This window comes from Actinomycetota bacterium (assembly GCA_030684515.1).
Lineage (GTDB): Bacteria > Actinomycetota > Actinomycetes > S36-B12 > S36-B12 > UBA11398.
Genome location: JAUXVJ010000016.1, coordinates 230,687 through 324,039, shown reverse-complemented (window position 1 = coordinate 324,039; position 93,353 = coordinate 230,687). Strand labels below are relative to the sequence as shown.

The window sequence follows — 93,353 nt, the reverse complement described above, 5'->3', positions numbered from 1 at the left end:
CTACGCCACAACGCCATACCAAAGCGTTCCGGTTGGTGGGCGATACTGGGTTCGAACCAGTGACCCCTCGCGTGTGAAGCGAGTGCTCTACCACTGAGCCAATCGCCCGGAATGCGCAGAACTGTATCAAGGATCGACTTTGCTCTTTCTCAGCTCCACGAATCGTGCTCGCAAGTCAGTCCCCACCGGACGCACATCAAGCCGACGATCATCGAGCAGCTCGACAGGATGCACTTCGCGCGTTGATGACGTCAGGAATATCTCATCAGCGGATTGCAGGACCTCGTACGGCAATTCCGCTTCGATCCCACCGAACCACTCCAGCACAAGGCTGCGGGTAACGCCAGGCAGACAGCCACTGCTGAGCGAGGGAGTCTGAATCTGGCCATTGACGACAACAAATACGTTGGATGCCGTCCCTTCACAGAGCAGTCCCTGGGTATTGGCCATGAGCGCCTCTGAGACTCCTCTTGCATGAACTGCCGCAAGAGCCGCGACATTCTCTGCATAGGACGTGGTCTTGGCTCCGACGATTGCTGAGCGTTCGTTTCGCACCCAAGGCACAGTGATGACACTCGTGGTCTCGGGCCAAGCGGCTTGTGCCGTCAGCGTCACCAGCAGGCTGGGTTGGCCATCTCCTGATGTCAGTGTGATGCGCAACCGAGCGAGCTCTCCAACCGAAGTGCGGTTCGCGTCGATGACATCTGCGATGGCAGCCTTGATCACGTCAAGATTCAGGGTGGGCAGTCCGAGAATCTGAGACGAACGTTCCAGCCGGTACAGATGCCGCGTCAAGGCAAATGGCACTCCGCTGTGTACGACGAGAGTTTCAAATACGCCTTCGCCCACAAGAAATCCTCGGTCCAGGTACGAGATGGGCCGCGCCGAATCCTCCAGCAATTCACCCCCGTTCAGAGTCCCCCACCAAATCACGACACTCTCCCATCTGTTGCGTCCCACGATTGTCCGGCCACAGTGATCAGATGAGCCGCCTTCAACTCCGTCTCCTGCCACTCGCGCTCTGCGTCGGAGAGCCAGGTGATGCCTGCACCGGTACCAAAGCACAGCTCATTGCCTTCAATCCAGAAGCTTCGGATGCCAACGCTGAGTCCAGCGCCTGCCTCGTCGGCATCCACCCAACCCATTGCTCCGCAGTACCAGGATCGACTGGCCGGTTCCAGGGCTGCAATCAACTTCACCGCAGTCGACTTCGGTGCACCCGTGATCGAACCGGGTGGAAACGTAGCGTCGAATATCTGTTCCCAGGTCGTCCGGGGAATCAGGCGACCCGACACGTGCGACACGAGATGCACGAGGCCAGGATGCGTTTCCTCCAGCAAGAGATCTGGCACCTCCACCGTGCCGACAGCAGAGACCCGCGCCAGATCATTGCGGACAAGATCAACGATCATGATGTTCTCTGCTCGGTCCTTGTCTGTGAGGTCCACACGAGTTCGTCCGGTGCCCTTGATCGGCCCGGAGACCAGGAGGGATTGCTCTCGAGACAGGAACAACTCCGGACTGGCGGAGGCAATATGCAAACCTAGAGTCGGCACGCGCAGCATGAAGGCAAACGGCGCCGGGTTGTCGCGCATCAGCAGTTGGTGCAATGCGGCAATGTCCCGATCTTGCGTGCCAAGTTGAGCGCGAAGCACGCGACAGATATTGGCCTGATAGACCTCACCAGCTGCGACGGCTTCCCTCGTGGTTTCAACAGCGTCCATGTACTCCGTTTGGCTCATGGAACTCATCCACGAATCCACGCCCGGGCCAATCCAAGTGCTGTCGGTCAGTGTCGGAGTGCTGGCTGTCCACGAAGCGAAGCGCAAGAACTGCGGAACACCTTCATACGGCACCACACAGATCCATCGCCCCGTGGAATCAAGGACTGACCAGTCAGTGCTCACTTCCATGAGTTCAGTGGCCCACAAGCCGCCGGCGTATGCCACCGCTTCGTCAGCCTGAATGATCACTTCACCATTCTGCCGCGCGCCTCTCCCCACGTTCGCGTCAGTGCGGCACGTCAGATAGTCTTCTTCATCGACCGTTCAGGTCATGCGGACGTAGCGCAGCTGGTAGCGCATCACCTTGCCAAGGTGAGGGTCGCGGGTTCGAATCCCGTCGTCCGCTCGTTAGCGCCAATTTGGCGCGGACAGCGCCTTCAAGCGCACCGGTGGAGTGGCCGAGAGGCGAGGCAACGGCCTGCAAAGCCGTCTACACGGGTTCAAATCCCGTCTCCACCTCGAGGTGTGAAGCCTGCCTTGACCAACTGACCCCACTGCATCCTGCACGTGTAGTCTTCTCCGGTCTTGGGCGATTGGCGCAGGGGCTAGCGCGCTTCCTTGACACGGAAGAGGTCACTGGTTCGATTCCAGTATCGCCCACGTCAGAAGGCCCGTCGCATCGCGATGGGCCTTCTTCTTTTCGCAGCTATCCGACTGTCAGTACGCCATTCTTGAATGTGCTCTTGACGGAGTTGAGATTTCGCATCGCCGGCCCACCCGTCACGGCTCCATTTGCGGCGAACCTCGAGCCATGCGCAGGGCATGCCCAGGCTCCATTGGCACTCTGGACGGTGACGCCCTGATGGGTGCAGCGCAGATCAAGGGCCGCATACGTGGACGCTCCGGTTCGGACGACAACGGTGGGAACCCCCTTGACAGTCCCGAGATTGACTGAGCCACCGACCTTCGCGAGTCCGGCAATCTGCTTGACGGTCAAGGCCGCCTGGCCGTTTGCCAGCACCTTGATTCCGGTGGCTGCCTGCGCTCCATCTGCAAGCAGAGCAGTGCCCAAGCCGGCAGCGGTAATTCCGCAGAGCCCGAGCAGCAACGTGCGGCGATCCAGCGATCCAGATGTCATGGTGAGCTCTTCCTGAAGAGTGAAGCGACGATGGCCACGAGGATGGTGGCGATCACAATTTGAGTGATGAAGGTCAGCCAGAAACTGTCTTCCCAGCCTCCAGCAGCCGCCAGAGCCAATCCGCCGGCCGCACCAAGGATTCCTATGAAGATCGTCAGCAGGCATCCGATGGGTTGCATGCTCGGCACCAGGATTCGGGCAATCAGGCCGATCACGATTCCGGCAAACAGCCCGCTGAGAATTCCGGAGAGTTCCATCCCAGTAGCCAACCACTTGCCTAGTGACAATTCCAAACCATAGGCGCCGTGGGAGGATCGGCAGATGCAAAGGATTGATGCGGCCGAAGGTCAACTGACCGACGTCGAGTTCAGTCCCGCCCTGTATGAATGGCCCACCTCCTCCATTACTAAAGAGCGAGTGTGGGTGCGCTGCAACATGGTGATGACCCAAGACGGCGCTGCAGTGGGAGCAGACGGTCGATCAGCAACTATCGCCACTCCCGTTGACAAGAAGGTCTTCGGAGCTCTGCGGCGAGACAGCGATGTCATCCTGGTAGGCGCAGGGACGGCGCGCGCCGAGGGATACCGCCCGACAGCAGTGCCTGTCGCGCTTGTCTCGCGCACACTTGCAGTGCCACACGATCTCCCGTTGTTCGCCCGAACCACACCTGACTCACCCACGACGCTCCTGCTGACGACCCAGAAGGCGATTGACTCTGCCCCTGCCTGGCTCAAGGCGAGTGCTGACTTGATTGCCTGTGGCGTCGAGCAGGTCGACCTTGCGGTCGCGCTCAAGGTCTTGCACTCGCGCGGGCTCACGCGTGTGCATTCAGAAGGCGGACCAGCTCTGCTGACCAGCCTGATTCGTGCTCAAATGCTGGACGAACTACTCCTGACGATCACACCGATGATCCAGGGAGCCACCATGAGCCTGATCGGCCATCTTGATGCACCAGTGCAGGGCTCCTTCTCGCAGGTGCTCGTCGAGGATGGCACCGTCCTGCTGCGCTTCCTGCCCGACTACTCCAAGGACTAGCTCGGAATCCCGCGCCGTTGGAAGGTGACGAACGCGGCCACCACCATGGCCGTGGCGAGCACCACCATGATCAGTGCGGGCCCGGCGGTGGAATCCAGTGGCCAGTGTGCGTTGTACCAGTAGGGCGTCAGGCGTTGAGTCCACTCCGGCAGATTCATCAAGGGTCCGAGCTCACCTATTACGACGCACCACGCCAGTGCCAGCCAGCTCAGCCAGGACAGTCGAGGAGCTGCAGCCACAATCAGTGCCGTCAAGGCTGCGATGAACCAGATGGCGGGCAGGGCAACAACGGAGTACCCAATGGAATCAATGAATGTCTGCCGGCGATCATCGGCGAAGAACCCCGTCACAGTTCCGACCCCAATGCCGACGAGCACCTGCAGAACGATCGATCCAAGGAAGGCCTCCAACAACCGAGCCCCGAGGATCTGACCGCGTCGGCTTGGCGTACTCAGGAGCAGCTCCAGTCTGCCCTCGGCCTCATCATTGGCCTGGCGAAGGAGAAGCGAGATTGGATATGCGGCTGCACCGAGCGCCGTGAACGCCAAGACAAGCGGCGTGAGGCTGCTTGCCGATGAATCCGCAGCCAGACGATTCATCAGCTCCTGGATCTGCGGACTGTCCTGGATGAGTTGGGTCATTGAACCGGTCAGAAAGCCCATGAACAGCGAGAGCGCGAACAAGCCGCCTATCCAGCCGAGAATCAAGCCCATGTCCACCCGCCAGAGCAGGGCAGCTGAATTGGACAACCAGCGCGCCGCATGGACTGGGCCAAGGGTCTGGCGAACCCAGGCCGAGCCGATGTCCCTTCTGGAAGCCAGGGCGACCGACACCAGGAATACCAGTGCAGCCACGAGCCACGGCAGCAGAGCCCACCCAATCCGATTTTGGGCAAATGGGCTGGCCTTCGACAGCCATCCGAAAGGCGTGAGATCGGTGAGGATGCTTGAATCGCGGGTGAACCCGATTGCCGTGACTATGAACGCCAGGACTACGAGAAGGATGCCAAGCCCATTTGCCCCTCGCGTGGAATTGACCGCTTGGGCCGCAAGGGATGCCACAGCAGCAAACAGCAGCAGCGAACCCGCGATACTCGCGCCGTAGATCAAGGCTCCGGTCCATCCGCGCCCCGCGAGTCCGAGTGCTCCCGTGCAGGCAAGTCCAACCCCAAGCGCAAGCACGACTGCAGGTGCCACTCCAGCGCTGATGACGCTGCTTCTGCGCAGCCGCCCGCTCAGCAGCAATTCCGCTCGACCAGTCGCCATGTCTGCCCGCGTATTGCGCACGACAAGGAAGACGATCACGATGCCCATCAGCAGGGTCGCTATCCCACCGACTCGCCAAGTGGTCAGCCCTCCCGTTGACTCCGGAGCCTGCAGTGGGCCCAATAAGGCCGTGAGCGCCGGTGCAGCCTGCAGGGTTGCCGCGAAGCTGACACGTTCGGCCGCCGTGGGATACAGGGAGTCCCAGGTCGCTGCCACCATCGCGGTGAGGAACAGGCCCACAAGGATCCACGTGAGGATCCGCAGGCGATCCAAGCGAATGCGAAATCTGGCCAGATGCGCCCAGGCAACTGCGGATGGGGACTGCCCACTCACTGCACGGGATCCTCGCGGTAGTGCTGCATGAACATCTCCTCAAGAGTGGGCGGGCGTACCTCGAGGGCTTCTATTCCGTAGTTGACCAAGACGTTCATCAGTTCAGGGATGGCATCGGTGTCGACGGTCGCCTGAATGCTTCTCTCGTTTCGCGTGATGTCGTGCAGTTCGGGCAGGTCAGGTGCCATGCGCTCCAACTTCACGACAAGAGTCGTGCGGGACAGGTGACGCATGCTTGCAAGCGACCCTGACTCAATCAGGCGTCCGGCGCGAACGATGCTCACGTAGTCACAGACCGCCTCCACCTCTGCAAGCACATGACTTGAGAGCAGCACGGTTCGACCCGCACGCGAAAGGCGGGTGATCTGATCGCGAAAGACCTGAGCCATCAATGGGTCCAGTCCATCAGTTGGCTCATCGAACAGATACAGATCCACATCACAGGCGAGCGCAGCGATGAGTGCCAACTTCTGCCGGTTTCCCTTGGAGTACGCGCGCACCTTCTTACGGGGATCCAATTCGAAGGCCTCGATCAACTCATCGCGTCGGACCAGATTGAATCCGGATCTCAATCGTCCGATCGCATCGATGAACTCACCACCGGAAAGCCCTGGCCAGATGACAATGTCGCCGGGGACGTAGGCCAACCGTCCATGAATCTGCGCAGCGTCTCGCCAGGGATCCATTTCCAGCACAGACACCTCTCCAGCGTCCGCCTGTGCCAATCCCAGCAGGATTCGCAAGGTTGTGGTCTTGCCAGCACCATTTGGACCCAGGAGGCCATGCGCCTGACCCTCAGCGACTTGCAGCGTCAATCCATCGAGGGCGTGCGTTTGGCCGTATGTCTTGTGCACGTCAGTCAAGGAAATCATCGTCGTCACTCTTGAAGTCTCCCACCGACATCTGCCGATTCCCTGACTTTGGTCACGAAGGAACGAGATACGTTCCAGCAATGAATCTCGCTGCTGTCACCTTGTTCATCTTTGCTTTCGTTCTGGCCAGTTTCGGCGTCGGCTTTGCCGGTGCTGGCATGTCCAATGAACGCGCCTATTGGTCTCAGCGCGACCCGCACGGCAACGCAGCCGCAGATGCCACGCGCTTTGCCGTCATCCTGCAGAATGCTTTCAAGTACTCGGCGGGCGAATACCGCGCGCCCCTGCGCGTTGCCGCAATCGGCGTGCTGATGCTGTACTTGGCAGGAGTCTTCGCTGCCTTGGGGATCCTGGTACTTGTTCTCAGCCAGTGACAGCGGTGCCATCCAGTCCAGATAGCGCACGAGCCCACTGAGTGCCGGCTTGCTCGCCGAACAATTCGTGTCCCTCAGCAAAAAGCAGCGTCAGAGCGGACGAGTCCCCCTCGACTGCAGCGGCTTGGACTTGCTCTGTCCATGTGCTCTCACGACTGACCACACTCACAGTATTGACCAGCAGTCCCGGCGCTCGGCCTTGTGAGCCAAGCGCCGGGACCTGGATCTGATGAATCGACGGTACCGAGGGGTTGCCTTCAGTCCGACAACCCCAACAACACCTGCTCCTGCTAGGAAATTCCCGCGGACACGGCTACTCGCGTCCTGGCTCTTCGGCTGGTCCCACATGGTCGGCCAGAAATTCGACCAGCGGCCGCAGTGCTCGCCAATCGCTGCGCACCGTCGCCAGCGTCTTGGACGTCTTCAGCCAATCGTCTGCTGAGTACTCACGCATTGCCGTGACTTTGCGATAGCGCATCAATTCCAGCTTCGGGTGATCCGGCGAAACTCCTCGCGGACGCGTCTTGACCGGATCGCCGTCCACTACGAATTTGCGGCCGAGAGTTCCCAGTATGCGCTCCAGCTCAACGACTACAGGGCTTTCGACAGCATTGCGATAGCGCTGCATCTGCTGCCCAGCGGCGGCGTACCATCCGCCACCCACCATGAGCCCGTTCGCCGAGACCTGCAGGTAGTAGCCCATGGCATCTTCAATTTCAATGACCGCGCCTTGATGCTCTTTGATTGGGGTCTTGTCCTTGGCGAAACGCGTGTCACGATGCGGGCGAAACATATGACCCTTGCCGAACTCCGGTTCCAGTTCAGCGAGCAGGGCCAGCATTGGCTCACGGACGTTGCTGTCGTAGTCCGACTTGTGTGCGCCCCACCATTCGCGGGTGTTATTGGTCGCCAAGGTTCGGTAGAAAGAGAAGGCCTCGGGTGGAATGCCAAGGAAACTTGAGCTCACAAGTTCGGAGTATGCCAGTGGCGTGCGTACGCCAGCGGCTGCTATCTAGGACTCGAGAATGAAGACTGGGATCTGTCGATCAGTACGCGTTTGGTACTCCGCATACGGCGGGAAGGCAGCAACTGAACGCTCCCACCAGATCTCGCGCTCTTCGCCCTCGGCCAGATGGGCCGTGTAGTCCTTCTTCACCGGGCCGTCCTGCAACTCGACCGTGGGATTGGTCAGCAGGTTGTTGTACCAAGTGGGGTTTGTGGGAGCGCCACCCATGGACGCGACCACCGCGTACTTGCCTTCATGCTCAACCCGCATCAGTGCTGACTTGCGAATCTTGCCTGACTTGGCTCCCAGAGTTGTCAACACAATGACCGGGTAGCCCTCTGGATGCTTGGTGCCTTCGGTGCCGCCTGAGGACTCGATCAACTCGACCTGCTCACGCACGAAACGGACGGGGCTTGGCTCGTACTCACCTTGAAGGGGCATGTCCCCAGACTAACCCCTGTCGCGTGAGGAGGTCATCGAACGTTCTCAACTGAAGTCGATACGCGCGCCATCTGGCTGTGCTCAAATGCGCAAATGAAATACACACACTTGGGACACACTGGCCTTTCGGTAAGCAAGCTCTGCCTGGGCACCATGAACTTCGGCCCGCAGACTTCCGAGGTCGATTCGTTCGCGATCATGGATCACGCCATTTCAGTCGGCATCAACTTCTTCGACAGCGCGAACTTCTATGGAGGCCCCGGCAACGCTGGGCTCACTGAGAGCATCATTGGCAACTGGTTTGCACAAGGCGGCGGACGTCGAGACAAGACCGTGCTAGCAACCAAGCTCTACCAGCCCATGACTGACTGGCCTAACGATGGCAAGTTGTCCGCGCTCAATATCCGGCGAGCGTGCGACGCCTCGCTGAAGCGCCTGCAGACCGACTACATCGACATCTACCAGATGCATCACATCGATCGCCGTACCCCTTGGGATGAGATCTGGGAAGCCATGGAGGTGCTGCGCAACCAGGGCAAGATCATCTATGTCGGCTCATCCAACTTCGCTGGCTGGCACATCGCCCAGGCGCAGGAGGCTGCCCGTCGCCGCAACTTCCTAGGCCTTTCCAGCGAGCAGTCCCTCTACAACCTGCTAGCTCGCACGATCGAGCTCGAAGTACTGCCTGCCGCCCAGCACTACGGGGTCGGCGTCATCCCGTGGTCGCCACTTCAGGCCGGACTTCTGGGCGGCATCATCAAGAAGCAGGAGTCAGGCGACCTTGGGCGCAGCGGCGACGGTCGCACCAATCGTCGGCTAGAGAAACTGCGGCCACAGATTCAAGCGTGGGAGGACTTCTGCCAAGCCAGAGATGAGGATCCGGCAGACACCGCATTGGCCTGGCTACTGCACCAGGCAGGTGTGACTGCGCCGATCATCGGTCCGCGCACCTTGGCGCAGCTGGACGGATCCCTGCGATCCTTGGACATCACCTTGGATGCTGAAGCACTGGCAGCCCTGGACGTTATGTTCCCCGGTCCCGGTGGAACCGCACCTGAGGCCTACGCCTGGTAATTGCCCAAATGGGCATACTTCACTGCAGCTCTACGAGATACTTTAATCTTCAATTATTCTTGAAGGGACTTCGCGTTGAGTCGCATTGCAGTGATCATTGGCAGCACCCGAGAGGGACGCTTTGCCGATGTTCCCGCCCGGTGGGTCGTTGCAGAATTGGCGAATATCGATGGGATCGATGTCGATCTGGTGGACCTCCGTGACCACCCCCTGCCTGAATATGACGTCCCCCCACCCGCACGAACACCGCGCAAATACTCAACAGAGGTGATCGCACGCTTTGCGGAGCGCATCGACCTGGCAGATGGCTTCATCATCCTGACGCCTGAGTACAACCATGGCTACACCGCGGCATTGAAGAATGCCATGGACCACCTCTTTGTTGAGTGGACTCGCAAGCCCGTGGCGTTCATCGCCTGGGGTGGGGTGGGCGGTGCTCGCGCGGTCGAGCAACTGCGTCAGGTCGCCGCTGAATTTGAAATGGCTCCCCTGCGCCACGCTGTCCATATTCTTCCAGATGTGATGCGGCCAGTACTCACAGCAGAGGACCGCTACGACCTAGCACTGATGCAACCACTCAAGCCTCGTTTGGACATGATGCTGGCTGACTTGCAGTGGTGGGCTGATGCGCTTGCGACCGCACGGGCGAAGGAACCGAGGAATCCATGAGTATCTTTCTTGATGAGTCAGAGCAACTGCCGGCTCAGACTCCTCTGCACCAACTGGGAGCCGCACTGCGTGCCGTCCAGGACCGGGTGTCGAGCACGAACGCGCCGCCGGAGATTGCATTGCAGGCCGCAAAGACTCTCCAAGATGTCGCGTCATTACTGGAGGAATACCGATATCTCGTCTCTCGCGACAAGTCCTGGGACGATATTCGTCGCTCTGGGGGCAGTAGGACTTTGGCTCCTGAACTGTTTGATGTCGCACAGACCGAGGAGCGACTCGACGCACATGTGCGCTACTCAGCCTTCTACTTGGGCGGCAATGGTGCCGTCCACGGCGGAGCAATCCCACTGTTGATGGATCAAGTACTGGGACGCGTGGCCAATCATGGTCGCCCGATCTGTCGCACGGCATATCTGAACATTGATTTTCGACAGGTGACGCCGATTGACAAGGACTTGCGAATCGAGGGCTTCATTGAGCGCATCGAGGGGCGCAAGAGATATGTCTACGGAGCGATGTACGACGAGGACCTATTGATGATCGAAGCCCACGGGCTATTCATCGAGCTCAAGCCAGGCGGTCAGTAGTTCCTTGCATTAGCCCAGAGAATCCGTTGACTGTCGGATTACCACATTGCTGATGACAGCCGGACTGGCAAGGTGCTGCGCACTGATCAGGACCTTGCGAGATTCCGCAAGTGAGTAATCCCCACGGTGAGGCAGGTTGATCATCTTCAGGATCAGACCCAGCACACCTATACCGATCAACAACCAACCAAACACAAAGGTATCGATCCCAGCGAAAGCAGCCTGTACAGCAAAAGCCAGAAAAGTACCTACGGCGATAAAGATTGCGCTCAATGCCACATACATGACGATCCCTTCACATTCGAGAGTAGATCTCGTTCGAATCTGAATGCCGACAACCTGAGATCCGAGTGTCAGTGACCGGAAAGCACAAACCCCGGATCAGTCAGTTGCATGACATTCATGCCACCGAGGTCCGGGGTAACAAGTGCAATCTAACGCTTCGCTGGCAACTGCGCAACTGGCGCAGCTACGAGCGCGAGCCTCGCGACTTGAAAATCGAATAACCACCAGGGCCAACGAGGCAGGCCACGATGATGAGCACGATGCCAAAGATGAATTGTCCTTGCAGCAATTGAACTATTCCGACAATGGCGATGATGACTGCGATGATCCACAGAATGAACGACATGAGTACTCCTTGGTGACGTTGAAGCAATCTTCCTAGGACAAGACTCTTCAGGGAGCAGTCAGGGCAGGAAACAACTTGGGTTCGTGCACCACTGCCGCAGCTACGGTGCTCAACAAGAGATTGTGAGTGCGACAGTAAGCCCGCAACAAATTGAAACCCTCATCGACGGTGCATCCGTGGATCTGCGCAAGAACGCCTTTTGCCTGCTCGATGATGATGCGGCTGTTGAGGGCACCCTGGAGTTGCTCACTGAGCACCTCCCCGCGCCGAATCGCCCGCTCCTGGAGGAGTCCGATCGTTGCCACATCAGCTAGGGCCTGTACCAAGCGCACGTCGGACGGCTCCAACACTCCGACATCTGTACTGAAGAGATTGAGCGCTCCGATGACCTCTTGCCGCAGGCGAAGTGGAAATGCATGCACCGAGCGAAATCCTGCAGCAACCGCGCGCGGTGCAAATCGAGGCCAACGCTCAGTTGCAGTGCGTAGATCCGTGTTGATCACTGGAGCACCCAATACGTAGCAGTCCTGACAGGGGCCTTCATGAGCCTGTACCTGAAAGAGCTCCAAAAGCTCTGTGCGCTCATCTGAAGCGGCCATGAATTGCAGGAGATTGTTCTTGTCACCGAGAAGAATGCCCGCATCAGACTGCGCAACCAGTTCAGAAGCTCGAGTCGCCACCATTTGCATGAATTCAATGACATCAAATTCTTCGACGAGTGTGTCGGCGAATTCAACGAATATCGCAGCCACTCGCTCTGAAGTCAGGACTCTCATCATTCACTTCCATCCTTGGCGACGGCTGTCACCGCTGGTCACCACTGAAATCCAACGTTCGAGCAACAACATTGCGGGCGACCTGCCCTAAACCTAGGTCATTGGAGTAGGCATAGGCACGCATCCGGGACATCGACTCTTGCAAACTGACGCCCAGTTGGATCATCACCATGCCTTGGGCTTGATAAATCGCGAACTGGGAGTCAAGCGCATCCTCAAATCCAAAGGGGGTTGAGCCCGACCCCGCCTGCTCCTGACCATCGAGGAGCTCGGCGGTTGCCGCTCTGCAGAAGGCATGGGCAAACGCCATGGCCTCCTCGTCCAAATCCGTCGCCTGATCTCGATAGATATCAAGTACTCCAAGCCCCGCTGTGCCAAAAGTCAGCGGAAATGCGAACACCGCCCTCACCCCTTGCTCGGTCGCGGCGGATGCGTAAGCCGGCCAGAGATTGGACTGGCTTCCCGCGATGTCGGGTGCAAAGACCGGCGTTCGTGCCTCGTAGGCGTCCCACCCTGGGCTCTCCCCGAGAGTGAATTGCAATTCTTCAATGGATTCAGCCCGAGCATCAGAGGATGCAACGATGCCAGCCGGGCCGGCTTTTGTGATCAGACTGACTGCTGCACCGCTAGCTGGAAGAACGCGCACTACTGCCTTGCAAATCTGCATCAGAGTGCTTGCTGTACCCGATGTCGACGCACTCGGAGTCTCACTGTCGATATGCGATTGCACAAGAATCGCTCGACTTTCTTCACTCATCATGCGCAAGTCCCTTCGAAGCAGAGCGCCTCCGACAAGCGAGGCTCTGCCCGGGACTGGAGCAGCATGAGATGGTGTTCTCGTCCAGCCTAAGGTCAGCGAGTCGGGTTGTCCAAGATGTACGTGCCACTGTCGAGTGACGCTGGTCCACCTTGCGGGAAACCAAGTGTCATCTTGGAGAAGACCAGACTCTTGGGCGCATGTGCGAGGCCACTGAGTTTCACAGTGACGGGATATGACTCGATGATCCCTGCCGCACAGTTGCTGGGCAGGCAGGTGTTCCATGACAGCACGCCCTTGCCCGTTGCTGAATCTGGGCGCCAACTGGACCAGGTGATCTTGATTACCGAGACGCTGGCATCCGCACAAGTGATGGTGATAGAACTCGGCTTTACCTCGCCCTTGCCGGCGCAATTGATCACTGTGGTCGTGCCTGCCGGAGCTGCGTTCGCGGCGGAAGAAGCGCCAAGTGCTCCAACAGCAAGCAGGCTCAAGCCAACAAATGCGGTGTAGGCGATGCGAGGCTTCATCGTGGCTCCCGAAGATCTGTAGAAGGCGTGCGGATTCCTTCCGACCTTATTCGGGGCGAGCCTGCTGCCGAGTCAATGACGTGCCAGAGACTTCACAAGCAATCCGAGCAAGGATTCGGCGTGTCCCTGTATTGACGTCACGTGGATCAATGTTCTGCACAACGCCCATCGGTTGCTCGGCGATGCTGCGTCAGCCGGCGATCGGCTGAGTACTGATGCAGCCCAGCGGCGCCATCGCGACGGTTCCACTGATCGGAGCCAGCACCGATGTTCGGTGTGGGGCATAGAACACAGCTTGGGGGTTCTGCGTCACGGTACCGATCGCATTCTCGCCGCGTGGACCTGAGTCGAAGCCAACAAAATGAGACCAACGAGAAGGACGGAGCCGGTCAGTGCTACATGGCGCCGGTCTTGCATCACGTGGTCCTGCCTCAATGAGGACAGATGGAGGGTCTAAGCAGTGGCATAACTGGCGCGGAGTCTGGCCTTTTCAACCTTGCCCATGGCATTTCGAGGCAAGGCGTCGACAATGAAGACTCGCCTGGGAACTTTGAAGCCGGCCAACTGCTCGCGTGCTGCCTGGCGGATCGACTCTGGCGAGGTAGCCACTGTTCCGTCGAGCACCACAACCGCAACAACTGCTTCGCCGAAATCCGAATCGTCTACTCCGATCACTGCTGATTCCTCAATTCCCGGCAGTGAGTCCAGGAGCAGTTCGATCTCCTTGGGATAAATATTGAGCCCACCCGAAATAATGAGGTCCTTGGAGCGGCCGACAATCTCGATGTATCCATCGTCGTCGACAAAGCCAAGATCGCCAGTCTTGAACCAACCATCTTCCGTGAACTCGGTTGCCTTGAGCTCAGGACGCCGCCAGTAGCCGTCAAAGACGTTCGGGCCGCGCACCTCAATATTTCCCGGTGCCTCTGCAGTCAGACGCACCTCAACTCCTGGCAGGGCAGGGCCGACTGTCCCCGGCTTTCGCACGCCAAGCAAAGGGTTGGATGTGAGCATGCATGTTTCGGTCATGCCATAGCGCTCGAGAATGACTTGACCCGTTCGCGCAGTGAATTCCCGATGCGTGCTGACCAGCATCGGTGCCGAGCCTGACGTGAACAGCCGCACATTCGAAGTGACAGCCTTGTCGAAACTGGGATCGGCAAGCAGGCGGACGTAATGCGTGGGCACGCCCATCATCGTCGTCGCTTGCGGCAGATCCGCCAGGACGCGAGTCACATCAAATGCCTCGTGAAGGATCAAGGAGGCGCCACTTGCAAGGGCTGTGTGCACAGCGACATACAAGCCGTGCGTATGAAAAAGCGGGAGTATGTGAAGTAATACATCCTTGGACGTGAAGCCCCACTCGGTTACCAAGATCCGCGCGCTGAACGCGAGATTCCCATGACTCAGCACTGCTCCCTTGGGCCGACCCGTGGTGCCACTGGTGTACAAAATGCTGGCCGGGTCGCTGGGAGCTCTTGGAACATCGGCGAACGCGGATGACGAATGTGATGCCAAGGCGATGAGTTCGCCAATGCTCAACAGCTTGACTGAATGATTCAGGGGTTCCTCGCGGACGAACAGCGCTGGCTCTGCATCATCGAGCAAGGCAACGATTTCAGTTGCGGTGTACGCGTTGTTGAGTGGCACATACACAGCGCCCACGCGGATGCATGCCAGATGCAAAGCAATCGTCTCCGTGGATTTCGGGATCTGCACGGCAACGCGATCTCCCGGCTTGATTCCCATATTGACCAGCGCATGCGCGATCTGCGAAGAGGCGCCATCAAGATCGCCGTGAGTCCATTGACGTCCACCGGGCACTCGAACTGCCACGGCAGCGGGATTTGATCGAGCCGTGCTCAACAGCAGATCAGCAAGATGATTCACCGAAACAGCCGGCGACACCACGTATCTAGAGTTCGCTCAATTTGGGGACGACTGTGTCGGCGAACTGAGCAATCCAATCTGCGGGTCTAGGTCCCGCAGGCGTGACCCATACCTGGTCAACGCCCATATCTGCATACGGCTTCATGCGTTCGATGAAGGAGTCAGCCTCCTGCGGCGGTCCCAGTGAACCTGAAGTAATCGTCTTGTGAACGCTGCTGAAGTCTCGGCCTTCGGCAGCGCAGTGTTCCGCCAACACATTGATTTTGTGCTGCACAACGCTCTGATCTGTCGCAAACAGATTGCAGGCATCGGCGTATCTCGCCACTAGGCGCAGAGTTTTCTTCTCCCCGCCGCCGCCGATCAGAATCGACGGACGAGGTGACTGCAGAGGCATGGGCTGGCAAATGGTTTCTGCTAGTTGGTAGTACTTGCCTACGTAGGGACCCTCGCTCTCACTCCACATCTGCAGGCAGATCTGAAGTGCTTCCTCCAGCCGCTCGAAACGCTCTGAAATCGGCGGGAACGGCACCCCAAGACCAAAGTGCTCGCGCTCATACCAAGCCGCTCCTATGCCGAGTTCAGCGCGACCCTCGGACAGGACATCCAAAGTGGCAAGAGTCTTGGCCAGCAGGCCCGGAGGTCGATACGTCACACCGGTGACGAGCAGTCCGAGTCGCATCTTCTGAGTGTGAGCAGCCAAGAAGCCCAAAGTCGTGTAACCCTCCAGCATTGGATCCTGGACCGCGCCCAGGGCTTCCATCTGGAACCAGTGGTCCATGACGGTGAACTGCGCGCATCCACCTTCCTCGGCTGCACGGGCGGTAGCCGCGATCGTTGGTCCAATCGCCTCTGGACCGCCGGGAAAACTGAAATTCGGGTAGTGCACAGCGAGTTTCATGCCTTCAGGCTATCCGTCGACTCCCTTGGCAGGTCGTGAATTTGGATCCGTGCGTGCCCGTGGAATAGGAAATGTCCACTCCTGCATTCCAGCTGCCGCTCGAGCTCCGCGAGCCATGAACTCGAGCTCCGCGAGCCATGAACATGTGCCCTGCTCATCTGTGCAGACTGATCGCGATCACCGTTCCATCGGATTCGCCCTGACTGCCTGTGTCTCCTCGACACAGGCGCTATCAACTGCCGGCACAACTCGGTCACACAGCTCGGCTGTCGTTCATATCTCACTCCGCAACTTCGCGCTGGGAGACCTATGGGTCAGCACAAGCCTCTGCGCTGGTGGCTCTATTCCCTTCGAATGAGGCGCCCAAATGCTTCCGGATTGCTATAGTGAACAACTGTTCACCCGTTCGCTCGTTCAGGTGGGGGAGGTGGAAGTGGCCAGCCAGTTCAGGAACCGGGGCAGGACTCCGATGCCACCCTCAGTGATCGTTGCAGTCCTGTGCATCGGTGGCGCGACAGTGTCGGTGATGCAGTCAATCCTGATTCCCCTGCTCACTGATCTGCCCGGGATTCTTGGAGTCAGCGTCAGTGACGCATCGTGGCTGGTCACCGCGACTTTGCTGGCCGGCGCTATCGCGACTCCATCGTTGACTCGACTGGCTGACATGTACGGCAAGAAGCGCATGATGCTCGCCAGCTTGAGCATGTTGCTCTTCGGATCTCTTCTGGCGGTGGTGAGCACAAACCTGTGGACCCTCGTCGTTGCTCGAGCATTCCAAGGCACTGCGAGCGCCGTGATCGCCATCGGGATCAGCGTGATGCGCGATGCACTACCCGCTGATCGCCTGAATTCCTCCGTCGCATTGCTCAGCGCAACTCTTGGCATCGGTAGTGCCTTTGGCCTTCCTATGGCCGGAGTCATGTTCGCTGCCTTTGGCTGGCAATCGGTGTTCTGGCTTTCTGCAGTGCTTGCTGCCGCTCTACTGGTGGCAGTCTCGATCGTGATCCAGGAATCCGATGTCCGCACCGGTGGCTCATTCGACGTGGTCGGCGCGCTCCTGCTTTCAGCGGCCCTGTTCTGCCTTTTGCTTGCCATTACCAAGGGCACAACCTGGGGATGGTCAAGTTCTTCGACCCTGACAGCCTTCGGTGGCTCGGCACTGCTATTCATCGTGTGGGTGCCGTGGGAGCAGCGAGTGAGGGATCCTCTGGTCGACATCAAGACCACACTCAACAGACCCGTCCTGATGACCCACCTCACGGCAATTCTCATTGGCGCGTCTATCTACATCAACAGTCTGGCTACCTTGCAACTCCTGCAGTTGCCTATCAGTACCGGCTATGCCTTTGGCCTGACTGCGGCACACGCCGGCCTGCTCATGGTGCCTGCAGCGCTGATGTCATTAATTGTCGCTCCATGGTCGGCACGAATAACCAAGAATTTCGGTGCGCGCATCACTTTGTGCTGCGGTGCACTGGTGATGGCCATCGGATACTTTCTCCGCATTCCACTAGGTGGAGCACTCTTCATCATCATCCTGGCCTCGATTGTGGTGTCAATCGGGATGGCGATCGCTTTCGGCGCGATGCCAACACTGCTGATGGCGGCAGTACCCATCACCCAGACAGCAGCTGCCAACGGCATCAACACCCTTGCTCGAGCGTCAGGCGCGGCGCTCTCAAGTGCGGCAGTGGCAGCGCTGCTTGCTGGATCCACCATTGAAGTCGGAGAGCAGATCTATCCCTCAGACAGTGCATTCATTGACGCATTTCTCCTGGGTGGCTTTATCGCTCTGATCGCTGCCGGCATGGCGCTGACCATCAGGGTGAAGACGTCACTCTTCGATGCACACGTGATCTCCGACGAGCAGCAACTGCATATACCTGTAGTGCTGATGGACGACCGCGCAGCCAAGACTTCGGGTCGTACGCACGACATCACACGGCACGGTCGAGTCGTTGATGGGAATGGACAGCCCATCGTCTCCGCGCTTGTTGAAGTGCTCAATGACTCAGACGCACTCGTGGACTGGTCACACACGGATGGCGAAGGCCATTTCGCCATCGCCATACCCGAGCCCGGCAGCTACCGAACAGTGGTGTCCGCGCAAGGTTGGGACCCTGCTTCAACCATCGTGGACTTTACGATCGCTGATGCAGGGCCAGAAATCTCTCTGGCCCCCTCCGCTGATCGGACCCTTGGCTAGCACTTGGACGGTAACGCTTGGCAACCATGAGGTGGCCTACGTCAGCAGACTGGTGACTGGGCATTTGGCCGGCACGGCTCGGCAACTCTTATCCAATCTCCATGTCAGCCAGTAGGCCGATACTGCACACATGCCAAATCAAAGTGTCCAAGACGATGCCTCATTTCAAATCATCCCTGGCGATGCAACATCGCGGGTCATAGTTCACGTGCCGCACGCGTCAACTGTCATACCTGAGTGGGTGAGACAGCGCATTGTCTTGTCGGACCGTGAATTGTCCGAGGAACTGAGCCTCATGACCGATGCCCGTACCGACGAGATTGCGCTACTTGCGGCCTCTGATAGTCACATCCGACCATGGATATTCGTGAATCAGCATTCGCGGCTGGTCGTGGATCCTGAGCGCTTCAAGGATCCAGGAAAGGAGCGCATGGCTGCTCCGGAAATCGGTATGGGTGCGGTCTACACACGCACAGCTCATGGCCAGGAACTCCGGGCGACAGACGGGGATCACCACAAGCAACTCATCAATACGTACTTCGACCCCTACTCGAATGCCTTGCAGGAGCTTGTTGCCCAGCGTCTTGCCGCAGTCCCAGAAGTCACCATTGTTGACCTCCATTCATTTCCGCAAATCGCACTTCCCTATGAACTGCTGGTCAAGCCAAGCGCGCATCGCCCTGAGCTGTGCATAGGAACGGATGATTGTCATACTCCCCCGTGGCTGCGCAATGCGGTCGCAGACAGCTTTGCCGAGTTGGGCGAGAGCCGACTCAACGAGCCTTTCGGCGAGACCTATGTGCCGATGTCCTACTGGCACAAGGAGCCGAGCGTGCATTCAGTCATGGTGGAACTGCGACGCGATACCTACCTTGCGACAGTGGGCGGAATTTCGAGGGTCGCAAAGATGCTGACAACGCTTCTCAACTCGATCGAGGCACACACGTAGGAACCAGTCGAGCGCTCGTGCACGACACAGTTGAGGGAGTCAATCAGACAATCGATTGACGCCCTCAACTCTCATTTCGAACTAGCCAGCGTCTTTGATTTCTTCGGGCATCTCAAAGGGTGCACCGAGAATTGGGTTGGTTCGGTAGTTGGTCACGGCATCGTTCAAGTGCGAATACTTCAACGACTCGCCCCGACGCGTGTTGACTGAACGAGTTGTCCGCATTCCCATGTCCGCTCCTTGCCATGCAGCCTCACCGGTGCCAAGAAACTGGAATTGCCAGTTGAACTTCGTCTGCTGCTTCCTGACGAGCTTGCGCACCTGCTCCAAGGAGAATTTCTGACTGGAGTTCTCCTCGCCGTCCGTGACAATCACGAACAACACGCGCTGGCCGCTCTGCATCGTCCAGCGCAGCCAGATCCTTGCCTGTGCGGCCAATCTCGCCACCCACGGCGTCCAGCAACTTGGTCATGCCTCGAGGCTCGAGCTCGTAGCCGAAAGCATCAGTGGACATCCGTGTGACAGTGTCGATGCGATCATCGAATTGCACCAGGGTCACAGTGAGCTTGCCTGGGAGCGCGAACTGGTCGCGGAGCAGGGTATTAATGCCTGCTTGCGCTTCAGCGCAGAGGTCTTGCATTGATCCGGAGCGATCAATAACGAGCGTGACGTGGGAATAGTTGGCTTCAGTCATGGCATTTCCGTTCTCTCGACCCACCACCAGGCGAATATGAACTAGTGGTCTGCAACGTGCATACCAAGAACTATTCCTCGAGGGTCTGACAATTGCTCCCACGCAGTTTGGAGATCCCTACCGTCCGCGGCGCACTTCTCGGAAGGGAATATCGCGATCAGCTGCCATCTCGCGAGGCATCCCCATCACGCGTTCAGCAATCATGTTGCGGCTCATCTCAGCTGAACCACCACCGAGGCTGATGCCTTGGCGCATCAGATAGTTGACCCCGATGGTCTGCAGATAGCCATCTCCCTGCACATCACCAAGCACAGCAAGACTGCCCGCAATATCCAGCATCATGTCCTGCTTCTGTTGCGGAATCTCAGCGTGATTGAGGCGCATCATCGCGCTCGCAAGGGCTGGGTACTCGCCAGATGCCATCCCTGTGCTCACTCGGTGCACGAGTTGCTCCATCACCACATCCTGTGCATGAGCCCATCCAACAGTCTCGCGTGTTGCTGGATCTTTGGCTTTGCCCACTGCGCGCGCGAGCTCTTCTATTGGCACTGACGCCATAAAGCCTTGGTTTCGAGAACGGCCGCTCGCGTAAGGCGAGGCTCCCCCAACTGCCTGGCGCTCATAGAACAACTGACGCTGCGCAACTGTCCAGCCGTCGTTCTCGGTGCCAATCAAGTTCTCGGCCGGCACGACCAGGTCGGTGAAGAACTCCTCGCAGAACTCCTCATCACCATTGACCATGCGCACACGATTCAGATGCAACTGCGGATCGTTGATCGGCACGATGATCATCGACAGGCCGCGATGCTTGGGTGCGTCCCAGTCGGTGCGGACAAGGCAGGTGCCGTAGTCGGCTGCATAGGCGAAGGTGCTCCACGTCTTCTGGCCGTTGATGACGTAGGTATCGCCGTCGCGCTCGGCCTTTGTGAGCAAGCCCGCAAGGTCGGATCCCCCGCTGGGCTCTGAAAGCAGTTGGCACAGCACCAACTCACCCGAGATGGCACCGCGCACGAATTTCTGCTTCTGTTCTTCGGTACCCATCTCCAAAATCATGGGCGCGCAGATCAGCAGCGAGGCCCCGGTGATCTGCACCGGCATCTCGTATTCGGCGCATTCTTCGTTGAATGCGTTCTGATGAGCACGCGAAAGCCCTTGTCCGCCATATTCACTGGGGTAGCAGATGCCAGCAAATCCACCAGAGAAGAGCAGCTTCTGCAGTTCGCGGTGACGCGCCCACATGGCCAGATGCTCGTCAGTGGTCAAGCGGGTGCCTACTGGACGATCATCAGCACCATCACTTAGTCGGGGCATGTGATCGCTCAGCCACATGCGAGCCTGCATGCGGAATTCATCGACCGATCGAGTTGCCATGGTGTCCTCCTGCGGCCAGGCGATGGCTGAATTGCACAGTAGGCGAGGATCACGCCGCACGCATGCGAAATGCACAAGGGATTCATGTCATCGAACGACACACGTTCAGTAGTAGATCGGACCCGGTGTTCCGCCACCTACAGCAATGGCATCGCCGTTGATCGCAATACTTCGAGGCGAGGCCAGAAATGTCACAACGACAGCAACTTCGGCGGCGTCAACCATTCGGCCAATTGAGTTGCTGCCCATGAGTCGCTCGACTTCGGCAGCAGAGATCCCACGCGCCTCAGCGATCGCCTCAAACTTTCCAGCGCTCGCCTCCGTACGTGTTCCGCCTGGATGGACGACTGTCACATTGATTCCTCGCGGCCCGAGTTCATCGGCGAGGTTCTTGGTCATTGCCGCAACCGCAACATTGCGCATTGAGCCCACTGTCGAACCCGAGGATCGAGCCGCCAGGCCAGAAATACTGATGATGCGACCCCAGCCGCTGTTGAGCATGTGCGGCACTACTGCTTGAGCGCATTGCAGGTAGCCGAGCACTTTGACGTTCATGTCCTCCCAGAACTCCTCGGCGGTGATGTCGGCCATCCTGGGTGGAACTGAGGATCCACCTGGTCGCGCAGCGTTGTTCACCAGAATGTCGACACCACCAAGGGCTGCCACTGCGGCATCCACCATGGTGTTGATGTCCTTCGAGGAGCTCGTGTCGGCAACAATCGGCACGATCCTTCGCCCGGTGGCAGAACTGATCTCTGTGGCGGTAGCGCGCAATGCCGCGTCTCCGCGTGCTGTCACGACGACATCGCAACCCTCGTTTGCCAATGCTCTGGCAATGGCCTTGCCGATGCCTCGGCTACCACCGGTCACCAACGCGCGCTTGCCCACTAACTCCAAGTCCATGGAATCAATCCCGTCATCTGTGAGATATCAAGCAGGCGATGAATACCGGCTATATGTTCAGCGCTGAGTTCCCACCCCACTGGTATCCACTGCGCAAGCCTCCATGAGAGGTGCCGAAGACCACGGTGTTCATGGCCTGATCAAGTTCTTCAGGATCCCATTGCTTGTCCGAAACACCGACCACACCATTTGGTGTCCAAGGCGCGAAATGCGTCACACGCGAACCCTGGGAGAAGAATGCTTGACCGTTCACATGGCGAGAGAGATCCGAAGCCAGCCAGACTGCCAATGGAGCGACGTTGCCTGGGTCGCGCGGGTCGTATTCGGTGTACTGGTCCGGCTCGGCAATCTCAGCGATATCGGTGCCGCGTGTGATGCCAATGAGTCGGGTCGTGCCCGACGGAGCAATCGAATTGGAGCGGACGCCGTACTTCATCATGTCCTGCGCAAGCGCGACAGAGAACATCGCAATGCCACCTTTGGCAGCGGCGTAATTGGTCTGGCCGGTGTTGCCGAGCAGTCCAACCGATGACGTCGTGCAAATCACTGAGGCATTCACCTTGCCGCCGATTTCGCGGCTCTTCTCACGCCAGTAAGCAGTCGCATGGCGCGCGGGAGCGAAGTGACCCTTGAGGTGGACCTTGATGACCGAATCCCAGTCGCTCTCGTCCATGTTGAAGATCATCTTGTCGCGCAGGATTCCAGCGTTGAGGACGAGGCAGTCCAGCCCACCGAAGCTGTCGATCGCCTGATCGACCATCTCCTTGGCTGCCGCAAAGTCCGACACGTCGGCGTAGTTGGCTACGGCCTGGCCACCCCGGCTCTTGATGATGTCCACCACCTCGTCAGCTGCGCGCTGGTCTGAGCCGCCGCCAGAAGGGGCGCCACCAAGGTCGTTCACTACCACCTTGGCCCCGTGCTCGGCCATGAGAAGTGCGTAGCCACGGCCGACGCCATGTCCTGCGCCAGTGATGATGACGGACTTGCCTTCGAGAAGTTTCATGCTCGGATCCTAAGGAGCAGAGCACGACAGCATGGGGCAAAAGCCAGATCTCGGAAGCCATGCGTCACTGGATGACAGGCGGCGTAATCGGCTGCGAACCCGCAACTGGAACGGCTACCGTCCTTCGACACGTGCATCCGTCCTCAGATGCTGACGAAACCATAGGAGCGCAAATGGCCGCATTCGACGACAAGGTTGTTGTGGTGACCGGTTCAAGCCGAGGCATCGGCCAAGCGACGGCGATCGAGTTTGCTCGCTTGGGGGCCAAGGTGGTCAGTGTTGCGCGCGGTGTCCCTCACCACATTTTTCCTGGAACTCTTTGCGAAACTGAAGAAGTGATCCGTGATTTCGGCGGTGAAGTGATCAGTGTGGAAGCCGACCTGATGGATGAAGTCGCCATCCAGAAGATCTACGACGAGACCATGAATGCCTTTGGCCGCTGCGACATCTTGGTCAACAATGCTGCGGCATCCTTCCTTGGTTCCTTCCTGGACCTGTCTCTCAAGCGACTGGACATCATCTGGAAGGTCAACGTCCGGGCATCCTGGCAACTCTCCCGGCTATTCCTGCCGCAGATGCTTGAGCGCGCAGATGGCCGCATCGTCAATGTGAGTTCCGGTGGCGGCCATGTGAACTACGGGGGTTCCAGCTTGGAGGTCCTGCAGGCCCCTGCCACTGGTGCTCCACGTCGCATGGGCGTTGGGCAGGCCAGCCTCGGCGCTACAGCCTACGGAACTTCCAAGGCCGCGCTGGATCGATTCACGCAAGGTCTCGCCAGCGAGGTTGCAGGTCAGGGGGTTGGCGTCAACGCCATCGGCGTGGAGGCGCGAACTCCACCAAACGTCCATTTCCTTACTGACGAGGAGACGCCTGAAGGCGAGTTGCCCGAGGCACCTGCTCAGTTGATCACCTGGCTGGCGGCACAACCACCAGAGCTCACAGGCAAGATTCTCAGCCAGCATGAGCTGCTTTGGCCGCTAAGGGCGCAGGGACTCATCAGACCAGCGGCCAAGCCTGGCGATAACCCAGACCTGCCTTCTGGTTCATCAGGCATGCTGCCAAAGAGCTGATCTGCCAAGCTCACAAGATCCTGCGCGGGTTCGGCTGCGAGCGGGGCTAGTCGGCGCGACCAACAACACAGACATTCGCATCGCGCTCAGCGAGTTGCTTTGGCGACCAGGCGCACGGCCTCGCCTTCGCCGAGTTGCACTCCCGGTCCCGGTTCGCTTCGTATCACGACCGAATTGCCAGCGAAGGTCGTTGATTCAGGTCTCAGACCAGCATCGGCAATAGCTGCGGCAGCATTGGCAATTGTCAGGCCCGTGACGTCAGGCACGACCCGGCTGACAGAGAGTTGCTCTGCGAGCAAGTACTCACTGTCCAATGAGTCGGCCATGCGCTTCACAGGCATGCCTTTATGGATTGCTGTCATCGTGTCGACAAAGACCGCAGCGGGAATCGTGCCTCCATAGACGCGTGAGTAGCCCAAGGTATTGACCAGTGGATAGCGGGGTCCGCGCGGATCGGCCACCATCACGACTGTGGCCCAATCTGGGGTGTATCCAGCAAACCAGGCCGAAGCCACATCTTGAGAGGTGCCGGTCTTGCCGGCAACTGGTCGATCGGGGAGTCTGGCGGACTTGCCTGTCCCCTCCCCTGTGACCTGTTCAAGAGTCCACGTGACTGCGCGCGCGGCAGCAGGAGTGAGCACTTGCTCGCAGACTGAAGGCAGATCGCGGCGTCCGGCAGGGGTCGTTACAGCGGTGATGAACGTTGCCGGACAAGCAAGCCCATTGGCAGCCACCGTGGCATATGCGGCGGCCATCTGCACTACGGGGATCTCGCGTGCACCGAGAGTGAAAGATCCCTCGTCGTCAAGCACGGAACGCGCACCGTTGAGAGGAATCGCAGTTGCCCCCATGCGAGTAGCCAGATCCGCGATGCGGCGTACACCCACTCGCTCTTCCAATTGAACGAAAGCTGTGTTGAGGGATCGGGTGGTTGCCTGCACGATCGAGACGTTTGATGCCGGCGAAGTGTTGTAGTTGTGAAATGCGCCAGACGCGGGGTTGGCCATCGTCGGGGACGTGTAGCTGATGCCACCCGGCAGGACAGTGGTCAGCGGGATACCGTCAGACACAGCCCGCGACAGCGTGAAGAGTTTCATCGTGGATCCGGGACCTGTCACCGCCGCCGTGCCCAAGGGCAATTCAGTTCTCCCCGGTCCGCTGCCAAAGTCCTTGCTCAGCGCCAGTGCCGCCACCTGCCCGGTGCCAGGCTTCACTACAGCCACGACCGCAGATGCCCTGTGCTGCGCCGGCACGTGGGAGCGCGCTGCTGCTCGAGCCGCTGTCTGCGCGGCCGGAAGCAATGCGGTCTGTATTTCCAGACCTCCGCGCGTCCAAGCGGCGGCCTGTTCCGCCTCGTTGCTTCCCAGGAGTTTTTCATCCTTGAGCTGGCGCAGCACGGCATCGCAGTAGGTCCCCCAACCACCGGTCGCGGCCTCACATCCCCGCTCGGGGTAGGTGATCTTCAGGCCAAGAGGCTCTGCCTGGGCTTGCTGCGCGGCAGCGGGGCTGATGGCGCCATTGGAAGTAAGTCGATTGAGGACGAGGTTGCGTCGTGCAAGTGCGCCCTCGGGGTTTCGAATTGGATTGAGCAGGGAAGGTGCCTTGAGAAGGCCAACCAGAGTCGCAGCTTGGCTCAAGCTCAGACTCTTAGCGTTGGTTGAGAAGTAGCGGCGTGCCGCTGCGTCGATGCCATACGCATCGGACCCGAAGCTCACCACATTCAGGTAGCCCTCAAGGATCTCCTCCTTGCTGAACCTACGTTCAAGCGCTAAAGCCTTGAGCACCTCCGTCACCTTGCGTGAGATCGTGCGTTCGGTCGCTTGCTTCATCCGGTCGGCATCACCAGACAACTCAGCCTTCAGCAGGCTGACGTTCTTGATGTACTGCATGGTGATGGTGGAACCGCCCTCCTGCGAGGACGTTTCTGCGTTGTTGCGTATTGCGCGCAGCAGACCGAAGACGTCAACACCGTGGTGGTCGTAGAACCGAACATCCTCTGTTGCGATCAGTGCCTCTGGCACCCAGGGGGCGATCTGGTCAAGTGAGACGGAGTTTCTGTCATAGGAGGCGAAGCGGGCGATGACCGTGCCATCCGTTGCGAGCATGACGGATTCGCCAGGGAGTTCCAAGTCAAGGAAGTCGCCCAGCAACTCATCAACCTGATTGGCCACGGCACGGGAACCAGCGAGCACCGGCAGGAACAGACTCGCGACGAGTGCCAGCATCACCGCCAGGCCGACGGCATAGTCATGCCATTGGGGTCGATGTGCTCGGCGTAGCGAGAAAAAGCTCATGATCTTCTTCAGGATCTTCACTGCTCAGCCGCCTCGTCTTCCAGATGCACGTAGGCAAGGACAGTGGCCCAAGGAAGTTTGCCCGTGAACGACTGAACACTTGTGGTGGTCAACGTGATCCAGTCACTCTTCTTCTGTGCCGAAATCATGGTTGGCTCGTCGACTGTGAACTTCCATCCGGAGCTGAGCAACTGCGCTCGGTAATTGCTGATTGGGTTGCTCGCCGAACGAGTTGCCGCTTGCCAACCTTGCGCTCCGCGAGACTCGTACTCGGTGACGGAGTCATCGACGACCCTCTCACCGGCCGCCGTCTTCAGCAAGCCGTCGAGAATGAGCCGCGGTCGGACGCCTGCTGTGGCTGATGGCGAACCCGAAGGAAGGGCAAGGTTGGACTCAGCGACTGCAGGCACCGGTGAACCGTCGGCGGAACTCGATGATGGATTCGATGAAGAAGTGCAGGCACTCATTGCGAAAGTTGCGAGCGCAGCAATGGCGACCAGACTCAGATTGCGGGCGTGCTTCATCGGGCATCCATCGCAAGCGCACTCGGCCCCGGTGAGGCCGTTGGCGCGACACTCGGCGCATCCGTCGGTGATTGTGTTGGCAGCACCGAAGGGATTGGCAACGGCTCCAGCGGAACATAGGCGTACCAGGCGTCCAAAGAGAGACCTCGTTGTATGAGAGCGGCCTGCCACGCGGCCGATGCCCTCTCCAACGCTTTGTCATACAAGGCCCAGGCTGCAAGTGCCGCCCGAGTCTGCGCATCTTCGCGTGCGTAAGCGCGCGCGTCCACCATCGACATCAGCCAAGAGGACAACTTGCTCGCGGCGGTGGAGAAGGCACCATCGATTTGGCCTTCCAACTCTATGCCGGGCAGCTTCGGGTCGAACTCAGGCGGAACGGTGCCGGCGAATGCCCATCCACAGCCCGGACCCACAGAGTCCTCACGCGCGAAATACGCCGTGGCGGTCGTGGGAATTGGTTCAACTTCTGGCGGCGGGGCGGCGGGTCGTGGGACTGCTGGCGGCAGAAGTTCAGATGGAGAGATGAGCACAGGAACGCGCACAACGGGCGCTACCTCCACCCCCATTGTGTACGGGTTGTTTGTGAGATCAGGTGGGGCGATAACTGCCAGCTCCGGCCGCTCTACTGCCTCTGTGGGTGCCCACTCCACAACCACTGAAACTTTTGGCACCTTTGGACCAGCCGGCTCCGGCGTATCGATTGCAACTGCCGGGTGCCACGGACGGTAGCCCGGACGCCACGGATTGCGGGTCATGTCGTCATCTGCATCCTGGTTCGAGCCGACTATGCACTGCGCCGCGGTACGTTCAACAACACTGCTGGCGATCGAGTCGAGACTCTGCGTCGACGCGCTGTCCGACACCTGCAGCACACTGACCAGGACATCGCCACGTCGAGCAACGACCCACGTCACCGGAACATCCGTCCGCCGTAGTGTCAATGAGCTATCTGAAGAAGCAACAACTCTGAACTGAGTGCAACCAGTCAACGCGTCAGACTGCTGCTTCCAAAGCCTGGCGCCGTCTCCAGCGCTTGCAATCACAATCCCCACGTGAGTGCCGTTTTCAGTAACGCCGAAGGACTTCCATGGCGTTTCTGGAGGAGTGCCGCACCATGAAGGCCAGCTGCCGACCTCTGGAGTTGCTCCTACGCTGGCCAGCGCTGCAGCCATGTCCTGCACTCCGGGCGGACGGTCACCTGTTGGGGTGACCGACACTGATACCTGGCTCACCAACGCCGGCTCCCCCAGAACTTCCACCCCGTCAGTTGAGCCCGGAGCCAAGGGGCCGATGAGCAGCATCAGCGCCGCTGCATTGATAGCGAGCAGCCCACAGGCACTGGCGATGACGACGATCTTCCGCATGGTGTCGCTAGCGTAAGTCGCCCCTACCGGAAGTGACGCCACTTGGCCTCCAAAATCGCATAGCAACATCATCCGAATTCGATGTCACTTGGATGGCCGATCAGGCACATTCGTCAAAGAACTGAGTCGCAATTCACTCGTGATGGATAGCTTCACTTTGGCTCTCGTCGTGCCTTCGTCGCCTGCAACGTACGGACCAAGTAGCGTCCGACGCGGCCAGTGTCCAAGGATTTTGATGGACGAACAGTCCAGTGGCTGCGCTCACAGGCGGCCTATTGACAGGGATAGTCGCGTCGCCCGCATTCGCCGGACCCACAGTAAAGATGGCCAAGGCATCGTCCTGTGACATCGTGCGAGAGGCCCTTCTCACGGGTTCACAATCGGGAATCACAAAGGCAATGAAGGCGCTCAAGGCAGACAGGTCAGCACCGCGAACTGCACGCGAGTACGCCAACTAGTACCTCGTGCCAGACGCACGTAACTCGTCTCTGCGCCAAATGGACATCAGCTTGATCCAGATGTCGTGCGACATGGGGACTTAGGCAATTCCGCGAACCAGGAGCGGAATCGGGTCGGGACTGCGAGATTCGGGGTCGCTGTCGACCGGATTGGCGGTGGGTGAGTCATTGGTAAGCAGACACGAAAGTCTGACCTGCTATCCCGGTCGCCAAATGCCTCCCTGGGTAGGGCGGGGTCACCCGAGATTGCAATGTTCGCCGACAGCGGGGCTACCTCGGCTCTACATTTGACCTGACGGGGAGGAACCGTGTCAGCAATCGTTCGTTTCGCCGCGGCTGGCGCTCTGGCTTTCGGTGCCGCGGTTTCAGCCGCGGCCAGCCCTGCGGCTAGCGAGCCCGCTCAGGACCTTCAAGTGAAGACAGTCCAGGCCGCGCACCCCACAGCCTCGAACCGAGACGGCTCGGGGATGCGCACTCCGCTGCGTAGCGTGCAGTCCGCTATCGCGAACAGCCTCCGCACGCGAACTCGGCCCAACTGCCACACGGTGGTCTTGGCCCGGTCCAACGCAAACTGGGGCCTCATCTCTAGCAGTCGATATGCCACGTCGAACCAAGATGTGTGCGAGCCCTACGAAGGGGTAACACTTATCCGCAAGACCTCGACTGGGTGGGTTCGCACGGGCTTCACGGGCAGTTCCTTCGGCTGCTCGGACCTTTCCTCCTCGAGCAATGGTTGGCTCAGCCGTGAAGGCGCGCCTCGACCGGTGATTCAGGACTTGCAGCGGTTCCTTTCTTGCGATTCGTTGGCCTAGCCGCGTCCGAGTCCTGGAAGACGAACTGGCCATTCCCGCCAACGACACTCAGGCGACGGTCTGCGCCGAGGGAGCCTGGCGTACTGACCGGCCTTGGATCTGCGGATTGGCTCTCAGATGGGCTGTCAACTCCCCTCGCCAAAGACGAAATCCCCCACAAAACGGCGAGGGTCCGTGAGAGAAGCAGAGTCGGGCTGGCGGGATTCGAACCCACGACCCCTTGACCCCCAGTCAAGTGCGCTACCAAACTGCGCTACAGCCCGAGCACTCCTCAACCAATGTGTGTTGATCAAGTTGCGCGGTCGCTGAGTCTAGTGCGAGCGACAACCTTGGACCGAGGTACCCAATAGGCCCGGCCCTGCTGCGAGACAATCGCCTGATGGAGGGGCGGCGATGAGCGCAGGAGCTGTTGAGTCGATCCCTGCTGGCAACTTTCGTGTCTGGCTGGGTGAGATCAAACTGGCCATGTCCGAGGGCTCGAATTCTGATGTTCCTTGCGGCTCGTGCAGCGCCTGCTGCCGTTCATCGCAATTCATTCTGGTGACCGATGCTGACATTACCGCTCGATCGGTGATCCCCTCTGAACTGCTGTTCTCCGCTCCCGGTTTGCCAGCAGGCAATCACGTCATGGGCTACGACTCACGGGGACACTGCCCGATGTTTGGTGAAACCGGATGCTCGATCTATGAGGATCGACCTCAGGCTTGTCGAGCGTATGACTGCCGCATCTTCACCGCGACCGACATCGACGTGGGGGCAGACGGGCACGATGAGATTGCTTCGCGCGCCCAACAATGGCAGTTCGAAATGGATGCCGAAGGCGAGATTGCATTGGCGGCCGTCCGTGCAGCAGCGGAGTATGTCACTGCGAATGCGTCAACACTCGGACTTGGATACAGCGCAACTGCGCGAGCTCTTGCCGCGATCGAACTCGCTACCAAGCCGTAACGCTACTTGCGCACTCGCTTCTCGCGCACGCGCATCAGGATGCGAATTGGCGTGCCGTCGAATCCATATTCCTCGCGCAGGCGCCGCTCGATGAAGCGGCGATAGCCGGCCTCAAGAAAGCCGGTCGTGAACAAGGCAAAAGTTGGCGGACTGACCGATACCTGCGCACCGAACAGAATCCGCGGCTGCTTGCCTCCGCGGATCGGGTGCGGATTGGATTGGACGATCGCACCGAGAAATTGATTGAGTCGACCCGTTGGCACTCGAGTTTCCCAACCCTTGATGGCCGCTTCCAGCGCGAACTCAAGGCGCTCGATGTGCCGCCCAGTTTTCGCCGAGACGTTGACGTGCGGAGCCCATGGCACCTGCACCAGATCGCGATCGATCTCACGCTCGAGGTAATAACGTCGCTCCTCGTCGGTGAGATCCCATTTGTTGTAAGCGATGACGATTGCCCGGCCGGCTTCCTCAGCCATCGCGATGATACGGACATCCTGTTCGCTGATGGGTTCTGATGAATCAATCAGTACCAGGGCGACCTCGGCGCGATCAAGTGCGGCTTGGGTGCGCAGCGTGGCGTAGTACTCGTGGCCGCTTGCTTCCTTCGCTCTGCGGCGGATACCTGCGGTGTCAACGAACCACCACCACTTCTCCTTGAGCTTCACCAGCTCGTCGACTGGGTCAACTGTGGTGCCGGCGACGTCGTCAACCACCACGCGATCTGAACCAGCCATCGCATTGAGCAGAGATGACTTGCCCACATTGGGCTTACCCAGCAATGCCACCCGACGCGGTCCTGCGCTGCGCATCCGACCCTGGCCTTCAGCAGGCAGGATGTTGACGATGGCATCGAGCAGATCACCAGCGCCACGACCATGCTGGGCCGAGACCGGGATCGGCTCACCAAGTCCGAGCGACCAGAGTGCGGCAGCTTCGTTCTCCAGGATTGCATCGTCGGCCTTGTTGGCAACGAGCAGCACCGGCTTGCCTGAACGACGGAGCACGTCGACTACGGCTTCGTCGGTGTCAGTGGCGCCGACTGTCGCATCGACAACGAAGGCAACAGCGTCTGCATCGTTGATGGCGCGTTCGGCTTGAGCTGCGATTTGAGCAGCCATGCCCTTGACCTTGCGATCCCAGCCACCGGTGTCAATGAGAATGAAGCGCTTGCCATTCCACTCAGCTTCGTAGGTGACGCGGTCGCGAGTCACACCAGGGATGTCTTCAACAACGGCTTCACGACGACCGATGATGCGATTGACCAGCGTTGACTTGCCGACATTGGGTCGACCCACAACTGCCAGGACAGGCCAGCCATCCTGGCTGGTCTTGTCGGTCAGGTCCGCGAGATCGTCGTCAAATTCGCCGAACTCTGCACGCGCAGCCTGCAGCGCTCTTTCGAGGGCTGCAAGATCCTCGCCTTCTTCGACTTCACCATCAATCTGCTCTTCGAGAACGAGGTTTTCGTCGTCTCCATCGATTGCAACCCAGGAGTCGCTCATCTCACTGCCTCTCGTGTTAGGCCTGCGCATCCGCACGAGCCTGGCGCACCTGCTCAGCAACCTCTTGGACGGTTGCGAGCGCACATGGATCCCCGTGGACCGCAATCTGGATAGGTGCTTCGAACACGATACTGATAGGCGATCCCGGCCTTGGCGGGTCGGTCCGTACTTTGCCTCCGGCACCAGTGATGCGCACCGGCACAATCACGGCGCCGCTAGCGGCCACGAGGTAGCCCAAGGGAGGCAGATCCCCCACAAAAGCGACGGCTCCGCCGGCTTTGAGCACTGCGATCCCCTGCTCAGCAGCAGCAAATCCAAAGCCATCCAAGGAGATGTCTCCGGCAACAATCTGCGTTCGGCCCAGGAACACCTCATTGAGCGCACCGGACACAATCAGCTGCACCGGACGGGGAGCCACCGCCCTCAGCGCTGGGCCTGAGAGCAGCTCGTCTCCCTCAATATGGAAGATGACAGGTCCGGCGCTGGGAACAAGTGCTTGCCCCGAAACTCGGAGCCGATAGAGGAACTTCACTGCCGAGCTCGTAACAGATCCCAGCATGCTGCTGGAAGTCCCGCTCATTTGGCTACGGCCTTGGCGTAGCCGACGACCTTGGCGATGACCTGATCCAAGGTCAAGTTGCTCGTGTCGAGTTCGATAGCGTCCTCGGCTTTGGTGAGCGGCGAGGTCGTCCTGGATGAATCCAATTGATCGCGCTTTGCCAGCGCGGCCTCGGTTGCCTGCACAGCTTCTGCCGCGACGACTCCCCCATCGGCTTGCTCCAGAGCTCGACGTTGAGCTCGCACCTCAGGGTCTGCCGTCAAGAAGATCTTCAGATGGGCATGCGGAAGGACAACCGTGGTGATGTCACGGCCTTCAACGACGATGCCGGTACCTGAGCGCATTGCCATCATCGCCGCATCGCGCTGCTTCTGCACGAGCAGTTGTCGAACCTTGGGCACTGCGCTCACAGCACTGACAGCCGAGGTGATGCGGTCTTCGCGGATGGCTTCTGCGACATCGGTGCCGTCGACTTCAATCGTCGGCTGATACGGATTCGCGCCACTTGCGATATCGGGCTTCTTGGCAAATTTAGCCACGGCCTCGGCATCATTGGGATCAATACCGGCTTCGAGTACGGCCCAGGTCATCGCCCGATACATCGCTCCCGTGTCCAGATAATGCCAACTCAGCCTTGCTGCGGTGCCACGGCAGACACTGGATTTTCCCGAGCCGGCCGGCCCATCCACAGCGACAACAAGTGGCGGAATTTCATTGCTCATGCTCAGCTTCCCCGAACATCGAAGCCACGCGCCTGCAGCGCTTCAACCAATGGTTCCGCAGCATCAGGCCTGACTGCCAATTCGACTCGACCACTGGGACGACCCAGCACATGCTCAATTCGCACATCTTCAAGATTGATCCCAGCTTCACCTGCGGCGATGAACAGTCGCGCAAGCTCACCGGGTTCATCGGCAACCATGACGGCAACCTCATGGAACGGCGAATCCGGGCTGCCGTGCTTGCCCGGGATGCGCATGCGCCCAAGGACTCCCGCGCGCAAGGTGGCATCGATGGCCTCTTGGTGATCACGATCTCCAGCCGCGAGTTCCTGTAGCGCGTGGAGCACCTCCTGCAGTTCAAACACCACGCCGCTCAGCACTTCAGCCACCGGACCTGCGTTCTCGCTGAGAATGTCCAGCCATAAATCGCTGTCCGACGAGGCTATGCGCGTCATATCTCGAAGACCTTGACCGGCCACCGAAATATGCAGTTCCTTGGCTGGCAGCAACTGGGCTGCCAGCGCGCTGGACACCACCTGGGGAGCATGCGAGACGAGTGCCACGGCAACGTCGTGCTCACTTGCAGCCATTTCGACAGGCAGCGCACCGCATGTGGTCACCAGTAGTTGCGCCCGCAACACATGCTCGGTGTCGGTCTCAAGAGTAGGAGTCAGGATCCACAGCCGATCATCAAAGAGATCTGCCCGGGCTCCGGCGGCACCGGACACTTCACGGCCAGCCATCGGGTGTCCGCCGACTAGTCGTGAGGAGTCCGCGCCCGAGAATACGGCCTGCCTCAGGATGCCGGATTTTACCGAGGTGACGTCCGTGATGGTGGCGTGCGGGAACTCTTTGCTCGCCGAAGCCATCACGTATGACGCCGAACGCGGCGGTACCGAGACGACGACTATTGCCGGAACTTGGTTTGTGTGCTCGGCACCAGCTGCCATCCCTACGGCGGTAGCCAATTGGGAGGCATCCTCATCGCGAAGGAACACCTGGACGCCGGCTCTCTTGAGCGCAAGGGCAATGGATGTGCCGATCAAGCCAGTGCCGACGACCAGGACCGGACTGAGCGATGCAGTCGGCGTGGTCTGCGTCACGACTGGGTGTCCGGGCGAAGGACTTCGGCACCGCGCAGGTAGACATGGAAGATTTCGCTGCGTGGACGATCCGTGTCGACATGAAGCAGCACACGAACGACGCGCTCAAGAGCTCCATGCACGTCGATCTCCTGAGCACACATCAGCGGCACGTCCGTGAAGCCGACCTCGCGGGCAGCCTTGGCGGGGAAAGCGCAATGGAGGTCAGGTGTGTTGGTGAACAGCACACTGATGACGTCATCCGGGGTCACGCCATTTCGTTCGAGAATGACTTCCAGCAGTTCGCCGACTGCTTCCCGCATCTCGTCAGCATTATCTTCCTGCAAGCACACGGCTCCCCTGATTGCACGCATCGGCAAAGACTACAGACCAACAGCCGTGTAGAGAGCGCGTAAGTCAGGTCCGGTCAACTCCCGTATTTGCCCGGCCTTGAGGTTGCCCAAATGCAGCGGCCCAATGCGCGTGCGTACCAGTTCGATGACAGGGTGACCAACCTCATCCAAGAGCCGACGCACAATGCGATTGCGCCCTTCGTGGATGACCAGTTCGAGCATGCTTCGATCCTTGGCCTGCTGCACGATGCGAACCGAATCGACCTTCATCGGGCCGTCATCCAGTTCGACCCCTTCGCGCAATCGGCGCAGGGTCTGCGTGGTGACCTGCCCAGTGACAGTAGCGAGGTAGGTCTTGTCGACACCATGGGCTGGATGCACGACCCTGTTGGCGAGCTCACCGTCATTGGTCAGCAGTAGTAAGCCCTCGGTTTCAGCATCCAGACGCCCAACATGGAACAAGCGCTCGGACCGATCCGCAACAAGATCTCCGACGCAAGGCCGCCCATGCTCATCGCTCATCGTTGAGATCACACCACTTGGCTTGTTCAGCAGCAGCACAACGTTGCCGGGGGCTGTAGGCACTCGCTGACCGTTGACGTGCACAACAGCAGTCATCGGATCGATGCGCATACCTTGCTCGACAACGAGCTCACCATTGACTTTAACGCGACCTTTGGCGATCAATTCCTCGCACTTGCGACGACTGCCGATGCCCGCCTGCGCAAGAACCTTTTGCAGGCGGATCTCTGTCTCACTCATTAGTCACCCGTTGCTACTGAATCAAGAACTTCTTCAAGATCTGCCAGATCAGGGAGATGCTCTGCAAGGGGCGGAAGATCATCAAGTGAGGCAATGCCCAAGCGCTCCAGGAAAGTTGAAGTCGTTCGGTACAGAATCGCTGACGACTCGTCTTCGTGCCCGGCTTCCTCGATGAGGCCACGAGTGACCAGGGTGCGAATCACACCATCGACATTGACCCCTCGCACTGCGCTCACCCGGCCGCGAGTGACTGGCTGGCGATAGGCAATCACGGCCAAGGTTTCAAGTGACGCCTGAGTCAGGCGAGCTTGCTGACCGTCGAGCACATAGCGCTCAACCAGCGGCGAGCATTCACTCCGGGTGTAGTAGCGCCAGCCTCCAGCAACCTCCCGTAGGTCGAAGCCGCGCACCGCTTCGTCGTACTCGGCTGCCAAAGCCCGCACGGTTGCTTCGACATCTGTGGTCGGCTGCCGGGTGGCCTGCGCGAGTGCAATCACTGACATTGGTTCATCTGCGAGCAGGAGCAGGGCTTCGATCGCTGATGACAAGCTGGGCGCTCCCAGACTGTCTGCATCCTCGAGTTCTTCAAAGGGCTCGATTTCTTCTTGCACGCCCTGCTCACTCATCGACGAACTCCTTCAATTCAACTTCGTTCTCATCTGCTACTGGCACTTGGTCAATCTCACGCTCGACATCGAATTCATCAGCAACGCTGATCTCGCCCTCATCGGACCCTGTCCACCGCACCGTCAGGTCACCGAGAGGAGTGATCTGCTCAAAGGCCACCGCACCTTCACGGTAGAGCTCGAGCAATGCAAGGAAACGACCGACCACAAGCAAGGTGGTGTCGCAGTCAGCGATGAGTGCGCGGAAAGTGCTGGTTCGATGTCGGCGCAGGCGGTCAACCAGGATGCCAGCCTGTTCACGCACATTGACGCGTTGCACATGCGCGTGCGCCATCGAGACTTCTTCGATGGGCTTGGGAGCAAGGGCTCGCGCGGCAAGTGATGCGAATTGATCGGGTCCAAGCCCAAGCAGCACCTCTGGCAGGAGTGCGGCGAACTGCGGTTCGAGCCCAACCGTGCGCGGGTAGCGGCGATTGGCTGTTGCCATGCTCTCAGCAAAGAGAGCGGACACCTCTTTGTAGGCGCGGTACTGAAGCAGACGTGCGAAGAGCAGGTCACGTGCTTCAAAGAGCGCCAGATCCTCTTCGTCTTCAACTTCACCCGAGGGCAGGAGCCGGGCGGCTTTCAGATCAAGGAGGGTGGCCGCCACGACGAGGAAGCTGCTGGCCTCGTCCAGATCCCAGGACTTGCCCTGTGCACGGAGATAGCCGATGAACTCGTCGGTAACCAGATGCAGTGCGAGTTCTGTGACTTCAAGCTTGTGCTTGGAGATAAGCGAGAGCAGCAGGTCGAAGGGGCCGTCAAAATCACCCACCCGTACAGAGAAACTCTCGGGTGGGTGTGTCGCCAACTCAGCTGACTCGGTGACGTCGTCGGCCAGCCCAGCTTCGGTCACCGGGCCAAAACCTCCCGCGCCAATTGGCGGTAGGAATCCGCGCCTGCACTGGTCGGAGCAAAGGTGGTGATCGGCTCGCCTGCAACAGCAGCATCCGGGAACTTCACGGTGCGGTGGATAGCAGTTTGGAAGACCTGATCACCGAATGCCTGGCGAACTGTCTGCAGCACTTCGCGACTGTGCAATGTTCGGGGGTCATACATCGTTGGCAGTACACCGATGATGGTGAGTTCGGGATTCAAGCGAGCCTTGACCTTGTTGATGGTGTCCTGCAACAAGGCGACACCACGAAGGGCGAAGTACTCAGTCTCCATCGGCACGATGACTCCGGTACTTGCTGTCAACGCGTTCAAGGTCAAAAGACCAAGTGAGGGCTGGCAGTCAATCAAGACGATGTCGTAACTGGGAAGCAGAGGCGCCAAGGCGCGACCCAACGCGTACTCGCGACCGACCTCGCTTACCAATTGAAGTTCCGCTGCCGACAAGTCGATGTTGCTCGGCAGCAGATCCAGATTCTCGACATCGGTCGTCAGGACAACCTCGCGGATGTCGCACTCGTAATCTGTCAGAACGTTGTAGACCGTGCGGTCCATCTCATTGGGATTGACACCCAAAGCGACAGAGAGCGCGCCCTGTGGATCAAAGTCGACTAGGAGCACCTTGCGGCCATATCCAGCCAGCGCCGCACCAAGGCTGACCGTCGAGGTGGTCTTGCCCACCCCGCCCTTTTGATTGACCATGGCAATGACCCGCGCTGGGCCGTGCGAGGTCAGCGGGGTCGGTTCTGGGATGGACGTCGTTTCTGGAACGGACGTCGCGTCTGGTGCAGGGTCTCCCGCTGCCTCCAGCACTTCCGAATCCATGGCCATCCTCTCGATTAAGCACGCGCTAAGAAGCCCTCAGCCTAATGGCCCTCAGCCCTGTGCTCGTGGATGACTCGTGGCATAGACCTCACGAAGGGTGTCGGGGGTGACTGCGGTGTAGATCTGAGTGGTGGTCACCGAGGAATGACCCAGCAGCTCCTGCACCACCCGGACGTCGGCACCGCCTTGGAGCAAGTGCGTGGCAAAGCTGTGACGAAGGGTGTGGGGGCTGACTTCGACCTCCAGTTTCGCCGAATCGGCAGCCTTGCGCACCACGGCATACGCGCTCTGCCGCGACAGCCGGCCTCCCTTGGTGTTGAGGAATACCGCAGGTGTGCCGCGCCCCTGGAGCAGCAACGCAGGACGGCCCCGCACCAGGTATTCATCCAAGGCCGCGATCGAATAGCCCCCGAGCGGGAGCATCCGCTGCTTGTCGCCCTTACCGGTCACGATGAGGGTGCGCTCCTCCAGCTTGAGGTCATCGACGTCAATATTGATCGCCTCACTGATCCGCACTCCGGTGCCGTAGAGCAGTTCGGCCAGAGCTCTATCACGTAAGCCTGCTGGCGTGCTGTCGTCGCCACACGCGCGCAGCAGGCGCTTGACCTGGTCATAGCTCAAGGCTTTGGGCAGCCGCTTCACGGCACTGGCCGGCGAAATCCGCTGACTTGGGTCGTCGGCAGTCAGGCCTTCGTCGAGAGCAAAGCGGTGAAAGCCGCGAATGGCGACAAGCACCCGGCCGGCGCTGGATGCAGCAAGCGGCGTGCCCACGCTCGAGTCACGCAGGCTTGCGGAGAAGTCTGCGATATCGCTTTCAACGATGACGTCAGCAGAACTCAGGCCCCGGGCAAGACACCACAGGAGGTACCGCTCCAAATCTCGGCTATAGGCAGCCAGGGTGTTCTGAGACAACCCGCGCTCGATTGCCAGGTGATTCAGGTAGGTGCGGATCGACAGATCCAACTGCTGACTCAGGAGAGTCCTGGTTTCTTGAAATGCTCGGCCACTCGCCCGATCGATAGCAGGTGGTCGCGCATCCCCCAAGGCTCGCGAGCCGAACGCAGGGACTTCCAGCCGCCAGCACGCGCCACCCAAGCCGCGAGGATGCCCGCCACTGCTGTTGGTCCGCTGATGGCACCGGACAGCACGAGATCCTTCGCCTCATCCAGACTCACCCACACACGCGGCAAGTAGCCCTCTTCGGCCTCGCCTGTGTGTGGGCGTCCGCCGGCTATGGGTGAAACATCACGTGCGAGGTAGATCCGAATGGCCTCACTTGAGCCGCCTGGAGAATTCACGAAGTCCACAAGTGTGTGCCAACTGTCGGCTTGGTAGCCAGACTCTTCGGCAAGTTCACGAGCCGCTGTCGTCAGCGGTGGCTCGCCAAGATGATCCAACAGGCCCGCAGGAGGCTCGAAGATGTACTGCCCGATGGCATGACGGTACTGGCGGATGAGCAGTACCTGATCTTGTTCATCGAGGGCGATGATTGCAACGGCACCCGGATGAACAAGCACATCGCGGTTGATGACCTGGCCATCGAAATCCACAGTGTCCGTGCGCACCACCCACACCTTGCCCGCGAAGTGCTCGACAGAATGCATCGTGCGATAGGGCTCGCCACCATCGGCGATCGGGCCGTCCCAGACCTCCTCAGCGAAATCCGCGACCATTACGCGTGAACGGCTGAACGCTGTCGCGCTCGATCCAAGGCCGCAGCCGCAAGACCGGCGAACAGGGGGTGCGCACGGGTCGGTCGGGAGCGGAACTCAGGGTGCGCTTGGGTGGAGACGTAGTACGGGTGCACCGAAGCAGGCAGCTCGACGAATTCGACAAGGCGACCATCAGGTGATGTGCCTGAGAACACCAAGCCGGCTTCTTCAAGCTGACCGCGGTAGTTGTTGTTGACTTCGTAACGATGACGGTGACGTTCATCGACATAGGGAACGCCATAGGCATTGGCCACAACTGAGCCGTCTTGAAGTTTTGCCGGATACAGACCTAGGCGCATTGTGCCGCCCATATCGCGCTCACCTGAAACAACTTCGCGCTGATCGGCCATCGTCGCGACCACCGGATACGGAGTGGATTCGTCAAACTCCAAGGAATTCGCGCCTTCAAGACCTGCAACATTGCGCGAGTACTCAATGACCATGCACTGCAATCCAAGACACAGGCCAAGGGTCGGAATACCGTGTTCACGCGCATACTTCAGTGCGCCGAGTTTGCCTTCAATGCCGCGAACGCCGAAGCCGCCTGGAACGCAGATGCCGTCGAGCTCGTCGAGCACTTCACGCGCGCCTTCATCTGTTCCGCAATCGTCGCTGCTGACCCAGCGGATATGCACTTTGGTGTCGTGATGAAAACCACCCGCACGCAGTGCTTCAGTGACGGACAAGTAGGCGTCTGGCAGATCGATGTACTTGCCGACCAATCCGATCGTTACTTCATTTGTGGGACGATGCACGCGAGCGAGCAAGGCATCCCAAGCAGTCCAGTCAACGTCGCGGAACGGCAGATCTAGGCGGCGCACGACATACGCATCAAGGCCTTCGCTGTGCAGCACCTTGGGGATGTCATAGATGCTCGGCGCGTCAACTGCAGCGACGACAGCCTCCAGATCAACGTCACACATCATCGAAATCTTGCGCTTGATGGCGGAGGGAACTGGGCGATCAGCACGAAGCACGATGGCATCAGGCTGAATACCGATATTGCGCAATGCGGCAACAGAGTGCTGCGTCGGCTTGGTCTTCAATTCTCCAGAAGGCCCGATGTAAGGAAGCAGCGACACATGCAGGAAGAACACGTTCTCGCGGCCGATTTCATGACGAATCTGGCGCACTGCCTCCAAGAAGGGCAGCGATTCGATATCTCCAACCGTGCCACCGACCTCGGTGATCACGATGTCGACCTCAGGACCAGCCATTCGTCGGATACGCGACTTGATCTCATTGGTGATGTGCGGAATCACCTGAACGGTGTCACCGAGGTACTCACCGCGACGTTCCTTTGCAATGACTGACGAATAGATCTGACCAGTCGTCACGTTCGCTGAGCCATGCAGGTCGGTGTCCAGAAAGCGCTCGTAGTGACCAACATCAAGGTCGGTCTCGGCGCCATCGTCGGTCACGAAGACTTCACCGTGCTGGAAGGGATTCATCGTGCCGGGGTCGACATTCAGATATGGGTCAAGCTTTTGCATCGTGACGCGAAGGCCACGATTGGAAAGCAGATTTCCCAGACTGGAGGCTGTGAGGCCCTTGCCGAGAGAGGAGGCGACGCCCCCAGTAACGAACAGATGCTTGGTTTGCCGGGGGGCACTCATGGAAGGCCAGACTATCAGCGAGCTCGCTCAGTTGCCGCCACCGCCAGTAGTTCTTCGGCGTGTGCGAGTCCGGCATCGGACTCCTCCAGCCCTGAGAGCATGCGCACGAGTTCGACCACTCGCTCATTTCCACTGACATCGTGAACGCTCGATTCGGTGACCAGCCCGTCGCTGCTCTTGGTGACCACAAGATGTCGATCAGCGAAGGCCGCCACCTGCGGCAGATGCGTGACGACAATCACCTGGGCCTGGCGCGCCAGTCGCGCGAGTCGTCGGCCTACTTCCACTGCCGTACGGCCGCCGATGCCAGCGTCGACCTCGTCAAAGATGAAGGTCGGGACTGAATTTCGTCCCGCCATCGTGACTTCCAGAGCAAGCATCACGCGAGACAGTTCGCCGCCCGAGGCCGCTTTGGTGACCGCTTGGGCATCAGCCCCTGAATGTGGTCGCAGGAGGAAGGCGATGGAATCAGCACCTGAGGAAGTGAACTGATCGATGGCCGACGAGCTGCTGACCTGGATCATCAGTTCAGCGTCCGGCATGGCAAGAGAACGCAGCTCCTTGGAAACCTGGCTGCCGAGTTCATGCGCTGCCGAAGTGCGGATATAGCTCAGTCGCTCTGCGATCGACAGCAACTCGTCAGCATGGCCCGCAATTGCCTGTCGGATCTCTGCTGCTCGGTCCTCGCCACCCCCCAGCGCCTCGATCCGGCGATCAGCCGCCGTACGCCAGTCCATGACTTCAGCAAGGGTGGGACCGTAGTTGCGCATGAGTGTGCGCAGGGCGGCGCGACGTTCTTCAACCCATGCCTGTCGAGCAGGATCGGCCTCAAGATCCTGCACTGCGCTGGCAAGTTCAGTCCCTGCATCGGCCAGCAGGGCAGTGACCTGTGCGAGTTGGGCTCGCAACTGGCCCAAGGCCGGGTCGATCAACGCTGCGCGATCCAAGGACTTCTGGGCCAGCCCCACCTGATGCAGCGCTCCAGAGTCGACGTCAGTGCCAACGAGCAAGTCATGGGCAGCGGTCATGTCCTCGTGCAGCCCGCCCGCATTGGCCAGTCGCGCCGATTGAATGTCCAGTGCCTGGTCCTCATCGGCCTCAGGAGCAACAGCGTCGATCTCTGCTATCCCTGCCTCCAGCATCCCGAGTTCGCGTTCGCGTTCGGCCCGATTGATGGTGAGGGAATCCAGATCTGCGCGGGCTTGTCGCCACAGCGCAAAGACCGATCGAAACTCCTGCAGGGTGTCTGCGCACGGGGCACCGGCATAGCTGTCGAGCATCTCTCGCTGCTGATCAGGCGATCGCAGCAACCACTGATCAGCCTGGCCGTGGATGGCGAGAAGCTCGCCAGCTACTTCCTGCAGAACACTGCGCGGAACACTGCGCCCACAGGCGACAGTTCGCCCGCGTCCTTCGGCAGGCAACGAACGCACGATGATGACCTCAGCCCCGTCGTCTTCAAGATCCGGCGGTGCCCCAGCCTCAGTCAGTCGTGAGATCACGGCCTCGCTGTTCGCGGGAATGAGCCAATTGCCTTCAACGACTGCCTCGGCCTGTCCGCGCCGAACCAACGAGGCGTCCGCCTTTGCGCCAGCGAGCAAGCTGAATCCGGTGAGCACCATGGTCTTGCCGGCCCCGGTCTCACCAGTGATCACGGTGAGGCCTGGAGAGAAACTCATCTGCGCATCGTCAATGACGCCCATGCCGCTGATGTGGAGCCTGGTGATCAACTCGTGCGCCAGCCATCAACGGGCAAGGCAAACTTCGCCACCAGGCGATCAGTGAATGGGGCATCGACCAATCGCGCCAACAGCACAGGAGCGTGGTCACGCCGGACTTCGACTCGATGACCGCCACTGAGTTCGAAGGTCCGCCGACTATCTGCGGCCAACCAGGCACTTGAGCCATCGGACAGATCCAGGCAGATCACGCTGGACGGACCAACGACCAGTGGACGAGCAAAAAGCGCGTGTGCGCTCAGGGGCACCAACAACATGGCTTCAACATCGGGCCAGACCACAGGGCCCCCGCCAGAGAATGCATAAGCCGTGGAACCTGTCGGGGTGGCGGCAACGATGCCATCGCACCCCCAACGGGAAAGTGGTCGGCCATCGATCACGACCAACACTTCGATCATCCGAGCGCCTGCGGCCTTTTCGATGCTGATCTCGTTGAGAGCCCAGGTTCGCAACAGCAGGTTTTCGCCATCAAGGACACGGACATCCAGCGCCATGCGCTCCTCAACGTGCCAGCGTCGATGAACGATTGCTTCGACCACTGCGTCGATGTCCTCCGACTCGGCTTCGGCCAGGAAGCCAACGTGGCCTAGGTTGACCGTCAGCAGCGGGACGCAGGCCTGTCGCGCGCGCTCGGCGGCGCGCAGAATCGTGCCATCGCCCCCGAGCACAACCACGATCTCGGTCTCATCGGCTGCATGCTCGTCTGCTGGCACGACTTCAATGCCATCGGGCACACTCGCACCCCAGGCTTCGGCATCATCGCTGGCAACCCGCACCCTGAATCCGTGTGTCTGGAGAGCACTCACAACCAGCAAGGCCGCAGCTCGAGCCTGAACTCGCCCTGGGTTCAGCACAAGGAGGGCTTGGCGCTCTGTCATTGCGGTCCCTCCTGGATAGCCTGGGCGATGGCGGATGAAAGAGCATCATCCCGCAGACCACTGGCCACAGCGGCACCATCCACAGTGTTTCCACCCAGGCCTCGCCGCAGCCACAGAAAGAACTCCACATTGCCCTGGGGGCCAGGCAGTGGACTGGCCACCACCGCCAAGACGTCAAGGCCTTCCCGCAGTGCTTGGTCGGCCACCGATTGCACAGCACCAGCGCGAATCGACGGGTCTCGGATGACACCATCGCCGACAGCTTCTCTGCCAACCTCGAACTGCGGCTTGACCATCAACACAAGATCAGCATCCGTAGCTGCACAGGCAATGAGGCTTGGCAGCACGAGACGAAGGGAGATGAAGGAGAGATCCGCAACGATGAGGTCGGGTTGGTACGGCAGGTCTGCTGCGGCCAGGCTGCGGATGTTCGTCCGCTCCATGACGGTGACTCGCTCGTCATTGCGCAGTGGCCAGGCCAGTTGGCCATATCCGACGTCAACGGCAAGTACGCGAGCACCCCCGCGCTCAAGCAGCACCTGAGTGAATCCACCAGTAGATGCTCCCGCATCTAGGCAATCACGATCGGCAAGATCAATGCGAGCAAAAGCATCAAGAGCGCCGGAGAGCTTTACCGCCCCTCGAGACACATAGCCATGGTCCGCATTGACAATGACCTCAATGGCCTCTGAGGTTTCGACCTGAGTCGCTGGCTTGGTGGCCACAGATCCGCGCACTGTCACGGCACCGGCGGCGATGAGCTCCTGCGCCTGCTCACGTGAGCGAGCAAGTCCGCGACGGGTGAGTTCCGCGTCCAGACGCCGACGCGCCATTGTTCGAGCTACGCGCTGATGTCGGTCAGCCGTTGATGCAGGCTGCTGTGCACTGAGGTCAGGACCTCGGCATGATCATGAACGGACAGTTCGTCGAGTGTGGCCAATTGCTCAAGTGCTGAATCCACTTGAACATCACCCGTCGGCTCCCACACAGCAAGCACCAGTGCGACGTCGACTTCTTCGAGCACCATAACCGAATACTCGGGCTCGCCTTCAACTTCAGAGGACTCCAGCTCACGCTCAGCAGCACGAATATCCTCGGACTCTGAGGAGTCAAAATCCTGGTTCTCTGCTTCAAAGTCCACAGCAGCGAACTCCTCGGCCTCGGTCTGATCCAGGTCTGGTGCTGAGGACTCGTCGATCACTATGCGCTTGCTCCGGAGTCACCAGAGTCAGCGCCGACCGGATCGGTGACCACCTGCTCTGTGGGTGCGTGTGCCGCAGGCGCTGGCTTTTTGGCAGCTGGTTTCTTGGCAGCCTTCTTGGCGGCTGGTTTCTTGGCGGCTGGTTTCTTGGCGGCACCGTTTTGACTGTGCAGCTCCTGCTCCAGTCGCTGCACGTGCCTGCGCACGGCGGCGAGTTCGTCTTCACGGACGAAACCCATCCGGCTGACCGTGCGATCGACCTCAGTGCGCACTAGGCCCTTGAGCATCTCGCGATTGTTGCGACTGGTCGAAAGTAGGTCGTCGGCCAATTCTTGGACCTGTCCAACGAGATCTGGGGCCTTGGTAGACAAGATCAGGCCTTGAGCGATGAGGCTCGCAGCCATGTCCTTGGCTTTGGCCGCCGTGACATCAGTGAGTCCGTTGGCCAACTGCAGGTATCCGCGCAGGTCATTCAGCATGGTTCACGGTACCGCGACAAGGTGACGATCAGGTAACAGACAACTGAGATCTTTGGCGACATAGGTAGGGCGAAGCTCACCTCTGGCCGCCTGGGCCTGCGCCAAGGTGGAAATCCCAGTCTCGACCAACAAGGTGGGCATGCCAAGGCGCGATCCGGCGGCAATGTCGGTGTCGAGGCGATCGCCGATCATCAGGGGACGAAGGGCGCCGGAGCGCCGGATCGCCTCCTTGAGCAGAGCCGGCTCCGGTTTGCCGGCCACCGCATCTGGACGACGTCCCACAGTTTGCGCCACCACACTCACCAAAGCACCGTTGCCGGGCGCGATGCCGCGAACTGTCGGCAAGGTGGAGTCGAGGTTCGTCGCGATCCATGGCAGACCAGCACGCACCGCATAGGTCGCCTCCGCCAAGTCGCGCCAGCCAACATTGGGTCCGTAACCCTGCAGGACTGCTCGGACGGATTCAGTAAAGGTGCTCACAGGAGTCAGGCCGCGCTCGAGAAGCGCCGCGGCAACTCCATCGCCACCGATGGCCAGTACTTCGCCGGAATCAACGAATTCGCTGACAAGGGTGGCGCCTGCCATTGATGCCGTGATGACGTCCTCGATCTGAGCGGGCACCCCAAGGGCACGAAGGTGCGCTGCCACTTCACCAGGCGTTCGCGATGCATTGTTCGTGACAAAAATGCAGCGCGCACCTTGCTGTCGAGCCGATTCGATGGCGGCACTGGCGCCTTGCACCATTTCAGTGCCGATGTAGACCACGCCATCCAGATCGAAGAACAGCACATCAAAATCGCCAATGCTCATGAGTCATCCCTAGGGGGAGCATCCAGCTGAGACTGGTGCTCCAAGGGGCCATTGAGCGGGAGGCCATCTGCTTCCCGTGCTGCCAAAGTGGCCTTGACCTGACCCAGTGCTCGCGAATACTCAGCGCGATCCGGCCTCATCACGTTGGCCATGGCCAACTCGTCTCGAGCAGGAATGAACATCTGTGTTCGCCACAGCGCAAGCCCCTTGCCAAAATGGGCGTAGTCGTTGTCCGGAGCAAGCTGAATTAGCAGATCAAAGGCCATTGCCGCGGCGCCGAACTGCTTGGTATCAAACAACGCACGGGCGTACGCCTCGATCACCGATTGGGAGTTGGGCTCGATTGCCAACAGTCGGTCGATGAGCAGAAGGGCCGCATGGGCGTTGCCCGAATCCAGCAGTTCCATGGCTCGTTGGTACCAGTCATAGGCCTCCCCTGCTGGGTCACTGCTGTCCAGCTCAGGGTTTGACACCCGCAGATTCTCGCATGCGTGTCAGCGCGCGAACTTCGACCTCGGTGGCGCTGCCCAGCCCTCCTCCGCCTTGCCAGAACCGTCGGCGAAGGCAGCCGTGCACTTCAACCCACGTGCCAGCGCTCCAGGTCTGCACCTTGCGGCGAATCTGCGCACGTGTGGTCTGACAGGCAAGCGAATCCACGCGTGGTGAACCCTCGCGAAGTCGTCCCGCACGGGCAACAATCACCGTGAAGTTCGTGATCTCGTCCCCACTGGGCATATTGCGAGTGGTGACCTGCTGGCCTAGTCGGCCAACCAGATGCACTTCGTTGATATCGATGGAGTCATCAGGAGTCATGCCCGCAATCTGTGGCAATAGCCAACCAGCTGCCAAGTCAGAACTTCAAGCGTGGATCCCGTCCACGTGGATGCCCATCTGTGGAGGCAGTTACTCGCCGTCCTCAGAGAACTCGATGCCATCCATGATGTCGCACTGCTCTTCGGCGTCAGTGACGCCATCAAGGTCCGAACCAGCAGCGCGTTCCATCCATTCACGCGCTTCATTGGTGCGCCCAGCGTCACGGAGCAAGCTTGCATAGGCGTACTGCAGACGAGCGCGTGAATCACCGGGCCGCAGACGTGTGAGTTCAGGTACTTGCAAGGTCACGATGGCCTCTTCCCACTGGCCCATGTCCGACCTGGCGCCCGCAGCCACGATCAGGAGTTCAGCCCTGGTCTCGGCCTCAAGTCGTTGCGTGTCCAGTGTTCTGATGTAGTCAAGTGCCTTCTGTGGTCGACCAAGGCCACGTTCGCAGTCAGCGATCATCGGAAGGTAGACGTCGCCGCCGCTCATCCGTCGAACTGCCCGCAGTTCGGTCAAGGCCTCACCGAATCGACCAGAGCGATACGCCACAATGCCGGCTGCTTCACGAACGGTCGAAATACGCGAGGCACGACGACGTGCTGCCTTCACGTGCTCGGTTGCAAGATCAAGGTTGTCATCATCCATGGCGCGTTCGGCCGCAACAAGGTGGCGAGCGACCAGAATCTGCAGACCCTCGGGAAGGCTGCGCAGTTCCATCAACAAGCCGCGATCAAGGTCCTCGGGCGTGATGTCATCTGGGATACGAGGATCACGAATCTGATCGCCATCATCGCGACGGCGCACGGGAGTGCGCGAACCACGATCGTCACGTTCCTCGCGGGGGTTACGCGAACGTCCAGCAGACCCGCGATCTGTCGGACGTGAAGAACGCTCATCACGACGTTCATCACGACGATCCGAATATCCCGAACGAGGCGCAGAGGCGCGTGAACGCTCATCACGATCGCGACTCTCACGAGGGCCGCCTGCGCGCGGAGCCGAGGAACGTGGACGATCATCCCTGCCCCGATCATCGCGGCGATCGGTTGCCCGGGGAGCCGAACTACGCGGACGCTCATCACGACGTTCCGACGACGCGCCACGAGGTGCTGAACTACGCGGTCGGTCGCTGCCTGGACGCGATTCACGACCACGATCATCTCGATCATTGGGTCGCGGCGCTGATGTACGTGGACGGTCATCACGGCCGCGATCGTCACGACCGCGCGAATCTGGACGATCCGAATAGCTAGAGCGGGGGCGGTCCTGGCGACCACGATCATCGCGGCCACGGCTCTCACCACGATCGGAATAGCTCGAACGAGGGGCCGAGGAACGTGGGCGGTCATCGCGACCGCGCTCCTCACGACCTGCACCCGACCGAGGGGCAGAACTGCGGGGACGATCGTCACGACCACGATCGTCACGACCGCGGCTCTCGCCGCGATCGGAATAACTGGAACGAGGAGAAGCACCACGAGGACGATCATCACGACGATCCGACGACCCTGAACGCGGTGCAGAACTGCGTGAACGATCACTGTCAGGACGAGGATCCATCCCTCGGCGATCGCGACCGCCGGCTGGGCGTTGTGTGCTGGAACGAGGGCGATCCTCGCGTCGATCGTCCCGCCGATCTGAGGATCCTGATCTCGGTGCTGACGAACCAGGACGATCCGAAGAGCGGCCGGGCTTGCCGCGGCCCGAAGCACTTGAGCCGCGCGAACTACCCGTTGACTTGCCCCCGCCGGATCGACTCCCACCAGACGCTGGACGTCCAGATCCCGATCGTCCACTTCCACTGCCTGAAGGCCGCGGTGACCGGGCTCCACCTCGGTCGCTGCGCTCTGCCATGGGTTCATCCTCTCGCACGCTCTTCGCGTGCTTGTTATGTGTGCAAGAAAGAGAAATGGCCACCCCGAGGGGTGGCCATTTCACAAAAATTGTCCGGCGGCGTCCTACTCTCCCACGCAGCTTCCCGCGCAGTACCATCGGCGCTGAGGGTCTTAGCTTCCGGGTTCGGAATGGAGCCGGGCGTTTCCCCCTCGCTATGGCCGCCGAAACTCTATTGAGATTTCAATTGGGCTTTAGTCCCCGACCGAATCTCGGGAACCACACAGTGGACGCGAACAAAAAAGTTAAAGTTAAAGGCAAGTCCTCGGCCTATTAGTACCGGTCAGCTCCGTGCATTGCTGCACTTCCACGTCCGGCCTATCAACCCAGTCATCTAGCTGGGGGCCTTACCCGGTTAACCCGGTGGGAATCCTTATCTTGGAACGGGTTTCCCGCTTAGATGCTTTCAGCGGTTATCCCTTCCGAACGTAGCTAATGAGCAGTGCTCTTGGCAGAACAACTCACACACCAGAGGTTCGTCCAACCCGGTCCTCTCGTACTAGGGTCAGATTTCCTCAAGATTCCTGCGCGCGCGGCGGATAGGGACCGAACTGTCTCACGACGTTCTAAACCCAGCTCGCGTGCCGCTTTAATGGGCGAACAGCCCAACCCTTGGGACCTACTCCAGCCCCAGGATGCGACGAGCCGACATCGAGGTGCCAAACCATGCCGTCGATATGGACTCTTGGGCAAGATCAGCCTGTTATCCCCGGGGTACCTTTTATCCGTTGAGCGACGCCGCTTCCATATGCATGCGCCGGATCACTAGTTCCGACTTTCGTCCCTGCTCGACCTGTCAGTCTCACAGTCAAGCTCCCTTGTGCACTTGCACTCGACACCTGATTGCCAACCAGGCTGAGGGAACCTTTGAGCGCCTCCGTTACTTTTTGGGAGGCAACCGCCCCAGTTAAACTACCCACCAGGCACTGTCCCTAATCCGGATCACGGATCGAGGTTAGACAGCCAATACGATCAGAGTGGTATTTCAACAATGACTCCACGTGAACTGGCGTCCACGCTTCAAAGTCTCCCACCTATCCTACACAAATCGAATCAACCACCAATACCAAGCTATAGTAAAGGTCCCGGGGTCTTTCCGTCCTGCCGCGCGTAACGAGCATCTTTACTCGTAGTGCAATTTCGCCGAGCCTATGGTTGAGACAGCGCTGAAGTCGTTACGCCATTCGTGCAGGTCGGAACTTACCCGACAAGGAATTTCGCTACCTTAGGATGGTTATAGTTACCACCGCCGTTTACTGGCGCTTAAGTTCTCAGCTTCGCTCCGAAGAGCTAACCGGTCCCCTTAACGTTCCAGCACCGGGCAGGCGTCAGTCCATATACGTCGTCTTGCGACTTTGCATGGACCTGTGTTTTTAGTAAACAGTCGCTTCAGCCTGGTCTCTGCGGCCGACGCCAGCTCAGGGAGCAAGTCCCATCACCAGAATCGGCCCCCCTTCTCCCGAAGTTACGGGGGCATTTTGCCGAGTTCCTTAACCATAGTTCGCTCGATCGCCTTAGTATTCTCTACCTGATCACCTGTGTTGGTTTGGGGTACGGGCGGCTTAAACACTCACTAGAGGCTTTTCTCGGCAGCATAGGATCACTTACTTCACCACAATCGGCTCCCCATCAGTTCTCAGGCACATGAAACGCGGATTTGCCTACGTTTCGCCCTACAACCTTGGCCGCGGACTACCATCGCCGCGGTTAAGCTACCTTCCTGCGTCACCCCATCGTTTGCCTACTACTAGCTCAGGTCGCGCACTCCTCTGCTTCCGCCCGAAGGCATTCACATTCTTGTGAGCTTAGTATCACTAGGTTCAGCATGGGCGCGTTTAAACCGGTACGGGAATATCAACCCGTTGTCCATCGACTACGCCTGTCGGCCTCGCCTTAGGTCCCGACTTACCCAGGGCGGATTAGCCTGGCCCTGGAACCCTTGATCATTCGGCGGACGGGTTTCTCACCCGTCATTCGCTACTCATGCCTGCATTCTCACTCGTGTGGCCTCCACGGCTGGGTTCCCCCGCCGCTTCGCTGGCCACACGACGCTCCCCTACCCATCCACGCACCTGGATCCGAAGACCTGGTACACGCGTGAATGCCACAACTTCGGCGATGTGCTTGAGCCCCGTTAAATTATCGGCGCGGAATCACTTGACCAGTGAGCTATTACGCACTCTTTTAAGGATGGCTGCTTCTAAGCCAACCTCCTGGTTGTCTATGCGACTCCACATCCTTTCCCACTTAGCACACGCTTGGGGGCCTTAGTTGGTGGTCTGGGCTGTTTCCCTCTCGACCATGAACCTTATCGCCCACAGTCTCACTGCCGCGCTCTCACTTACTGGCATTCGGAGTTTGGTTGAGTTCAGTAAGCTTGTAGGCCCCCTAGCTCATCCAGTGCTCTACCTCCAGCAAGAAACACGCGACGCTGCACCTAAATGCATTTCGGGGAGAACCAGCTATCACGGAGTTTGATTGGCCTTTCACCCCTACCCACAGCTCATCCCCCCAGTTTTCAACCTAGGTGGGTTCGGTCCTCCACGACGTCTTACCGTCGCTTCAACCTGGCCATGGGTAGATCACTCCGCTTCGGGTCTTGGACATGCGACTGAATAGCCCTATTCAGACTCGCTTTCGCTACGGCTGCCCCTCACGGGTTAACCTCGCCACATATCGCAAACTCGCAGGCTCATTCTTCAAAAGGCACGCTGTCACCCTGGTCCGAAGACCTTGGGGGCTCCAACGGCTTGTATGCACACGGTTTCAGGCACTATTTCACTCCCCTCCCGGGGTACTTTTCACCTTTCCCTCACGGTACTTGTCCGCTATCGGTCATCAGGGAGTATTTAGGCTTAGCGGATGGTCCCGCCAGATTCACACGGGATTTCACGGGCCCCGTGCTACTTGGGAATTCACTCAAGAGTGAATGACATTTCGTCTACAGGGGTATTACCTTCTGTGCCGGCCCTTTCGCATGGCCTTCGACTATGACATTCATTTTTGACTCTTCGCCGAACCGTCAGATTCAGCAGAATGCTCCCACAACCCCAAAACGGCAACGACTGACGTCTATCACGCCGCTCTGGTTTGGCCTCTTCCGCGTTCGCTCGCCACTACTAACGGAATCACTTATGTTTTCTCTTCCTGAGGGTACTGAGATGTTTCACTTCCCCTCGTTCCCGCCTCTTGCCCTATGTGTTCAGGCAAGGGTGACTGGACATGACTCCAGCCGGGTTTCCCCATTCGGACATCCCCGGATCACAGCTTGGTTGACAGCTCCCCGAGGCTTTTCGCAGCCTCCTACGTCCTTCATCGGCTCCTGATGCCAAGGCATCCACCGTGTGCACTTAGTAACTTGCCACAAAAACTTTCTTCATTAATTGCAAAATTAATAAGATGCTCGCGTCCACTGTGCAGTTCTCAACATTCGGGCGGACGACCTTCATGATCACTGCCTGGTCAATTCAATGACTGGTTCAGTGTGAAGGGGCCCGGCCGGGATCTATTCGATCCTGGCCCAAAGGAACTTCCGTTCCCTCAGGACCCAACAGCGTGTCTGGGATTGTTCACAATCAAAAGCACGGTTCCACGCCTTGCGGCAGTACTAAGTGTTTTTGGTGCTTTCGCACCCTATGTCAATGTTCCACCCATGAGCTTACCCCTCCAGAACGTTTGTCTGGAATGGGGCTCTGGACCGGCCTAAGCCGGTCAGATGCTCCTTAGAAAGGAGGTGATCCAGCCGCACCTTCCGGTACGGCTACCTTGTTACGACTTCGTCCCAATCACCAGCCCCACCTTCGACAGCTCCTCCCCTTGCGGGTTAGGCCACTGGCTTCGGGTGTTGCCGACTTTCGTGACGTGACGGGCGGTGTGTACAAGGCCCGGGAACGTATTCACCGCAGCGTTGCTGATCTGCGATTACTAGCGACTCCGACTTCATGGGGTCGAGTTGCAGACCCCAATCCGAACTGAGACTGGCTTTATGGGATTCGCTCCACCTTGCGGTATCGCAGCCCTTTGTACCAGCCATTGTAGCATGCGTGCAGCCCTAGACATAAGGGGCATGATGACTTGACGTCATCCCCACCTTCCTCCGAGTTGACCCCGGCAGTCTCGTATGAGTCCCCAACTTTACTTGCTGGCAACATACGACGAGGGTTGCGCTCGTTGCGGGACTTAACCCAACATCTCACGACACGAGCTGACGACAGCCATGCACCACCTGTTTTGGGGCCCTTGCGGACCTGACATCTCTGCCAGATTTCCCCAACTGTCAAGCCTAGGTAAGGTTCTTCGCGTTGCATCGAATTAAGCCGCATGCTCCGCCGCTTGTGCGGGCCCCCGTCAATTCCTTTGAGTTTTAGTCTTGCGACCGTACTCCCCAGGCGGGGCGCTTAATGCGTTAGCTGCGGCGCGGAGAACGTGGAATGCTCCCCACACCTAGCGCCCACCGTTTACGGCGTGGACTACCAGGGTATCTAATCCTGTTTGCTCCCCACGCTTTCGCTCCTCAGCGTCAGTAGTTGCCCAGAGACCTGCCTTCGCCATCGGTGTTCTTCCTGATATCTGCGCATTTCACCGCTACACCAGGAGTTCCAGTCTCCCCTACAACACTCGAGTCTGCCCGTATCGAATGCAGGCCCGGAGTTAAGCTCCAGGATTTCACATCCGACGTAACAAACCGCCTACGAGCTCTTTACGCCCAATAAATCCGGACAACGCTTGCACCCTACGTATTACCGCGGCTGCTGGCACGTAGTTAGCCGGTGCTTCTTCTGCAGGTACCGTCACTTTCGCTTCTTCCCTGCTGAAAGAGGTTTACAACCCGAAGGCCTTCATCCCTCACGCGGCGTTGCTGCGTCAGGCTTTCGCCCATTGCGCAATATTCCCCACTGCTGCCTCCCGTAGGAGTCTGGGCCGTGTCTCAGTCCCAGTGTGGCCGATCGCCCTCTCAGGCCGGCTACCCGTCGTCGCCTTGGTGAGCCATTACCTCACCAACTAGCTGATAGGCCGCGGACCCATCCCTGACCGAAAAACTTTCCAACCCTGCAGATGCCTGCAAGGTTCATATCCGGTATTAGCACCTCTTTCGAGGGGTTATCCCGAAGTCAGGGGCAGATTGTCCACGTGTTACTCACCCGTTCGCCACTGATCCGGAGAGCAAGCTCTCCTTCACCGTTCGACTTGCATGTGTTAAGCACGCCGCCAGCGTTCGTCCTGAGCCAGGATCAAACTCTCCATAAATGAATTGTTGTGATGCTGGCAGACAGAGCTGACTTGCTCATTAGTTCTGTACTACCAAAGGAATCCGTCTGGTTTTCAGCATTGCTGCTAAACCCCAGAACGGGGTATTGGCATTGACATATGACACGCTGTTGAGTTCTCAAGGTACGGACGCGCACCAATAACTCGGCTTTCGCCAGGTTTTTGGGGCAACATTCCTAACTTACTTGGTTTGTCTGACTCGGTCAAATCGCCACGTTCAGCGTGTTGCTCGGGCCCTACAGTGCTTCGCGATGAACCGGCCTAGCTTGGCGCAATCGACTCAAGAAGAGTCGTGCGGCTTGGTGTCCGTTTCTCCCTCGCGGGCGTAGAGAACACTATGCCAAGGCCTAACGCGAGGTCAAGCCGGGGTCCCTTTTCGGGGCTAGGGCGCCGCGATCAGCTGGATCCCGCCGACCGAACGCTTGCCTCGGCGCAGGACCAGCCACTGACCATGCAACAGATTCTCCGTTGTAGGGCGCCAGTTTTCATCTGTTATCCGCTCATTGTTCGCATATGCCCCACCCTCGGCGATGGTGCGGCGGGCAGCGGACTTGCTCGTGACCAGTCCACAGCGAGTGAGCAGTTCATCGATTGCCGGCAGGGCCCCATCTACGACTTCTTGGGCCTGGACAGACGCCAAGGCAGCCTCACGCAGCGCCGCGGCCAAGTTTGCCTGCGGCAGTGCAGCGAGATCGCCGTGCCCAAAGAGCGCTCTGCCGGCGGCTTCGGCGCTGATGCGCTCCTGGTAGCCATGCACCAGATCGGTGAGTTCTTCGGCCAGTGCACGCTGTGCGGCCCGCTCATGGGGCCTGTCGGCCGTGGCGAGCATGAGCTCGCCAATTTCCTCACGGGACTTGAAACTGAAGGTGTGCAACAGGTTCTTGACATCCCGGTCATCAGCATTGAGCCAGAATTGAAAGAAGTCGTATGGGCTTGTGAGACCAGGATCCAGCCAGATCGTGCCTGTCTCGGTCTTGCCGAACTTGGTGCCATCGGCTTTGGTGAGCAAGGGCGTGGTCAAGGCGTGCACCGACGTCTGCTCGGTCCGGCGGATGAGATCAACGCCGGCCGTGATGTTGCCCCACTGATCTGATCCACCAGTCTGCAGCACACAGCCGTAGCGGCGAAACAGCTCGAGGTAGTCAAAGGACTGCAGCAACTGGTAGCTGAACTCGGTGTATGAGATGCCGTCCTTGGCCAAGCGCGCTGCTACGGCCTCACGATCAAGCATGCGATTGACGCTGAAGTGCTTGCCAATATCGCGCAGGAACTCAAGAACGGACATCCCCTGAGTCCAGTCATAGTTGTTCACGACAACCGCAGCATTTTGCCCATCGAAGTCGTAGAAGCGTTCCAACTGCGCGCGGATCCGTCCGACCCAGTCCGCCACCAGCTCCTGGGAATTCAGCGTTCGCTCGCCAGTTGACTTAGGGTCGCCAATCAGTCCAGTGGCTCCGCCCACAAGGGCTAAAGGCCGATGCCCCGCCTGCTGAAAGCGGCGCACCGTGAGGATCTGAGCCAGGTTGCCCAGATGAAGGCTCGGTGCGGTCGGATCAAAGCCGCAATACAGAGTCATCGGTCCAGCAGACAAGGCCTCATGCAAGGCACCCAGATCTGTGCTCTGTGCGATCTGTTCGCGCCAGAGCAACTCGTCGATGATGTCGATCACGGCAGCACCTTACGCATTGATGGAAATCGTCAATGCAGGTTGCGGCTTCTGGGCTGCAAACGCCTCGCGGGCACGTACCTGCTGACTGTTGGTTCATCTGACAAGAAGAAGCGCCAGGGAGTGAGCGCGCCTGGGCCGCCCACACCGGTACGAGCACTCACAGCGAACTCGTCGGCGCTCCTCATTGGTGGTCTAAGTTGCAGGATGCCAGTGTTCGTAAAGAGGTTGACGCCATTCAGCGATCCATCAATCCCCAGAGCCTTGGTCAGTCGCGCTGGACCCCGCGCGAGTTCACGATCGGTCTTTGCTGTGCTCCGTCGTGCACGCGCGAATTGGAGTCCTTCAGTGATCTCACCAGCGCGGATCAACACTGCGCCAGCCTCCCCCACTTTGCCGGTGACGATGTTGCAACACCAGTGCATGCCATAGGTGAAGTACACGTACGCGTGTCCCGACTGCCCGAACATCACCGCAGTTCGCGGTGTCGCACCGCGGAAGGCATGCGAACCCGGATCGACACCTTCACCGGCATATGCCTCAACTTCAGTGATGCGTACTGCGACTCGTTGACCATCGACCCGGGAGACCAAAAGCGCACCAAGCAGTTGCGGCGCAACGACATGCGCTGCCTGTTTCAGATCAACCAACGTTGGCGCTCACTGGCCACCAGCACATCGAGCTGATCGAGTTGCTCGTACACGCGGACAGGCGCCGTACCGCCGAACGCAGACCGTGAATTGAGCGAACCAGACACGGTGAGCACTTCACGTACCGCGGGCGTCAGGTGCGTGCTGATAACTAGGAGGTCCGCGTCGCTGAGATCCCACAACTCAACATCCTTGGCCTCGGCCTGTTGCACGCAGGCACCGGCAATCTCATGCGCTTCACGGAACGGCACGCCTTCACGCACCAGCCATTCAGCAATGTCCGTTGCCAGCGCGAAGCCCTGCGGCGCAGAGTCGGCCATCACTTCGGTGTTGAACTTCAAGGTTGCAATCATGCCTGTCATAGCTGGCAGCACAAGGTGCAGTTGATCAAGGGTGTCGAACACCGGCTCCTTGTCTTCCTGTAAATCGCGGTTGTACGCAAAGGGCAAAGCCTTCAGGGTTGCCAAAAGCCCAGTGAGATTGCCAATGAGTCGCCCGGACTTTCCGCGAGCGAGTTCGGCAACATCAGGATTCTTCTTCTGCGGCATGATCGAGGATCCCGTTGACCATGCATCATCGAGCTTTGCCCATGAGAACTCCCGTGAAGTCATCAAGATGACTTCTTCACCGATGCGCGAAAGATGCACGCCGATCATTGCCGCTACAAAGAGGAACTCCGCCACCCAATCGCGATCACTCACCGCGTCAATGGAATTGCCAAGCGCCCGTTCAAACCCCAGATCAAGTGCAACGCCTTGTGGATCAAGGCCAAGCGATGAACCGGCAAGTGCTCCCGCGCCCAGCGGTGAGCGCGAAGTCCGCGCATCCCAATCTGAAAGCCTTTCCAGATCACGGCCAAGAGCGTGCACATGCTTGGCCAGTTCGTGGGCGAAAGACACCGGCTGCGCATGCTGCAAGTGCGTGAATCCTGGCGAGGTTGTTTCGACATGGGCACGCGCTTGCGCGAGAAATGCTGATTGCAAATCGATGACTTCGTGCGCCAGGTATCGCACCTGATCTCGTAAATAGAGCCGAAAGTCGGTCGCTACTTGGTCATTGCGACTACGTCCGGCACGCAATCGGCCTCCGAGTTCACCGAGTCGCTCGATCAACTGACGCTCAACTGCAGTGTGCACATCCTCATCATCTGCAGCCGGTTGAGCTGCACCACTGAGCACATCATCGAGCAGGGCAGACAGGGCGGCGGAGACCTGGCTGAGTTCTTGATCGGTGAGGAGCCCGGCGGAATTCAGCACCTTGGCATGCGCCTGAGTCTGCTGAATGTCATATGGCGCAAGACGCCAATCGAAGTGCACAGACCTGCTTAGCGCGGCCATGGCATCAGAGGGACCGTCGGCAAATCGCCCGCCCCACAAGCGGGTTGGCTGCGCCTTGGTCACGATGTTCTCCTCTGGTTGTTGTCGCGAGCTGGTGCTTCGGCCCGCCTGTCAGCGAGTGAGAGCAGGTTCGCACAGAAATCCGAAGCAGCCTGGTTCGTCGTCATCACCACCATGATCGTGTCGTCGCCGGCCACCGTGCCAACGATCTGATCAAAGTGGGCACGATCGAGGTAGCCAGCGAGGTAGTGAGCAGCGCCGGGTGGGGTGTGCAGAACAGCGATGTTCTGCGCGGGCTGAGCGCCCACCAGTACATCGGTGACGACCCGCCCGATGGTGTTCGGGATCGCGAGGTGCGTCACCACCTGACTGCGCGCGATGACGTAGCGAGATCCGAGTTGAGGATCGTGAGTCTTCACTGCGCCGAGCGCATCCAGATCTCGTGAAAGCGTTGTCTGGGTGACGTCGAGTCCTTCGGCTGCCAAGGTTTCGCGCAATTGCTCCTGCGAATGGACCGCACCCTCCTCAATGAGCGCTTCTATTCGAGTGCGACGTGCAGCCATCGTCTTTGGGACATTCACAGATTCACCCCAAGTGTCTCGAATGCCTCGCCCCACCGAGTAACTGTGTCGTCAAGATCACGATCAGAGATGTTGAGTGCTGGAGCAAGCCGGATGGCATCCGCGGTGACCGGATTGGCAAGGATTCCGCTTGTCCGCAAGGCGAGGTCAACCTCAGCACTGGTGACTCCATGCAACTCGGCAGCCAGCAGCAGCCCACGTCCACGCACTGCCCCGACTTTGCCACCTGATACCTCCGGCAACTGGGCCTTGAGCTTTGCCCCTGAATCAATAACCCGAGCGAGCAGCTCTTCGCGTTCAATGACGTCCAGCACCGTCAGGGCTGCCCTCGTCGAAATCGGGTTACCACCGAAAGTGGAGCCGTGGGAGCCGGGAGTCAGCAGCGTGGCTGCGTCACCGAAGGCCACCATCGCGCCAATCGGAAGACCCCCGCCAAGGCCTTTGGCCAGAGTCAGGACGTCAGGCTGAATGCCGAAGGCTTGGAAGGCAAACCATGCACCGGTCCGACCAATGCCAGTCTGCACTTCATCCAGGACTAACAGCGCCCCTGTGCGATCACAGATGCTTCGCGCGGCGATCAAGTAGTCATCCGGCGGAACGATCACACCGTTCTCACCTTGAATGGGCTCCAAGAAGACCGCAGCCGTCTCAGTCGTCACCGCAGCTTCAAGCGCTTGAGCATCGCCAAAAGGCACGACGGTCACTTCACCTGGCAAGGGCCGGAAGGGATCCTGCTTGGCTGGCTGAGCAGTCAGGGCCAAAGAGCCCATCGTGCGACCGTGAAAGCCACCCGAAGCGACCACAATGTGCGTGCGTCCTGTCATCCGCGTGAGTTTGAATGCAGCCTCGTTTGCCTCGGCACCTGAGTTGCAGAAGAAGACGCGCGAGCCCAACGGCGCACCGCTGAGATCAACCAGCCGTTCGGCAAGTTCCAGCCCAGGCTCGGTTGCATACAGATTGCTGGTGTGACCAATGGTCTGCAATTGGTCGGTGACAGCGGCAACGAGATCCGGATGCCCGTGGCCCAGCACATTGACGGCGATGCCACCGATGAGATCGATGTACTCCTTGTCGGAGTCATCCCACACACGCGAGCCTCGCCCTTTGACCAGCAGGAGCGGCGGCACGCCGTAGTTGCGCATCATCGTTGTCTCCCAACGGTCCTGCCAGTTCATGACAGCCCCGGGTAGACCATGGTGCCGATGCCGTCATTGGTGAAGACTTCCAGCAGCACAGAATGCGCAACCCGTCCGTCGATCACATGAGCTTGAGGCACTCCCCCGTCGATGGCCCGCACACATGCCTCCATCTTCGGCAACATTCCCGACTCCAACTTGGGGAGCAAGGCTCTGAGATCATTGACTTCGATTTGCCGAATGATCGACTCACGATCTGGCCAATCGGCATACAAACCCTCAACATCAGTCAGCACAACGAACTTCGTGGCATGCAATGACTCAGCAAGTGCGGCTGCCGCTGAGTCGGCGTTGACGTTGTAGATCACGCCATCCACGTCGCGAGCAACTGTGGACACCACCGGGATGAAGCCATCATCAAGGAGCTTGACAACGAAATCCGGCCTGACTTCAACAACATCCCCAACGAGACCGATATCGGTTGGCACACCGTCAACGACTGCCGTGTGGCGTTCGGCGATGAAGGTGTGCGCGTCTTCTCCTGACATGCCAACGGCAAATGGGCCATGGTCATTGATGAGCCCAACGAGCTCTCGCTGCACCTGACCGACAAGCACCATGCCCACGACATCCATGACTTCTGGAGTAGTGACTCGCAAGCCAGCCTTGAACTCTGACTGCACGCCGAGCTTGTCGAGCATCGCATTGATCTGAGGTCCGCCTCCGTGCACAACAACTGGTCGCAAACCGGCGAGCCGCATGAAGACAATGTCTTCAGCGAAACTCGCCTTCAGCAGGTCATCAGTCATTGCATGGCCGCCGTATTTCACGACCACCGTGGCCCCGTGAAAGCGCTCCAACCAGGGCAGGGCCTCTGCCAGCACCGCTGCCTTTGCTGAGGCGAGATTCAGATCAGTCATTGCGTCCTCTTAGTTGTCGGGGATCAGGTGGAGTACGCGGAGTTTTCGTGGACGTAGTCAGCCGTGAGGTCATTGGTCCAGATGGTGGCACCAGCAGTACCCGCATTCAGCACGACGGTGATCTCAATCTCACGGGCAGCAAGACTCACAAGTGAACGATCCTCGCCGAGACCACCACTCCTGCAGATCCAGATGCCATTCATCGCAACATCGACCTGATCAGGATCAAAGACGGCCTTGGTCGTCCCAGCCGCGGCCAGGACTCGGCCCCAGTTGGGATCCTCGCCGTGGAGGGCGCACTTCAGCAGATTGCTCCGAGCGATGGCCCGTCCCACTTCAAGCGCGTCGTCAACCGTCAGTGCTCCTTCAACCACGATCTTGATGTCCTTGGATGCACCTTCAGCATCGTGGATGAGCTGCAGCGCCAGACTTGCGCACACAGTCGTCAAGGTGGCGGTGAACTCCTCGGCCGAAGGACGTACCTCGCTTGCACCACTGGCAAGCAGCAGCACGGTGTCATTTGTCGACATGCAGCCGTCAGAATCGATGCGATCAAAGCTCATGCCCGTGGCCTGTCTCAAGGCCGAATCCGCAAGATCCGCATCGACGATCGCATCCGTCGTGATGACCACCAACATCGTCGCCAGACCTGGTGCCAGCATTCCGGCGCCCTTGGCCATTCCGCCGACAAGATATCCCTGACCGGCGGCGACGCTCTTCTTCGGCACGCTGTCAGTGGTCATGATGGCCAACGCGGCATCGTCGCCACCATTGGCCGACAACTCTGCCACCGAAGCGTCAATACCTGCACAGATCTTGTCCATCGGGAGGCGTTCGCCAATCAGACCAGTTGAGCACACGGCGATTTCGCCAGCACCGAATTGCGTTCCACGCGAAGCGAGGACTGTTGCAAGGTACTCGGCCGTGTGGTGGGTATCGGCGAAACCATCTGGACCAGTGCAGGCATTGGCGCCACCGGAGTTCAGGACAACCGCCTTCAACTCTCGATCGGCAAGCACCTGCAGGGACCACAGCACAGGAGCAGCCTTGAATCGATTGCTGGTGAATACGCCAGCAGCTGTGAACTCTGGGCCTTCGTTCAGCACCACCGCGACATCGTGATTGCCAGAAGCCTTCAGCCCTGCCTTCACTCCAGCCGCACTGAAGCCCTTGGCAGCGGTAACGCTCATGGTGCAACTCCATTGCATGTCAGTCCGAGGGTCTCTGGGAATCCGAGCATGAGATTCGCGTTCTGGAGGGCTTGACCTGCGGCGCCCTTCCCGAGGTTGTCCAGTGCACAGATCGCGATGACCCGGCCGGCTCGTTCGTCAAGCACCACCTGCACCTGCGCTGCGTTTGTTCCATAGACCGAAGAAGTCTGAGGCAGGAATCCTTCAGGCAGCAGTTGAACAAATGGCTCGTTTGCGAACGCGCTCGAGAGCGCGTCCCGCAGTTGAGCGGCGGACGTGCCAGGCGTTGGCAAAGCTGAGCACGTGGACAACATGCCACGAGACATCGGAGCCAGCAACGGCGTGAACGAGACCGTGACGGCCGTACCCGCCGCGCGCGCTAGAGACTGCTCGATTTCTGGAGTGTGGCGATGGACCCCGCCAACCCCGTATGCCGACATAGAACCCATCACCTGGGAAGCCAGTTGGGAATCTGTCGGCTTGCGTCCGGCGCCGGAGGTGCCAGACGCGGCAACGATCGAGATGCCGTCGGCTGAAATCAAGCCCTGGCTCAACAGCGGCGCCAGGGCAAGAGCCACGGAAGTCGGGTAGCACCCCGGATTGGCCACCCTGGTTGATTTCGCGATCTTCTGGCGATTGCCATCGAGCTCTGCAAGCCCATAGGTCCAAGTGCCAGCATGCGGCAGTTGGTAGAACTGTTCCCAGGCTTGAGCATCAGCCAAGCGAAAATCTGCGCCGAGATCTACGACTGACACAGACGCTGGCAATTGCTCAGCCAAGGCAGCGGACTCTCCGTGCGGGAGAGCCAGGAACACCAGATCGGCTTCGGCGAGAGTGTGCGCGCTGGTGACTTCAAAGCGTCTATCCGCCAACTGCGAGAGATTGGGGTGCAGGGCAAGAACTGGCTCCCCGGCATTTGAGCCCGCTGCAATCGCAGCGATGTCCACTTCCGGGTGCGACAGCAGCAGCCGCAGCAATTCACCGCCGGCATACCCCGAGGCACCCGCAACACTGATCTTGACCATGGCAGAAGTATACGCATACGCGCATATTCTCGATCAGCGCAGGGTTGCTCCATGGCGATTGTGGGCCTCGTCAATGGCGGCCTGTCTGGCCTGAGCGATTTCTGCGGCCTCCAAAGTGCGATCGGCGGCCCGAAAGCGCAGGGCAAAGGCCAGTGAACGGGAGCCCTCAGCAACCTGCTGACCGCGATAGACATCAAACAGCCGCACCGACTCCAGCAGATCCCCTGCCCCAGCCTGGATGGCAGCCTGGATCTGTGCCGCTGATACTTCGTCACGCACAACCAGAGCCAGATCCTCCTTGGCCACTGGCTGCGCGGACACCGCTGGCGCTGGTCTGGCCTCCACAGCAGCAAGCACCAGCAGGTCGAAATCGAGTTCGAAGGCACAGCTTCGCGCGGGCAGTGCGGCATCCTCCAGCACTCGCGGATGCAATTCACCCGCAACTCCGACCACTGCATCGCCAATCTGCAGTTGCGCACAGCGTCCGGGATGGAAAGTCGCATCATTTCCGCGAGACGCGATCAACTGCAGGCCAAGGACATCTGCCACTGCCTGCGCGCTGGCCACTGCGTCAGACCATTCGTATGCCTGTTCTGATGTGGACCAGGAACGCTGACGCTCATTGCCGATGAGCACGCCCGCAAGAGACGTCACTTGTGCTGGAAGCATGGCGTTCAATGCCAACCACTGCTCTTCATCTGGTCGACGATCAACGCTCGGACGCGGCGCCTGTGCGCCGACGCTGCCACGGACAACGGCGCCGAGCTCAAAGAGGAAGAGATCGTCAAATCCCCGGCCGATGTTTCTGCGCGCAGCAGCCACAAGTCCTGGCAGCAGCGAGGCGCGAAGCATTGGCTGTTCATCGGACATCGGGTTGGCCAGCCGCACTTTGGAGAAGCGTGGGTCAGCAGCGCCAATTCGCAGGGCAGCCAGTTCGGCTTCACCGACGAAGGGATAGTTCAGCACTTCAAGCGCACCACGTGCAGCCAGCGTCAGCCCAACAAGGCGACGAAGACGTTGGGCCTTGGAAAGGCCATGTCCAACCGCGGCTTTAGGAAGAGTGGCAGGAACCGCGTCAAAACCGATCAGTCGAATCACTTCTTCGACCAGATTTGCCTGGTCGGTGATGTCTGAACGCCAGCTCGGAACGGTGACGAGAAGTTCTGCCTCCGACGACACCACCTCGCACCCAACTGACTGCAGCAGCGTGATGACGGTTCCCGCTGCAATTGGCATGCCGGCGACCAAAGAGGGCTCATCAACGGAAAGGGAGATGACGACAGGCCGATGCGGCGCCTCAACAGCAGTCATCCCCAAGTAGCTACCGCCGCCAAACTCAAGCAGCAGCGCCGCAGCGCGCGCTGAAGCGTAAGGCGCGAGCACACGGTCAACTCCACGCTCAAATCGGCGCGAGGCTTCAGATGACAACTTGTGGCGGCGGGCCATTCTTGCAACGTCCCCGTGAGCGAAGTGCGCGGCCTCGAGCGCGATTGTTGTGGTGTTCTGGTCGATTTCCGTTGCGAAGCCGCCCATGGTTCCGGCCAGGCCGATCGCGCCACGATCATCGAGAATCACTAGATCATCAGCTGCCAAGGTGCGCTCAACATGATCGAGGGTTTCCAACTTCGTGCCAGCAGGCACATGTCCGGCGCGCACAGAACCACGCAGTTTGTCGGCATCGAAGGCGTGCAGTGGCTGTCCAAGTTCAAGCATCACGTAGTTGGTGACGTCAACAGCCAAGGACACCGGACGCATGCCGCAGTCGAGCAATCTGCGCTGCATCCACAAAGGCGAACTCGCCTTGGGATTGAAGCCGGCAATCGTGCGAAGGGTGAACAGCCCGCATGAGGTCTCGTCATCTGATCCGCACTCAATTGGCTTGCCGCCCGCAACTGGAGCGGGAAGCTGCGCCAGGGCAAGGCCCGGATCAGCGAATGCCACTCCATAGGCAATGGCCAGTTCACGGGCAAGCCCGCGAATGGACAAGGCGTATCCACGATCTGGGGTGACAGCAATGTCCAGGATCTCTTCGCCCACGCCAAGGATTGGCTTGGCGTCCGAGCCGACAACCGTGCCTGGCTCAAGAATGATGATGCCGTCATGATCATCGCCGAGCCCAAGCTCACGGGCCGAGCAGATCATTCCGTCGGAGATCTTGCCGTAGGTCTCGCGCTGCGCGATTGCAAAGCCACCTGGCAGTACCGTGCCCGGCAGGGCCACCACCACATGGTCGCCGGCATGAAAATTGCGAGCCCCACAGATAATGCCGCGAACCGCGCCATGCTCTGAACCGACGTCGACCTGACACCAGCGGATCGGCTTCTTGAACTCGGTCAGCTCCTCAACGCTCAGCACTTGACCTACTACCACCGGACCATCGACACCAAGGCCGACGACGTCAACGGTCTCAACTTCGAGTCCGGCGTTGATGAGGTGCTCAGCGATTGCCCGTCCAGTCTGATCAGCGGGGATTTCAACGAACTCCCGCAACCACGACACCGGCGCCCGCATCAGGACTCCAATCCGAAAGCGCGGGTGAATCGCACATCGCCTTCGACCATGTCGCGCATGTCCGTCACGCCATTGCGGAACATCAGCGTCCGTTCGATCCCCATGCCGAATGCAAAGCCACGGTAGACCGAAGGATCGATGCCAACAGCTTGCAGCACCCGAGGATTCACCATGCCGCAGCCACCCCACTCGATCCAGCCTTCGCTGCCACAGGTGCGGCAGGGACGGTCTGGGTTGCCAATGGATTCCCCCCGGCAGACAAAGCACTGCAGATCCACCTCGGCACTGGGTTCAGTGAAGGGGAAATACGAGGGACGCAAGCGCGTGCGGATGCCTGCGCCGAACATCTCCTGAGCAAAGTGGTCAAGTGTGCCCTTGAGGTCAGCCATCGTGATGCCGATGTCAACAGCCAATCCTTCGACTTGGTGGAAGACCGGGGTGTGCGTGGCGTCCAGCTCGTCAGTACGGAAAACGCGACCAGGCGCAACGACATAGATCGGGACTTCACTATCAAGCATCGCTCGAATCTGGATCGGCGAAGTCTGCGTGCGCAGCACTACCCCACTGTCGGCAGATTCAACGTAAAAGGTGTCCTGCATCGAGCGCGCTGGGTGATCTGGAGGCAAATTGAGCGCGTCGAAGTTCACCCACTCTGCTTCGACCTCAGGTCCTTCGGCGATGTCGTAGCCCATCGCGACGAATACGTCACAGATGCGCTCCATCAAGGTGGTGAGCGGGTGGCGCCCACCAACGCGTTTGTCGTAGACAGGCAAGGTGACGTCCACAGTTTCTTCAGTCAGCGCCTGCTCGTCGCGAGCTGCCAGCAGTAGGGCTTCGCGCTTCTCAAGTGCAAGTTTGATCTCCTGCCGAGCAATCCCCATGCGTTTGCCTGCATCGACCTTTGCGGCCGGAGGCAAGGCACCGATCTCGCGGTTGGCCAGCGCCAGCGGTGAGCGATCGCCAGCATGTGCCAGACGTACATCTTTCAGCTCAGTCAGATCTGCACATGCGGCAATCGCAGCGAGCGCTTCGGCAACGACGGCCTGCACAGATTCCGCATTGAGTGCAGAGACCTGCTTGGGGTCAAATGACGCGTTCGGTCCAGACATCAGGCGCCGAGTATGTCACTCACCGAGGATGGCGCGGGCGACCTGTTCGGCCGTGGCGTCAAGGTCTCCTTCGCCCCGCAGCACCAGATCTGGATGCTCCGGAATCTCATAGGCCTGACCGGCGCCAGTCATATTGGGCAAGTTGCCCGCGGCCGCCTTGGCATACAGGCCCTTGGGGTCGCGCTCTGCACACACCTCGACGGGCGTATCGACATAGACCTCGATGAAATCTTCCGACTCAAAGATGTCTCGGGCAGCTCGACGGTCTGAGCGGTATGGCGAAACCAGTGCTACCAGCACCACGACGCCTGCGTCCATCATCAACTTGGCAACCTCGGCTACCCGCCTCACATTCTCGGCGCGGTCTTCAGGTGTGAAACCCAAATCCTTGTTCAAGCCGGTGCGCACATTGTCACCATCAAGCACGTAGGTGTGCACGCCCAGCGCATGCAGTTTGCGGACAGCAGCATCAGCAATAGTGGACTTGCCCGAACCGGGCAGACCAGTCAGCCAGAGCACCTTGCCGGAATGTCCATTGAGGAGTTGACGGGCACTGCGGTCCACGTCGTAGGTATGCGGCACCACGTTGAATGCGCGGCGCATGGCGTGCCGCGTCAGCCCCGCGGCAACTGTGTCTGCTGTGACGCGATCCACAAGCAGGAAACCACCTGTGTCGCGCGAGACGCTATACGGATCCATGGGCAGTGGGCGGTCCGTTGCGATCTCGACGCGGCCAATGGCATTCATCTCAAGGATGCGAACGGCATCCTCGTGACCTGTGACCACATTGAGGCGATTGCGCACATTCGTGACGGTGGCAGGCACTGAGCGTGAACCCGAGACCAGAAGATAGGAACGACCATGCGCAAGTGGCTCTTCACTCAGCCACACCATGTCCGCTGCAAAGCGGTCAGCGGGCTGTAACTGATCATCCCCGGCAAGGACATCACCTCGAGTGACATCAACCTCGTGATCGAGAGTCAGCGTGATTGCCTGCCCCGCGACCGCCACGTCAAGATCGCCGTCGTAGGTGACGATTCGATCCACCTTCACGGTGCGACCAGAATCGGCTACGACAATGTCGTCGCCTGGCTTCACCGAACCTGAGACAACAGTGCCGGCGTATCCGCGGAAGTTGCCGTCGGCGCGCACCACGTACTGCACGGGGAATCGAAACGGACCTTCGACCGGATCAATGCCAGGCTGCCACTGGGCAAGGGTCTCCAGCAGGGTCGGTCCGTGATACCAAGCCATCGAGTCGCCACGCTTGGTGACATTGTCACCAGAGAAGGCACTCATCGGAATTGCCAGCACTTCTTCAACATCAAGTCGTGCTGCGGTGACGCGCACGGTGCCGACGATCTCTTCGAACGTCGCATGGTCGTAGTCGACGAGATCCATCTTGTTGACCGCGATGATGACTGTCTTGACGCCCATCAGCGCGCAGACAGTGAGATGCCGGTGAGTTTGCGGACGGACACCACGGGCGGCGTCGACCAGCAAGACTGCAACATCTCCGTTGGAAGCCGCAACTGCCATGTTGCGGGTGTATTGCTCATGACCTGGGGCGTCCGCGATGAGCACGCGACGACCGTTAGGCAGGTTCATGTGGCGATAGGCCACATCGATGGTGATGCCTTGCTCACGCTCAGCTTCAAGGCCGTCAGTCAGCAAGGAGTAATCGATCTCTCCGAGCGGAACAGTTGAGCCTCCGCGACGAGTGCGGCGCGCGTAGTCAAGCTGATCACTCGGCACGCTGTCGGTCTCAGCAAGCAGCCGTCCGATCAAGGTGGACTTGCCGTCATCGACTGAACCGCAGGTGACCAAGTGCAACACAGGTGTGGTCGTGGACATTAGAAGTAGCCCTCTGCCTTCTTGGCTTCCATCGAACCGCCGCCTTCACCGTCGATGAGTCTTCCTGAACGCTCGGAGAGCTTGGATGTTTCCATCTCGGTGATGAGGTCGTCGATGTTGTCGGCGGTGGACTCAACCGCGCCAGTCAGCGGATAGCAGCCCAAGGTGCGAAAGCGCACTGAACGCATCTCGGGTATTTCTCCGTCGCGCAATGGGAAGCGCTCGTCATCAACCATGATCAGCGCACCCTCGCGCTCAACCACGGGTCGCGGCTTGGCGAAGTAGAGGGTGGGAATCGCAATGTTCTCACGACGGATGTAACGCCAGATATCGAGTTCGGTCCAGTTCGACAGCGGGAAGACTCGCATCGACTGGCCCTCGGACAAGGTGGTGTTGGCAGTGCGCCAGAACTCTGGTCGCTGCTTGCGTGGCTCCCAGCGGTGGCCAGGCTCACGAAGGGAGAAGATGCGCTCCTTGGCACGGCTGCGTTCTTCGTCGCGACGGGCGCCGCCGATTGCTGCATCAAATCCGTACTTGTCGATGCCTTCGCGCAGCGCAACTGTCTTCATGATGCGTGTGTACTCGTGCGTGCCGTGGGTGAATGGATCGACACCTTCAGCGATAGCGGCCTCATTGCGTGCCTCGCGCATGTCAAGGTTGAGTTCGCGCACTCGTTGATCGCGAAACTCGATCATCTCCTTGAACTTCCAAGTGGTGTTGATGTGCATCACTGGAAAAGGGATTGCTGCAGGAGCGAACGCCTTCAGGGCCAGGTGCAGCAGCACCGATGAGTCCTTGCCAATGCTGTAGAGCAGCACTGGATTGCGGAAGGCGGCTGCCGTTTCACGGTAGATATGGATGGCTTCGGCCTCGAGTGCATCAAGGACTGCCTCATATGGAACATCGGTCATGCTTCAGACATCACTTCCTGGCCGTATTCGTCCATACCTGACTGTGCCAACACCATGGTGCCATCGCCGAAACGAGGGTCCTTGCCGCGAGCTGCGATTGCTGCCGCCCGAGCTGCGGCCTTCGCTTCTGCCTCGGCCTGAGCCGCTGCAACAAAGGCAGGATCCAACTGCGGACTTTCGGCGTACACCTTTGGATGGCGCTCGGCGATCCAATCATCAAGGCCTTGATTGGACTCCACCGAGGTGATCAGGCAGTACCTCGGCTGGTCTCCTGGGTGCCACACGGAGTGGTACAGCCGCTGGGTATCGATGACGACCTGAGCGCCGGCGGGCAGCGGCACGAGAGTCTCCGTCGATGGATCGTCCTTGACCTCGCGGAGCAACATGACTGAGTCCGGATTATCGGTCAGATTGAAGAATGCACGCACAATCCAGCCGGTGCCGTCCGGATTCAGGCGATTGTTGTCGTCGCGGTGCAGGTTGTAGATGGCATCGGCATAGGTATTGGGCTGCAACTCGATGACTCGACAACGTCCGATGTTGGTCTGGAACTCCTGGGCACGCTGAGTCAGGACGGGTGCGAGGGCCACGTTCTCGGGAACCCAGACACCATCCTTGTCGGTCTTGGGCGGCACATGATTCCAGAAGCCGTCACACTCAATCTCGCCATAGGCGCTCGCAAGAGGAGCAAATCTGGTGTCCCCCGAGGACTTCCAGTCGACGTAGATCAACTGCTCCCACTCCTTTGGATCAACCGACTGATCGTAGGAATCAACGATGACAAAGCCGGTCTCTTCAAATATGGGCAGCTTCAGGTAGGTCATGACACATCCCTTCGCATTGACTACCTCAGTTTCCCATGCAGCCTTGCGGCATCGGCGTACAGACATACAGCTGCTGCGGCAGCAACATTGAGAGATTCCGCACGGCCATAGAGCGGAATTCGCACCTGAACATCAGCCAGGTCTCGGGCTTCCTGGCTCACTCCTGGCGCCTCGGCTCCGAACACCCAGCAAATCGACTGGTGACTTGGAACTGAACCTAGCCAATCAAAGACATCCAACGCAGCATCGCCGCTTGCAACTGCGAAGAGCATGCGAGAAGGATCAATGGCAGATGCGAGCTCAGCCAGCTGGACATCGGTGGCGATCGGCAGGTGGAAGATCGACCCGGCACTGGCTCGCACACATTTGCCATTGCTTGGATCCACTGATCCAGCGGTCAGCAGAACGCCTGCAGCGCCAGCTGCATCGGCGGAACGAATGATGGTGCCGGCATTGCCCGGATCGCTGACCCCGTCGAGCAGGACTGACGCCGGCCCGCCGCCGGGGATTGCATCCGCGATCGCAGCAGAAGTCCAGCGACAGACCCCCACTATTCCTTGTGGCGCGCGGGTCTCCCCCAGTGCTTCCATGACCGACTCGCTGACGTAGGTCAGCGGCACATCGACAAGCACATCGAGAAACTCAGACGCAAAGCCCTCGGTCAAGAAGACCTCGACCAGCAGACCCGAGCCCACAGATTCGCGCACGGCCTGTGGCCCCTCCACAAGGAAAAGGCCGGCATCGCGCCGGCCCTTCCGAGAGTGCAGTCGCCGAACCGCGACCACCCGATCAGAACTACGAGAGGTCAAGGTCGGCACATTGCCGAGCAAGGTTATGCAGTGGCTGGGATTGCGGCCCGAGCAACTTCCACAAGCGTGGCAAATGCAGCCGGGTCATTGACTGCGAGCTCGGCCAGCATGCGGCGATCGACCTCGATGTTGGCTTCTTTCAAGCCTTGAATGAATCGGTTGTAGGTCAGGCCATTGGCACGCGCGCCGGCATTGATGCGCTGGATCCACAGCCGACGGAAGTCACCCTTGCGGGTGCGTCGATCGGAATAGGCATAGACCATGGAGTGGGTGACCTGCTCCTTGGCCTTGCGGTACAGGCGCGAACGCTGACCGCGGTAGCCGCTTGCGCGCTCCAGAATCTCGCGGCGCTTCTTATGCGCGTTTACTGCTCTCTTTACACGTGCCATTGCTTGTCTCCTGAACTTCTCTGCCACATGAACGCGGCGAAATATTTGGGGGGTCAGTCGGCTAGCGGCCGAGCAACTTCTTTACCTTCTTGGCATCACCTGGGGCCAGGATCTTGTCGCCCTCAAGGCGTCGCATGCGCTTGGAGGACTTGCTCTCCAACAGATGGCGGCGGTTCGCCTGCTCATGCGTGATCTTGCCAGTTCCGGTGACCTTGAAGCGCTTCTTGGCGCCACTGTGGGTCTTCTGCTTCGGCATGTCGATCCTTTGCTTGTTGTTCGGTAGTTCGGGCTTTGGTGCGACCGAGGTCGCGTTGTGCTCAGGAAGCGTCAGCGTGCACTTCCTGGACGCTTTCTTTCAAGGATTCGGCTGCAGTCTGCGGCTTGGGGACATCAGCCTTGCGTCGATGTGGAGCCAGCACCATGATCATGTTGCGGCCATCCTGCTTGGGAGTTGCCTCCACGAATCCGAGTTCTTGCACGTCTTCAGCAAGGCGGGCCAATAGTCGCAGTCCAAGTTCTGGGCGGCTTTGCTCACGACCGCGGAACATGATCGTGATCTTGACCTTGTCTCCAGCCTTCAAGAAGCGCTCGACGTGACCCTTCTTGGTGTCGTAGTCGTGCGAATCGATCTTGGGGCGAAGCTTCATTTCCTTGATGATGGTGTGCGTCTGGTTGCGACGCGACTCGCGCTCCTTCATGGCGGCTTCGTACTTGAACTTGCCGAAATCCATGAGCTTGCACACTGGCGGCTTGGCCATCGGGGCAACCTCGACGAGATCGAGATCGGCCTCCACGGCTAGTCGAAGCGCATCTTCAATGCGCACGATGCCAACCTGTTCGCCATTGGGTCCAACAAGACGGACCTCGGGAACGCGAATGCGGTCGTTGATTCGTGGTTCGACGCTGATGGCGCCTCCTTATTCGTGCGGTCAGTTGCTGCACATGATGTGCAGCGCGATCTGTGCCAAGAGATGACCCTCGACGCAGCGCAAGAAGACGACAGCACGAACCGGCACGGCAAGCGTGCCTGAGCGCGTGACCCGGGCCATCTGGTGCGACGGACGGGTGGGAGCCGGAGCCCCTCTTGCGCGATCCAGCCCAAGAGCCAGATCAATCGAGGCAAAGGGTAGCAGCCACAGGTGAGTCCAAAGAAATCCCAGCCACTAGCCCTTGCTTAGGAAGGCAAGACGCTCCCCGGCGACTATATGGCGGGCTGGTCCCTGGACGTCGATCACCAGTGCATTGGCACCGTCGTCAAGTGCTGCCTTTGCCGCGTCCGGGCCCGAAATCGGCACTGGCCTTGCCTGCGGGTCCCACATTGCCATCGAATCCAGGCCGGTGAAGGCCAGGAGCCCTCGCTCTCCTGTCGCGCTGACCATCGAGACTACGGACATGTGACTGTCCTTGTCGGCGCCGACATCATCGACTTCGTCGGCCGTGGCCACCACTGCGACAAGGAGTCTGGAGTCCATCAGCAACTCAAGTGGAAGATCCCGCGCAATGCCAGAGGTCAGGGCTACTGCGCCCTGAGCCAAGGACCGACGCAGGACAGGATCAGCAGCGCCGTCATCGCCAGCGAATGCGGGAGAGGCCAAAGAACGACCGCGACCTAGATCTGGGTGGGTCACGTCACAGGCGGCAGGCGTGGATATCGGTCACGAGAATTCCCCGCGCGCCAAGCTCATAGAGATCGTCCATGACGCGGTGAATATCAGTGGCTGGCACCATTGCCCGAACAGCTGACCAATCCGAGTCCTGCAGTGGCGAGACAGTTGGCGATTCGATACCGGGCGTGATCGCACACGCTTCAGCGAGCGCGGTCTGGCGGATGTCGTAGTCGACCAGGACGAAGGTGCGGGCGACCATCACGCTCTGCAAGCGCCGAATCACCGTTTCGACCGCAGGGTTCGCCGGCGCATCGATGCGTTGCACGACCAGAGCCTCGGAGATGAGGATGGGCTCTCCGATGACTTCCAAGCCGGCGCGCCGCATCGTGGTGCCGGTGGCCACCACGTCAGCGACGGCATCGGCGACGCCAAGCGCGACGGCATTCTCAACGGCTCCATCCAGCCGTATGACTGTGGCATCAATCTGCGTCTGCGACAGCCATGCTCGTAGGAGTCCGTCGTAGGAAGTTGCGATGCGCTTGCCCGCCAGATCAGCGACCGAGTCGTACTTGCCGATCGGAGCAGCCAACCGGAAGGTCGAGGGCGCAAATCCAAGCGAAAGCAACTCTGTTGCCTGCGCTCCAGAATCCAGCAGCATGTCGCGGCCGGTGATGCCGATGTCCAAAGTGCCTTCACCGACATACAGTGCGATGTCCTTGGGGCGAAGGAAGTAGAACTCGACATCATTGACCGGGTCGTTCACGACCAGGTCGCGGATTCCTGCACTGCGCAGATAGCCCGCCTCCTGAAGCATTGCGCGCGCAGGTTCAGCCAATTGCCCCTTGTTGGGCAGAGCCACTTTCAACATGAGAACTACAACCGCCGATACACGTCGTCGAGGGAGATATTGCTCGCAATCATCATCACCTGCAGGTGGTAGAGCAACTGCGCGATCTCTTCGGCAGTTCGGTCCGGTCCTTCATGTTCAGCAGCCATCCAGACTTCTGCCGCTTCTTCGACCACCTTCTTGCCGATGGCGTGAACCCCTAGCTCGACCAGTTTCACCGTGCCGGAGTCCTCCTCGTGCGAGGCAGTCTTTTCTACAAGTTCGAAATACAGCTCGTCGAAGGTCTTCACAGAAGCAGCCTACTGAGGACCTGAGTCTCCCGTGATGCTGGCGACGGTGTGCCAGGTGGCCAAGGCCGCCTGGGTTGCCTCAAAGCCCTTGTCCTCATTTGAACCAGGCAGTCCAGCGCGCGCGAGCGCTTGGGCCTCGGTGTCACACGTCAGCAAGCCAAAACCGACTGGAACCAGATAATCCAAGGCCACCTGCGCGAGCCCATCGGTCGCAGCAGCGCAGACATACTCAAAGTGCGGGGTATCGCCGCGAATCACGACGCCGAGTGCGACGACGACGTCGAATTCGTCGGAGGACGCACAAGCCTTGGCCACGATCGGCAGTTCGAAGGATCCGGCTACGCGAATGATGCGGGACGTGGCGCCAGCAGCCAGACACGCACGCTCGGCTCCGGAGACGAGGCCATCCATCACCTCCACATGCCACGAGGCAGCAACAATGGCCACCCGAGCATTTGGCGCCGTGATGGTCAGTGCGGGCGCCCCTTGGCCACTCATGCTGAACCTTCCGATGTCTGATCGCCGAGGGTGTGTCCCATACGCGTGGCTTTGGTGTTCAAGTAGTCCTCGTTATGCACATTCGATGCAATTTCCAAGGGAAGTCGCTCAACAATCGCCAAGCCGTAGCCTTCGAGGCCAGCCCGCTTTGCAGGGTTATTGGTCAGCAGTCGCATGCTGCGCACTCCGAGTTCAAAGAGGATCTGCGCACCGGTTCCGTAGTCACGCGCGTCAGCTGGGAGTCCAAGATCAAGGTTGGCATCGACAGTGTCACGACCGTCGTCCTGCAAGCGATACGCCATGAGCTTGTGCATAAGGCCGATGCCACGACCTTCATGCCCTCGCATGTAGAGCACGACACCCCTGCCTTCCTCAGCAACTCGGCGCAGGGCTGCCTGGAGCTGAGGGCCACAATCGCATCGCAAGGATCCGAAGACGTCTCCAGTCAGGCACTCGGAATGCACACGAACGAGCACCTGCTCGCCGTCTGCGATATCCCCCATCACCAATGCCATGTGATCAGTGCCGTCAATGTCGCTTCGAAAGCCAACAGCACGGAATTCGCCGAACTCAGTGGGCAGCTTGGTTTCAGCCACACGCACTACTTGCACTTCGTTCTGCCGACGAAATCGGATGAGATCAGCGATCGAGATCATCCGAAGTCCATTCGCATCCGCGAAGGCTCGGCACTCAAGTGCACGCATCATCGAGCCATCGTCATTGACGAGTTCGCACAGTGCGCCAGCGGGCGTAAACCCTGCCATCCGCGCAAGATCGACCGAGGCTTCGGTGTGGCCCGGCCTGCGCAGGACCCCACCTTCAACTGCCCGCAGCGGCATGACGTGGCCCGGGCGGGTGAGATCAAAGGGATCAGTAGCACTGTCGCCGAGCACTCGAATGGTGTGAGCGCGGTCCTTGGCAGAAATACCTGTGGTCTCTACATCACGAGCATCCACCGATACCGCGTATGCAGTGCCCTTTCGATCCTCATTGACCGCTGTCATGGGAGGAAGACCAAGTCGATCCAGATCAGCGCCCGTCATGCCAACGCAGATGTATCCGGATGTGTGACGAATCATGAAACCGGTGAGTTCAGCCGTAGCCGCATTCGCCGCAAAGATGAGGTCGCCTTCATTCTCACGATCTTCATCGTCCACCACGACGACTGCCTGACCGGATCGAAGAGCATCGATCGCCTCTTCAATGGAGTCCAATTGCACGCCACCATTAGCCGCTGGCCTGGCACTCGACGAAAGCAGCTGGTGCGCCTTCTCGGCTGGCTTCTGCGATTTGAACAACTCGTCAGCTGGAATCACTTGCGCGCCTCCAACAATCGCTCGACGTACTTCGCGATGACGTCAATCTCCAGATTGACTGGCTCGCCCACCTGGCGTTCACCAAGGGTGGTCTCTCGCAGGGTTGTGGGAATCAATGAGACGGTAAAGGACTCGTCATCGACGTTGACGACCGTCAGCGATACCCCATCGACCGTGATCGAACCCTTTTCAGCGACGTAGCGAGCAAGTTGCTCGGGAAGGGAAACGCGCACAACCGTCCAGTGCTCTGCGGGAGTGATGCTGAGGATTTGCCCGGTGGCGTCGACATGGCCTTGCACAAGATGACCACCAAGACGACCGTGGGCCGGCATTGCCCGTTCCAGGTTGACCGGAGATCCGATGCTGGCAGCACCGAGAGAGGTGCGCGTGAGAGTTTCGGCCATCACATCAGCCGTGAAGGAATCGTCATCAAGCTCGGCGACGGTGAGGCAAACACCATTGACCGAGATCGAGTCGCCCAGTTTGGCGTCCTGGAGCGCTAGGCCAGCGCGAATGACCATGCGAGCCGAGTCGCCCTGAAGGAGGACCGACACGACTTCGCCGCGCTCTTCGACAATCCCGGTGAACACTTGGACTTCCTCACGCTGACTCAGGCGCCGCGGGAAATCTGCCCGCGCACCATCACATCATTCCCGATGAGCCGAACCTCAGACACATCGACTGGAAAAGTCCTGGTCATCGGATGCGAGGAAGCCACTCCAGCCCCCATGAGCGCGGGAGCGATGAACCACACGAGCTCGTCGACGCAGTCAGCCTCAAGAAAGGCCGAGGCCAGCGTGGGTCCACCTTCAAGCAGGACTTGCTGAACTCCGCGCTCACGCAGCATTCCCAGAGCGATCAGCGGATGTCGGTCGCGGATGAGCAGCGTCGGGGCGGCATTGTTGAGCACACGCAGGCCCCCAGGAAGCTCGCGCTCACCCATCACGACCCGCAGCGGCTGAGTTTCAACGGATAGCTCGCGCACGGTGAGCTGAGGGTCGTCGGCCATGGCAGTGGCCGTACCCACCAGCACAGCATCGCTCTGCGCTCGCAGTTCATGCGTGAATACGCGGGCCTGCGGTCCAGAGATGGCCGTGGGTCCACTATCACCATCGGCAACTCGAGCATCAATGGTGTGAGCAAGCTTCAGCACGACATAGGGACGGCCACTGAGTTGTACATGAGTCCAGGCCTTGTTGATCTCGTTGGCTTCAGCACGCTGAACGCCCTCAATAACCTCGATGCCTGCTCTGCGAAGGACGGTTGCACCGCCAGATGCCTGCGGAGTTGGATCCGATTGAGCGAACACCACTCGACTGATGCCCGCAGCGATCAACGCCTGCGTGCAAGGCCCGGTACGACCGACGTGATTGCACGGTTCAAGAGTGACGATTGCAGTAGCGCCTCTGGACCGATCACCAGCGGCTGCCAGCGCTTCAACCTCAGCATGTGCCGTTCCCGCGCCGTGATGGAAACCAGCGCCAACCATTTGGCCGTCAACGTCAAGAATCACGCACCCCACTCGAGGGTTTGCACTGCGGGGGCCTTCATAGGCAAGCGCGATCGCTTGGCGCATGGCCTCAGAAGCACGCTCGGGGGTCAGTGGCTGCATGCTGTCTGCGCAATGGAGCGCAGTTCCTGCACAACCAGATCTGGGTCATCAGCCCGATAGACGGCTGATCCGGCAACGAAGACATTGGCACCGGCTTCTGCGCATCGACCGATGGTGCTGGCGTCGACACCACCGTCCACCTGTACCCAGATGTCAGTTCCCGAGCGCTGTGCAAATTCTCGGGCGCGCACGATCTTGGGCAGCATCGCATCCATGAAGGACTGGCCTCCAAATCCCGGCTCAACTGTCATCACCAGGATCATGTCCAGTTCGCCAAGCAGATCCTCAAGCACGTCGATGTCGGTGCCTGGCTTGACCGCTGCGCTTGCCCGGGCTCCTGCCGCCCTGACATCGCGGCAGATCTGGCGCGGATTGACTGCAGCCTCCACATGAAAGGTCACGCTGCCCGCACCCGCCTCGGCATATGCAGGGGCCCATCGATCAGGATCCGCAATCATCAGATGGCAATCCGCGGGTAACGAGGTGCTGCGAATCAATGACTGGACCACTGGGAGGCCGAAGGTCAGATTCGGAACGAAATGGTTGTCCATGACATCCAGGTGAATCCAGTCTGCACTTGCCTCCACCCTGGCGACTTCGTCTGCCAAGTGAGACAGATCGGCATTCAGCACACTCGGTGAAATCAACAGGCCCACGCGCTCAGAGTAGTAGCCGCGGACTGGTGTTACAGGGGGCGTTGGAGCAGCGCCAGGAACATGGCGTCAGTGCCATGTCGATGTGGCCAGAGTTGAACAAAGGATCCTCGAGCGGCATCGGGAACTTCCGGCAGGAAACTCGGGGCATCAAGAAGCCGCAGCTCTGGGTGCTGCTTTCGGATATCGCTGATCACCAGTTCGGTCTCGGCAAAATGTGGAGAGCAGGTCACGTATCCGATCACGCCCCCGGGTGCGACAGCAGCGATTGCCGCGTTCAACAGCGAGCGCTGCAACGGAGCCAGTTCAGCGACATCGCTGAGCTTGCGGCGCCAGCGAGATTCCGGACGTCTGCGCAGGGCCCCCAGGCCACTGCAGGGCACATCAACCAGCACCCGATCGAACTGCCCTTCCCACGGTTGAGAAACGGCATCCGCCACGAGGACTTCTGCGGCGCTGTCCTGTCCCAAGGACTGTCGCACGAGTTGGGCACGATGAGCATGCGGCTCCACGGCAACCAGATGCACGTCCTGATTGAAGGCAATGGATTCAAGGAGAGCTGCCTTGCCGCCGGGTCCCGCGCACATGTCCAGCCATCGACCTTCATGACTGGAGACGGGCACTCGCGTCAGGGCCAAGGTCACCAACTGACTGCCCTCGTCCTGTACTCCGACTTGGCCACTGCGAATCTCGGGAATGGATTCCGGAGTGCCGTCAATGAGGGTGCCGGCCACTGGCGACCATCGACCTGCTTCAACGCCTGGGATCTCCATGAGTTCGGCGGTCGATATTCGTCGAGCGACAAGGGAAGGACGAGCAGCAGTGTTGTCGGCTTGCAGAAGTTCAGCGAGCTCGGAGTTTCGGTCAGCGAGCACTTGCGAGAAGGCGCGAACGATCCAAAGCGGATGAGACCAGCGGACGGCCAATTCCTTCTCAGAAGGTCCACTGACACCGAGTTCGATTGCCCATTCATCCGCCGTACGGGCCGACACCTTGCGCAATACAGCGTTGACGAACCCGGCTCGAGAAGCCGCCCCGCCAACAGCGCCCGCGGCTCTTGCCAGATTGCAGGTCGAATCGACTGCGGCATGGGTGGGAACGCGCATCATCAGGAGCTGGTGGGTGCCCAGTCGAAGCAGATCCTTCATGCCAGCATCAACCTGGTCCCAAGGACGCGTCACACACGTCGCCAGGATGGCGTCATACCAGCCCTGCCAGCGCAAGGTTCCGTAACCGAGTTCCGTTGCAAAGCCGGCATCGCGGCCTTCCAGCCTTCGTGCGCGCAGGATCGCCGGCAGAGCCAGGTTCGCATAGGCGTCATCGACGCGTACGACCCGCAGAAGTTCCAGCGCGGACTCTCTTGAAAGATCACCGCTCATTGGAATGACAGCCCGTGTACTTGAACACCACGCGCCCAGTCTCGCGCGTTCATGAGCTTGCGGCCGGCCGCCTGCACTTGATCCAGACAGGCAGCGCGGCTGGCAGTGCCTACCCACACCGCGGCCTTGGAGACATGGATTTGGCCAGGAGCAAGATCAGGTGCTTCCTCAGGCTCTCGCTCAAGGAGCGGGGACACCTTGATGCGATCAGCGCCAAGAGTGGTCCAAGCACCGGGTTCAGGAGTCGTGGCGCGAATCCGGCGGTCAACACCGACCCAAGGGTCGGTCCAACGAATGCGGGCATCGTCACTGCTCAATTTCGGAGCCAGGCTGACACCGGAGTCTGGCTGCTCCACCGGCACCAGTTCGCCAGCCTCAATGCCGTCAAGAGTGGCGACCAACAACGAGCTTCCATGTTGCGCCAAGCGGGCCAACAGCTGACCTGCAGTGTCTGTTGGCAGCACGCGTTCGGTGAAGCTTCCAAAGACCGGACCGTCATCTAGGCCTGGGCCGATGAGAAAGGTGCTCGCCCCAGTGACCTCATCGCCGTGCAGGATTGACCACTGCACTGGTGCGGCACCACGCCAGGCCGGCAGGAGCGAGAAGTGCAGGTTGATCCACCCGAATCTCGCTGCCGTGAGCAGATCGACCGGCACGAGGTTGCCGTAGGCCACTACGGGGATGCAGTCCGGTTCCAGAGTCGCCAATGAGTCGTGAAATGCCGGATCCTTGAGCGATCGGGGTTGGAGAACAGGAATGCCGTGTTCATCGGCCACGCGGCCGACAGGGCTTCTTTGCAGTGTTCGGCCTCGGCCCGCGGGAGCATCCGCTCGAGTGATCACCCCGACGATTTGGTGATCGGTCGCAAGGAGGGCTTGAAGGGCAACAGCAGAGACTTCAGGGGTACCAGCAAACACAAGACGCAAGGGTTACAGCCACTTCGCATTGATGGGGTGCGGACTCAACTGCACCGGAAGAGCTTCACCAAACCATTCAGACTCTCGAATCTCCTTCATTGCGGCCTTGCGCAGGGCCTCGTCAAGTCGGTCGATGAACAGAATTCCGTCGAGGTGATCGGTCTCATGCTGCACTGCGCGGGCCAGCAACTCGCTGCCTTCAATGACGATCGGCTCTCCGTGCATATTCATGCCACGCGCGACAACGCGCATCGCCCTCTTGGTGTCAAAGGACAGACCAGGAAGTGAAAGGCAGCCCTCATCGCCCTCTTGAAGCTCATCAGAGAGGTCAAGATCGGGATTGATCAAGTGTCCGAGTTCATCATCGACCCAGTACGTGAAGACCCGAAGGGAGACGCCGATCTGTGGCGCGGCAAGACCTGCCCCCGGTGCATCCATCATGGTTTCCGTCAGGTCCTTCACGAGCTTGCGCAATTCACGATCGAAGGTGACCACTGGGGCTGCCGGGACTCGCAACACAGGGTCGCCAAAGAGGCGGATCTCCTGGATGGACATGGGCGAAGTCTAGGCAGCGCGATGAAACGGCTGCGCTAGCCCTCAATAATGACGGGCACGATCATCGGTCGACGCTTGTGATGGGTATTGACCCACTTGCCGACCTGACGACGAACTCGTTGTTGAAGTTCGTGCACATCGGTCACCCCACTGATCAATGCCTCTTCAAGCACCGTGCGCACCTGATCAACGGCAACGCTGAAAGATTCGTCCTTCAAGCCGAGTCCGCGTGCGTGAATCTCGGGGCCGGCGACCACCTTGGATTCGATGAGATCCACGGCCGCGAAGATGGTGATGAAGCCCTCTTCCCCGAGGACCCTTCGGTCCTTCAGCAGGTTCTCTGTCACATTGCCGACACTTGATCCATCGACATAGACAAAGCCGACGGGCAGGTAGCCGACAATGGCTGCCTTGCCATCGACGAGGTCAACCACAACGCCGTCGTCAGCCAGAATTACCCGATCAGGCTCGATGCCCACGCCAATAGCCAACTGCTTGTTTGCCCGCAGGTGTCGCCATTCGCCGTGGACTGGCATCACATTGCGCGGCTTCACCACGTTGTATAGGTAGCGAAGCTCACCGGCGGCAGCGTGGCCGGAAACGTGCACGAGGGCATTGCCTTTGTGCACGACGTGGGCGCCCAGACGCGAAAGTCCATTCACAACCCGGTTGACTGAGTTCTCGTTGCCGGGGATCAGCGAAGAGGCCAACACCACGGTGTCCTGGGTCCCGACGCTGATCGGATGATCGCGATTGGCGATGCGAGACAGCACCGCCATCGGCTCACCCTGGGACCCAGTGCAGATGAGCACCGTCTCATCTTCCGGCAGGCCTGCGAGTTCATCGACTGTGACCATCAGGCCACCTGGAACCTTGAGGATTCCCAGATCGCGCGCCACTCCCATATTGCGGACCATCGAACGTCCCACGAGGGCAACCCTGCGCCCGTGCAGGGCGGCCATGTCGATGATCTGTTGGATGCGGTGCACATGACTGGCGAAGGAAGCCACGATGATGCGGCCGTCAGCACGGAGAAACACGCTGTCGAGTACTGGCTCGATGTCGCGTTCGCTTGCAACAAAGCCAGGAACTTCAGCGTTGGTGCTGTCGACCATCAGGAGATCAACACCTTGGTCGCCGATGCGTGCAAAGCCATTCAAGTCGGTAATACGACCGTCAAGAGGCAACTGATCCATCTTGAAGTCACCTGTGTGCAGGATCGTGCCCCCCGGTGTGCGGATCGCAAGCGCCAGCGCATCAGGGATCGAGTGATTCACCGCGAGGAACTCCAGCCCGAAATTTCCGATCTGAAGATTCTGGCCTTCGGCGATCAGATTCACCTTGCCGGGAATCCGGTGTTCGCGGAGTTTGCCTTCGAGCAAAGCCAAGGTGAAACGGGATCCATAGATGGGAATGTCCTGGCGCAGCCGCAGCAAATAGGGCAGCGCGCCGATGTGATCCTCGTGTCCATGCGTCAGCACGACGGCCTCGACATCATCCATGCGATCCGCGATGGGTGCGAAATCGGGCAGGATGAGGTCTACCCCGGGCTGGGAGTCTTCTGGAAACAAGACCCCGCAGTCCAAGATGAGTAGCCGACCATCGAACTCAAACACGGTCATGTTGCGACCGATCTCTCCGAGCCCGCCCAAGGCGAAAATTCTGACGGCGCCCGGCGCCAGAGGTGGTGGCGGAGCCAATTCGCTATGTGTCATGCAGATACCTGTGTCATGCAGAGAATCCGGCGACGCTGCCCGCGGCAAGATCGCGCCACAGTTGCTCGCGCTGCTCATCTGATGCGTCAAGCAAGGGCAGGCGAACCGGCCCGGATGGGAGCCCGAGTTGGGCCAGTGCAGCCTTGATGGTGACAACTCCTTGGGCGCGAAACACGCCGGAATAGACGGGAAGCAGTGAACTGTTGATCTTGCGGGCGAGTTCGAGATCGCCTTCGCGGACGGCTCGTGACATATCGGCCAGCCGATCACCGACGAGGTGACCCACAACCGAGATCACCCCAACCGCGCCAAGACATAGCAGGGGGAGATTGAGCGCATCGTCGCCGGAGTACCAAGCCAGATCTGTGCGTGCCATCACCCACTGCGCGGCTTCCAGATCGCCCTTGGCATCTTTGTTCGCAACGATGCGCGGGTGCTCAGCGATACGCACGAACGTGTCCGTCTCAATTGCGGTGCCCGTGCGCTTGGGAATGTCATACGTGATCATCGGCAAGTCGGTTGCGTCGGCGATCGCATGGAAGTGTGCGAGCAGACCCAATTGCGGAGGGCGGTTGTAATACGGAGTCACGGCCATCACCGCGTGTGCCCCAGCACTCGCTGCCGCGCGAGCAGCCCCTACTGAGTGAGCAGTGTCATTGGTGCCTACGCCAGCGACCACGGTCGCCCGGTCGCCAACCGCCTCGACAACTGCACGCAAGACTGCAACGTCTTCTTCGTCAGTCTTGGTTGGTGACTCGCCGGTCGTGCCATTGATCACCAGGCCATCGTGATTCAAATTGTCGACCAGGTGTGTCGCGAGCGTTTGGGCGCCATCAAGGTCGAGGCTACCGTCCGCCTTGAAAGGGGTAACCATCGCCGAGAGCGTGTACCCGAATGGGGCTTCAGGTGTCGTATGGCCGGGCATGAGTACGAGAGTAGTGGTCGCGCCGTTTGCTATGGAGAGACGCGACCGTTGGCCACGAAGGCCGCGTGGGTCAACGGCATCAGTCGAGACCATTCTTCCTCATAGCGCTCCGCCACCATCTCGATCTCACGTTGCGGATATGAGGGGTACGTCGAATCCTCGGCCTTGCGCCGAAGAGACAGGAAGTTCATCAATGCCCGAGCATTGACGGTGACATAGGCGCTGGAGAAGATCGATACTGGCAGGACCATGCGCGCGACCTCACGTGCGATACCGGCGTCCAGCATTTCCTGGTAGGCCGCGTAGGACTGCGTGCAGGATTCGCGCATCCGTCGATCGAGGAGCTCGTACTGCTCGTCACTGCCATCGAGAAACTCATAGGCCCCGGTCTTGCCAATCTGCACCAACTGGCGATCGCGCGCTGGCACATAGAACACTGGCTTCAACTCGCGGTAGCGCCCAGATTCCTCGTTGTAGCTGGCCATGCGGTGACGCATGTGCTCGCGCCAGACGAAGATCGGCGCCTGCACGAAGAAAGTCATCGAGTTGTGTTCAAAGGGACTGCCGTGTCGTTCACGCATCAAGAAGTTGATCAGGCCCTTGGAACTGCCGGCATCAGCATCGACGTCGTCAAGTGACTGCTCACCCGCAGTGGACACGCGAGCGGCAAAGACCACATCCGCGTCATTGGCGCTGTCGCGCACGAGTTCAACGGTGATGTCGCTACGAAAGGTCAATTCCACCGTTCAACCTTAGCCGCGCACTCGGAACGCACTTGGATTCCACGTGCGCGCCGCGAATGCAGATGTCCGGCGAGACCCCCGCGCTCGCCGGCCGCACCATTTGATCGGAAAGCAGCTTCCACGTCCACCCACTTCTGTCCCCCAATGGACCGACACGGCTAGAGGTCCAGCAATCCGTCGCGCTGTGCCTCGGCGAACATCTGAGTGCGCGTACGAGCTGTTCTGCCGACATGCCCGTACTTCGTGCGAACGCGATCGAGGTATTCCTTGGCGGTATGGGGAGAGATACCCATGTTCGCGGCGACAGCGCTCAGTTTCAGACCTGAGGCGTACAGCCGCAGCGCGTGGAGTTCTCGCGGACTGAGATCTGGGGTCTCAGGTGCTAGGGAGAGTATGGAAGCCAAATCCATTGACAAGTACAGCTCGCCACTGGCCACAACCTCGATGGCCTCAATCAGCGACTCCAACGACACGCGCTTGGCGACAAAGCCCAGTGCGCCACAATTGAGGGCAGCGCGGATCGCAACGGAATCCTCGTACGCACTCAACAGCAGCACATGGCTTCCGGCTTCGGTCAGGATCTGCACGCTCTCACTCACCGGCAGACCCGCTGGCCCGAGGTCCACGTCCAGCAGAGCGACTTGGGCCCTCGCGAACGCAGCCTCATGCGGCTGATCCCCGCAGTACACCACTGGGGTGCGACCAGACCCCGCAAGCAAAGCCCGCAATCCTTCGCGCACGACCTCGTGATCGTCAATGAGCGCGAGAGTGCATCCCGTCGTCGCTGTGCTCATTGGCGAAGTATCCACGATTGCGAAACTCCACCATCACTGATCGACTGAATTCGTCGTCGGCCACCACAAATTCAATCGTGAGCGAGTTCAGGCGCTCTCGCAGGGCAAGCGCCGCGCCTCTGGCATCGCTCAGATCAGCAAAGCTGCCCACAAATCTGGCCACAGCCGTTCGATCCTCGCGACCGCCCGTCACTCGAAGAGTGCTCAGCCGCATCTCATCGACACAGATCTGTGCCAGCCTGGCGAGCTCGGCCCGGTCAGTCTCAGCCCAGCCGGTGACAGGTGGCAGTGCGATATCCACGATGCAGTCCTCGTGGTAGCCGCGCAAGGCCACCAGGCTTGCTGCACCGTGCAGAGGATCTCGAGCCGGATCAAGGCGAAGCAACGCCCTGATATACCCGTCTAGCGATGCGCACTGCCGCCGGACTTCGGGAGAGTCGGCTCGCAAGGTGCCCTCAGCTATGCCGCCCAGAATGGCGTCGAGTTGCGTTTGCGCCAATGGCTGGAACTTCTGCTGCGCCTCAGCAATGGCCTGGGAGGCGAGCACTCCCGCTTCCTCCTGTGCCTTGATGTCATGCACGGTTTGCAGGTAGCTGCGGCCAATTCGCCGCATTACCCACCCGTAGAGCCCAGCGAGCAGGATCGCCGTCACCCCAGGCCAATCCAGACCTCCCACGATGGCCAACTGACATACCGCCCATGAGGCAAGCGCGGCGATCCATGCCCAGAAGGGCCCATTGGCTGCGATGACCACGAGCAGACCAAGCACCAGGATCGGCGACCAATCCCCCAACACCCCTGCGCCCGCACCATCGCGCCCGGCGCTTTGCAGCGCAATGACGGCCGGACTGGCAAGAGCAATGACTGCAGCCAGCCAGGCTGGAACTTCACCGCTTGAGGTCACGATCAAGACCAGTACAGCCAGAGCCGTCGCGATGAAGAAGGCACTCACCGTCGCGAGCTGATGGAGATCCGCTGACCACCCGCCAACGATCGACACCAAGGACAAGGCCAGCAGCGCCAAAATCGCCGGGCGCACGAACGCGCCGGCCAATTCCCATCGTCCCGATGAGACGGGCTGAGCCAGGAGTTGATCCTCTTTGTGGTGCCATTGGATCCGCACGGTGGTTCCAATGCCTGGACGGCTGCGAATATCAACGCGACCGCCCACTGCGCTCACAGCTGTGCGAATGGCTCCATCCACGCCGAATCGCTCAGAGGTCGCAGGCGATTCAAATCCAATACCGTCGTCGCTGATCTCCGCCGAGATCGACGCGGTGCCGGACTCGTTTATCCATTCTTCAATTCTGATGCTGACTGATGTCGCGTGCGCGTGCCTCTGCACGTTCGCGATGGCTTCGCTGACAGCCCCAACCAGCACACCCCGGACCAGAGGAGGCACCAAGACTTCACCGCTGACCGCGACCTTGGACCGCACGCCCAGGATGTCGAGTTCGATCAATGCGGGTTCAAGAGTGCGAAGCCAACCTCGATCCGACTCGACGTTGAGCTCATCCACATCGCCTGTGACCAATTGCACGACCAACTGGCTTTGCCGGGCACGAGACCGAAGGCGCTCGAGAGTCTGCTCGTCAGCGACCACGCCTCCGGCAACAATTGCAGCCAATGTGTTGAGGACGCTCTCGTGCAGGATCTGCGCGGCTCGTTGCAGCACTTGATCCTCGCGCTCAAGCTCACTTGATCGTACAAATTCATTGAGCAGCTCCGAGTGGATTTGATCCTCGCGAGCTGCTGCGACCAACAACGACATTCGGATACCGATGGCCCCGCTGCCAACGGCTGCGACCACGAGAATGAATTGAACCTCTGCGCTGGCACTCACATGAGGCAGGACAGCCACGGTCGCTGCGCACGACAACACGAGCCATCCGGCCGCATACCGCCAAGGAAACAGCAAGCCGGCCAGCGCAACACTCAATGCGCTCAGCAGCACTCCCAGCCCGATCAGCTGCGTGGCTGGATCGTTGATCAGCACACCAACTGCGGCAACCAGCAGGAGCGGGATGACGATGACTTGCGGCCACAACTGCCACCGCAATCGACGAGGATTGAACAGCAGGGCCAAGAACGCGGCGCACCACAGACCAATGAGAATCCACACCACGAACGCCACCCAAGCGGGCGAAATGGCGTTCGGACGCAATTGCTGCTCAAAGAGCATCCAGAGTGCCTCCCAGATGAGGACGACTTGGATCAACCCACGCTCAACGCTGCGAACAGCACTTTGCTGTCGAAAGTCTCGCCGGCCCCACATTGCTAGCTCAGAAAGGAATCGAGACCAACAGTGAGCCCGGGGTGCGAAGCAATGTTCTCCACTGCCAACAACACGCCTGGCATGAACGAACTGCGATCCATCGAGTCATGTCGAATTGTCAGGGTCTCACCCAAGCCTCCGAAGATGACTTCCTGGTGGGCGACGAGGCCGCGTGCACGTACGGAGTGCACTCGGACATCTCCGATCGAAGCCCCGCGTGCGCCAGCGACTTCCTGAGAAGTCGCATCGGGGCTGACACCGATACCGCGCTCACCACGAGCCGCGGCAATCAATTCTGCAGTGCGACGCGCTGTGCCAGATGGAGCATCGACCTTGTCAGGGTGATGCAGCTCGACGATTTCAACAGACTCAAAGTACGGGGCTGCGATCTGCGCGAATTGCATCATGAGCACTGCCCCAATGCCGAAGTTGGGAGCCACGAGCACGTTGACGCTAGGCGATGCTGCGAGCAAGGTGCGCAACTGTTGGAGCCGCGCATCGTCGAAGCCTGTAGTTCCGACCACACAGTGCACTCCATGTCGGATGCAATGTTCGAGAGTGGCCATGACGACATCTGGGGTAGTGAAGTCAACGATCACGTCGCAGTTATTGAGCAGGTTCAGATCATCGCCCTGATCAACGGCAGCGAGGACCGCACATGTGCTGGAGTCTGTGATGGTCTGCACGACCTGCTGACCCATGCGACCGCGCGCGCCAACCACGCCAACTTGAATGAGCCCGGATCCAGCCATGACGAGACCTTAGTGGTTGAGCGCGAAGGCCGAGACGTCGTCGAAGGGCCCGATGATGGCCAAGCTGGGAGTAGCGGCGAACAGTTCAGCTGCGACTTCATGCACTTGCCCTGACGTCACTTCGTCAACCTGACTCAGCAGTTGATCAATGCTCAGCAGCGGCTCGCCCTGCAGTTCTGACTTTGCGATGCGATGCATGCGAGCACCGGTGTCTTCTTGACCCAGCACCATCGAGCCACTGACCTGCCCCTTGCCTCGCCGAACTTCGTCAGCGGTGAGCCCATTGCGCACGACATCTGCCATCTGCTCCTGGAAGATCTCAAGAACGAGGGGAACCTTTGAAGGCAGGCATCCGGCATACAGACCAAGCATGCCGCTGTCCGTGAATCCTTGACTGAAAGCGTAGACGGAGTAGGCAAGACCTCGCTTTTCGCGAACCTCCTGGAAGATGCGGCTGCTCATGCCACCGCCCAGCGCAGTGGTCATCACTGCCATGGCATAGCGACGCTCGTCGCCGCGCGCCAGACCGGGGACGCCGAGCACCAGGTTGGCTTGCTCGGTGGGGCGGGAATTCAAGGTGATGCCGGTCTTCACTGCGGGACGCGTCTTGTTGCTTCGCAGTGGCTTTGGATCGGCACTGGGATCCAAGTAGGGATCAAACGCAGCCCGCACGCGCTTCACGACTTCTGCGTGATCGAAATTGCCTGCCGCAGCTACAACGATCGATGAGGGCTGGTAATGCTTGCGGTAGAAGCTCTTGACATGCGCGCGACCCAGTCGCTGGATGGAATCCGTTGTGCCCAGGATCGGACGTCCAAGAGGTGAATCGCCGTACATGAGTGAAGCAAAGTCATCGTGCACAAGATCGCCTGGATCATCTTCATACATCGCGATCTCTTCGAGAATGACCCCGCGTTCATCCTCGATGTCTGCATTGCGCAGCAATGCATCGGTTACTACGTCACAGACCACGTCGATGATCATCGGCAGATCACGATCGAGTGCTTTGGCGTGATAACAGGTCAGCTCTTTGCCTGTGAAGGCGTTCAGGTCACCACCAACTGCATCGACCATTGACGAGATTTCCAGCGCTGATCGCTTGTGTGTGCCCTTGAACAGGAGGTGCTCGAGAAAATGCGCCGAGCCATGCTGGGCTGGAGTCTCATCGCGAGAGCCTGCGGTGACCCATACGCCGAATGCGGCGGAGCGAACTCCGGGGACTTGCTGTGTGATGATGCGCAGTCCGCCAGGGAGAACGGTTCGGCAGACAATGCTGCCGTCGTCCTCCCTGAGCAGAGTGGTGGTGTGCGCGCGTGCCATCGGTGGTTAGACCGCGGCCGCTTCGGTTACCGGCTGAAGGGAGAGCTTTCCGCGCGGATCGATCTCCTTGATCTCAACCTCGACCTTGTCACCGACCTTGAGCACATCTTCAACAGCCTCGATGCGCTTGCCACCGGCAAGCTTCTTGACCTCCGAGATATGCAGCAGGCCGTCCTTGCCAGGTACCAGAGAGATGAATGCACCAAAGGTGGTCGTCTTGACGACCGTGCCCAGGTAACGCTCGCCAACTTCAGGCATCGTCGGATTGGCGATCTGGTTGATCATCGCGCGAGCTGCCTCAGCAGATGGACCATCAGTTGCACCGATGTAGATCGTGCCGTCATCCTCGATAGTGATGTCGGCGCCGGTCTCTTCCTGGATCTGGTTGATGATCTTGCCCTTTGGCCCAATGACCTCACCGATCTTGTCAACTGGCACCTGGATGCTGATCACGCGCGGCGCAGTCGCTGCCATCTCATCAGGAGCGTCAATGGCCTCGGCCATCACCTCAAGAATGGTCAGGCGAGCATCGCGGGCTTGGTTCAAAGCGGCGGCGAGCACCGACGCAGGAATGCCATCGAGCTTGGTGTCCAACTGCAAGGCCGTGACGAAATCCTTGGTGCCGGCGACCTTGAAGTCCATGTCGCCGTATGCGTCCTCTGCTCCCAGGATGTCCGTGATCGCCACGTACTCCTGCTTGCCGTCAACAACACCAGAGATCAGGCCCATTGCGATACCCGCAACAGGAGCCTTGAGTGGCACACCGGCGTTGAGCAGCGACATGGTCGATGCGCAGACCGAGCCCATTGAGGTTGAGCCATTGGAGCTCAGTGCCTCAGAGACCTGACGAATGGCATACGGGAACTCCTCGCGCGAAGGCAGCACCGGCACCAGGGCGCGCTCCGCGAGAGCACCATGGCCGATCTCGCGACGCTTGGGGGAACCCACACGACCCGTCTCACCTGTGGAGTACGGCGGGAAGTTGTAGTTGTGCATGTAACGCTTGCGATTCTCAGGATTGAGAGTGTCAAGCTGCTGTTCCATGCGCAGCATGTTCAAGGTGGTGATGCCCAGGATCTGAGTCTCGCCGCGCTCGAACAGCGCTGAGCCATGCACACGTGGGATGACCTGCACCTCAGCGGACAAGGTGCGAATGTCGGTGAGCCCACGACCATCGATGCGGATCTTCTCGCGAAGCACACGCTCGCGAACGCAGTTCTTGGTCACTGAGCGAAGAGCTGCCGACAGTTCCTTCTCGCGACCAGCGAACTTGTCGCCAATTTGCTCGAGGACCTCTGCCTTGATGGCATCGAGTCGATCTTCACGCTCGGACTTGCCAAGGATCTTCAGCGCTTCAGCAACTGAATCGAACGCGATTGCCGAGACGGCCTCATACGCGTCATCTTCATAGTCAAGGAAGACCGGGAAGTGGCCCGTTGGCTTTGCTGCGGTTGCAGCAAGCTCGATCTGTGCTTCACAGAGCACTCGGATGAAAGCCTTGGAAGCTTCCAGGCCTTGTGCGACAACTGCCTCTGTCGGAGCAGTCGCCCCACCTGCGATCAATTCAATTGTGCGAACTGTGGCCTCGGCCTCAACCATGGTGATGGCGATGTCGTCACCGATGATGGAGCCTGCGACGACCATGTCGAACACGGCCTCCTCAAGCTGATCATGCGTCGGGAAGGCAACCCACTGGCCGCGGATGAGCGCAACGCGCACGGCGCCGATAGGGCCGCTGAAGGGCAGGCCGGCAATCTGAGTCGACGCTGAAGCGGCATTGATCGCCACAACGTCGTAGAGATCACCAGGGTTGAGTGCCATGACGGTCACGACCACCTGCACCTCATTGCGCAGACCCTTGACAAAGGTTGGGCGAAGCGGACGGTCGATGAGACGGCAGGTGAGGATTGCGTCCTCACTTGGTCGACCTTCACGACGAAAGAACGAGCCGGGGATGCGGCCCACGGCGTACATACGCTCTTCAACGTCCACAGTGAGTGGGAAGAAGTCGAATGAATCACGCGGCGACTTGCCTGCCGTCGTGGCTGAAATCAGCATCGTCTCGTCATCGAGGGTGACGGTGACTGCGCCTGCCGCTTGGCGGGCGAGTCGTCCGGTCTCGAAGACAATGACGCGTTGCCCCAGTGCGCCGTTATCAATAACGGCCTGGGTTGTTGCAATTGCGGGACCCTCCACGGGTGCCTCCTGTTCGTTAACAGGGGCGCTCGCGAGTGCGGGCAAGTGGCGGTCTCCGATCGAGGCCCACTGGTGAATCACACCAGGAGGTCACTACCGAGGACCGACAGGCGACAGCGTCGCAGCGCCCCGAATCTCATACGCAGTATGAAGTTGTGCCGCTCGGAAGGTTTCCGCGCGGATAAAGCAGAACTGGCGCGATCTTCGCGCCAGTTCGAAAAGTATTAGCGGCGAATGCCGAGCTTCTCGATGATCGAGCGGTATCGGGCGATATCGGTCTTGACCAGGTACTGCAGCAAGCGACGACGCTGCCCAACCAGGAGCAGCAGCCCACGCCGACTGTGGTGATCGTGCTTGTGAGTCTTGAGGTGCTCGGTCAGGTCGTTGATACGACGACTGAGCAACGCAATCTGAACTTCTGGAGAGCCGGTATCACCAGGCTTTGAGCCGAATTCGGCAATGATGGCTTCTTTGGTTGCACTATCGAGCGACATACGTTCCTCTCGGGCGCGTCCCTGTCTGGGACACATTTCAATTTCGACACGAATCGCGAAGCGCCCGCTTCTTGACCGTCTGGAGAGCAAAGAGTATCAGCCCTACAGCAGGTTCAAGACCTCACGCGTCTTGGCCACGTCCTGATTCATCTGCTCGATGAGCCCCTCGAGGCCATCGAACACCAGTTGCCCGCGCAAATGAGCAACAAACACGATGGTGACTTCGCAGTCGTACAGATCAAGGTCATCCCGATCAAGGACATAGCTCTCAATGCGACGTTCATCGCCTGAGAACTGCGGGTTTGTGCCAACGGAGATCGCCGCGGGAAAGCGTTGGTTGCGCACCACCAGCCACCCGGCGTAGACACCATCAGCGGGAATGGCCGGGTTGCCCAGCCACAGCAGGTTCGCCGTGGGAAATCCCAGATCGCGTCCCCGGTGGTCGCCATGCACCACGATTCCGGTGAGTTCATAGTTGCGCCCAAGAACGCGCCTGACCTCAGCCATGTCTCCCTCGGCGATGGCCGTGCGTACCCGTGTTGATGACCAGGGTTCGGCATCAGCTGCCATCGTGACCGCACTCACGACAAAGCCATATCGCTTGCCTGCCTCACGAAGGGTGTCGACGTCACCGGCCGCGCGATGACCAAAGCGAAAGTTCTCGCCAACCACAATCGCCTTGGCCTGCAAGGTGTCGGCAAGCACTCGATGGATGAACTCCTCTGGCTCCCAGCCAGACACCTCTTGAGTGAACTTCAGTACGAACACATCGTCAGCACCTGCATTGAAGAGCAGGAACCTGCGCTCGGCCAGGCTCGCGAGCGAAGTCGGAGCGAAGTCGGGACGAACGACTGACAACGGATGCGGGTCAAAGGTCACTGCCACAAGTGGAAGTCCCAGTTCATCGGCCAGCGCTCGGCCTTCGGCAAGCAGCGCCTGGTGTCCCTTGTGCACTCCGTCAAAGACGCCAATGCACAGGACTGCGCCCTTGCGCTCACTTGGACTGGTGCGCTCACTCGCCATTTGAAATCAACCCTAGGTCAGACGAACACTGCAAGGTATTTGGCAGTCGGGCCATGCTGCTCTGCCAGTGCCAGAAAATTACCTCCGTTGTCGAAGATCGCAATAACCGGGTCGGAGGACTCGGCATAGGTCCAATCAATACGCCGACCATTGCG

94 protein-coding genes, 5 tRNA genes and 3 rRNA genes (1 of these 102 cut by a window edge) are annotated in these 93,353 nt (G+C 59.6%); 13 read left to right on the top strand and 89 right to left on the bottom strand.

Annotated features, from left to right (window positions below):
- Window positions 1-33: 33 nt before the first annotated feature.
- The 3 genes from Q8M73_08120 to Q8M73_08110 form a co-directional block, all read right to left on the bottom strand.
- Window positions 34-108, bottom strand: a tRNA-Val gene (locus Q8M73_08120).
- Window positions 109-126: 18 nt separating this feature from the next.
- The gene (locus tag Q8M73_08115; protein ID MDP2288512.1) at window positions 127-933 is read right to left on the bottom strand and encodes an aminotransferase class IV; all 807 of its coding nucleotides are present in this window, start codon (window positions 931-933) and stop codon (window positions 127-129) included.
- On the bottom strand, window positions 930-1,967 hold the full coding sequence (locus Q8M73_08110; GenBank protein ID MDP2288511.1) for a chorismate-binding protein: 1,038 nt from the start codon (window positions 1,965-1,967) through the stop codon (window positions 930-932). Before Q8M73_08110 ends, Q8M73_08115 begins: the two co-directional genes overlap by 4 nt.
- 90 nt (window positions 1,968-2,057) lie before the next feature.
- Here Q8M73_08110 and Q8M73_08105 point away from each other — a divergent pair.
- The 3 genes from Q8M73_08105 (at window position 2,058) to Q8M73_08095 (ending at window position 2,384) form a co-directional block, all read left to right on the top strand.
- Window positions 2,058-2,130 (top strand) — tRNA-Gly (locus Q8M73_08105).
- Window positions 2,131-2,172: 42 nt separating this feature from the next.
- Window positions 2,173-2,243: transfer RNA gene (locus tag Q8M73_08100), tRNA-Cys, on the top strand.
- A gap of 68 nt (window positions 2,244-2,311) precedes the next feature.
- Window positions 2,312-2,384, top strand: a tRNA-Val gene (locus Q8M73_08095).
- 46 nt (window positions 2,385-2,430) lie between these two features.
- Here Q8M73_08095 and Q8M73_08090 read toward each other — a convergent pair.
- Together Q8M73_08090 and Q8M73_08085 are read right to left on the bottom strand one after the other, a co-directional pair.
- Window positions 2,431-2,862: a Rieske 2Fe-2S domain-containing protein gene (locus tag Q8M73_08090; protein MDP2288510.1), complete on the bottom strand. Its 432-nt coding sequence runs from the start codon at window positions 2,860-2,862 to the stop codon at window positions 2,431-2,433.
- Window positions 2,859-3,149, bottom strand: a complete 291-nt coding sequence (locus Q8M73_08085) for a GlsB/YeaQ/YmgE family stress response membrane protein (GenBank protein MDP2288509.1) — start codon at window positions 3,147-3,149, stop codon at window positions 2,859-2,861. The genes Q8M73_08090 and Q8M73_08085 overlap by 4 nt, the downstream gene beginning before the upstream one ends.
- 34 nt (window positions 3,150-3,183) lie before the next feature.
- Here Q8M73_08085 and Q8M73_08080 point away from each other — a divergent pair, with 34 nt between their 5' ends.
- Window positions 3,184-3,897 (top strand): dihydrofolate reductase family protein, encoded by a 714-nt coding sequence (locus tag Q8M73_08080; protein ID MDP2288508.1) that lies wholly within the window; start codon window positions 3,184-3,186, stop codon window positions 3,895-3,897.
- On the opposite strand, the gene Q8M73_08075 is transcribed toward Q8M73_08080, so the two are convergent.
- Window positions 3,894-5,495 (bottom strand): hypothetical protein, encoded by a 1,602-nt coding sequence (locus Q8M73_08075; GenBank protein ID MDP2288507.1) that lies wholly within the window; start codon window positions 5,493-5,495, stop codon window positions 3,894-3,896. The two genes, Q8M73_08080 and Q8M73_08075, sit on opposite strands and share 4 nt — an antisense overlap.
- On the bottom strand, window positions 5,492-6,376 hold the full coding sequence (locus Q8M73_08070; protein MDP2288506.1) for an ABC transporter ATP-binding protein: 885 nt from the start codon (window positions 6,374-6,376) through the stop codon (window positions 5,492-5,494). The genes Q8M73_08075 and Q8M73_08070 overlap by 4 nt, the downstream gene beginning before the upstream one ends.
- Window positions 6,377-6,447: 71 nt before the next feature.
- Between Q8M73_08070 and Q8M73_08065 the strand changes: the two genes are divergently transcribed.
- A complete protein-coding gene (locus Q8M73_08065) occupies window positions 6,448-6,741 on the top strand; it encodes a hypothetical protein (GenBank protein MDP2288505.1) in 294 nt (97 codons plus the stop codon).
- A 313-nt stretch (window positions 6,742-7,054) separates the two neighbouring features.
- Here the strand turns inward: Q8M73_08065 and Q8M73_08060 are convergent, their stop codons facing one another.
- Both Q8M73_08060 and Q8M73_08055 read right to left on the bottom strand, forming a co-directional pair.
- The gene (locus Q8M73_08060; protein ID MDP2288504.1) at window positions 7,055-7,708 is read right to left on the bottom strand and encodes a DUF2461 domain-containing protein; all 654 of its coding nucleotides are present in this window, start codon (window positions 7,706-7,708) and stop codon (window positions 7,055-7,057) included.
- A gap of 45 nt (window positions 7,709-7,753) precedes the next feature.
- Window positions 7,754-8,188, bottom strand: a complete 435-nt coding sequence (locus Q8M73_08055) for a nitroreductase family deazaflavin-dependent oxidoreductase (protein MDP2288503.1) — start codon at window positions 8,186-8,188, stop codon at window positions 7,754-7,756.
- Window positions 8,189-8,281: 93 nt separating this feature from the next.
- Between Q8M73_08055 and Q8M73_08050 the strand changes: the two genes are divergently transcribed.
- The 3 genes from Q8M73_08050 (at window position 8,282) to Q8M73_08040 (ending at window position 10,518) form a co-directional block, all read left to right on the top strand.
- Window positions 8,282-9,262, top strand: coding sequence for an aldo/keto reductase (locus Q8M73_08050; protein MDP2288502.1), 981 nt, complete (start codon window positions 8,282-8,284; stop codon window positions 9,260-9,262).
- 75 nt (window positions 9,263-9,337) lie between these two features.
- Window positions 9,338-9,931 carry an NAD(P)H-dependent oxidoreductase gene (locus Q8M73_08045; protein ID MDP2288501.1) on the top strand — a complete coding sequence of 198 codons (594 nt, stop codon included), beginning with the start codon at window positions 9,338-9,340 and terminating at the stop codon, window positions 9,929-9,931.
- Window positions 9,928-10,518 carry a PaaI family thioesterase gene (locus tag Q8M73_08040; protein ID MDP2288500.1) on the top strand — a complete coding sequence of 197 codons (591 nt, stop codon included), beginning with the start codon at window positions 9,928-9,930 and terminating at the stop codon, window positions 10,516-10,518. The genes Q8M73_08045 and Q8M73_08040 overlap by 4 nt, the downstream gene beginning before the upstream one ends.
- Window positions 10,519-10,527: 9 nt before the next feature.
- On the opposite strand, the gene Q8M73_08035 is transcribed toward Q8M73_08040, so the two are convergent.
- From Q8M73_08035 to Q8M73_08005, 7 genes are all read right to left on the bottom strand, one after another.
- Window positions 10,528-10,803 (bottom strand): hypothetical protein, encoded by a 276-nt coding sequence (locus Q8M73_08035; GenBank protein MDP2288499.1) that lies wholly within the window; start codon window positions 10,801-10,803, stop codon window positions 10,528-10,530.
- 184 nt (window positions 10,804-10,987) lie between these two features.
- Complete coding sequence (locus tag Q8M73_08030; protein ID MDP2288498.1) at window positions 10,988-11,149, bottom strand: GPGG-motif small membrane protein; 162 nt, start codon at window positions 11,147-11,149, stop codon at window positions 10,988-10,990.
- Window positions 11,150-11,196: 47 nt separating this feature from the next.
- Window positions 11,197-11,928, bottom strand: a complete 732-nt coding sequence (locus Q8M73_08025) for a GAF and ANTAR domain-containing protein (GenBank protein ID MDP2288497.1) — start codon at window positions 11,926-11,928, stop codon at window positions 11,197-11,199.
- Between the two features lie 25 nt (window positions 11,929-11,953).
- The gene (locus tag Q8M73_08020) at window positions 11,954-12,685 is read right to left on the bottom strand and encodes a GAF and ANTAR domain-containing protein (GenBank protein MDP2288496.1); all 732 of its coding nucleotides are present in this window, start codon (window positions 12,683-12,685) and stop codon (window positions 11,954-11,956) included.
- A gap of 92 nt (window positions 12,686-12,777) precedes the next feature.
- Entirely contained in the window at window positions 12,778-13,212 is a 435-nt protein-coding gene (locus Q8M73_08015) for a hypothetical protein (protein MDP2288495.1), read from the bottom strand.
- A gap of 453 nt (window positions 13,213-13,665) precedes the next feature.
- A complete protein-coding gene (locus Q8M73_08010) occupies window positions 13,666-15,123 on the bottom strand; it encodes an AMP-binding protein (protein ID MDP2288494.1) in 1,458 nt (485 codons plus the stop codon).
- A gap of 4 nt (window positions 15,124-15,127) precedes the next feature.
- On the bottom strand, window positions 15,128-16,000 hold the full coding sequence (locus Q8M73_08005) for an LLM class F420-dependent oxidoreductase (GenBank protein MDP2288493.1): 873 nt from the start codon (window positions 15,998-16,000) through the stop codon (window positions 15,128-15,130).
- A gap of 469 nt (window positions 16,001-16,469) precedes the next feature.
- Between Q8M73_08005 and Q8M73_08000 the strand changes: the two genes are divergently transcribed.
- Together Q8M73_08000 and Q8M73_07995 are read left to right on the top strand one after the other, a co-directional pair.
- Entirely contained in the window at window positions 16,470-18,206 is a 1,737-nt protein-coding gene (locus Q8M73_08000) for an MFS transporter (protein ID MDP2288492.1), read from the top strand.
- Window positions 18,207-18,336: 130 nt separating this feature from the next.
- On the top strand, window positions 18,337-19,155 hold the full coding sequence (locus Q8M73_07995; GenBank protein MDP2288491.1) for an N-formylglutamate amidohydrolase: 819 nt from the start codon (window positions 18,337-18,339) through the stop codon (window positions 19,153-19,155).
- 81 nt (window positions 19,156-19,236) lie between these two features.
- On the opposite strand, the gene Q8M73_07990 is transcribed toward Q8M73_07995, so the two are convergent.
- The 5 genes from Q8M73_07990 to Q8M73_07970 all read right to left on the bottom strand — a co-directional run bounded on the left by Q8M73_07990 (window position 19,237) and on the right by Q8M73_07970 (window position 23,126).
- Window positions 19,237-19,386 carry a hypothetical protein gene (locus tag Q8M73_07990; GenBank protein ID MDP2288490.1) on the bottom strand — a complete coding sequence of 50 codons (150 nt, stop codon included), beginning with the start codon at window positions 19,384-19,386 and terminating at the stop codon, window positions 19,237-19,239.
- A gap of 22 nt (window positions 19,387-19,408) precedes the next feature.
- Window positions 19,409-19,849: a hypothetical protein gene (locus Q8M73_07985; GenBank protein ID MDP2288489.1), complete on the bottom strand. Its 441-nt coding sequence runs from the start codon at window positions 19,847-19,849 to the stop codon at window positions 19,409-19,411.
- 117 nt (window positions 19,850-19,966) lie between these two features.
- Window positions 19,967-21,220, bottom strand: coding sequence for an acyl-CoA dehydrogenase family protein (locus Q8M73_07980; GenBank protein MDP2288488.1), 1,254 nt, complete (start codon window positions 21,218-21,220; stop codon window positions 19,967-19,969).
- 105 nt (window positions 21,221-21,325) lie between these two features.
- Window positions 21,326-22,123 (bottom strand): SDR family oxidoreductase, encoded by a 798-nt coding sequence (locus Q8M73_07975; GenBank protein MDP2288487.1) that lies wholly within the window; start codon window positions 22,121-22,123, stop codon window positions 21,326-21,328.
- Window positions 22,124-22,172: 49 nt separating this feature from the next.
- A complete protein-coding gene (locus Q8M73_07970; protein MDP2288486.1) occupies window positions 22,173-23,126 on the bottom strand; it encodes an SDR family oxidoreductase in 954 nt (317 codons plus the stop codon).
- A 173-nt stretch (window positions 23,127-23,299) separates the two neighbouring features.
- On the opposite strand from Q8M73_07970, the gene Q8M73_07965 reads away from it, so the two are divergent.
- The gene (locus tag Q8M73_07965; GenBank protein MDP2288485.1) at window positions 23,300-24,196 is read left to right on the top strand and encodes an SDR family oxidoreductase; all 897 of its coding nucleotides are present in this window, start codon (window positions 23,300-23,302) and stop codon (window positions 24,194-24,196) included.
- 86 nt (window positions 24,197-24,282) lie between these two features.
- Here Q8M73_07965 and Q8M73_07960 read toward each other — a convergent pair whose 3' ends face one another.
- Genes Q8M73_07960 through Q8M73_07950 form a run of 3 tightly spaced genes read right to left on the bottom strand, consistent with a single transcriptional unit; the run spans window position 24,283 to window position 28,378 of the window.
- The gene (locus Q8M73_07960) at window positions 24,283-26,511 is read right to left on the bottom strand and encodes a transglycosylase domain-containing protein (protein ID MDP2288484.1); all 2,229 of its coding nucleotides are present in this window, start codon (window positions 26,509-26,511) and stop codon (window positions 24,283-24,285) included.
- A complete protein-coding gene (locus Q8M73_07955) occupies window positions 26,508-27,014 on the bottom strand; it encodes a hypothetical protein (protein MDP2288483.1) in 507 nt (168 codons plus the stop codon). Before Q8M73_07955 ends, Q8M73_07960 begins: the two co-directional genes overlap by 4 nt.
- Window positions 27,011-28,378 (bottom strand): hypothetical protein, encoded by a 1,368-nt coding sequence (locus Q8M73_07950; GenBank protein ID MDP2288482.1) that lies wholly within the window; start codon window positions 28,376-28,378, stop codon window positions 27,011-27,013. Before Q8M73_07950 ends, Q8M73_07955 begins: the two co-directional genes overlap by 4 nt.
- A 766-nt stretch (window positions 28,379-29,144) precedes the next feature.
- Between Q8M73_07950 and Q8M73_07945 the strand changes: the two genes are divergently transcribed.
- Window positions 29,145-29,648, top strand: coding sequence for a hypothetical protein (locus Q8M73_07945; protein MDP2288481.1), 504 nt, complete (start codon window positions 29,145-29,147; stop codon window positions 29,646-29,648).
- A 189-nt stretch (window positions 29,649-29,837) separates the two neighbouring features.
- On the opposite strand, the gene Q8M73_07940 is transcribed toward Q8M73_07945, so the two are convergent.
- Window positions 29,838-29,911, bottom strand: a tRNA-Pro gene (locus Q8M73_07940).
- A gap of 130 nt (window positions 29,912-30,041) precedes the next feature.
- On the opposite strand from Q8M73_07940, the gene Q8M73_07935 reads away from it, so the two are divergent.
- The gene (locus Q8M73_07935) at window positions 30,042-30,596 is read left to right on the top strand and encodes a YkgJ family cysteine cluster protein (protein ID MDP2288480.1); all 555 of its coding nucleotides are present in this window, start codon (window positions 30,042-30,044) and stop codon (window positions 30,594-30,596) included.
- A gap of 2 nt (window positions 30,597-30,598) precedes the next feature.
- Here the strand turns inward: Q8M73_07935 and der are convergent, their stop codons facing one another.
- The 64 genes from der to truB form a co-directional block, all read right to left on the bottom strand.
- Complete coding sequence (der, locus tag Q8M73_07930) at window positions 30,599-32,098, bottom strand: ribosome biogenesis GTPase Der (GenBank protein ID MDP2288479.1); 1,500 nt, start codon at window positions 32,096-32,098, stop codon at window positions 30,599-30,601.
- 16 nt (window positions 32,099-32,114) lie between these two features.
- Window positions 32,115-32,678, bottom strand: coding sequence for a hypothetical protein (locus Q8M73_07925; protein MDP2288478.1), 564 nt, complete (start codon window positions 32,676-32,678; stop codon window positions 32,115-32,117).
- Window positions 32,675-33,379 (bottom strand): (d)CMP kinase, encoded by a 705-nt coding sequence (cmk, locus tag Q8M73_07920; GenBank protein MDP2288477.1) that lies wholly within the window; start codon window positions 33,377-33,379, stop codon window positions 32,675-32,677. The genes Q8M73_07925 and cmk overlap by 4 nt, the downstream gene beginning before the upstream one ends.
- Window positions 33,380-33,381: 2 nt before the next feature.
- Window positions 33,382-34,482: a prephenate dehydrogenase gene (locus tag Q8M73_07915; GenBank protein MDP2288476.1), complete on the bottom strand. Its 1,101-nt coding sequence runs from the start codon at window positions 34,480-34,482 to the stop codon at window positions 33,382-33,384.
- Window positions 34,479-34,841 carry a chorismate mutase gene (aroH, locus tag Q8M73_07910; GenBank protein ID MDP2288475.1) on the bottom strand — a complete coding sequence of 121 codons (363 nt, stop codon included), beginning with the start codon at window positions 34,839-34,841 and terminating at the stop codon, window positions 34,479-34,481. Before aroH ends, Q8M73_07915 begins: the two co-directional genes overlap by 4 nt.
- 3 nt (window positions 34,842-34,844) lie before the next feature.
- Window positions 34,845-35,576, bottom strand: a complete 732-nt coding sequence (locus Q8M73_07905) for a pseudouridine synthase (protein MDP2288474.1) — start codon at window positions 35,574-35,576, stop codon at window positions 34,845-34,847.
- On the bottom strand, window positions 35,576-36,202 hold the full coding sequence (gene scpB / locus Q8M73_07900; GenBank protein ID MDP2288473.1) for an SMC-Scp complex subunit ScpB: 627 nt from the start codon (window positions 36,200-36,202) through the stop codon (window positions 35,576-35,578). Before scpB ends, Q8M73_07905 begins: the two co-directional genes overlap by 1 nt.
- Window positions 36,195-37,052: a segregation/condensation protein A gene (locus Q8M73_07895; protein MDP2288472.1), complete on the bottom strand. Its 858-nt coding sequence runs from the start codon at window positions 37,050-37,052 to the stop codon at window positions 36,195-36,197. The genes scpB and Q8M73_07895 overlap by 8 nt, the downstream gene beginning before the upstream one ends.
- 41 nt (window positions 37,053-37,093) lie before the next feature.
- Window positions 37,094-37,966 (bottom strand): ParA family protein, encoded by an 873-nt coding sequence (locus Q8M73_07890; GenBank protein MDP2288471.1) that lies wholly within the window; start codon window positions 37,964-37,966, stop codon window positions 37,094-37,096.
- A gap of 45 nt (window positions 37,967-38,011) precedes the next feature.
- Window positions 38,012-38,923, bottom strand: coding sequence for a site-specific tyrosine recombinase XerD (gene xerD / locus Q8M73_07885; GenBank protein ID MDP2288470.1), 912 nt, complete (start codon window positions 38,921-38,923; stop codon window positions 38,012-38,014).
- An 8-nt stretch (window positions 38,924-38,931) separates the two neighbouring features.
- A complete protein-coding gene (locus Q8M73_07880) occupies window positions 38,932-39,633 on the bottom strand; it encodes an NUDIX hydrolase (protein ID MDP2288469.1) in 702 nt (233 codons plus the stop codon).
- On the bottom strand, window positions 39,633-41,288 hold the full coding sequence (locus Q8M73_07875; protein ID MDP2288468.1) for a CTP synthase: 1,656 nt from the start codon (window positions 41,286-41,288) through the stop codon (window positions 39,633-39,635). The genes Q8M73_07880 and Q8M73_07875 overlap by 1 nt, the downstream gene beginning before the upstream one ends.
- A 14-nt stretch (window positions 41,289-41,302) precedes the next feature.
- On the bottom strand, window positions 41,303-43,018 hold the full coding sequence (gene recN, locus Q8M73_07870) for a DNA repair protein RecN (protein MDP2288467.1): 1,716 nt from the start codon (window positions 43,016-43,018) through the stop codon (window positions 41,303-41,305).
- Window positions 43,015-43,905 (bottom strand): NAD kinase, encoded by an 891-nt coding sequence (locus Q8M73_07865; GenBank protein ID MDP2288466.1) that lies wholly within the window; start codon window positions 43,903-43,905, stop codon window positions 43,015-43,017. Before Q8M73_07865 ends, recN begins: the two co-directional genes overlap by 4 nt.
- Complete coding sequence (locus Q8M73_07860) at window positions 43,902-44,738, bottom strand: TlyA family RNA methyltransferase (protein ID MDP2288465.1); 837 nt, start codon at window positions 44,736-44,738, stop codon at window positions 43,902-43,904. Before Q8M73_07860 ends, Q8M73_07865 begins: the two co-directional genes overlap by 4 nt.
- Window positions 44,739-44,746: 8 nt before the next feature.
- On the bottom strand, window positions 44,747-45,106 hold the full coding sequence (locus Q8M73_07855) for a hypothetical protein (protein MDP2288464.1): 360 nt from the start codon (window positions 45,104-45,106) through the stop codon (window positions 44,747-44,749).
- The gene (locus tag Q8M73_07850; GenBank protein ID MDP2288463.1) at window positions 45,106-45,585 is read right to left on the bottom strand and encodes a polyhydroxyalkanoate synthesis protein PhaF; all 480 of its coding nucleotides are present in this window, start codon (window positions 45,583-45,585) and stop codon (window positions 45,106-45,108) included. Before Q8M73_07850 ends, Q8M73_07855 begins: the two co-directional genes overlap by 1 nt.
- 3 nt (window positions 45,586-45,588) lie before the next feature.
- The gene (locus Q8M73_07845; GenBank protein MDP2288462.1) at window positions 45,589-46,395 is read right to left on the bottom strand and encodes an HAD-IIA family hydrolase; all 807 of its coding nucleotides are present in this window, start codon (window positions 46,393-46,395) and stop codon (window positions 45,589-45,591) included.
- Complete coding sequence (locus tag Q8M73_07840; protein ID MDP2288461.1) at window positions 46,392-46,868, bottom strand: hypothetical protein; 477 nt, start codon at window positions 46,866-46,868, stop codon at window positions 46,392-46,394. Before Q8M73_07840 ends, Q8M73_07845 begins: the two co-directional genes overlap by 4 nt.
- The gene (locus Q8M73_07835; GenBank protein ID MDP2288460.1) at window positions 46,855-47,208 is read right to left on the bottom strand and encodes a single-stranded DNA-binding protein; all 354 of its coding nucleotides are present in this window, start codon (window positions 47,206-47,208) and stop codon (window positions 46,855-46,857) included. The genes Q8M73_07840 and Q8M73_07835 overlap by 14 nt, the downstream gene beginning before the upstream one ends.
- A 90-nt stretch (window positions 47,209-47,298) precedes the next feature.
- Window positions 47,299-48,018, bottom strand: a complete 720-nt coding sequence (locus Q8M73_07830; protein MDP2288459.1) for a tetratricopeptide repeat protein — start codon at window positions 48,016-48,018, stop codon at window positions 47,299-47,301.
- Complete coding sequence (locus Q8M73_07825) at window positions 47,931-49,076, bottom strand: hypothetical protein (GenBank protein MDP2288458.1); 1,146 nt, start codon at window positions 49,074-49,076, stop codon at window positions 47,931-47,933. The genes Q8M73_07830 and Q8M73_07825 overlap by 88 nt, the downstream gene beginning before the upstream one ends.
- An 83-nt stretch (window positions 49,077-49,159) precedes the next feature.
- Window positions 49,160-49,276 (bottom strand): 5S ribosomal RNA (gene rrf, locus Q8M73_07820).
- An 84-nt stretch (window positions 49,277-49,360) separates the two neighbouring features.
- A 23S ribosomal RNA gene (locus Q8M73_07815) occupies window positions 49,361-52,471 on the bottom strand.
- 362 nt (window positions 52,472-52,833) lie between these two features.
- Window positions 52,834-54,354 (bottom strand): 16S ribosomal RNA (locus tag Q8M73_07810).
- The 16S, 23S and 5S rRNA genes sit together here, the layout of an rRNA operon.
- Before the next feature lie 403 nt (window positions 54,355-54,757).
- Window positions 54,758-56,044, bottom strand: a complete 1,287-nt coding sequence (tyrS, locus tag Q8M73_07805) for a tyrosine--tRNA ligase (protein MDP2288457.1) — start codon at window positions 56,042-56,044, stop codon at window positions 54,758-54,760.
- A gap of 29 nt (window positions 56,045-56,073) precedes the next feature.
- Window positions 56,074-56,691 carry a DNA-3-methyladenine glycosylase gene (locus tag Q8M73_07800; GenBank protein ID MDP2288456.1) on the bottom strand — a complete coding sequence of 206 codons (618 nt, stop codon included), beginning with the start codon at window positions 56,689-56,691 and terminating at the stop codon, window positions 56,074-56,076.
- Window positions 56,679-58,091, bottom strand: coding sequence for an argininosuccinate lyase (gene argH / locus Q8M73_07795; GenBank protein ID MDP2288455.1), 1,413 nt, complete (start codon window positions 58,089-58,091; stop codon window positions 56,679-56,681). The genes Q8M73_07800 and argH overlap by 13 nt, the downstream gene beginning before the upstream one ends.
- The gene (locus Q8M73_07790; GenBank protein ID MDP2288454.1) at window positions 58,088-58,609 is read right to left on the bottom strand and encodes an arginine repressor; all 522 of its coding nucleotides are present in this window, start codon (window positions 58,607-58,609) and stop codon (window positions 58,088-58,090) included. The genes argH and Q8M73_07790 overlap by 4 nt, the downstream gene beginning before the upstream one ends.
- Window positions 58,606-59,784: an acetylornithine transaminase gene (locus Q8M73_07785; protein MDP2288453.1), complete on the bottom strand. Its 1,179-nt coding sequence runs from the start codon at window positions 59,782-59,784 to the stop codon at window positions 58,606-58,608. The genes Q8M73_07790 and Q8M73_07785 overlap by 4 nt, the downstream gene beginning before the upstream one ends.
- Window positions 59,781-60,665 carry an acetylglutamate kinase gene (gene argB / locus Q8M73_07780; GenBank protein ID MDP2288452.1) on the bottom strand — a complete coding sequence of 295 codons (885 nt, stop codon included), beginning with the start codon at window positions 60,663-60,665 and terminating at the stop codon, window positions 59,781-59,783. The genes Q8M73_07785 and argB overlap by 4 nt, the downstream gene beginning before the upstream one ends.
- Before the next feature lie 23 nt (window positions 60,666-60,688).
- Window positions 60,689-61,855, bottom strand: coding sequence for a bifunctional glutamate N-acetyltransferase/amino-acid acetyltransferase ArgJ (gene argJ, locus Q8M73_07775; protein ID MDP2288451.1), 1,167 nt, complete (start codon window positions 61,853-61,855; stop codon window positions 60,689-60,691).
- Window positions 61,852-62,880 carry an N-acetyl-gamma-glutamyl-phosphate reductase gene (gene argC, locus Q8M73_07770; protein ID MDP2288450.1) on the bottom strand — a complete coding sequence of 343 codons (1,029 nt, stop codon included), beginning with the start codon at window positions 62,878-62,880 and terminating at the stop codon, window positions 61,852-61,854. The genes argJ and argC overlap by 4 nt, the downstream gene beginning before the upstream one ends.
- A gap of 33 nt (window positions 62,881-62,913) precedes the next feature.
- Window positions 62,914-65,391 carry a phenylalanine--tRNA ligase subunit beta gene (gene pheT, locus Q8M73_07765; GenBank protein ID MDP2288449.1) on the bottom strand — a complete coding sequence of 826 codons (2,478 nt, stop codon included), beginning with the start codon at window positions 65,389-65,391 and terminating at the stop codon, window positions 62,914-62,916.
- Window positions 65,391-66,500 (bottom strand): phenylalanine--tRNA ligase subunit alpha, encoded by a 1,110-nt coding sequence (pheS, locus tag Q8M73_07760; protein ID MDP2288448.1) that lies wholly within the window; start codon window positions 66,498-66,500, stop codon window positions 65,391-65,393. The genes pheT and pheS overlap by 1 nt, the downstream gene beginning before the upstream one ends.
- A gap of 15 nt (window positions 66,501-66,515) precedes the next feature.
- A complete protein-coding gene (gene cysC, locus Q8M73_07755; protein ID MDP2288447.1) occupies window positions 66,516-68,354 on the bottom strand; it encodes an adenylyl-sulfate kinase in 1,839 nt (612 codons plus the stop codon).
- Entirely contained in the window at window positions 68,354-69,265 is a 912-nt protein-coding gene (cysD, locus tag Q8M73_07750; GenBank protein MDP2288446.1) for a sulfate adenylyltransferase subunit CysD, read from the bottom strand. The genes cysC and cysD overlap by 1 nt, the downstream gene beginning before the upstream one ends.
- Window positions 69,262-70,089 (bottom strand): hypothetical protein, encoded by an 828-nt coding sequence (locus Q8M73_07745; protein ID MDP2288445.1) that lies wholly within the window; start codon window positions 70,087-70,089, stop codon window positions 69,262-69,264. The genes cysD and Q8M73_07745 overlap by 4 nt, the downstream gene beginning before the upstream one ends.
- A 20-nt stretch (window positions 70,090-70,109) precedes the next feature.
- Window positions 70,110-70,796: an RNA methyltransferase gene (locus Q8M73_07740; protein MDP2288444.1), complete on the bottom strand. Its 687-nt coding sequence runs from the start codon at window positions 70,794-70,796 to the stop codon at window positions 70,110-70,112.
- A 125-nt stretch (window positions 70,797-70,921) separates the two neighbouring features.
- Window positions 70,922-71,287, bottom strand: coding sequence for a 50S ribosomal protein L20 (gene rplT, locus Q8M73_07735; GenBank protein ID MDP2288443.1), 366 nt, complete (start codon window positions 71,285-71,287; stop codon window positions 70,922-70,924).
- A 61-nt stretch (window positions 71,288-71,348) separates the two neighbouring features.
- Complete coding sequence (gene rpmI / locus Q8M73_07730) at window positions 71,349-71,543, bottom strand: 50S ribosomal protein L35 (GenBank protein MDP2288442.1); 195 nt, start codon at window positions 71,541-71,543, stop codon at window positions 71,349-71,351.
- Between the two features lie 61 nt (window positions 71,544-71,604).
- Complete coding sequence (gene infC, locus Q8M73_07725; protein ID MDP2288441.1) at window positions 71,605-72,195, bottom strand: translation initiation factor IF-3; 591 nt, start codon at window positions 72,193-72,195, stop codon at window positions 71,605-71,607.
- 255 nt (window positions 72,196-72,450) lie between these two features.
- Window positions 72,451-72,915, bottom strand: a complete 465-nt coding sequence (locus Q8M73_07720; protein ID MDP2288440.1) for an SseB family protein — start codon at window positions 72,913-72,915, stop codon at window positions 72,451-72,453.
- Between the two features lies 1 nt (window position 72,916).
- Window positions 72,917-73,762, bottom strand: a complete 846-nt coding sequence (gene hisG, locus Q8M73_07715; GenBank protein MDP2288439.1) for an ATP phosphoribosyltransferase — start codon at window positions 73,760-73,762, stop codon at window positions 72,917-72,919.
- A 5-nt stretch (window positions 73,763-73,767) separates the two neighbouring features.
- On the bottom strand, window positions 73,768-74,031 hold the full coding sequence (locus Q8M73_07710) for a phosphoribosyl-ATP diphosphatase (protein ID MDP2288438.1): 264 nt from the start codon (window positions 74,029-74,031) through the stop codon (window positions 73,768-73,770).
- 9 nt (window positions 74,032-74,040) lie between these two features.
- Complete coding sequence (gene ribH, locus Q8M73_07705; protein MDP2288437.1) at window positions 74,041-74,529, bottom strand: 6,7-dimethyl-8-ribityllumazine synthase; 489 nt, start codon at window positions 74,527-74,529, stop codon at window positions 74,041-74,043.
- On the bottom strand, window positions 74,526-75,749 hold the full coding sequence (locus Q8M73_07700) for a bifunctional 3,4-dihydroxy-2-butanone-4-phosphate synthase/GTP cyclohydrolase II (protein ID MDP2288436.1): 1,224 nt from the start codon (window positions 75,747-75,749) through the stop codon (window positions 74,526-74,528). The genes ribH and Q8M73_07700 overlap by 4 nt, the downstream gene beginning before the upstream one ends.
- A 92-nt stretch (window positions 75,750-75,841) precedes the next feature.
- Window positions 75,842-76,435, bottom strand: coding sequence for a riboflavin synthase (locus Q8M73_07695; GenBank protein MDP2288435.1), 594 nt, complete (start codon window positions 76,433-76,435; stop codon window positions 75,842-75,844).
- A gap of 20 nt (window positions 76,436-76,455) precedes the next feature.
- On the bottom strand, window positions 76,456-77,457 hold the full coding sequence (gene ribD / locus Q8M73_07690; GenBank protein ID MDP2288434.1) for a bifunctional diaminohydroxyphosphoribosylaminopyrimidine deaminase/5-amino-6-(5-phosphoribosylamino)uracil reductase RibD: 1,002 nt from the start codon (window positions 77,455-77,457) through the stop codon (window positions 76,456-76,458).
- On the bottom strand, window positions 77,445-78,113 hold the full coding sequence (gene rpe, locus Q8M73_07685; GenBank protein ID MDP2288433.1) for a ribulose-phosphate 3-epimerase: 669 nt from the start codon (window positions 78,111-78,113) through the stop codon (window positions 77,445-77,447). Before rpe ends, ribD begins: the two co-directional genes overlap by 13 nt.
- 29 nt (window positions 78,114-78,142) lie before the next feature.
- Window positions 78,143-79,489, bottom strand: coding sequence for a transcription antitermination factor NusB (locus Q8M73_07680; protein ID MDP2288432.1), 1,347 nt, complete (start codon window positions 79,487-79,489; stop codon window positions 78,143-78,145).
- The gene (gene fmt / locus Q8M73_07675; GenBank protein ID MDP2288431.1) at window positions 79,486-80,415 is read right to left on the bottom strand and encodes a methionyl-tRNA formyltransferase; all 930 of its coding nucleotides are present in this window, start codon (window positions 80,413-80,415) and stop codon (window positions 79,486-79,488) included. The genes Q8M73_07680 and fmt overlap by 4 nt, the downstream gene beginning before the upstream one ends.
- Before the next feature lie 3 nt (window positions 80,416-80,418).
- Window positions 80,419-80,961: a peptide deformylase gene (gene def / locus Q8M73_07670; protein ID MDP2288430.1), complete on the bottom strand. Its 543-nt coding sequence runs from the start codon at window positions 80,959-80,961 to the stop codon at window positions 80,419-80,421.
- A 35-nt stretch (window positions 80,962-80,996) separates the two neighbouring features.
- Window positions 80,997-82,676 carry a ribonuclease J gene (locus Q8M73_07665; protein ID MDP2288429.1) on the bottom strand — a complete coding sequence of 560 codons (1,680 nt, stop codon included), beginning with the start codon at window positions 82,674-82,676 and terminating at the stop codon, window positions 80,997-80,999.
- Between the two features lie 13 nt (window positions 82,677-82,689).
- Window positions 82,690-83,601, bottom strand: coding sequence for a 4-hydroxy-tetrahydrodipicolinate synthase (gene dapA / locus Q8M73_07660; protein ID MDP2288428.1), 912 nt, complete (start codon window positions 83,599-83,601; stop codon window positions 82,690-82,692).
- A 29-nt stretch (window positions 83,602-83,630) separates the two neighbouring features.
- The gene (gene thyX, locus Q8M73_07655; protein MDP2288427.1) at window positions 83,631-84,344 is read right to left on the bottom strand and encodes an FAD-dependent thymidylate synthase; all 714 of its coding nucleotides are present in this window, start codon (window positions 84,342-84,344) and stop codon (window positions 83,631-83,633) included.
- A gap of 158 nt (window positions 84,345-84,502) precedes the next feature.
- Window positions 84,503-85,138: a response regulator transcription factor gene (locus tag Q8M73_07650; protein ID MDP2288426.1), complete on the bottom strand. Its 636-nt coding sequence runs from the start codon at window positions 85,136-85,138 to the stop codon at window positions 84,503-84,505.
- Window positions 85,098-87,356: a hypothetical protein gene (locus Q8M73_07645; protein MDP2288425.1), complete on the bottom strand. Its 2,259-nt coding sequence runs from the start codon at window positions 87,354-87,356 to the stop codon at window positions 85,098-85,100. Before Q8M73_07645 ends, Q8M73_07650 begins: the two co-directional genes overlap by 41 nt.
- A gap of 59 nt (window positions 87,357-87,415) precedes the next feature.
- Window positions 87,416-88,165: a 4-hydroxy-tetrahydrodipicolinate reductase gene (gene dapB, locus Q8M73_07640; protein ID MDP2288424.1), complete on the bottom strand. Its 750-nt coding sequence runs from the start codon at window positions 88,163-88,165 to the stop codon at window positions 87,416-87,418.
- A 9-nt stretch (window positions 88,166-88,174) separates the two neighbouring features.
- Window positions 88,175-89,485, bottom strand: a complete 1,311-nt coding sequence (locus tag Q8M73_07635) for a pitrilysin family protein (GenBank protein ID MDP2288423.1) — start codon at window positions 89,483-89,485, stop codon at window positions 88,175-88,177.
- Between the two features lie 6 nt (window positions 89,486-89,491).
- Entirely contained in the window at window positions 89,492-91,681 is a 2,190-nt protein-coding gene (locus tag Q8M73_07630; protein ID MDP2288422.1) for a polyribonucleotide nucleotidyltransferase, read from the bottom strand.
- A 224-nt stretch (window positions 91,682-91,905) separates the two neighbouring features.
- Window positions 91,906-92,175 carry a 30S ribosomal protein S15 gene (rpsO, locus tag Q8M73_07625; protein ID MDP2288421.1) on the bottom strand — a complete coding sequence of 90 codons (270 nt, stop codon included), beginning with the start codon at window positions 92,173-92,175 and terminating at the stop codon, window positions 91,906-91,908.
- Window positions 92,176-92,277: 102 nt separating this feature from the next.
- The gene (locus Q8M73_07620) at window positions 92,278-93,198 is read right to left on the bottom strand and encodes a bifunctional riboflavin kinase/FAD synthetase (protein MDP2288420.1); all 921 of its coding nucleotides are present in this window, start codon (window positions 93,196-93,198) and stop codon (window positions 92,278-92,280) included.
- A 17-nt stretch (window positions 93,199-93,215) separates the two neighbouring features.
- Window positions 93,216-93,353 carry the 3' end of a tRNA pseudouridine(55) synthase TruB gene (gene truB, locus Q8M73_07615; GenBank protein MDP2288419.1) on the bottom strand. 753 nt of this gene lie beyond the right edge of the window, so the window shows 138 of its 891 coding nt (coding positions 754-891); its start codon lies beyond the right edge, outside the window; it ends in the stop codon at window positions 93,216-93,218.

Excerpts from the sequence above, each read along its gene's own strand:
- cmk (MDP2288477.1), bottom strand. The coding sequence starts at position 33,379 with ATGAGCAATGAAATTCCGCCACTTGTTGTCGCTGTGGATGGGCCGGCC.
- argB (MDP2288452.1), bottom strand. The coding sequence starts at position 60,665 with ATGACTGATCTGAATCTCGCCTCAGCAAAGGCAGCGGTGCTGGCAGAG.
- Q8M73_07860 (MDP2288465.1), bottom strand. The coding sequence starts at position 44,738 with ATGGCGCGTCGGCGTCTGGACGCGGAACTCACCCGTCGCGGACTTGCT.
- def (MDP2288430.1), bottom strand. The coding sequence starts at position 80,961 with ATGTCCATCCAGGAGATCCGCCTCTTTGGCGACCCTGTGTTGCGAGTC.
- Q8M73_07950 (MDP2288482.1), bottom strand. The coding sequence starts at position 28,378 with ATGCGGAAGATCGTCGTCATCGCCAGTGCCTGTGGGCTGCTCGCTATC.
- Q8M73_08080 (MDP2288508.1), top strand. The coding sequence starts at position 3,184 with ATGCAAAGGATTGATGCGGCCGAAGGTCAACTGACCGACGTCGAGTTC.
- Q8M73_07745 (MDP2288445.1), bottom strand. The coding sequence starts at position 70,089 with ATGACCTACCTGAAGCTGCCCATATTTGAAGAGACCGGCTTTGTCATC.
- Q8M73_07970 (MDP2288486.1), bottom strand. The coding sequence starts at position 23,126 with ATGAAACTTCTCGAAGGCAAGTCCGTCATCATCACTGGCGCAGGACAT.
- rpmI (MDP2288442.1), bottom strand. The coding sequence starts at position 71,543 with ATGCCGAAGCAGAAGACCCACAGTGGCGCCAAGAAGCGCTTCAAGGTC.
- hisG (MDP2288439.1), bottom strand. The coding sequence starts at position 73,762 with ATGTTGAAAGTGGCTCTGCCCAACAAGGGGCAATTGGCTGAACCTGCG.
- Q8M73_07975 (MDP2288487.1), bottom strand. The coding sequence starts at position 22,123 with ATGGACTTGGAGTTAGTGGGCAAGCGCGCGTTGGTGACCGGTGGTAGC.
- argC (MDP2288450.1), bottom strand. The coding sequence starts at position 62,880 with ATGGTCAAGATCAGTGTTGCGGGTGCCTCGGGGTATGCCGGCGGTGAA.
- Q8M73_07980 (MDP2288488.1), bottom strand. The coding sequence starts at position 21,220 with ATGGCAACTCGATCGGTCGATGAATTCCGCATGCAGGCTCGCATGTGG.
- Q8M73_08090 (MDP2288510.1), bottom strand. The coding sequence starts at position 2,862 with ATGACATCTGGATCGCTGGATCGCCGCACGTTGCTGCTCGGGCTCTGC.
- Q8M73_07825 (MDP2288458.1), bottom strand. The coding sequence starts at position 49,076 with ATGAACCCATGGCAGAGCGCAGCGACCGAGGTGGAGCCCGGTCACCGC.
- Q8M73_07650 (MDP2288426.1), bottom strand. The coding sequence starts at position 85,138 with ATGAGCACAGCGACGACGGGATGCACTCTCGCGCTCATTGACGATCAC.
- scpB (MDP2288473.1), bottom strand. The coding sequence starts at position 36,202 with ATGAGTGAGCAGGGCGTGCAAGAAGAAATCGAGCCCTTTGAAGAACTC.
- der (MDP2288479.1), bottom strand. The coding sequence starts at position 32,098 with ATGAGCGACTCCTGGGTTGCAATCGATGGAGACGACGAAAACCTCGTT.
- Q8M73_08015 (MDP2288495.1), bottom strand. The coding sequence starts at position 13,212 with ATGAAGCCTCGCATCGCCTACACCGCATTTGTTGGCTTGAGCCTGCTT.
- Q8M73_07835 (MDP2288460.1), bottom strand. The coding sequence starts at position 47,208 with ATGACTCCTGATGACTCCATCGATATCAACGAAGTGCATCTGGTTGGC.
- Q8M73_08030 (MDP2288498.1), bottom strand. The coding sequence starts at position 11,149 with ATGTCGTTCATTCTGTGGATCATCGCAGTCATCATCGCCATTGTCGGA.
- dapA (MDP2288428.1), bottom strand. The coding sequence starts at position 83,601 with ATGCCCGGCCATACGACACCTGAAGCCCCATTCGGGTACACGCTCTCG.
- pheT (MDP2288449.1), bottom strand. The coding sequence starts at position 65,391 with ATGCGGGCGCCGGTGTCGTGGTTGCGGGAGTTCGTTGAAATCCCCGCT.
- Q8M73_07995 (MDP2288491.1), top strand. The coding sequence starts at position 18,337 with ATGCCAAATCAAAGTGTCCAAGACGATGCCTCATTTCAAATCATCCCT.
- Q8M73_07845 (MDP2288462.1), bottom strand. The coding sequence starts at position 46,395 with ATGAGCATTGGCGATTTTGATGTGCTGTTCTTCGATCTGGATGGCGTG.
- Q8M73_07880 (MDP2288469.1), bottom strand. The coding sequence starts at position 39,633 with ATGGTCGCGGATTTCGCTGAGGAGGTCTGGGACGGCCCGATCGCCGAT.
- Q8M73_08035 (MDP2288499.1), bottom strand. The coding sequence starts at position 10,803 with ATGTATGTGGCATTGAGCGCAATCTTTATCGCCGTAGGTACTTTTCTG.
- Q8M73_07905 (MDP2288474.1), bottom strand. The coding sequence starts at position 35,576 with ATGAGTGAGACAGAGATCCGCCTGCAAAAGGTTCTTGCGCAGGCGGGC.
- ribH (MDP2288437.1), bottom strand. The coding sequence starts at position 74,529 with ATGAGTGGCCAAGGGGCGCCCGCACTGACCATCACGGCGCCAAATGCT.
- Q8M73_08040 (MDP2288500.1), top strand. The coding sequence starts at position 9,928 with ATGAGTATCTTTCTTGATGAGTCAGAGCAACTGCCGGCTCAGACTCCT.
- argJ (MDP2288451.1), bottom strand. The coding sequence starts at position 61,855 with ATGAGCGTTACCGCTGCCAAGGGCTTCAGTGCGGCTGGAGTGAAGGCA.
- Q8M73_07985 (MDP2288489.1), bottom strand. The coding sequence starts at position 19,849 with ATGACTGAAGCCAACTATTCCCACGTCACGCTCGTTATTGATCGCTCC.
- Q8M73_07850 (MDP2288463.1), bottom strand. The coding sequence starts at position 45,585 with ATGCTGAATGACCTGCGCGGATACCTGCAGTTGGCCAACGGACTCACT.
- cysC (MDP2288447.1), bottom strand. The coding sequence starts at position 68,354 with ATGTCCACGACCACACCTGTGTTGCACTTGGTCACCTGCGGTTCAGTC.
- Q8M73_07875 (MDP2288468.1), bottom strand. The coding sequence starts at position 41,288 with ATGAGTGCCCCCCGGCAAACCAAGCATCTGTTCGTTACTGGGGGCGTC.
- Q8M73_07635 (MDP2288423.1), bottom strand. The coding sequence starts at position 89,485 with ATGGCACGCGCGCACACCACCACTCTGCTCAGGGAGGACGACGGCAGC.
- Q8M73_07680 (MDP2288432.1), bottom strand. The coding sequence starts at position 79,489 with ATGAGCGGTGATCTTTCAAGAGAGTCCGCGCTGGAACTTCTGCGGGTC.
- Q8M73_08000 (MDP2288492.1), top strand. The coding sequence starts at position 16,470 with ATGCCACCCTCAGTGATCGTTGCAGTCCTGTGCATCGGTGGCGCGACA.
- dapB (MDP2288424.1), bottom strand. The coding sequence starts at position 88,165 with ATGGCTGGATCCGGGCTCATTCAAGTTGGCGTGGTTGGCGCGCGCGGT.
- rpsO (MDP2288421.1), bottom strand. The coding sequence starts at position 92,175 with ATGTCGCTCGATAGTGCAACCAAAGAAGCCATCATTGCCGAATTCGGC.
- ribD (MDP2288434.1), bottom strand. The coding sequence starts at position 77,457 with ATGCAGCCACTGACCCCCGAGCGTGCTTCTGAGGCCATGCGCCAAGCG.
- rplT (MDP2288443.1), bottom strand. The coding sequence starts at position 71,287 with ATGGCACGTGTAAAGAGAGCAGTAAACGCGCATAAGAAGCGCCGCGAG.
- Q8M73_07785 (MDP2288453.1), bottom strand. The coding sequence starts at position 59,784 with ATGAACTGGCAGGACCGTTGGGAGACAACGATGATGCGCAACTACGGC.
- pheS (MDP2288448.1), bottom strand. The coding sequence starts at position 66,500 with ATGTCTGGACCGAACGCGTCATTTGACCCCAAGCAGGTCTCTGCACTC.
- Q8M73_07990 (MDP2288490.1), bottom strand. The coding sequence starts at position 19,386 with ATGGGAATGCGGACAACTCGTTCAGTCAACACGCGTCGGGGCGAGTCG.
- Q8M73_07965 (MDP2288485.1), top strand. The coding sequence starts at position 23,300 with ATGGCCGCATTCGACGACAAGGTTGTTGTGGTGACCGGTTCAAGCCGA.
- Q8M73_08055 (MDP2288503.1), bottom strand. The coding sequence starts at position 8,188 with ATGCCCCTTCAAGGTGAGTACGAGCCAAGCCCCGTCCGTTTCGTGCGT.
- Q8M73_08020 (MDP2288496.1), bottom strand. The coding sequence starts at position 12,685 with ATGATGAGTGAAGAAAGTCGAGCGATTCTTGTGCAATCGCATATCGAC.
- Q8M73_07890 (MDP2288471.1), bottom strand. The coding sequence starts at position 37,966 with ATGGCCATGGATTCGGAAGTGCTGGAGGCAGCGGGAGACCCTGCACCA.
- Q8M73_08050 (MDP2288502.1), top strand. The coding sequence starts at position 8,282 with ATGAAATACACACACTTGGGACACACTGGCCTTTCGGTAAGCAAGCTC.
- Q8M73_07925 (MDP2288478.1), bottom strand. The coding sequence starts at position 32,678 with ATGAGCGGGACTTCCAGCAGCATGCTGGGATCTGTTACGAGCTCGGCA.
- Q8M73_07955 (MDP2288483.1), bottom strand. The coding sequence starts at position 27,014 with ATGAAGCACGCCCGCAATCTGAGTCTGGTCGCCATTGCTGCGCTCGCA.
- Q8M73_07665 (MDP2288429.1), bottom strand. The coding sequence starts at position 82,676 with ATGACACATAGCGAATTGGCTCCGCCACCACCTCTGGCGCCGGGCGCC.
- Q8M73_08025 (MDP2288497.1), bottom strand. The coding sequence starts at position 11,928 with ATGATGAGAGTCCTGACTTCAGAGCGAGTGGCTGCGATATTCGTTGAA.
- Q8M73_08005 (MDP2288493.1), bottom strand. The coding sequence starts at position 16,000 with ATGAAACTCGCTGTGCACTACCCGAATTTCAGTTTTCCCGGCGGTCCA.
- Q8M73_07865 (MDP2288466.1), bottom strand. The coding sequence starts at position 43,905 with ATGACAGAGCGCCAAGCCCTCCTTGTGCTGAACCCAGGGCGAGTTCAG.
- cysD (MDP2288446.1), bottom strand. The coding sequence starts at position 69,265 with ATGACCGATGTTCCATATGAGGCAGTCCTTGATGCACTCGAGGCCGAA.
- Q8M73_07935 (MDP2288480.1), top strand. The coding sequence starts at position 30,042 with ATGAGCGCAGGAGCTGTTGAGTCGATCCCTGCTGGCAACTTTCGTGTC.
- Q8M73_08065 (MDP2288505.1), top strand. The coding sequence starts at position 6,448 with ATGAATCTCGCTGCTGTCACCTTGTTCATCTTTGCTTTCGTTCTGGCC.
- Q8M73_07620 (MDP2288420.1), bottom strand. The coding sequence starts at position 93,198 with ATGGCGAGTGAGCGCACCAGTCCAAGTGAGCGCAAGGGCGCAGTCCTG.